The organism is Microbispora sitophila (assembly GCF_014892245.1).
Lineage (GTDB): Bacteria > Actinomycetota > Actinomycetes > Streptosporangiales > Streptosporangiaceae > Microbispora > Microbispora siamensis.
In genome coordinates this window covers 1-112821 of record NZ_JADBGC010000019.1, presented here as the reverse complement: position 1 = coordinate 112821, position 112821 = coordinate 1, and the positions used below count along the sequence as shown (strand labels likewise).

At 71.0% G+C, this 112821-nt stretch carries 110 protein-coding genes and 1 pseudogene; 56 read left to right on the top strand and 55 right to left on the bottom strand.

Annotated elements, in window-relative coordinates; genetic code table 11:
* Positions 1–529: 529 nt before the first annotated feature.
* Positions 530–2347, bottom strand: coding sequence for an efflux RND transporter periplasmic adaptor subunit (locus tag IL992_RS31030; protein ID WP_193206896.1), 1818 nt, complete (start codon positions 2345–2347; stop codon positions 530–532).
* A gap of 145 nt (positions 2348–2492) precedes the next feature.
* Between IL992_RS31030 and IL992_RS31025 the strand changes: the two genes are divergently transcribed.
* Genes IL992_RS31025 through IL992_RS30985 form a run of 9 tightly spaced genes read left to right on the top strand, consistent with a single transcriptional unit; the run spans position 2493 to position 12552 of the window.
* On the top strand, positions 2493–3656 hold the full coding sequence (locus tag IL992_RS31025; RefSeq protein WP_193206895.1) for an efflux RND transporter periplasmic adaptor subunit: 1164 nt from the start codon (positions 2493–2495) through the stop codon (positions 3654–3656).
* The gene (locus IL992_RS31020) at positions 3653–4408 is read left to right on the top strand and encodes an ABC transporter ATP-binding protein (protein ID WP_193206894.1); all 756 of its coding nucleotides are present in this window, start codon (positions 3653–3655) and stop codon (positions 4406–4408) included. The genes IL992_RS31025 and IL992_RS31020 overlap by 4 nt, the downstream gene beginning before the upstream one ends.
* A complete protein-coding gene (locus IL992_RS31015) occupies positions 4405–5691 on the top strand; it encodes an ABC transporter permease (RefSeq protein ID WP_193206893.1) in 1287 nt (428 codons plus the stop codon). The genes IL992_RS31020 and IL992_RS31015 overlap by 4 nt, the downstream gene beginning before the upstream one ends.
* A gap of 28 nt (positions 5692–5719) precedes the next feature.
* Positions 5720–6304: a hypothetical protein gene (locus IL992_RS31010; protein WP_193206892.1), complete on the top strand. Its 585-nt coding sequence runs from the start codon at positions 5720–5722 to the stop codon at positions 6302–6304.
* The gene (locus IL992_RS31005; RefSeq protein ID WP_319018946.1) at positions 6301–6987 is read left to right on the top strand and encodes a response regulator transcription factor; all 687 of its coding nucleotides are present in this window, start codon (positions 6301–6303) and stop codon (positions 6985–6987) included. The genes IL992_RS31010 and IL992_RS31005 overlap by 4 nt, the downstream gene beginning before the upstream one ends.
* Positions 6971–8533: a sensor histidine kinase gene (locus IL992_RS31000; RefSeq protein WP_319018945.1), complete on the top strand. Its 1563-nt coding sequence runs from the start codon at positions 6971–6973 to the stop codon at positions 8531–8533. The genes IL992_RS31005 and IL992_RS31000 overlap by 17 nt, the downstream gene beginning before the upstream one ends.
* A gap of 5 nt (positions 8534–8538) precedes the next feature.
* Entirely contained in the window at positions 8539–9045 is a 507-nt protein-coding gene (locus IL992_RS30995; protein WP_193206890.1) for a hypothetical protein, read from the top strand.
* 49 nt (positions 9046–9094) lie between these two features.
* The gene (locus IL992_RS30990; protein ID WP_193206889.1) at positions 9095–10822 is read left to right on the top strand and encodes an ABC transporter; all 1728 of its coding nucleotides are present in this window, start codon (positions 9095–9097) and stop codon (positions 10820–10822) included.
* Complete coding sequence (locus IL992_RS30985) at positions 10819–12552, top strand: YfjP family GTPase (RefSeq protein ID WP_193206888.1); 1734 nt, start codon at positions 10819–10821, stop codon at positions 12550–12552. The genes IL992_RS30990 and IL992_RS30985 overlap by 4 nt, the downstream gene beginning before the upstream one ends.
* A gap of 16 nt (positions 12553–12568) precedes the next feature.
* Here IL992_RS30985 and IL992_RS30980 read toward each other — a convergent pair whose 3' ends face one another.
* Positions 12569–12970 (bottom strand): Dabb family protein, encoded by a 402-nt coding sequence (locus tag IL992_RS30980; RefSeq protein ID WP_193206887.1) that lies wholly within the window; start codon positions 12968–12970, stop codon positions 12569–12571.
* A 103-nt stretch (positions 12971–13073) separates the two neighbouring features.
* Between IL992_RS30980 and IL992_RS30975 the strand changes: the two genes are divergently transcribed.
* Entirely contained in the window at positions 13074–13727 is a 654-nt protein-coding gene (locus IL992_RS30975) for a TetR/AcrR family transcriptional regulator (RefSeq protein WP_193206969.1), read from the top strand.
* 36 nt (positions 13728–13763) lie between these two features.
* Positions 13764–15143, top strand: coding sequence for an FAD-dependent monooxygenase (locus IL992_RS30970; RefSeq protein WP_193206886.1), 1380 nt, complete (start codon positions 13764–13766; stop codon positions 15141–15143).
* A gap of 5 nt (positions 15144–15148) precedes the next feature.
* Here the strand turns inward: IL992_RS30970 and IL992_RS30965 are convergent, their stop codons facing one another.
* From IL992_RS30965 to IL992_RS30935, 7 genes are all read right to left on the bottom strand, one after another.
* Positions 15149–16243 (bottom strand): SPFH domain-containing protein, encoded by a 1095-nt coding sequence (locus tag IL992_RS30965; RefSeq protein ID WP_193206885.1) that lies wholly within the window; start codon positions 16241–16243, stop codon positions 15149–15151.
* A gap of 3 nt (positions 16244–16246) precedes the next feature.
* Positions 16247–16678: an NfeD family protein gene (locus IL992_RS30960; RefSeq protein WP_193206884.1), complete on the bottom strand. Its 432-nt coding sequence runs from the start codon at positions 16676–16678 to the stop codon at positions 16247–16249.
* 107 nt (positions 16679–16785) lie between these two features.
* Entirely contained in the window at positions 16786–17217 is a 432-nt protein-coding gene (locus tag IL992_RS30955) for a VOC family protein (RefSeq protein WP_193206883.1), read from the bottom strand.
* A gap of 46 nt (positions 17218–17263) precedes the next feature.
* On the bottom strand, positions 17264–18445 hold the full coding sequence (locus tag IL992_RS30950; RefSeq protein ID WP_319018944.1) for a L,D-transpeptidase: 1182 nt from the start codon (positions 18443–18445) through the stop codon (positions 17264–17266).
* A 38-nt stretch (positions 18446–18483) separates the two neighbouring features.
* Entirely contained in the window at positions 18484–19575 is a 1092-nt protein-coding gene (fahA, locus tag IL992_RS30945; protein WP_193206967.1) for a fumarylacetoacetase, read from the bottom strand.
* On the bottom strand, positions 19572–20738 hold the full coding sequence (locus IL992_RS30940) for a homogentisate 1,2-dioxygenase (RefSeq protein ID WP_193206882.1): 1167 nt from the start codon (positions 20736–20738) through the stop codon (positions 19572–19574). Before IL992_RS30940 ends, fahA begins: the two co-directional genes overlap by 4 nt.
* A 222-nt stretch (positions 20739–20960) precedes the next feature.
* Positions 20961–21614: a helix-turn-helix domain-containing protein gene (locus tag IL992_RS30935; protein ID WP_226874084.1), complete on the bottom strand. Its 654-nt coding sequence runs from the start codon at positions 21612–21614 to the stop codon at positions 20961–20963.
* Between the two features lie 99 nt (positions 21615–21713).
* Here IL992_RS30935 and IL992_RS30930 point away from each other — a divergent pair, with 99 nt between their 5' ends.
* Entirely contained in the window at positions 21714–22838 is a 1125-nt protein-coding gene (locus tag IL992_RS30930) for an NAD(P)/FAD-dependent oxidoreductase (protein WP_193206881.1), read from the top strand.
* A gap of 8 nt (positions 22839–22846) precedes the next feature.
* Here IL992_RS30930 and IL992_RS30925 read toward each other — a convergent pair whose 3' ends face one another.
* Together IL992_RS30925 and IL992_RS30920 are read right to left on the bottom strand one after the other, a co-directional pair.
* Complete coding sequence (locus IL992_RS30925; protein WP_226874083.1) at positions 22847–23965, bottom strand: PucR family transcriptional regulator; 1119 nt, start codon at positions 23963–23965, stop codon at positions 22847–22849.
* A gap of 117 nt (positions 23966–24082) precedes the next feature.
* Positions 24083–24286 carry an EF-hand domain-containing protein gene (locus tag IL992_RS30920; protein WP_193206880.1) on the bottom strand — a complete coding sequence of 68 codons (204 nt, stop codon included), beginning with the start codon at positions 24284–24286 and terminating at the stop codon, positions 24083–24085.
* Between the two features lie 117 nt (positions 24287–24403).
* On the opposite strand from IL992_RS30920, the gene IL992_RS30915 reads away from it, so the two are divergent.
* Positions 24404–25318 (top strand): SDR family oxidoreductase, encoded by a 915-nt coding sequence (locus IL992_RS30915; RefSeq protein WP_193206879.1) that lies wholly within the window; start codon positions 24404–24406, stop codon positions 25316–25318.
* A 281-nt stretch (positions 25319–25599) separates the two neighbouring features.
* Here the strand turns inward: IL992_RS30915 and IL992_RS30910 are convergent, their stop codons facing one another.
* Together IL992_RS30910 and IL992_RS30905 are read right to left on the bottom strand one after the other, a co-directional pair.
* Positions 25600–27807 carry a sialidase family protein gene (locus IL992_RS30910; protein ID WP_193206878.1) on the bottom strand — a complete coding sequence of 736 codons (2208 nt, stop codon included), beginning with the start codon at positions 27805–27807 and terminating at the stop codon, positions 25600–25602.
* Positions 27808–27989: 182 nt separating this feature from the next.
* Positions 27990–29093 carry a cellulose binding domain-containing protein gene (locus tag IL992_RS30905; protein WP_193206877.1) on the bottom strand — a complete coding sequence of 368 codons (1104 nt, stop codon included), beginning with the start codon at positions 29091–29093 and terminating at the stop codon, positions 27990–27992.
* Positions 29094–29735: 642 nt separating this feature from the next.
* On the opposite strand from IL992_RS30905, the gene IL992_RS30900 reads away from it, so the two are divergent.
* From IL992_RS30900 to IL992_RS30855, 10 genes are all read left to right on the top strand, one after another.
* Entirely contained in the window at positions 29736–31118 is a 1383-nt protein-coding gene (locus tag IL992_RS30900) for a cytochrome P450 (RefSeq protein WP_193206876.1), read from the top strand.
* The gene (locus tag IL992_RS30895) at positions 31115–32011 is read left to right on the top strand and encodes a terpene synthase family protein (RefSeq protein ID WP_193206875.1); all 897 of its coding nucleotides are present in this window, start codon (positions 31115–31117) and stop codon (positions 32009–32011) included. Before IL992_RS30900 ends, IL992_RS30895 begins: the two co-directional genes overlap by 4 nt.
* Positions 32008–33570, top strand: a complete 1563-nt coding sequence (locus IL992_RS30890) for a prenyltransferase/squalene oxidase repeat-containing protein (protein WP_193206975.1) — start codon at positions 32008–32010, stop codon at positions 33568–33570. The genes IL992_RS30895 and IL992_RS30890 overlap by 4 nt, the downstream gene beginning before the upstream one ends.
* A gap of 201 nt (positions 33571–33771) precedes the next feature.
* Positions 33772–36072: a sensor histidine kinase gene (locus IL992_RS30885; RefSeq protein WP_193206874.1), complete on the top strand. Its 2301-nt coding sequence runs from the start codon at positions 33772–33774 to the stop codon at positions 36070–36072.
* The gene (locus IL992_RS30880; RefSeq protein WP_193206873.1) at positions 36069–36518 is read left to right on the top strand and encodes a roadblock/LC7 domain-containing protein; all 450 of its coding nucleotides are present in this window, start codon (positions 36069–36071) and stop codon (positions 36516–36518) included. Before IL992_RS30885 ends, IL992_RS30880 begins: the two co-directional genes overlap by 4 nt.
* Positions 36515–36889 (top strand): DUF742 domain-containing protein, encoded by a 375-nt coding sequence (locus IL992_RS30875; protein WP_139578825.1) that lies wholly within the window; start codon positions 36515–36517, stop codon positions 36887–36889. Before IL992_RS30880 ends, IL992_RS30875 begins: the two co-directional genes overlap by 4 nt.
* The gene (locus tag IL992_RS30870; protein WP_193206872.1) at positions 36870–37469 is read left to right on the top strand and encodes a GTP-binding protein; all 600 of its coding nucleotides are present in this window, start codon (positions 36870–36872) and stop codon (positions 37467–37469) included. Before IL992_RS30875 ends, IL992_RS30870 begins: the two co-directional genes overlap by 20 nt.
* Before the next feature lie 383 nt (positions 37470–37852).
* Positions 37853–39109 carry an extracellular solute-binding protein gene (locus tag IL992_RS30865; protein WP_193206871.1) on the top strand — a complete coding sequence of 419 codons (1257 nt, stop codon included), beginning with the start codon at positions 37853–37855 and terminating at the stop codon, positions 39107–39109.
* A gap of 7 nt (positions 39110–39116) precedes the next feature.
* A complete protein-coding gene (locus IL992_RS30860) occupies positions 39117–40043 on the top strand; it encodes a carbohydrate ABC transporter permease (protein ID WP_079319502.1) in 927 nt (308 codons plus the stop codon).
* Positions 40040–40897, top strand: a complete 858-nt coding sequence (locus IL992_RS30855; RefSeq protein ID WP_193206870.1) for a carbohydrate ABC transporter permease — start codon at positions 40040–40042, stop codon at positions 40895–40897. Before IL992_RS30860 ends, IL992_RS30855 begins: the two co-directional genes overlap by 4 nt.
* On the opposite strand, the gene IL992_RS30850 is transcribed toward IL992_RS30855, so the two are convergent.
* Positions 40887–42404 (bottom strand): glycosyltransferase family 39 protein, encoded by a 1518-nt coding sequence (locus IL992_RS30850; protein WP_193206869.1) that lies wholly within the window; start codon positions 42402–42404, stop codon positions 40887–40889. The genes IL992_RS30855 and IL992_RS30850 overlap by 11 nt on opposite strands.
* A gap of 116 nt (positions 42405–42520) precedes the next feature.
* Here IL992_RS30850 and IL992_RS30845 point away from each other — a divergent pair, with 116 nt between their 5' ends.
* Positions 42521–43345, top strand: a complete 825-nt coding sequence (locus IL992_RS30845; RefSeq protein ID WP_193206868.1) for a GNAT family N-acetyltransferase — start codon at positions 42521–42523, stop codon at positions 43343–43345.
* Between the two features lie 116 nt (positions 43346–43461).
* Here IL992_RS30845 and IL992_RS30840 read toward each other — a convergent pair whose 3' ends face one another.
* From IL992_RS30840 to IL992_RS30795, 10 genes are all read right to left on the bottom strand, one after another.
* A complete protein-coding gene (locus IL992_RS30840; RefSeq protein WP_193206867.1) occupies positions 43462–44175 on the bottom strand; it encodes an SH3 domain-containing protein in 714 nt (237 codons plus the stop codon).
* 156 nt (positions 44176–44331) lie between these two features.
* The gene (locus IL992_RS30835; RefSeq protein WP_193206866.1) at positions 44332–46392 is read right to left on the bottom strand and encodes a multicopper oxidase family protein; all 2061 of its coding nucleotides are present in this window, start codon (positions 46390–46392) and stop codon (positions 44332–44334) included.
* Entirely contained in the window at positions 46389–46880 is a 492-nt protein-coding gene (locus IL992_RS30830) for a DUF6220 domain-containing protein (RefSeq protein ID WP_193206865.1), read from the bottom strand. Before IL992_RS30830 ends, IL992_RS30835 begins: the two co-directional genes overlap by 4 nt.
* Positions 46881–47093: 213 nt before the next feature.
* Complete coding sequence (locus IL992_RS30825; RefSeq protein WP_193206864.1) at positions 47094–47558, bottom strand: hypothetical protein; 465 nt, start codon at positions 47556–47558, stop codon at positions 47094–47096.
* A 53-nt stretch (positions 47559–47611) separates the two neighbouring features.
* Positions 47612–47872, bottom strand: coding sequence for a hypothetical protein (locus IL992_RS30820; RefSeq protein WP_193206863.1), 261 nt, complete (start codon positions 47870–47872; stop codon positions 47612–47614).
* Between the two features lie 45 nt (positions 47873–47917).
* The gene (locus IL992_RS30815) at positions 47918–48976 is read right to left on the bottom strand and encodes a glycosyltransferase family 9 protein (RefSeq protein WP_193206862.1); all 1059 of its coding nucleotides are present in this window, start codon (positions 48974–48976) and stop codon (positions 47918–47920) included.
* The gene (locus IL992_RS30810) at positions 48964–49797 is read right to left on the bottom strand and encodes a glycosyltransferase family 2 protein (RefSeq protein ID WP_193206861.1); all 834 of its coding nucleotides are present in this window, start codon (positions 49795–49797) and stop codon (positions 48964–48966) included. Before IL992_RS30810 ends, IL992_RS30815 begins: the two co-directional genes overlap by 13 nt.
* A 42-nt stretch (positions 49798–49839) precedes the next feature.
* Entirely contained in the window at positions 49840–50985 is a 1146-nt protein-coding gene (locus tag IL992_RS30805; protein WP_193206860.1) for a cation diffusion facilitator family transporter, read from the bottom strand.
* Entirely contained in the window at positions 50978–51385 is a 408-nt protein-coding gene (locus IL992_RS30800; protein ID WP_319018943.1) for an ArsR/SmtB family transcription factor, read from the bottom strand. The genes IL992_RS30805 and IL992_RS30800 overlap by 8 nt, the downstream gene beginning before the upstream one ends.
* A gap of 117 nt (positions 51386–51502) precedes the next feature.
* Entirely contained in the window at positions 51503–52594 is a 1092-nt protein-coding gene (locus IL992_RS30795) for a sensor histidine kinase (protein ID WP_193206858.1), read from the bottom strand.
* 217 nt (positions 52595–52811) lie between these two features.
* Here IL992_RS30795 and IL992_RS46765 point away from each other — a divergent pair.
* Positions 52812–53282, top strand: a pseudogene (locus IL992_RS46765) (lytic polysaccharide monooxygenase auxiliary activity family 9 protein); the annotation flags it as partial.
* Complete coding sequence (locus IL992_RS49070; RefSeq protein ID WP_404804799.1) at positions 53280–53537, top strand: carbohydrate-binding protein; 258 nt, start codon at positions 53280–53282, stop codon at positions 53535–53537. The pseudogene IL992_RS46765 and the gene IL992_RS49070, both read left to right, overlap by 3 nt.
* 269 nt (positions 53538–53806) lie before the next feature.
* Here the strand turns inward: IL992_RS49070 and IL992_RS30785 are convergent, their stop codons facing one another.
* Entirely contained in the window at positions 53807–54361 is a 555-nt protein-coding gene (locus IL992_RS30785; RefSeq protein ID WP_226874082.1) for an Ohr family peroxiredoxin, read from the bottom strand.
* Positions 54362–54545: 184 nt separating this feature from the next.
* Between IL992_RS30785 and IL992_RS30780 the strand changes: the two genes are divergently transcribed.
* On the top strand, positions 54546–55499 hold the full coding sequence (locus IL992_RS30780) for a Gfo/Idh/MocA family protein (RefSeq protein WP_193206856.1): 954 nt from the start codon (positions 54546–54548) through the stop codon (positions 55497–55499).
* 52 nt (positions 55500–55551) lie between these two features.
* Here the strand turns inward: IL992_RS30780 and IL992_RS30775 are convergent, their stop codons facing one another.
* Positions 55552–56847 (bottom strand): hypothetical protein, encoded by a 1296-nt coding sequence (locus tag IL992_RS30775; protein WP_193206855.1) that lies wholly within the window; start codon positions 56845–56847, stop codon positions 55552–55554.
* A gap of 50 nt (positions 56848–56897) precedes the next feature.
* On the opposite strand from IL992_RS30775, the gene IL992_RS30770 reads away from it, so the two are divergent.
* Positions 56898–57515: an HAD family hydrolase gene (locus tag IL992_RS30770; protein WP_319018942.1), complete on the top strand. Its 618-nt coding sequence runs from the start codon at positions 56898–56900 to the stop codon at positions 57513–57515.
* A gap of 104 nt (positions 57516–57619) precedes the next feature.
* Here IL992_RS30770 and IL992_RS30765 read toward each other — a convergent pair whose 3' ends face one another.
* Both IL992_RS30765 and IL992_RS30760 read right to left on the bottom strand, forming a co-directional pair.
* Positions 57620–58279 (bottom strand): HAD family hydrolase, encoded by a 660-nt coding sequence (locus IL992_RS30765; RefSeq protein ID WP_193206854.1) that lies wholly within the window; start codon positions 58277–58279, stop codon positions 57620–57622.
* A 33-nt stretch (positions 58280–58312) separates the two neighbouring features.
* Positions 58313–58939, bottom strand: a complete 627-nt coding sequence (locus tag IL992_RS30760) for a TetR/AcrR family transcriptional regulator (protein ID WP_193206853.1) — start codon at positions 58937–58939, stop codon at positions 58313–58315.
* Positions 58940–59015: 76 nt separating this feature from the next.
* On the opposite strand from IL992_RS30760, the gene IL992_RS30755 reads away from it, so the two are divergent.
* The 7 genes from IL992_RS30755 to IL992_RS30730 all read left to right on the top strand — a co-directional run bounded on the left by IL992_RS30755 (position 59016) and on the right by IL992_RS30730 (position 65854).
* Positions 59016–59816 (top strand): class I SAM-dependent methyltransferase, encoded by an 801-nt coding sequence (locus tag IL992_RS30755; RefSeq protein WP_226874081.1) that lies wholly within the window; start codon positions 59016–59018, stop codon positions 59814–59816.
* Positions 59817–59950: 134 nt separating this feature from the next.
* Positions 59951–60784, top strand: a complete 834-nt coding sequence (locus IL992_RS30750) for a glycerophosphodiester phosphodiesterase (RefSeq protein ID WP_193206852.1) — start codon at positions 59951–59953, stop codon at positions 60782–60784.
* Positions 60785–60847: 63 nt separating this feature from the next.
* A complete protein-coding gene (locus IL992_RS47890; protein WP_264295127.1) occupies positions 60848–60970 on the top strand; it encodes a hypothetical protein in 123 nt (40 codons plus the stop codon).
* A gap of 88 nt (positions 60971–61058) precedes the next feature.
* Positions 61059–62225 carry a YcaO-like family protein gene (locus IL992_RS30745; RefSeq protein WP_193206851.1) on the top strand — a complete coding sequence of 389 codons (1167 nt, stop codon included), beginning with the start codon at positions 61059–61061 and terminating at the stop codon, positions 62223–62225.
* 89 nt (positions 62226–62314) lie between these two features.
* On the top strand, positions 62315–64432 hold the full coding sequence (locus IL992_RS30740) for an NACHT domain-containing protein (RefSeq protein WP_193206850.1): 2118 nt from the start codon (positions 62315–62317) through the stop codon (positions 64430–64432).
* Positions 64429–65541: a zinc metalloprotease gene (locus IL992_RS30735; protein WP_226874080.1), complete on the top strand. Its 1113-nt coding sequence runs from the start codon at positions 64429–64431 to the stop codon at positions 65539–65541. The genes IL992_RS30740 and IL992_RS30735 overlap by 4 nt, the downstream gene beginning before the upstream one ends.
* Before the next feature lie 4 nt (positions 65542–65545).
* Positions 65546–65854, top strand: a complete 309-nt coding sequence (locus tag IL992_RS30730; RefSeq protein WP_193206849.1) for a hypothetical protein — start codon at positions 65546–65548, stop codon at positions 65852–65854.
* A gap of 119 nt (positions 65855–65973) precedes the next feature.
* Here IL992_RS30730 and IL992_RS30725 read toward each other — a convergent pair whose 3' ends face one another.
* Positions 65974–67041, bottom strand: a complete 1068-nt coding sequence (locus IL992_RS30725) for a spore photoproduct lyase family protein (RefSeq protein WP_193206848.1) — start codon at positions 67039–67041, stop codon at positions 65974–65976.
* A gap of 38 nt (positions 67042–67079) precedes the next feature.
* Complete coding sequence (locus tag IL992_RS30720) at positions 67080–67847, bottom strand: DNA-formamidopyrimidine glycosylase family protein (RefSeq protein ID WP_193206847.1); 768 nt, start codon at positions 67845–67847, stop codon at positions 67080–67082.
* 43 nt (positions 67848–67890) lie between these two features.
* On the opposite strand from IL992_RS30720, the gene IL992_RS30715 reads away from it, so the two are divergent.
* The 4 genes from IL992_RS30715 (at position 67891) to IL992_RS30700 (ending at position 70402) form a co-directional block, all read left to right on the top strand.
* Positions 67891–68379, top strand: a complete 489-nt coding sequence (locus IL992_RS30715; RefSeq protein ID WP_319018940.1) for a nucleoside deaminase — start codon at positions 67891–67893, stop codon at positions 68377–68379.
* 46 nt (positions 68380–68425) lie between these two features.
* The gene (locus IL992_RS30710) at positions 68426–68584 is read left to right on the top strand and encodes a hypothetical protein (RefSeq protein WP_193206845.1); all 159 of its coding nucleotides are present in this window, start codon (positions 68426–68428) and stop codon (positions 68582–68584) included.
* A gap of 105 nt (positions 68585–68689) precedes the next feature.
* Entirely contained in the window at positions 68690–69133 is a 444-nt protein-coding gene (locus IL992_RS30705) for a histone-like nucleoid-structuring protein Lsr2 (RefSeq protein ID WP_193206844.1), read from the top strand.
* 351 nt (positions 69134–69484) lie between these two features.
* On the top strand, positions 69485–70402 hold the full coding sequence (locus tag IL992_RS30700; RefSeq protein WP_193206843.1) for a TIGR03619 family F420-dependent LLM class oxidoreductase: 918 nt from the start codon (positions 69485–69487) through the stop codon (positions 70400–70402).
* A 178-nt stretch (positions 70403–70580) separates the two neighbouring features.
* Here the strand turns inward: IL992_RS30700 and IL992_RS30695 are convergent, their stop codons facing one another.
* Together IL992_RS30695 and IL992_RS47885 are read right to left on the bottom strand one after the other, a co-directional pair.
* Complete coding sequence (locus IL992_RS30695; RefSeq protein WP_193206842.1) at positions 70581–70790, bottom strand: hypothetical protein; 210 nt, start codon at positions 70788–70790, stop codon at positions 70581–70583.
* A 412-nt stretch (positions 70791–71202) separates the two neighbouring features.
* Entirely contained in the window at positions 71203–71328 is a 126-nt protein-coding gene (locus IL992_RS47885) for a hypothetical protein (RefSeq protein ID WP_264295123.1), read from the bottom strand.
* Positions 71329–71339: 11 nt separating this feature from the next.
* Here IL992_RS47885 and IL992_RS30690 point away from each other — a divergent pair, with 11 nt between their 5' ends.
* The gene (locus IL992_RS30690) at positions 71340–72293 is read left to right on the top strand and encodes a DUF7710 domain-containing protein (protein ID WP_193206841.1); all 954 of its coding nucleotides are present in this window, start codon (positions 71340–71342) and stop codon (positions 72291–72293) included.
* Positions 72294–72387: 94 nt separating this feature from the next.
* A complete protein-coding gene (locus IL992_RS30685; RefSeq protein ID WP_193206840.1) occupies positions 72388–73014 on the top strand; it encodes a nucleotidyltransferase domain-containing protein in 627 nt (208 codons plus the stop codon).
* A gap of 1138 nt (positions 73015–74152) precedes the next feature.
* Here the strand turns inward: IL992_RS30685 and IL992_RS30680 are convergent.
* Genes IL992_RS30680 through IL992_RS30660 form a run of 5 tightly spaced genes read right to left on the bottom strand, consistent with a single transcriptional unit; the run spans position 74153 to position 81823 of the window.
* Positions 74153–75136: a DUF2804 domain-containing protein gene (locus tag IL992_RS30680; RefSeq protein ID WP_193206839.1), complete on the bottom strand. Its 984-nt coding sequence runs from the start codon at positions 75134–75136 to the stop codon at positions 74153–74155.
* Positions 75133–76830, bottom strand: coding sequence for a glycoside hydrolase family 2 protein (locus tag IL992_RS30675; RefSeq protein WP_193206838.1), 1698 nt, complete (start codon positions 76828–76830; stop codon positions 75133–75135). Before IL992_RS30675 ends, IL992_RS30680 begins: the two co-directional genes overlap by 4 nt.
* Entirely contained in the window at positions 76820–78844 is a 2025-nt protein-coding gene (locus IL992_RS30670; protein WP_319018936.1) for an alpha-galactosidase, read from the bottom strand. Before IL992_RS30670 ends, IL992_RS30675 begins: the two co-directional genes overlap by 11 nt.
* Complete coding sequence (locus tag IL992_RS30665) at positions 78841–80502, bottom strand: glycoside hydrolase family 13 protein (protein WP_193206836.1); 1662 nt, start codon at positions 80500–80502, stop codon at positions 78841–78843. The genes IL992_RS30670 and IL992_RS30665 overlap by 4 nt, the downstream gene beginning before the upstream one ends.
* Entirely contained in the window at positions 80492–81823 is a 1332-nt protein-coding gene (locus IL992_RS30660; protein ID WP_193206835.1) for an MFS transporter, read from the bottom strand. The genes IL992_RS30665 and IL992_RS30660 overlap by 11 nt, the downstream gene beginning before the upstream one ends.
* A gap of 76 nt (positions 81824–81899) precedes the next feature.
* Here IL992_RS30660 and IL992_RS30655 point away from each other — a divergent pair, with 76 nt between their 5' ends.
* A complete protein-coding gene (locus IL992_RS30655; protein ID WP_193206834.1) occupies positions 81900–82547 on the top strand; it encodes a TetR/AcrR family transcriptional regulator in 648 nt (215 codons plus the stop codon).
* A 44-nt stretch (positions 82548–82591) separates the two neighbouring features.
* Here the strand turns inward: IL992_RS30655 and IL992_RS30650 are convergent, their stop codons facing one another.
* On the bottom strand, positions 82592–83902 hold the full coding sequence (locus IL992_RS30650) for an MATE family efflux transporter (protein WP_226874077.1): 1311 nt from the start codon (positions 83900–83902) through the stop codon (positions 82592–82594).
* A 127-nt stretch (positions 83903–84029) separates the two neighbouring features.
* Positions 84030–84815, bottom strand: a complete 786-nt coding sequence (locus IL992_RS30645; RefSeq protein WP_193206833.1) for a TetR/AcrR family transcriptional regulator — start codon at positions 84813–84815, stop codon at positions 84030–84032.
* A gap of 86 nt (positions 84816–84901) precedes the next feature.
* Here IL992_RS30645 and IL992_RS30640 point away from each other — a divergent pair, with 86 nt between their 5' ends.
* Entirely contained in the window at positions 84902–85255 is a 354-nt protein-coding gene (locus IL992_RS30640; protein WP_193206832.1) for a hypothetical protein, read from the top strand.
* 44 nt (positions 85256–85299) lie between these two features.
* On the opposite strand, the gene IL992_RS30635 is transcribed toward IL992_RS30640, so the two are convergent.
* Together IL992_RS30635 and IL992_RS30630 are read right to left on the bottom strand one after the other, a co-directional pair.
* Positions 85300–86295: a hypothetical protein gene (locus IL992_RS30635; RefSeq protein WP_193206831.1), complete on the bottom strand. Its 996-nt coding sequence runs from the start codon at positions 86293–86295 to the stop codon at positions 85300–85302.
* Between the two features lie 440 nt (positions 86296–86735).
* A complete protein-coding gene (locus tag IL992_RS30630) occupies positions 86736–88103 on the bottom strand; it encodes a cellulase family glycosylhydrolase (protein WP_193206830.1) in 1368 nt (455 codons plus the stop codon).
* Between the two features lie 488 nt (positions 88104–88591).
* On the opposite strand from IL992_RS30630, the gene IL992_RS30625 reads away from it, so the two are divergent.
* Complete coding sequence (locus IL992_RS30625) at positions 88592–89422, top strand: helix-turn-helix domain-containing protein (RefSeq protein ID WP_319018934.1); 831 nt, start codon at positions 88592–88594, stop codon at positions 89420–89422.
* Here IL992_RS30625 and IL992_RS30620 read toward each other — a convergent pair.
* The 4 genes from IL992_RS30620 to IL992_RS30605 form a co-directional block, all read right to left on the bottom strand.
* Positions 89375–89788, bottom strand: a complete 414-nt coding sequence (locus tag IL992_RS30620; protein WP_193206829.1) for a class I SAM-dependent methyltransferase — start codon at positions 89786–89788, stop codon at positions 89375–89377. The two genes, IL992_RS30625 and IL992_RS30620, sit on opposite strands and share 48 nt — an antisense overlap.
* Before the next feature lie 169 nt (positions 89789–89957).
* On the bottom strand, positions 89958–91022 hold the full coding sequence (locus IL992_RS30615) for an alkene reductase (protein WP_193206828.1): 1065 nt from the start codon (positions 91020–91022) through the stop codon (positions 89958–89960).
* A 102-nt stretch (positions 91023–91124) separates the two neighbouring features.
* Positions 91125–92552: an MFS transporter gene (locus IL992_RS30610; RefSeq protein WP_193206827.1), complete on the bottom strand. Its 1428-nt coding sequence runs from the start codon at positions 92550–92552 to the stop codon at positions 91125–91127.
* A 28-nt stretch (positions 92553–92580) separates the two neighbouring features.
* A complete protein-coding gene (locus tag IL992_RS30605) occupies positions 92581–92754 on the bottom strand; it encodes a hypothetical protein (RefSeq protein ID WP_193206826.1) in 174 nt (57 codons plus the stop codon).
* Between the two features lie 77 nt (positions 92755–92831).
* Between IL992_RS30605 and IL992_RS30600 the strand changes: the two genes are divergently transcribed.
* On the top strand, positions 92832–93287 hold the full coding sequence (locus IL992_RS30600; protein ID WP_193206825.1) for a MarR family winged helix-turn-helix transcriptional regulator: 456 nt from the start codon (positions 92832–92834) through the stop codon (positions 93285–93287).
* 258 nt (positions 93288–93545) lie between these two features.
* Positions 93546–94397 carry an RNA polymerase sigma-70 factor gene (locus IL992_RS30595; RefSeq protein ID WP_319018933.1) on the top strand — a complete coding sequence of 284 codons (852 nt, stop codon included), beginning with the start codon at positions 93546–93548 and terminating at the stop codon, positions 94395–94397.
* 536 nt (positions 94398–94933) lie between these two features.
* Here IL992_RS30595 and IL992_RS30585 read toward each other — a convergent pair.
* From IL992_RS30585 to IL992_RS30560, 7 genes are all read right to left on the bottom strand, one after another.
* Positions 94934–95671 carry an SDR family NAD(P)-dependent oxidoreductase gene (locus tag IL992_RS30585; protein WP_193206823.1) on the bottom strand — a complete coding sequence of 246 codons (738 nt, stop codon included), beginning with the start codon at positions 95669–95671 and terminating at the stop codon, positions 94934–94936.
* 157 nt (positions 95672–95828) lie between these two features.
* Positions 95829–97007: a low temperature requirement protein A gene (locus IL992_RS30580; RefSeq protein WP_193206822.1), complete on the bottom strand. Its 1179-nt coding sequence runs from the start codon at positions 97005–97007 to the stop codon at positions 95829–95831.
* 196 nt (positions 97008–97203) lie between these two features.
* Entirely contained in the window at positions 97204–98958 is a 1755-nt protein-coding gene (locus tag IL992_RS30575) for a ferritin-like domain-containing protein (protein WP_193206821.1), read from the bottom strand.
* Positions 98948–99178: a hypothetical protein gene (locus IL992_RS30570; RefSeq protein WP_193206820.1), complete on the bottom strand. Its 231-nt coding sequence runs from the start codon at positions 99176–99178 to the stop codon at positions 98948–98950. Before IL992_RS30570 ends, IL992_RS30575 begins: the two co-directional genes overlap by 11 nt.
* Positions 99179–99436: 258 nt before the next feature.
* Positions 99437–99763, bottom strand: a complete 327-nt coding sequence (locus IL992_RS46760) for a Rossmann-fold NAD(P)-binding domain-containing protein (protein ID WP_226874076.1) — start codon at positions 99761–99763, stop codon at positions 99437–99439.
* Complete coding sequence (locus IL992_RS46755; protein WP_226874075.1) at positions 99754–100209, bottom strand: SDR family oxidoreductase; 456 nt, start codon at positions 100207–100209, stop codon at positions 99754–99756. Before IL992_RS46755 ends, IL992_RS46760 begins: the two co-directional genes overlap by 10 nt.
* A 145-nt stretch (positions 100210–100354) precedes the next feature.
* Positions 100355–102109, bottom strand: a complete 1755-nt coding sequence (locus tag IL992_RS30560) for a glycoside hydrolase family 15 protein (protein WP_193206819.1) — start codon at positions 102107–102109, stop codon at positions 100355–100357.
* 345 nt (positions 102110–102454) lie between these two features.
* Between IL992_RS30560 and IL992_RS48575 the strand changes: the two genes are divergently transcribed.
* Positions 102455–103378: a C40 family peptidase gene (locus IL992_RS48575; protein WP_193206818.1), complete on the top strand. Its 924-nt coding sequence runs from the start codon at positions 102455–102457 to the stop codon at positions 103376–103378.
* Positions 103379–103400: 22 nt separating this feature from the next.
* On the opposite strand, the gene IL992_RS30550 is transcribed toward IL992_RS48575, so the two are convergent.
* Positions 103401–104174, bottom strand: coding sequence for a methyltransferase domain-containing protein (locus IL992_RS30550; RefSeq protein ID WP_193206817.1), 774 nt, complete (start codon positions 104172–104174; stop codon positions 103401–103403).
* Here IL992_RS30550 and IL992_RS30545 point away from each other — a divergent pair.
* Complete coding sequence (locus tag IL992_RS30545; protein WP_226874074.1) at positions 104173–104634, top strand: MerR family transcriptional regulator; 462 nt, start codon at positions 104173–104175, stop codon at positions 104632–104634. The genes IL992_RS30550 and IL992_RS30545 overlap by 2 nt on opposite strands.
* A 50-nt stretch (positions 104635–104684) precedes the next feature.
* On the opposite strand, the gene IL992_RS30540 is transcribed toward IL992_RS30545, so the two are convergent.
* A complete protein-coding gene (locus tag IL992_RS30540) occupies positions 104685–105044 on the bottom strand; it encodes a BlaI/MecI/CopY family transcriptional regulator (protein WP_193206816.1) in 360 nt (119 codons plus the stop codon).
* 206 nt (positions 105045–105250) lie between these two features.
* On the opposite strand from IL992_RS30540, the gene IL992_RS49065 reads away from it, so the two are divergent.
* From IL992_RS49065 to IL992_RS46740, 8 genes are all read left to right on the top strand, one after another.
* A complete protein-coding gene (locus tag IL992_RS49065) occupies positions 105251–105943 on the top strand; it encodes a DUF6153 family protein (protein WP_404804798.1) in 693 nt (230 codons plus the stop codon).
* 76 nt (positions 105944–106019) lie between these two features.
* Positions 106020–106640, top strand: a complete 621-nt coding sequence (locus IL992_RS30535; RefSeq protein WP_193206815.1) for a DUF305 domain-containing protein — start codon at positions 106020–106022, stop codon at positions 106638–106640.
* A 78-nt stretch (positions 106641–106718) separates the two neighbouring features.
* Positions 106719–107654, top strand: a complete 936-nt coding sequence (locus IL992_RS30530; RefSeq protein WP_193206814.1) for a M56 family metallopeptidase — start codon at positions 106719–106721, stop codon at positions 107652–107654.
* A gap of 146 nt (positions 107655–107800) precedes the next feature.
* Positions 107801–108685, top strand: coding sequence for a F510_1955 family glycosylhydrolase (locus tag IL992_RS30525; protein ID WP_193206813.1), 885 nt, complete (start codon positions 107801–107803; stop codon positions 108683–108685).
* A gap of 162 nt (positions 108686–108847) precedes the next feature.
* Positions 108848–109384, top strand: coding sequence for a DUF4396 domain-containing protein (locus IL992_RS30520; RefSeq protein WP_193206812.1), 537 nt, complete (start codon positions 108848–108850; stop codon positions 109382–109384).
* Positions 109385–109946: 562 nt separating this feature from the next.
* Entirely contained in the window at positions 109947–110951 is a 1005-nt protein-coding gene (locus IL992_RS30515) for a DUF1259 domain-containing protein (RefSeq protein ID WP_193206811.1), read from the top strand.
* A 26-nt stretch (positions 110952–110977) separates the two neighbouring features.
* Positions 110978–111514 (top strand): Chromate resistance protein ChrB, encoded by a 537-nt coding sequence (locus IL992_RS30510; protein WP_193206810.1) that lies wholly within the window; start codon positions 110978–110980, stop codon positions 111512–111514.
* The gene (locus IL992_RS46740; RefSeq protein ID WP_226874072.1) at positions 111511–112470 is read left to right on the top strand and encodes a chromate resistance protein ChrB domain-containing protein; all 960 of its coding nucleotides are present in this window, start codon (positions 111511–111513) and stop codon (positions 112468–112470) included. The genes IL992_RS30510 and IL992_RS46740 overlap by 4 nt, the downstream gene beginning before the upstream one ends.
* On the opposite strand, the gene IL992_RS46735 is transcribed toward IL992_RS46740, so the two are convergent.
* A partial coding sequence (locus tag IL992_RS46735; RefSeq protein WP_226874071.1) for a hypothetical protein occupies positions 112471–112821 on the bottom strand: 351 nt, incomplete at its 5' end.

Genomic DNA, 112821 nt, shown 5'->3' with positions numbered 1-112821 from the left:
TCCGAAGCGCGGAGACCGGGTCACAGTCCCGCCTCCTGATAACGAATGAAACGTACGGTTCGGTACGAGCGACGCGGTGAAGGGCTGGGAGGAGCTATGCCGTCACGCCCTGGCAAACACGCGCCGATGCTTGGAGACGCTGCGCGCCGATCCACGCTCACCACGACCATGAGCGCCAGCATCGCCTGCGTGGCGACCTTGCGACTCATCGTCACAACGGACAGGACCTCGAGCGATGGGAGTTCGAGGTCACCAGCGGCGGGCGCGTGCGCTACGTGATCGATGACACCGCTCATACGGTATGGGTCGTCTACGCCTCGCCTCGTCATCCGAAGGACACCGATGCGTGAGGCCGGCTGGCCCGCCGAGAGTCTGTGACCCAGCCAGTCCCGGCGCGGAGGGCAGGAGCAAGCGCCGCGAGGTTCCAGCGCTATTTATTGCCCGAAGTGAACTGCTACCACCAGCAATACCTTTTCAAGGTGCCAACGGCTACCGCGGCCTTGGCGGCATCCCATCGGCCTGCCGACGTTCATCCGCCGTTGAACTGGCCGGCCGCCGGGAAGCCCTCGTCGGGGAAGGCGGTGGAGGCGACGGGCAGGACGATCTGGTCGCCTTCGGAGAGGCCGCCCGTGATCTCCACGTAGCTGTCGCCGCGTACGCCGACCTTGACCGTCCGCCGCGACTGCGTCCCGCCGTTGGCCACCGTGACCACGGCCGTGCCGTCGCCCTGGGCGCGTACGGCCTGTGAGGGCACGTAGAGCGCGTCGGCGGCCTCGCCGGTCGTCACCCGTACGGTGGCGCTCTGTCCCAGCAGCAGCCGGGCGGGGCGGCTGTTCAGGACGATCGTCACGCCGTAACGGACCAGGCGGTTGCTGGTGGTCGCGGTCGGGTCGATGTGGGCGACCGTTCCCGGGTACTCCTGCCCCGGTTGCGTGGGCAGCGTCACGGTGGCGGCCTGACCGACCTTGAGGAAACGGATGTCCGACTCCGTGAACAGCGCCTGCACCTGCAGGTCGTCGAGGTTGCCGAGAGTGATGAAGGTCCCGGAGGTGTAGCGGGAGCCGGTGGTCCCCGCGACGGAAAGGATCGTGCCGTCCGCCGGAGCCTTGATCCTCACACCGGCGAGCGCCTCCTTGGCCTCGGCCAGTTCGGTCGTCGCCTGGCTGACCTGTGCCTCGGCCTGTGCCTCGGTGAGCCGGGCGCCGCCCCCCTGGCCTCCCTGGCCTGCCTGGCCGCCGCCGAAGCCCGCACGCCCCTGTGCGCCGCCGCCTTGCCCCTGCCTGCTCTGTCCCTGCCCGCTCTGTCCCTGGGAATTCTGTCCCTGCGAGCCCTGTCCCTGGCCGCTCTGCCCGGGTGCGCAGGCGGAGGAGGAACCACTGGGGGAGGGGCTCGGCTTGGCGGACGGCTGCTGCGCCGGCGCCGTGGGCAGGATCGAGACGCTCACCTCGGGATCCGGCGCGGTCGCGCCGCTGTCCGTGGGCGCCGGACGGTGCGTCCTGGACGGTTTCGGATGCGGGTGCGGGCGTGCCGTGACCGTGGGCGCCGGACTGGGCTGGGGCTTGGACCCGCCGTGGTCACCGCCCCGGTACGCCACGAGGCCGATGCTCGCCGCGCTCGCGCCCTTGTTCGCCAGGGCGCTGGCCGGCCGGTTCGAAGGCCGGGCGGTCGCGGAAGGCCGTGACGAGGGCTGCGAGGAGGGGCGCGCGGACGCCTGCCCGGAAGGCCGGACGGAGGGGGTCGGGCACGAGACAGGGCCGCTGCTCCCGGAGCCGCCCGCGTTTCCCGCCCCGGCACCCGCGCCCGTTGCGCCGCCGGACGCCCCGGCCCCGCCCGCGCTGCCCGATCCGGTTCCGCGGCCGGACGCCCCGGCCCCGGAGCCGCCGCCGGACGCCCCGGTTCCGGCCCCGCCCGCGCTGCCCGATCCGGTTCCGCCGCTGGACGCCCCCGTCCCCGAGCCTCCCGCAGATCCCGAACCGGTGCCGTTCTCGACGTCGTCGAGGGTCTCCTGGGCGGCGGCGAGGGCGGCCTTGGCGGCCTCGTAGTTTTCCCTGGCGATGGTGTCGTCGATCCGGGCGAGGACCTTGCCGCGGCGGACCTTCTGGCCCACCCTGACGTAGACCTTCTCGACCGTGCCCTCCGCTCCGAACGCGAGATCCCGCACGCCGGTGTCGATCGTGTTGCCGGCGGCGGAGACGTACGACGCGACCGTGCCCCGCTTGACCGAGGCGAGCGCCATCCGGTCGGCCACGGAGGTGTCGCCGCCGGTGGCGGAGATCACGGCGACGCTCGCGATGACGATCCCCGCCAGCGCGAGCCCTCCGACGCTGAGTGGAGTGCTCGATCTCATGGCGGACATCCTGCTGACGCCACGTGACCGATGGCTTGGCCGTACCTGAGAGTTGTCTGTGGATGCGGGATCCGGCGCGGACTGTCAGCAAACCCTCAGCATCGGCCTAGGTTGCCCGAAGCGGGGTTTGCCATGGTTCGACGTCGTGAAGCTGTCGACGAAGCGCAGGACGCTGATCATCAACGGTGTCCTGGTGGTACTGCTGCTCGGCGGGATCGCGGCGGCCTGGGCGTCCGTGGGAGGCGACTCCTCCGGAAACGGCGCCGCGCCGCTGACGACCCGGGTGACCCGCGGGACCGTGCTCGCCTCGGTATCGGCCTCCGGTTCCGTCGAAAGCGCCAGGACGCGCGCCCTCGATTTCGCTGCGAACGGCACCGTCGAGTCCGTCCTGGTCGAGAGCGGCGACAAGGTCAAGAAGGGACAGGTGCTCGCGCGCATCGACGACACGGCCGCCCGGGAGAGTCTGGAGGCGGCCCAGGCGAGTCTGGACGCCGCCGAGGAGGCCGACACCTCGACGGCGTCGGGCTACTCGCAGTACATCAGCGCGAGGAACGCCTACCGGTCGGCCAAGCGGGCGCTGGCGGGCACGGTGATCAAGGCGCCCTTCGCCGGTGTCGTCACGGCGGTCAACGGAGCCGTGGGCGGTTCCTCGGGCGCGTCCGGCGGGTCCGGCGGGTCCTCCCAGGGCGGCCAGGGGCAGTCGCAGAGCGGTTCCGCGGGGTCAAGCGGGTCCAGCGGATCCAGCGGCTTCATCGAGATCGCCGACCCCGCCCGCCTGCGGATCGTGGGGAACTTCACCGAGGCCGACGTCAGCAGGATCAAGGTCGGTCAGGCGGCGACCGTGTCGTTCGACGCCCTCGCCGGGGTCACGGCCGCCGGCAAGGTGACGGTGGTCGACCCGCAGCCTCAGACGAACAACAACGTCGTCCAGTACGCCGTGACGATCTCGCTGACCGACGTGCCCTCCACCGTACGGCTCGGCCAGACGGCCACGGCCCAGGTGACCGTGGGCAAGGCGGACGACGTGCTCACGGTGGCGTCCTCGGCGGTCACCACGGCGGGCGGCCAGACCACGGTGACCGTGCTGGAGAACGGCAAGCAGGTCGTGAAGCGGGTGGAGGCCGGCCTGAAGGGCGACACCACAACCGAGATCAAGTCGGGACTCCAGGAAGGCGACCAGGTGGTGCGGCCCCAGGCATCGACGACCGGCGGAGGCGGCGGCATCCAGTTCCCCGGGGGCGGAGGCGGGTTCGGCCGCGGCTTCGGCGGCGGCGCCGGCGGTGGCGGTGGCGGCGGAGGCAACCGATGAGGGCCGGCCAGCCGCCGGTGCTCGACCCCCCTGTACTCCACCTGGGCCACGTCACCAAGGTGTACGGCGAGGGCGAGACCGCGGTGCGCGCGCTGCGCGGCGTGTCGCTCAGGGTGGAGCGCGGCGACTATGTGGCGATCATGGGCGCCTCCGGCTCCGGCAAGTCCACGCTGATGAACATCATCGGCTGCCTCGACGTCCCGTCCGGGGGGACCTACCACCTCGACGGCACCGACGTCGGCGGGCTCGACGAGCGGCGGCTCGCGGTCGTCCGCAACCGCAAACTCGGCTTCGTCTTCCAGTCGTTCAACCTCATCCCCCGGATGAGCGCGCTCGCCAACGTCGAGCTTCCCCTGGCGTACGGCGGGGTCAAGGCCGCGGAGCGGCGCCGCAGGGCGCTGGCCGCGCTCGACCGGGTCGGGCTCGCCGAGCGCGTCCACCACCAGCCCAACGAGCTGTCCGGCGGCCAGCAGCAGCGGGTGGCGGTGGCCCGCGCGCTCGTCACCGCGCCGACCCTGCTGCTGGCCGACGAGCCCACGGGCGCTCTCGACAGCAAGTCCAGCGAGGACGTCATGAACATCTTCGACCGCCTCAGTGCGAGCGGCCGGACCCTGGTCATCATCACCCACGAGGAGGAGGTCGCCGCGCACGCCAAACGGGTCGTCCGCCTCATGGACGGCCAGATCGTGGAGGACGTGCGCACCACGCCGGTCGGCGGGCTGCCCCCGCGGTTCGCGGAGGTGGCCTCGTGAACGCCGCGGAGGTCCTGCGTTTCGCGCTGCGCGGCCTGGCCGCCAACAAGATGCGCAGCGCGCTCACCATGCTCGGCATCCTGATCGGCGTCGCCGCGGTGATCCTGCTGGTCGCGGTCGGCGAGGGGTCCTCCCAGCAGATCCAGCAGAACATCCAGCGGCTCGGCGCCAACTCGCTGACGGTCACGCCGTCCACCTCGGGCGGCGGGGGCGGTCCGGGCGGCGGGTTCGCCCGCGGTTTCGGCGGCGGGGGAGGCGGAGGCCAGGCCGGACGGCAGAACACCGGCCCGCGCACCCAGGCCAAGGACCTCACCGTCGACGACGCGCGGGCGCTGGCCGACCCGGCGAACGCCCCCTCGGTCAAGAGCGTCTCGCCGGTCGTGACGGCCCAGTCCCAGACCGCGACGTACGAAGGGGCGAGCCACTCGATCAGCCAGCTCGTGGGCACCTACCCGAGCTACTTCGAGGCGTCCAACAAGCCCGTGGTCAAGGGCGCCTACTTCTACAACGACGACGTGCTCGCCGCGCGCAAGGTCGTGGTGATCGGGCAGACGGTGGCCGAGAACCTGTTCGGCACGGTCGATCCCCTCGGCAAGCAGATCACGGTGTCGGGCGTGCCGTTCACCGTCGTGGGCGTGCTCAAGGAGGCCGGCTCGTCCGGGTTCCAGGACGCCGACGACGTGGCGATCGCCCCGCTGCCCGCCGTGCAGCAGAGCCTGACCGGATTCGGGCCGCTGGGGCAGATTCTCGTTCAGGCCGAGAGCGCCGAGTCGGTGGACGCCGCGCAGACCGAGGTCACCGAGGTGCTCAACCAGCGGCACGGCATCACCGACTCGGCGAGCGCCGACTATCGCATCCTCAACCAGGCGACCCTGCAGGAGACGGTCAGCGCGGCGACCGGGACCTTCACGGTCCTGCTCGGCGCGGTGGCCGCGATCAGCCTGCTCGTCGGCGGCATCGGCATCACCAACATCATGCTCGTCACGGTCACCGAGCGGACCAGGGAGATCGGCATCCGCAAGGCGATCGGCGCGCCGAAGGGCGCGATCCTCGGCCAGTTCCTCGCCGAGGCGACGATGCTCAGCCTCGTCGGCGGCCTGCTGGGCGTGCTGATCGCCGTGGTCGGCGCCCAGTTCACGATCGCGGGTGTGCAGCCGGTGATCGTCCCCACGTCGATCGCGCTGGCGCTCGGCGTCTCGGTCGCGATCGGCCTGTTCTTCGGCAGCTACCCCGCCAACCGCGCCGCCGGGCTGCGGCCGATCGAAGCCCTGCGCTTCGAGTGATGGCCGGGCCCATGGAAGGGAGATGGATGTGAGCAGGCACGACACCGAGGAGCTTCTGGAGACCTCGCCGTTCGACGACGACCTCCAGGAGGCGCTGGCGGCGCGTCCCGCTCGGGCGGGTGGGTCGAAGCTGACGCTCGCCCTGGCCGGAGGCGTCCTGCTCGTGGCCGGGCTGCTCCTCGGCATCCAGGTGCAGAAACTCCTGGGCGGCTCCACGCCGGGCCAGGTCCCGTCCCGCGCGGCCGGTCCCGGAGCGTACGGCCAGGCCCCCGTGGGCGGTGGGCTCGGCGGCGGGTACGCACGAGGCACGGGCGGCGGCGGCTTCGCGGGAAGAGGGGCAGGCACAGGGGCAGGGGCAGGGCCCGGCGGCATGACCTTCGGCACGGTCAAGCTGGTCGACGGCGACAAGATCTACGTCCAGACCGTGAACGGCGGAGTGGTCACGGTGACGACCTCGGGCGACACCAAGGTCCAGGTCACCCGGACGGGCAAGGTCTCCGACCTGAAGCCGGGCAGTTTCGTCACCGTCGCCGGCACCGCCGACGCCCAGGGCCAGGTGACGGCGACGTCCGTCACCGAGGGCTCGGCCATGGGCCGGAGGGCGGGATCGTGACCGGGGAGGGCCGCCTGCTCATCGTCGACGACGAGCCCGACATCAGGGAGTTGCTGTCGGCGAGCCTTCGGTACGCCGGGTTCGAGGTGATCACCGCCTCCACCGGCCGGGAGGCGGTCCAGATCGCCGGCAAGGTGCGTCCCGATCTGATCGTGCTCGACGTCATGCTGCCGGATCTGGACGGCTTCGCCGTCTCCGACCGGCTCCACGCCTCCGGGCGGCGGGTCCCCGTGCTGTTCCTCACCGCCAGGGACGCGAACGAGGACAAGATCACCGGGCTCGGCTGCGGCGACGACTACGTCACCAAGCCGTTCAGCCTCGAGGAGGTGCTCGCGCGCATCCGGGCCGTGCTGCGCCGCACGCGCGGCGGCGACGTCCCCGCCCGGCTGCGCGTCGCCGATCTCGAGCTCGACGAGGACTCCCGCCAGGTCTGGCGGGACGGCGTCCCCGTACGGCTGTCGCCCACCGAGTTCAAGCTGCTGCACTACTTCATGGTCAACCAGGGCCGGGTGGTGTCGAAGGCGCAGATCCTCGACCACGTCTGGCACTACGACTTCGGCGGCGACCACAACGTGGTCGAGTCGTACGTCTCCTATCTCCGGCGCAAGATCGACACCGCCGAGCCCAAGCTGATCCACACGCTCCGCGGCGTGGGCTATGTCCTCCGTGCGCCGCGTCAGTGACCTGCTCCACGTCGGCGGGCCGGCCCGCGACGCCGGTGCGAAGGCCGGTTGGTCCACCCGCGCCCGCCGGTGGCCCCGGCTGCCGCGCGCGGGGGCGGTGCTGCGCCTGCTGAGCATCCGCGAGCTGCGGCGGCGGGCCGCGAGGACCCCGCTCTGGCTGCGGCTCGTGGCGGGAACGCTGCTGCTCGTGGCGCTCGCGATCGCGCTGACCGGCGGCTTCGCCGTACAGCTCCTGCGGGGCTACCTGGTGGACCGGGTCGACGGGCAGCTCATGGCCGTCGGCCGGCGCCCGGCGGAACCGCCCCCTCCGTCCGCGGTCACGGGCAACATGTCCCGGCCGCCGCGGCAGTTCGGCTCGTTCTACATCGTCCTGCTCGACCGCAACGGCGCCGTCGTCCGCACCGTTCAGGAGCCGCCGAACGCCGATCCGCCGCCCGCGCTGCCCAGGCCCCGGCAGGACCGCAGACAGTGGCTGTTCACGGCCGAGAGTCCCTCGGGAGCGCTGTGGCGGGCGATCGCCGTACGCGAGGAGGACGGCACCCGCTTCCGTATCGCGGCCGTCAGCCTGGCCGACATCGACGGCACGGTCTCCCGGCTGGCCGTGATCGTCCTGGGAGTCGGCCTCGCCGTGCTGGTCGCGCTCGGGATCGCCTGTTACTGGCTCGTACGGCGCAGCCTGCGCCCGCTGGGGGAGATCGAACGGACGGCGGAGGCGATCGCGGCGGGCGACCTGTCGCGACGCGTCCCGCTCCGGCACCGGCGCACGGAGATGGGCCGTCTCGGCCGGTCCATCAACGGCATGCTCACGCAGATCGAGACGGCGTTCCGGGAGCGGGAGGCGTCGCAGGAGCGGATGCGCCGGTTCATGGCCGACGCCTCCCACGAGCTGCGCACCCCGCTCACCTCGATCCGCGGCTTCGCCGAGCTGTACCGGCAGCAGCGTTCGCAGGACCCCGTCCTGCTGCTGCGCCGCATCGAGGACCAGGCCGTACGGATGGGCCTGCTCGTGGACGACCTGCTGCTGCTCGCGCGGCTCGACCAGCAGCGCCCTCTCGAACGCCGCCCGGTCGACGTGCTCAGCCTCGCGGCGGGGGCGGTGCTCGACGCGCAGACCCTCGCGCCGGACCGGGAGATCGACCTGCTGCGGCTGGACGACTCGGACGAGCCGGTGCGGGTGCTCGGCGACGAGGCGCGGCTGCGCCAGGTCGTCGGCAACCTGGTCAGCAACGCCCTGCGGCACACCCCCGCGGGCACCGCCTTCCGCGTCGGCGTGGGGATCGTGTCCGGATCGCAGGCCCTGATCGAGGTGGCCGACGACGGGCCCGGCCTCGCCTCCGGCGACGCCGAACGCGTCTTCGAGAGGTTCTACCGCGCCGATCCCTCGCGCAGCCGGTCGGACTCCGGCGGCACGGGGCTCGGGCTGTCCATCGCCGCCGCTCTCGTCCAGGCCCACGGCGGCACCATCACGGCCGACAGCGAGCCCGGCCGCGGCGCGGTGTTCCGCGTCCGTCTTCCCGCGTGCCCGCCCGACGAAAGGCTAGGGTGATCCCTTTGCGATACCTGTCCATCGCGGTCGCCGCGGCGGTCCTGGCGGTCACGGTGACCGGCTGCGGCGGCGGTGACGACACCGCCGCCACGACCACCACGCAGGCCGCCGCCGGAGGTGGTTCGAGCGCCGACCCCCGGGCCGCGTTCACCGAGTGCCTGCGCAAGAACGGCGTCACGCCGCCCAGCGGGCGGCCCGGCGCCGGACCCTCGGGTAGACCGACCGCCAGACCGAGCGGGGGCTTCGGCGGATTCCGGTCGATGGACCCCGCCATGAGCAAGGCATTCGAGGCGTGCCGCTCCCTGATGCCGCAAGGCGGCCGGGGCGGGTTCGGCGGCGGGCGCGGCGTCGATCCGCAGGCCATGCAGGCGTTCCGCACCTGCATGAAGGACAACGGCGCCGAGCTGCCCGCCGGCGGGCGCGTGCGCGACCTGCCCACGGCGGACCCGAAAGTTGCCAAGGCGTACGACAAGTGCAAGGTGCTGCTGCCCGCGCCCACGCCCACTGCCTGACCGGCCGGGGCGGCTGATTCGGCGGCCTTCCTCAGGGAAGGTCGGGAGTATGGCGGGGAACGACCGGCTGCGGGCCGCCCTGGAGAGCCTGCGGTGTCACCTCGATCAGGACCTGTTCCCCCTGGAGATCGGGGACGCCGCGGGCGACCGGCGCGTCCTGGGGGAGCTGCGCGGGCAGCTCGACGACTACCTGCTGCCCCGCCTGGCGGCCATCGACGCGCCGCTGCTCGCCGTGGTCGGCGGTTCCACCGGGGCGGGCAAGTCCACCCTGGTCAACTCGCTGGCCGGCATGATCGTGACCGAGCCCGGGGTGCTGCGGCCCACCACGCTCGCGCCGACCCTGGTGTGCAACCCCGCCGACGTCGCCTGGTTCACCTCCACCACCATCCTGCCCGGGCTGGCCAGGGTGACGGGCGGGACGGCCGGCGGCGGACGCGGCGAGCCGGGCACCCTGCGGATCGCCCCCGTGGACGCCCTGCCCCCCGGGCTGGCGCTGCTCGACGCCCCCGACATCGACTCGATCGTCACGGCCAACCGCGAGCTGGCCGCGCAGCTGCTCGCCGCGGCCGACCTGTGGTTGTTCGTCACGACCGCCGCGCGGTACGCCGACGAGGTGCCGTGGAGCTTCCTGCGCCTGGCCCGGGAGCGGAGCACGGCGCTCGCGGTGATCCTCCAGCGGGTCCCGGCCGAGGCGCGCGAGCCCGTGGCCGCCGACCTGACCCGGCTCCTGCGGGAGAACGGCCTGGGCGCCACCCCGCTGTTCGCCGTCCCCGAGCTGGAGCTGCCGTCGGAACGCGCCCGGCTGCCCGCCCACGTCGTGCAGCCGATCGCGACCTGGCTCGCCGACCTGTCCGTGGACGCCAAGGCGCGGGCCGAGGTCGTACGGCGGACCCTGACCGGCGCCCTGGACAGCCTCGGCACCCGGGTGCCCGACCTGGCTGATCGGGTGGAGCGTCAGCGGGCGGGGATCGCCGAGCTGCGCGACATCGCGGGCAGGGCGTACGACGTGGCGATGTCGGCGTTCGACGAGGGAATGCGCGACGGCAGGCTGCTGCGCGGGGAGGTGCTGGCCCGCTGGCAGGACTTCGTGGGCACCGGCGACCTCATGCGGGCCCTGGAGTCCCGCGTCGGCTGGCTGCGCGACCGCCTCGTCGCCGCCTTCCGGGGCCGCCCCGCGCCCGACAGGGAGCTGCGGGTCGCGCTGGAGAGCGGGGTGGAGTCGCTGATCCGCGCCACCGCCGACGCCGCCGCGGAGCGGGCCGTCGAGGCGTGGCTGGCCCTTCCCGCCGGGCGCGACCTGCTGGAGAAGTCCGGCGTCGCCGTCTCCGGGCGGCTCGGCCGCGCGTCCGCCGATCTGCCCGGGCGGGCCGGCGCGGCCGTACGCGATTGGCAGGGGCACGTGCTCGATCTCGTCCGCTCCGAGGGCGCCGACCGGCGCACGCTCGCCCGGGCGGCGTCGTTCGGCGTGAACAGCCTCGGCGTACTGATCATGCTGGCGGTGTTCTCCACGACCGGCGGGATCACCGGCATCGAGCTGGGCATCGCCGGCGGCACCGGCGTGCTCAGCCAGAAGCTGCTCGAAGCCGTCTTCGGCGACCAGGCCGTACGCACGCTGACCCAGGAGGCGCGCGAGGACCTGCGGCGGCGCGTCCGCGCGCTGCTCGACGAGGAACGCTCCCGCTTCACCTCCCTGGTGGAGGGGCTGGGCCCGGCTCCGGAGACGGCGGCCCGGCTGCGGGAGGCCGCCAAGGCCGTACAGGAGAGGGGCGTCCTTTGAAGCTCCCGCGCAGGAAGGCGGAGGTGTCGCTGGACGACCGCCTGGAGGCGCTCGCGGAGGCCGCCGACCTGGCGGAGGGCCGGCTCGGCCAGGAGGCCGTGGACCACGCCCGCGCCGTGGTCGCCCGGGCGGGCGTACGGCGCGGCCTGTCGGTGGAGCACACGGCGGTCGCCCTCGCCGGGGCGACGGGGAGCGGCAAGTCGTCGCTGTTCAACGCCCTGTCCGGGACCGAGCTGGCCACTGTGGGGGTGACCAGGCCGACGACCGCCAAGGCGCAGGCGGCCCTGTGGGGCCCGGACGGCTCGGGACCGCTGCTCGACTGGCTCGACGTCCCGTTGCGCCACACGGTCGAGGGTGACGCGTCGGGGCTGATCCTGCTGGACCTGCCCGACCACGACTCCATCGAGCTGTCCCACCGCAGGGAGGTCGACCGCCTGGTCGCCGCGGTCGACCTGCTGGTCTGGGTGCTCGACCCGCAGAAGTACGCCGACGCGGCCGTGCACGAGCGCTACCTGCGCCCGCTCGCCCGGCACCGGGATGTCATGGTCGTCGTGCTCAACCAGGTGGACCGGCTCCCGGAGCGGTCGGTCAAGCGCTGTCTCGACGACCTGCGCGGCCTGCTGGCGGCCGATGGGCTCGAAGGGGTGCCGGTGCTCGGCGTCTCCGCCCGCACCGGCGAGGGCGTCCCCGAACTGCGGGCGCTGCTCGACCGGCAGGTCTCCCGCCGCCGCGCCTGGTCGTCGCGGCTCGCCGCCGACGTGGCCTCGGCCGCCGCCGCGCTCTGGGCGCACACCCGCCCCCCCGACGCTCGGGAGCCGGAGCCGGAGCCGGAGCCGGGCGTCGGGGCGGCGCTGCCGGCTGTCACCCTGCCTCCGGCCGTGCGGGAGCCGAGGGCGGCGGCCGTCGCCGCGTCGCCGCCTCCCGCTGCGACGGCAGGCGCCCCGCCCGTGCCCGGACAGGTCGCGGTGCCGCAGGTCGCCGTGAGCAGGGCGCTGACGCGGGCGCTGGCACAGGCGGCCGGGGTGCCCGTCGTGGTCGAGGCGGTCGCGAAGTCGCATCGGCACCGCTCGATCGCCGCGACGGGCTGGCCGGTGACGCGCTGGCTGCGCAGGCTGCGGCCCGATCCGCTGCGCCGTCTCCACCTGGCCAAGGGCGCCCGTTCCTCGCTGCCCGCGGCAACCGCCGTGGAGGTGTCGGCCGTGGACACCGCCCTGCGCGACGTCGGAGCCGCCGCCTCCGCCCCGGTGCCCGAGCCGTGGGCGACAGCCGTACGGCACGCGGCGCGGTCGCGGTCGGAGGAGCTGACGGACGCCCTGGACCGCACGGTCGCCGCGGCCACCTCGGGCGGCGTCTCCAGCGCCCCTCGATGGTGGCGCGTGGCGGGGACCGCGCAGTGGCTGACGGTCGCCGCGATGGCCGCGGGCGCGATCTGGCTGCTCGTGCGCTTCGCGCTGGACTACCTCATGCTGCCCGGGCTTCCCACCCCCACGGTCGGTCGGGCGCCGTGGCCGACCGTGCTCCTGCTGGGCGGCGCGCTGGCGGGAGTGCTGATCGCCGCGCTGTGCCGGGTGTTCGCCTGGGCCGGGGGGCGGCGCAGGGCGCGCAGAGCCGCCAAGGTGTTGCACGCCGGCATCGAACAGGTCGCCGACGAGCTGGTCATCACCCCGACACGCGACGAGCTGTCGCGTTACACCCGCTTCGCCGACCGCGTAACCCTCGCCGCGTCCTGAGCGCCGGCGGCCGCCGCTACGCGGAGACCCGGTCGTTGGGAATGGCGTCGAGGAGCCGGCCCCACTCGGGATAGGTCGCCACCTTCTTCAGGTGCATCGCGGTGATCTTCTCGTGCAGGCCGGGATCCAGGTCGTCCGACAGGCGCACCGCCGAGAGCCGGGCGAGGCGGGGCAGGATGTGCGGGTCCCCTTCCAGATGCACCGGGTCGTACATGTACCGCTCCAGCGCCGCGAGGTCCTCGACCGCGGCGAGGTACGCATGGGTGTAGCCGTCGGAGGGATCCCCCAGGTCCTGGCCGACGCTGGAGAACGCCACCGACTCGACGGACGCCGTGCGCCTCATCGCCGCCAGCACCTCCTCCTTCTCCTCGTCGGTGGTCCCGTCTCTGAAGTTGAACCGCAGGATGTTGACGATCACAGGTTTCCTTCCAGATTGAACTTGCCGGTTTACTCTATTGACCTAGAAGGTTTTGAACAAGCAGGTTCACTCAAGTGGTCTCGTTGGTACAGTGCGGGTCGTGATGGCGGAGCTGACGACGGCGGGACGCCCCGACTCCCGGGGACGCATCGACAAGCGGCGGGCGATCCTGGAGGCCGCTTTCGCCGTCTTCGCCGAGCGGGGCTATTCACAGGCGTCCGTGCAGGAAATCGCCGAAGCGGCGGGAGTCGCCAAGCTGACCGTCTACAACCACTTCGGCGACAAGGAGTGCTTGTTCCGGCAGGCGATGGAGGTCGCGGCCGACGCCGTGTCGGCGGAGAACCTGGCCGTGGTGGACAGGCTGCGGGATCCCGGTGACGATCTGCGGGCCGTCTTGGAGGACGTGGCGTACAGCCTGCTCCAGGTGTGCTGCGGTGAGCGGTCGCACGCGCTGCGACGGCTGACCTACGGCCAGATCGCCCGAATCCCCGACATCGTCGAGATCGTTCAGGGGCGGACGGGGCGCCGGCTCGCCGAGGCCCTGGCGGATCGGCTGGCCCGGCTCTCCTTGGCCGGACGCCTACGTCCCTGCGACCCGGCGCCCGCGGCCGAGCAGTTCCTGGCGCTGCTCACCGGCCCGATGGAGGGGCGGACGGCGCTCGGCACCCGCACCGCCTCTGCCGAGGAGACCCACAGCGTCGCCGACGCCGCCGTCGACACCTTCCTGCGGGCGTACGGAACGACGGCAGGCGTCTGACAGGGATCTGGCAGGGCGGGCTGTCACGGTCGGGGCATGCATGAGAACACGGACGTACTGATCGTCGGAGCCGGCCCGACCGGGCTCACCCTCGCCGTGGACCTGGCCCGCCGAGGGGTCGCCTTCCGCGTCGTCGACCAGGCGCCCGAGCCCGCGGCCGGCTCCAAGGGCAAGGGCCTGCAACCGCGTACGCAGGAGGTCTTCGACGACCTCGGCGTGATCGGCCCGATCCTCGCGGCGGCGACGCCCTACCCGCCGCTGCGGGTCAGGATCGGCAGGGTGCCGGTCTGGCAGGCCCGCATGCACAGGCCGGCCGTGGCCACGGACGCGGTGCCGTACCCGACGGTGCTGATGCACCCGCAGTGGCGCACCGAGGCGGTGCTGCGCGAGCGCCTGGCCGAGCTGGGCGGGAAGGTGGAGCAGAGCAGTGCGCTGACCGGCTTCGAGCAGGACGCGGACGGGGTGACCGCCGGGCTCGGCACGGGAGAGATCCTGCGGGCGCGTTACCTGGTCGCGGCGGACGGCGGCAGGAGCCCGGTGCGCAAGGCCCTCGGCATCGGCTTCACCGGCGAGACCCGCGAGGAGGAGCGGATGGCCCTCGGCGACGTACGCGCCGAGGGGCTCGACCGGGACCACATCCACGTCTGGGTGCGGCCGGGCCGGGGGATGGTGGCGCTCTACCCGATGGCCGGCGCCGACACCTTCCAGATGCTCGCCTCGCTGAAGCCGGGGGTCACGCCGGAGCAGACGTTGTCCGGATATCAGCGGATCTTCGCCGAGAGGTCCATGCTGCGCGGGGTACGCCTGACCGAGCTGCTGTGGTCCTCCCTCTACCGGGTGAACATCCGCCTCGCCGAGCGCTACCGGTCCGGCCGGGTCTTCCTGGCAGGGGACGCCGTCCACGTGCACCCGCCTGCGGGCGGCCAGGGGCTCAACACCGGCGTCCAGGACGCCTACAACCTGGGCTGGAAGCTCGCCCGGGTGCTCGCCGGGGCGCCGGAGGCGCTGCTGGACACCTACGAGGAGGAACGCAGGCCCGTCGCCGCCCGGGTGCTCGGCCTCAGCCTGGATCTCGCCGACAAGAAGTCCTACAAACGCGGCGAGGAGACCTACCAGCTCTCGCTGGGCTACCGGGGCGGCTCGCTCGCCCGGCGCGGCGGCGACCGGGTGCCGGACGGCCCGCTCCCGCTGGCGGACGGGACGCGGGCCCGCATGTTCGACCTGCTGCGGGGCCCGCACTTCACCCTGCTCTCCCCGGACCCCGCTCCGCGCGTCCCCGGTGGTCCCGAGGTGCGCGCGTACGCGCCGGCCGAGCCGTACGGCGGCGAGCGGCACACCCTCGTCCGGCCGGACGGCTACGTGGGGATCTCCACCTCCTCGGCCGACGAACTCGCCGCCTACCTGGCCATGGTCTGAGTGCGCTACGGGCGCTCGTCCGGGCGTACGGCGTGGGCCGGGTCCGGGGTGGAGACCCCGTCCGCGCCGAGGGCGGGACGACGGGCCTCGATCTGGCGCGGTCCCAGCTCGCTGTCCTCGGCCGCCGCCTTGGCCTCGGCGGCGGCGCGCTCGGCCTCGGCGACCGCCTCGCTGCCCGCCGTCCTCCGCTCGTGCTCCCTGCCGTCCGTCACGGTGGCCCGGCTCGCGGGCAGCGACTCGGTGAACGCCTTCGACAGCGTGTTGAGCGCCGAGGTGACCTCGCTCGGGATCACCCACATCGTGTTGCCCTGGCCCTGGGCGAGCTGGGGCAGCACCTGGAGGTACTGGTAGGCGAGCAGCTTGGGGTCGGGGTCGTTGCGGTGCACGGCCTGGAACACCTCGTCGATCGCCTGCGACTGACCCTGGGCCTTGAGGATCTGGGAGGTCCGCTCGCCCTCGGCACGCAGGATCGCGCTCTGCTTCTCACCTTCGGCCGTGAGGATCTGCGACTGCCGCTGGCCCTCGGCCGTGAGGATCGCCGCGCGCTTGTCCCGCTCGGCGCGCATCTGCTTCTCCATGGCGTCCTTGATGGTCTTCGGCGGGTCGATCGCCTTGATCTCGACCCGGTTGACCCGGATGCCCCACTTGCCGGTGGCCTCGTCCAGCACGCCGCGCAGCTGGCTGTTGATCATGTCACGAGAGGTGAGCGTCTTCTCCAGGTCCATGCCGCCGACCACGTTGCGCAGCGTCGTCACGGTGAGCTGCTCGACGCCCTGGATGAAGTTGGCGATCTCGTACTCCGCCGCCCGGGGATCGGTGACCTGGAAATACAGCACCGTGTCGATGTCCACGACGAGGTTGTCCTCGGTGATGACCGGCTGCGGCTTGAACGACACCACCTGCTCGCGCAGGTCCAGCAGCGGGCGGACCCGGTCGATGAAGGGGATGACGAAGTTCAGGCCGGGGCCGAGTGTGCGGTAGTACCTGCCCAGTCGCTCGACGTTGCCGGCTCTGGCCTGGGGCACGATCCGGACCGCCCGCAGCACCGTCAGGATCGCGACGAACGCGATGACGATTCCGGCGATCACTGCTGCGTCCATTGCTCACTCCCGGGGATAGACGAGGGCGGTGGCGCCCTCGATCTCTATGACGTCGACCGTGGCCCCCGGCGGGATCACGAGCGTCTCGTCGTAGGCACGGGCCGACCACTCCTCGCCGCCGATCCGCACCCGGCCGTCCCTGCCGGTGACCTCCTTGGTCACGTACGCGGACTTGCCGACGAGCGCGGACACTCCGAAGCGCTTCGGCGGCGGCTGCTTGATGTGCCGGAGCGCGATCGGGCGCACCCCGGCGAGGCCGGCGGCGGAGGCGATGACGAACACGGCCAACTGGATCGCGGGCGGCAGCCCGACGGCCGCGACGACGGTCGTGAGCAAGGCCGCGACGGACAGCAGCCCCAACGCCGCGGTCAGCGTGAAGATCTCCGCGACACCCAGCACCGCCGCCAGGATGAGCCATACGATCCAGGGGTCCATTGCCGCCTCCATAGCAATGAACGAACACCGCTCGGGTCGGGTTCCTCCTCCTCAAACCTAACCCGTACGGCCGCGGTCTCCCAGTGAGCCCGCGCTCAGGCGGGGTTTCACGCAGGGGACGGGGCGACGCGGAACTCGTTGCCCTCCGGGTCGGCCATCAGGATGTGGTCGTCGAACGCCTCGAGGATCGTGCCGCCGGCGCGCACCAGCCGGGCGGCCTCCGCCCTGATCCGCTCCCACCGGTCGGCGGCTGTGCCGTCTCCCGGCACGCGGACGTCGATGTGGAGGCGGTTTTCCGCCGTCTTCCGCTCGGGGACCCGGAGGATGGAGAGCCGGGGGCCGACCCCCTCGGGGTCGCAGAGGCAGGCCCCGTCGTCCTCGGCGCCGCCGGCCGGCAGGTCGAACCGCGCGAACGACTCCTCACTGGTCGCGTATCGAGCCGCCGGGATCTCGTCCACGTAGCCGAGCGCCGTCTTCCAGAACTCGGCGAGGAGCCGGGCGTTCTCGCAGTAAAGGGTCAGATCGATTGCTACTGCCATGACTCGACGGTAATGCAGGACGCTGACTTGAATGCGGCCACCTCTGTCAAGAGGCGGCGGAAGGGGTCTCGGCGACGGCGTGCCGGAGGGCGCTGCCGGCGAGCCATCGGGGCCAGGAGAGCTGCCAGTAGCCCCAGCCGTTGTTCCACTCCAGCGCACGAGTGGTGCCGGTGACGACGACGGGATCGCCGCGCAGCGCGTGCTCGTAGAACCACCGCGCCCGGTCGGGGCGGACGTTCACGCAGCCGTGGCTGACGTTGGCCCTGCCCTGCGCCCACACGTTGTCCAGCGCGTGGACGTACTCCCCGCTGTTGGAGATCCGTACGGCGTAGTCGATCAGCTTGTCGTAGTAGCCGGGGTCGCCCTTGCGGCGGCCCGGCGAGACCATGCGGACGGGGTTGCCCTTGTCCATCGTCAGGTGGATCCCGCTCGTGGTCGTGTACTCCCTGGTGGTCGCCATGCCGGCGCTGATCGGCATGCGCTGGGCCACCCTGCCGTCCTGCCGCACCACCATCTGGTGGGCACGGGTATCGACCGTGCTGACCATGGCCCGGCCCACGGTGAAGGCCACGCTCCGGTCGGCGGCGCCGTACGTGCCGGGGGCGGCGCGGACGCCGGCGAGATGAGCGGTGAAGCGCACGTCGCCGCCGGCCGGCCACCACTTCCGCGGCCGGTAGACGACCTGGGTGGAGCTCGCCCAGCGCCAGGCGCCCTCGGCCGGGCCCCGGACATCCAGCGCCCGCTCGACCGCCGCGCGGTCCTCGACCGGCCTGGTGAACGTCACGATGATCGGCATGCCGACCCCGACCGTCTCCCCGTCGTAGGGGACGACCGAGGCGACGGCGACCTCACGGTGCGGGGTGAGCGTGCGGAACCGGCCCGCGACCTGGGCGGTGACGCCCTGGGCACCGGTCGCGACGGCGTTGACGACATACTGCGTGCCGGGCCGCAGCGTCCACGACGACCGCCACACGGTGCGGGCCGGGTCGAAGGCGCCGGGCACCGGGTCGCGCCCCGCGAACGCCAGCACGCTGGTCAGTCTGCCGCCCTCCGCCCTGACGACCAGCCCCGCCTCCGGCGCAACGGCCGCCGCGCCGGAGGCCGGGGTGATCGTGATGCGCGGCGCGGGCGGCACGCGTACGGCGCAGCCCGCGACGAGCGCGGGACAGGCCACGAGCAGCACCGCGAGCAGGGCGCGGGCGGCGGGAGGCAGGGTGCGTGGCTTCACGTGCACCCAAGATAGCGAGGGGTGACGACAAGAACACGCTAAGTCGCCGGAAGGATCCTTCCCGAGACCTCGCCGAGGCTGATCCCGTGCGAGGTCCACGCGCTGATCGTGACGATGTCGCCGTCCTCCAGGAAGGTGCGGGTCTCGCCGGGCAGTTTGACCGGGTCTGCGCCGTTCCAGGTCAGCTCGATGAGCGAGCCCGGCTGCCCGATCGACGAGACCGTCCCGCTCGCGAACAGGTCGCCGGTGCGCAGACGGGCGCCGTTCACGGTCATGTGGGCGAGCATCTGGTCGGGCGTCCAGTACATGTCGCGGAACGACGGCGTCGAGACCGTCTCGCCGTTGAGGTCGACGCGTAGCGTGAGGTCGAGCCCCCAGGGCGCCTGCCTGGCGAGGTACGGGAGGGGCTCGGGGTCCTGCGACCGGCCCTCGACCCTGGCCTCCTCCAGGGCGTCGAGCGGCGTGATCCACGCGGACATCGAGGTGGCGAACGACTTGCCCAGGAAAGGACCGAGCGGGACGTACTCCCACGCCTGGATGTCGCGGGCGCTCCAGTCGTTGAGGAGCGCCACCCCGAAGACGTGGTCCTCGAACGCGCCGGCGCGCTCGCCGAGCGGCGTCGGCACCCCGACGACGAAGCCGACCTCCGCCTCGATGTCGAGCTTCTGCGACGGGCCGAACGACGGCCGCTGCCCGCACGGCCGCCTGATCGGGGTCCCCGAGACGACGACGGTGCCCGCCCGCCCGTGGTAGCCGACGGGCAGGTGCCGCCAGTTCTGCTTCAGCGGCTCGTCGTCCGGCCGGAACATCCGCCCGAGGTTCGACGCGTGCTCGAGCGAGGCGTAGAAGTCCACGTAGTCGGCCACCTCGACCGGCAGGTGCAGGGTCACCTCCGTCAGCGGGATCAGGTGGTCGCCCGTGGCCGCCGCCTCGCGTGCCCGCGCCCGCGTCTCCTGCCAGGCCGCACGGCCCAGGGCCAGCAGCGGGTTGAGGCTGGGCGCCGCGTAGACGTCCCTGCCGAGGGCGGCCGCCAGGTCGAGGACCTGGTCCCCGACCCGGACGCCGACCCTGCGGGGCTCGCCGGGCCGGGAGAACACGCCGTACGGCAGGTTGTCGAGCCCGAAGCTCATCTCGCCCACGTCCACGCGTAGCCGGTGTCCTCGCACGCGAGGGCGGCCTGGCCGAGGTCGAGCGGGCGGAAGGTGTCGATCATGACGGCCATCTCGGTCGTCTCGGTGTGCCCCTGACGTACGGCCTCGACGGCGGCCTCCACCGCGCCCGGCTGCGGGCCGTGCGTGAAGCCGGCCGGGTGCAGCGAGATCGAGCCGACGTCGATGCCCGACCCCTTCCTGGCCGTGTAGTCGCCGCCCACGTAGAACATGAACTCGTCGGAGTCCACGTTGTGGTGGTTGTACGGGATCGGCACGGCCTCCGGGTGGAAGTCCAGCGGCCGGGGACAGAACGAGCAGACGACGAAGCCCGGACCCTCGAAGGTCTGGTGGACCGGCGGCGGCGCGTGGGTGCGCTTCACGATCGGCTCGAAGTCCTGGATGTTGAACGCGTACGGGTAGAGGCAGCCGTCCCAGCCCACCACGTCGAAGGGATGGTGGGCGTAGGTCAGCCGGGTCAGCCCGCCCCGCGTCCTGACCAGGACCGGGACCTCCTCCCCGTCCACGAGCAGCGGCTCGGCCGGTGCGCGCAGGTCGCGCTCGCAGTACGGCGCGTGCTCCAGGAACTGGCCGAACTGGGACAGGTAGCGCTTCGGCGGCCTGATGTGCCCGGCCGCCTCGATCACCAGTGCGGTCACCGGGCCCTCGGGCACCCACCGGTGGATCGTCCCGGTGGGGATCACCACGTAGTCGCCCTCGGCCACGTCCAGCGCGCCGTACGCCGACTCGAACCGGGCCCGGCCGCTCGCGATGTAGACGCACTCGTCGCCCATCGAGTCGCGGTACAGCTCGCTGGGCGCCTGCGTCGCGGCGTACGAGATGCGGACGTCGGAGTTGCCGGCCAGCAGCATCCGCCCGGAGACCAGGTCGCCGTCGGGCGTCAGGTCCCGGGTGCGGAAATGGCGCGGGGACAGCGGCAGGTTGGGCGTGAGGCCGGGCGCTCCGGCGTCCACGGCCTCGGCCTTGACGATGGCGGTCGGCGCGTGGCGGTGGTAGAGCAACGAGGAGTCGGAGGAGAAGCCCTCCTCTCCCATGAGCTCCTCCTTGTACAGCCCGCCGTCGGGTGTGCGGAACTGCACGTGGCGCTTGCGCGGCACCTGCCCGACCACGCGGTAGTACGGCATGGCGCCTCCTCTGCTTATCCGTGAAGCTCGTCCGTTAATCGGACGCGAATGTCCTATATATGTACGACGATTCGCCATGCCGCCGGGAATGTCAAGCTGCCGGCCATGAGCGCAGTGGAGATCCATCGATCCGTCTCGACCTGACGGCAGCCGTCGCCCCCGCCCGCGTCCCCGGCGCGTACGGCGCCGGCCGGGCGGATCGCGGAGCGGGAGTGGTGACCGTCAGCGCGGGGGCTCGGACAGGGCGGACGTCAGGCGGCCGGCGGCCTCCAGGACCAGCGGGCCCACCTTGTCCGCGTCGAGGTCGGCGAAGCTGACCACGCCGACGGACGCCTCCAGCCACGGCAGGCCCGGGATCGGCGCGGCGATGCCCTGCGCGCCCTCCTGGAGATGTCCGCAGCTCGTGTGCAGCGGCGGCTCCGTGCGGCCCTCGCGCAGCGCGAGCAGCGCCAGCCCGGCCGCGCCGCGCGTCAGCGGATGGCGCGAGCCCTCCCGGTAGGCGACGTGGAAGTCGGTCCACGAGGGCTCGACCACCGCGACCGCCAGCCCCTCGTCGCCCTCGGCCACGGTGAGGTGCGCGGTCGCCCCCGCCTGCTCCGCGAGCGCGCGCAGCGCCGGGAGCGCCGCCGCCCGCAGCAGGGGATGCACGGCCTGGGCCAGCACGAGCACCCCGAAGCCCAGATGCACGCGGCCCTGCGCGTCCCGCCGGGCGAAGCCCTCGGCCTGCAGCGTCGTCAGGAGCCGGTAGACGATCGGCCGGCTCAGGCCCAGCTCCTGGGCGAGCTCGGTCGGCGTGCGGCCCCGGTTCGCGTCCGCGAGCAGCCGCAACAGCCGTAGGCCCCGTTCGAGCGTCTGCGCCGATTCGGCCGCCATCATGTCTTGATTATCACCGCACCGGTCCAGCGGTAGGCGAAACCCGCATCCGACGTAGCCTACGTCGGACGTAGGTTTCGGTCCGCGATCAAGGAGCGGTGGATGAAGTCGGCGATCGTGGTGGGGGCGGGGATCTGGGGGGCGTCGCTGGCGCTGCGGCTGGCCGACGATGGCTGGCGGGTGACGCTCGTCGAGCAGTACGCACCGGGTCACGTGCGTCAGGCCAGCGCAGGGGAGACCCGCCTGCTGCGCTGCGCGCACGGCTCTGACGATTGGTATCCGCGGCTGGCCTGGCAGGCCCGCGACGCCTGGCGCCGGCTGGAGCGCAGGACCGGCGAGGACCTGTACGTCGAGTCGGGGCTGATGTGGTTCGCCCGCGACCCGGACGGCTGGGAGACGCGCAGCGCCCGGGTGCTCGAGCGGCTGGACATCCCCTGTGAGCTGCTCGATCCGGCCGAGGCGGCGCGGCGGTTCCCCGGCCTGCGGGGCGACGACCTCGCCTTCGTGCTGTGGGAGCCGAACGCCGGGGTGCTGCGGGCCCGGCGGGCGACGCAGGTGACCGCGCGCCTCGCCGGCGCGGCCGGCGTCCGGCAGGTCCGCGCCCGGGCCGTGCCGTACGGGCGAGGGGCCGGGGTCGTGGCGGACGGCGAGGTGCTGACGGCGGACCGCGTGGTGTGGGCGTGCGGCGCGTGGCTGCCGCGACTGTTCCCTCACGAGGCGGGACACGTCCAGGTGACGCGGCAGGACACCTTCCACTTCGGGGTGCCCAGGGACTGGAGCACGCCGCCGCTGCCCGCGTTCTGCGACTACGACCTGTCGGCGTACGGGCACGGCGACCTGGACGGCATGGGGATGAAGATCACCGGCGATGCCGAGGGCGAGCCGTACGACCCGGAGAGCGGCGGCAGGCGGGTGCTGCGGCACACCGAGGAGCAGGCGCGCGCCTATCTGGCCAGGCGGTTCCCGTCACTGGTGGGCGCGCCGGTGGTGTTCAGCCAGGTCTGCCAGTACGCGCTGACCAGGGACGCCGAGTGGATCATCGCCGAGGCCGAGGACGGCGTATGGCTGCTCGGCGGGGAGTCCGGGCACGGCTTCAAGCACGCCCCGGCCCTGGCCGGATACGTGGCGGAGATCCTCGACGGCGAGCGGGAGCCGGAGGCGCGGTTCGGCCTGCACGAGCGGACGGTGGCCCGGGGCCTGCGGACCAGCGGCGGCACCATTCCTTAGGAGGGCAGCTAGCCGGGCGGATCCTGACGGGCCTGGCGGGCGCGCAGGACGATCTCCAGCTCGAACCGGACGTCGGGGTCGGCGAGCGCGTCGCCGTACAACTGCTCGATCTGGCGCAGGCGATAACGCACGGTCTGCGGGTGGACGTGGAGCGCCGCGGCGACCTCGGCGACGCCCCGGCCGTGCCGCAGCCAGGCGAGCAGGGTCTCGGCCAGGCGGTCCTGCTGGCTCTGGCGCAGGTGGGCGAGGGGCGCGAGGCGCACCTCCGCCAGGGCGGCCACCAGGTCCTCGTCCTTGAAGACGACCAGCGTGGCCATGTGGTCGGCGCAGCGCAGCAGTCCCCGCCGGGGCAGGACGCCGCGGGTGCCGAGGTCGAGGGCCTCCCTGGCCCAGCCGAGCGAGTTCGCGGCGGCGGCGAGCGGCACAGCGGGGCCGATCGCGGCCCGCCAGCCGCGCAGGGCGCTCTCCAGCGCCTGCACCCGCCCGGGGCCGCCGGGGTCGGGCACCACGAGACACGGGACGTTGCGGTCGAGCCCGGCCAGCACGTCCGGCGGCAGCACCGGCAGGGGAGAACCGCCGTCGCGTTCCTCCAGGGCCACCCCGGCGACCGTGCGCGGGAGCCGCCAGCCGGCCGCCCTGGCCAGGTCGGCGACGGCCTCCGGCGAGGCCGCGGGCCGGGTGAGCAGCAGGTCGAGCAGCCGCCGGCGGCGGCGCTCCATCTCGCCGGCCGCGTGCGCCCGCGCCTCGGCGAAGCCCTCCGCGGCCGCGGCGGCGAGCTGGTCGAGGTAGACGAAGATGGCCTCGCCCAGGTCGTACAGCGTCCGTGGGTCGAGGCCGAGCTGCTCGGACTGCTCGGTGAGCCGCCGCCACGCCACCCGCGCGCCCAGCCGCATCGCGGTCTGGAAGGGCTCGAGGTCGCGTCCCTCGGCGGCCTCGCCCCTGCCGATCGTCCGGAAGACCTCGGGGTCCCACGGCGCCCGCGGGTTCTCGATGCGTTCCAGGAACCCCCGCAGCGCCTGGTTGACCGACAGCCGAAGGACCTTGATGTAGACCTCGTCCGCCGGGCGGGCGTATTCGGGCACCCGCCGCTGGATCTCCGCGATCATGCGGTCCGCGACGTCGCCCATGCGGGGACGCAGCAGCCTCGCGACGCCCGCAGGCACCGCGCCCCAGAACTCGTCGTCGCCTTTCAGCGCTCGCTCAACGCCCGCTCAGCGCCTGCCCAGTGCCGGCTCGGTGCCCGCTCAGTGCCCGCTCAGCCAGGTGCCGAACTCCTCCAGGTCGATCAGGCCGTCGCGGTCGGCGTCGACCCTGTCGATGGCGCCCTGCGCTCCCTGCAGCGTGAGCGGCCGGCCGAGCACGTCCATCAGGCGGACGAGCTCCTCGGCCGAGATCCGCCCGTCCCCGTCGGTGTCGATAAGTTGAAAAGTCGCCGCATATTCGCTCATGCCGTCCTCCTCCGGGATCGCGATCAGCACCCTAGCTGAAAGCACGGGCTGCACCCAGGGATCGCGGCCAACCCGCGGGCTCCGTTTTTGTCGGTGGCGTGTGCCAGCATGCCTCTCGTGACAGGCAGCCTGGAAGGAAAAGTCGCACTGGTCGCCGGGGCGACTCGGGGCGCGGGACGCGGCATCGCGGTCGAGCTGGGCGCGGCGGGGGCGACGGTCTACGTGACCGGCCGCAGCACCCGCGAGCGCCGCTCGGAGATGAACAGGCCGGAGACGATCGAGGAGACGGCGGAGCTGGTCACGGCCGCCGGCGGGCGAGGGATCGCCGTGCCGGTGGACCACCTCGACCGCGAGCAGGTGCGGGCCCTCGTGGAGCGGATCGACGCCGAGCAGGGCGCGCTCGACGTGCTGGTCAACGACATCTGGGGCGGCGAGCAGCTGTTCAGCTGGAGCGACCGGCTCTGGGAGCACTCGCTCGACGACGGCCTGCGCATCCTGCGGCTGGCGATCGACACGCACATCATCACCAGCCACTACGCGCTGCCGCTGCTGATCCGCAAGCCGGGTGGTCTGGTGGTCGAGGTCACCGACGGCACGGCGGAGTACAACGCCGCCAACTACCGCGTCTCGTTCTTCTACGACCTCGCGAAGACGTCTGTGAACCGCATGGCGTTCGCCCAGGCCAAGGAGCTGGCGCCGCACGGCGCGACCGCGGTGTCGCTCACGCCGGGCTGGCTGCGTTCGGAGCTCATGCTGGAGCACTTCGGCGTGACAGAGGCCAACTGGCGCGACGCGCTGGCCAAAGTGCCGCACTTCGCCATCTCCGAGACCCCGGCCTTCGTCGGACGCGCGGTGGCGGCCCTGGCCGCCGACCCCGAGGTGAGCCGCTGGAACGGGCAGTCGCTGTCCAGCGGTCAACTGGCCCAGGTGTACGGCTTCACCGATCTGGACGGCAGCCGCCCCGACTGCTGGCGATATCTCGTGGAGGTCCAGGACCCCGGCCTCCCCGCCGACGTCACCGGCTACCGATGACAGAGCCGGTCCGGTTCCCGCTTCCGCCCCTGGAGACGCCGGACGGGCCCGCGAGGAGCGGAGCGGGCGGGAGCGAGGAGCGGAGCGGGCGGGAGCGAGGACCGCAGCGAAGGTCCAGACCGGGCCCCGCGGAAATTCCGAGCCTGCGAGGAATTTTCGTGGGTGGAGCGAAGCGGACTTCGCGAGGACCGGAGCTTCCGGTCGGCGCAGTGACGTCCGGAAACCGGTGATGTCCGGAAATCGGGTGTCCGGCGGTGCCTCGGCGAGGCGGCTCGCACCGGTCAACGGGTGCCGAGGGTGGCCGTGATCAGGGTCCAGTCGATGTGGGCCTCGGCCGCGTTGCCGCCCGCCGTGCCCACCACCCAGTGCGTGACCTGCGGCGTCTCCCTGCTGTCCGGCACCACCCAGGTCGCGCCCGTGTCCGCGCCGTCGCGGTGCAGGCGGGCCACCCCCGCGCTGTCCACGGTCACCTTCCAGGTGGCGGGTCTGCCGGCCTCGGGGAGCGTGAGGATCCTCTCCCAGGTGCCGGATCCCTTCGTCATCGTCCACACGCCGCCTCGCTGCACCGTCAGCATGAGCCGGCGGGCGCCGTTGGCGACCTTCGTCCCGAGGCTGACCCCTCGTCCGGTCCGCGGGTCCAGGGCACTGTCGTCGATCACCCGGCCCCGGAACTCCACGGTGAAGTCGCACGCCCTGGTCACGTCGAGGGGCAGCGCGGCCGAGACCACCCCGCTCGTGGCGCTGCGCAGGCGCAGGCCGCCGTCCATGAGAGTCGCTCCCCGGTCGAGTGTCCATCCCGTCCAGGAGCCGCCCGCCACGTGGTCGGTGACCTCGACCAGATCCAGCAGGGCCTCTCCGTCGCCGCCGACCGACACGCCCGGCGGGCCGTCCGCGGCCGGGATGGTCCACCGCGCTCCGGGCGGGCCTGCCGGGGAGACGGCCTGCGCGGTCGCGGTGCCCGCCGCGTCGACGATCATCCGCCACCGGTCACCCACCCCCGGGACGGGCGCCCATCCGTCCGCCGTCAGGGCGTGCGCGCCGTCGGGCCGTACGGCCATCCTGAGGAGGCGCGTGCCCGTGCTCACCTCGATCGTCAGGCCGTCGCCGGAGCTCGGGAAGCGCGTCACCCTGCCGTGGAAGGTCAGGACGAAGCCCTCAGGCGGTCCGTACGGGCGGCTGATCCGCCCGGCGGTCAGGCGTAGAGCGCGGACGTCATCGGGAGAGGAGGCCGCCTGGGCCGGGCCGCCTTCGCCGATGGGTCCGATGACTTCGGCGCCGCCGCTCGTGGTCCATCCGCCCCAGCCGGGAGCGACCCCGGTGAAGACGTCGGCCAGGTCGAGGCGGGCGAGCTTGATCTCGATCTGGTTGTGCTCCCAGACGACGAAGAACCGGCCCGGCTCGTACTCGTCGGCCGAGGCGTAGACGTCCCAGCCGCGGGCCGCGCCCCGCGTGAGTCGCCTGCCGTCGGCGAAGAGCCGCCCCGGGCCCCACGGTGTGCCCGGCCGTCTGACCTTGTAGTAGAGGACCTCGCGATACTGGTCGGGCTTCGCGGACGCCGGGCCGGTGAACGGCCCCGCCAGGGTGTTGTAGACGGTCAGATAGCGATCGAGGGAGTCCTTCGCGAAGAAGGTCTTGACGTAGTAGTTCGGCAGTTCGGGGTCCACGGCGAAGGCGGACCAGGTCAGCCCGCCGTCGGTGCTGGTCGCGGTCGCGGCGTACGCGGCGTGGGTGCGGTAGTGGGCGTCCTTGTCCGCCGCGGTGCCGCCGCGCAGCGTACGCGCGATCATGAGCAGGGTGCGCGGGTCGTCCTGGGCCACGACGACCTGCGGCTCCTCGACGGACAGGCCGGGCGGGTTGTCCGCCAGGGCGCCCGGCGTCCAGGTGACCAGGTCGGCCGAGCGCAGCACGCCCGCCCTGGTGGTGCCGCCCGCCGCCTGCCAGTACGGCACCAGCCAGACGCCCTCGTGCCGGAGAGGTTTGCCGGCCACGACGACCCCTCGGGAGTTGGGCGGCACGGCGACGGAGACGGGGTGATCGGCCCACGTGCGGCCGCCGTCGGTGCTCCTCCTGGCGACCATCGTCACCGGGAAGCCGTCGACGTTCCCCGCGGCGTCGCGGTCGGCCGTGATCGTGATCCGGCCGAGCAGCGCCAGCAGCGCGTCGCCGTCCTTGAGGAACACGACGTAGTGGTAGCGATGGGTGGAGGTGTCCGCCGCGAGCGTGCCGGTGGCCCAGGTGCGGCCGCCGTCCCCGGACCGGGCGTACATGATCGCGCCCTGGTCGGTGGGCGAGGGGTCCACCGGGTCGGCCGCCCCGGCCCGCCAGGCGACCACGAGGCGGCGGGCGTCGAGGGCGGCGACGTCGGGGACCCGGTTGCCCTCGTGGGAGAGTTCGCGCACAGCGCCGGTGCCGCCGTACACGGTGACGGGGTCGCGGACGGCGGCGCCGACCACGTCGATATCCGGCCATGACCGGTCAGAGGGGATCACCCGTACCAGGGAACACGGTCGGCGACCGCGAGACGGCGGCTGTCACGAACAGTTCGAAAGACGTGCATCCGGCCGTAAGCGCGCGTCCCCCGGGCCCGCATAGGGGGGCACCGGGGGACACCGGGGGACGCACGCCTGCCGGGCGGGCCGACCGCGCCGATGAAGGCCCGGCCCGATCGAGGTCAGACGGCCGCGCAGGCGGGCGTGGGGGCGGAATTGGAAGCGTTCCAGGAGGCGATGAAGCCGAACGTGGTGCTCGCGCCGGCGCCGAGGGAGCCGTTCCAGCTCTCGTTCTTCACGGTCACGCCCGCTCCGCTCTGGGTGGCCTTGCCGCCCCACGCCTGAGTCACCTGCTGCCCGTTGGCGAAGGTCCAGGTCACGGTCCAGGCGCTGATGGGAGCGGTGCCCGTGTTCTTGACCGTGACCTCACCCTGGAAGCCGCCGCCCCATTGATTGGTGATCTTGTAGGTCGCGCTGCAGCCCGAGGGCCCGGACGAGGGCGAGGGCGAGGGGGACGGCGACGGCGACGGAGAAGGCGACCGGGTCGGCGAGGGGCTGGGGCTGGGGTTGTGACTCGGGCTGGGGGACGGCTGCCCGCCGCCGAGCAGGGCCGACAGGGCGGGATACCACTTGTCCGCCATCTTCTGGTTGCCGCTGTCGTTGGGGTGCACGCCGTCGTAGGTGTCCGTGCCCGTGCTGAAGCCGGTCCACTGGTCGACGACCACGATCGGGGAGGCCGCCGTGGTCTTCGCTGCGGCCCAGCCCGGGATCGCGTTGTTCAGGGCGACGGTCCGCTGGGCGCACTCGGGGCAGGTGCTCGGGTTCATCGGGATGATCTGGGCGACCAGGATCTTCATGCTCGGGTTGCTGGCCCGCATCTGGTCCACGAGCTTGCCGTAGGCCGCGAGGATCGTGTCGGTGGGCTTGTTGCTCCACACGTCGTTGGTGCCGAAGTGCATCATGACGATGTCGGGACGGGTCGCCGAGAGCCAGCCCGGGAGTTGGTTCTGGTCGGCGACGTTCGTGACGAGGAAGCCGCCGTGGCCCTCGTTGTCACCGTCGTACGGCACCCCGCATCCCTGGGCGGGCAGCGTCCCCACCATGTCGATGTCGGTGAAGCCGCCGTTCTGCAGCTTGTTCCACAACAAGGCCCGCCAGCAGCCGGGCGATCCGGTGATCGAGTCGCCCAGGGGCATGATCCGCACCGCGGCCGCCTCGGCGGGCCGGGCGACGAGCAGCCCGAGCACCACGAGCAGGGCCGCCACCGCCGCACTTCTCTTCGACATCGCGTCTCTCCCTCGTGCTGTCCGGCGCGATGGTAGAGAGCGGCCCGCCGCCCGGCCCAGGGACGAGGCGCGGCAAAAGCCCTGACCAGCCGGTATGTATGTACGTTTCATCCGATGACTCGCCCGGCCGGCGATCGCGTCCCCGGCCGGCCTCAGTGAGCACTCCGGGCGCAGCGCCCCCTCGTTCATCGCCTGCGGCGATGCCGGGTTCCCCCTGGCAGCACGACCGAATATGCTGCACGTCGGTCTACTTTTCGCACGTCACCGAGAGGATTCGGTCCCCATGTACAAGGAGTTCCTCGGCGAGGTCGTGGTGTGGCTGATTCCCATCGTCATCCTCGTGGGCATCGCGCTGCTGGTGACCAGCCACGCCTGACGACACGTCCTGAGGAGGGCCGGGCCGTGAGGCCCGGCCCTTTTGTTTTCGCTCCTCACGGTGCGACAACCCGGCCCGCGGCAGGAACCCAAACGCCACTGACGTCTCAACTGGTGACTAACGACTACAAAAGTATCACTAAGCCGGAATCTTGATCATTTCGACCGGATCATGTGATACTCCGCCCGTGATGTTCGGTGTGATCGCTGGACGAGGCCCAGGCGAGGGGCGTCCGGCCACACGCATACCGCGAGAGGGAGACGGCCGTGACCTCCGAGGCGATCAACATCCATCGGGTCGTGAGGCCACCCGCCCTGCCGTTACGCCGCACCCTTCGTCCTCTGCTGCGCGATCCGGTGAACGCGCTCGGGCGCTTCGCGAGGCAGGCTCACGGTCAGGTCGTCCGATTGGGCCTCGGGCCGTTCCGTCCCTATCTGGTGAGCCACCCGGACCACGTCCAGCACGTCCTGCGCCGTGACTGGGAGAACCATCCGCGCGAGGGCATGTTATGGAAGCCGGTGGAACGGCTGGCCGGCAGAAGCATCATCAGCGACGGCCCGGACTGGGAGTCCGCCCGACGGATCATGCAGCCCCTCTTCACCGCCAGGTACGTCGCGAGCCTGACCCGGGACATGGCCGAGACGATCGACGAGGGCATCACGGCGTGGGAGCCGTACGCGCGGGCGGGGCGGTGGATCGACATCTACGAGGAGATGAGCCGCCTCGTGAGCAAGACCGTGATCCGGGTCCTGTTCGGCAGCAAGATCTCAGTCGCGGACGCCGAACGGCTCGGCCCCGCGTACGGGATCGCCGCGACCTCGTTCGCCTCCCGGCTGCTGCTGCCGTTCGCGCCGGACTGGATCCCGCTGCCAGGAGACCGGGCCTTCATGCGAGCGGTGAAGACGATCGACGAGGTCGTGATGCCGCTGGTCAGGCAGGCGATCAGGGAGCCGGGTGACGGCAACGACATCATCTCGGCGCTCGCTCGCGCCCGCCGCGACGAGGAGGACGCGGCGGCGGAACGGCGGATCAGGGACGATCTCGTCAGCATCTACGGCGCGTCCGTGGAGACGACGGCGGTGGCGCTGACCTGGCTGTGGCCGGTCCTCCACGACCAGCCCGAGGTCGCCGCCCGGCTGTACGAGGAAGTGGAGACCGTGGTCGGACGCGGGCCGGTGGACGCGGAGTGCCTGCCCCGGCTCACGTACATGAAGGCGGTGTTCAACGAACTGCTGCGGCTGTACCCGCCGGGCTGGATCCTGCCCCGGATCGCGGCGAAACCGAGCCGGCTCGGTGATGTGCCGATCGAGGCCGGTTCCACGCTGTTGATCAGCCCTTTCGCCACCCATCGTCTCGAGGAGTTCTGGGACCGTCCCGAGGAGTTCGACCCGGAGCGGTTCGCCGAGGACGGCGGCCAGGAACGCCGGCACCGGTACGCCTACTTCCCGTTCGGCGGGGGCCCGCACGTCTGCATCGGTCAGCACCTCTTCTACGCGGAGGCGCCGCTGATGGTGGCGGGTCTCCTTGCCCGCTTCCGCCCGCAGGTGCGCGCTCCCCGTCCTCTCACGCCGTTCCCGGCCGCGTCGCTGCGCCCAAAGGAGCTCGTCGAGGTGCGCCTGGTCCCCGTCGGCGGGGGCGCCGCGGCATGACCTTGGCACGAAGCCGCGAAGCCGCGCACCTGGCGGCGGCGGCCGCAAGTGGCAGGACCAGCGCCCTCGCGGCGCGCTGCCAGCGAGACCTGCAGGAATGCGCGGGGGCCTTCCCCGAGCTGTTCGCCGCCAATCCGTTCGACGCGACGCTGTTCGGCACGGTGTCCCTCGCCAACGCGTTCGGCTCTCCGTGGGCGACGGCGGAGCAGCTCAGGATCGCCAACCGCACGTCCTTGTGGATCTTCGCGGTCGACTGGCTGATCGACCATGAGGCCACCTCGCAGGAAGAGATCGACGAGATCCTGCGAGGCTGCCTCGCGGTGGCGTACGGCCGGGAGCCCGTCCCACATACGCCGCTCACCCGGTTTCTCGCCGCCATTCGCGACGATCTCGCCGCGTCCCCGCTCTTCCCGAGCCTCCACGCGGCCTGGCGCGCCGAACTCGAACGCATGCTCGGCGCCATGGCGCGCGAGTGGAAGTGGAAGCAGGGCGGCGAGACCGCGCTGCCGACGTTCGAGGAGTATCTCGGCAACGCCGACAACTTCGGCTCGACCCTGGTGAACGTCGGGCACTGGATCCACTCCGGCGATCCGCTCCTCATCCCCCACCTGGACGAACTGCTTCGGGCGAGCGGCATCGTCCAGCGCGTGCTGCGCCTGCTCAACGACCTCGCGACGTATGAACGCGACGTCGGCTGGGGGGATCTGAACGCCCTCATGCTCGGCGTGTCCCGGGACGAGGTGCTCGCGCGCGTCGCGGCCCTCACCGGCGAATGCCGTGCCGTGCTCGGGCCGCTGCGGTCAGTCCGCCCGGACGAGTCGGCCTACCTCGAACGACAGATCGGTTACAGCACGGGCTTCTACGGGCTCGCGGACTACTGGGGCGAACTGTGAGCGACTTTGCCCCGCAGGTGGCCGACGTCAGTCGTGCGGCTCAGGACCTGGTGCTCGGACTGATGTCGATGCCGTGGGGGCAGGTGTCCCCGTCGGTCTACGAGACCGGCCGTCTGGTGACACTGGCTCCCTGGCTCACCGGGCATGGCGAGCGGGTGCGGTGGCTGATCGACACCCAACGGAGCGACGGCGGCTGGGGAGCCCCGGAGGGCTATGGGCTGGTGCCCAACCTCAGCGCGACCGAGGCACTCCTGTCGGTGCTGTGCCGGGGCGACGACACCGGCGTTGGTGTGGAGACGTTGCGGGACGCGGCGGCGCGTGGGCTGCGACTCCTGTCGCGCCGCCTCAGCGGCGCCGCGCTGTCGCTGCCCGACATGCCGGCCATCGAACTGATCGTCCCGTCCCTGGTCATGCTCATCAACGAGCACCTCGCGGAGAACGGGATGAGCGCCCCCCTGGCGCTGCCCGTGGGGATGAGCGTCGCCCCGCTGGAGGCGGTGCGCGCCTGGCTGGCGTCGGAGGCGGAGATCCCGCAGAAACTCCTCCACGCGCTGGAGATCGCCGGCGACGCGGCCAACGGGGCGGCCGTGGTCCGCGTGACCGCGATCGGTACGGTCGGCGCCTCGCCGGCGGCGAGCGCGGCGTGGCTGGGAGACAGGGGGCCGAGCGAGCCCGGGCATCCCGTCCGCTGGCACCTGGAGGCCATCGTGCGCAGGCACGGTGGTCCGGTGCCGGTGGGCCTGCCGATCACCGTGTTCGAACGCGGGTGGGTGCTGAGCTGGCTGGCCCGCGCCAGGATTCCGTTCGAGGTCCCTCCCGAGATGCTGGCGGACCTGAGGGCGTCCATCGGACCCGCGGGCACCCCCGCGGGAGCGGGTCTGCCGCCCGACGCCGACACCACGTCCGTCGCGTTGTACGCGCTGGCCCTGCTCGGCGTGCCGCACAGGCCGGACAGCCTGTGGGCCTTCGAGACGCCGACGCATTTCTGCACCTGGCAGGGAGAGGAGGGCTCCTCCGTCAGCGTGAACGCCCACGTGCTCGACGCCTTCGGCCAGTACGCCGCGGTATGGCCGGCCGAAGCGGCGCGGTATGCCCCCGCGATCGGCAAGCTGACGGGCTGGCTGCTCGAGCGGCAGCGGGAGAACGGAAGCTGGGACGACCGCTGGCATGCCTCGCCGTACTACGCGACCGTGTCCTGCTCCCTCGCGCTGCACGAGTTCGGCGGCCCCGGTGCGGCGCAGGCGGTGCGCGCCGCGATCGAATGGGTGCTGGACACCCAGCGCGATAACGGGTCATGGGGCCGCTGGTCCGGTACGGCGGAGGAGACGGCCTATGCCCTGCAACTCCTGCTGTTCGCGGGGAGTGGGGAGCGCGTTCAGGATGCGGCGGCGCGTGGGTACGCCTACCTGCTGGAGGCCGCCGATGTCGCCGAAGGGCCGCCGCTGTGGCACGACAAGGACCTCTACCGGCCGCAGGCGGTCGTCCGTGCGGCCGTCCTCGCCGCGATTCACCTCGCACAGTCCCGGTCACTTGGTGTGAGGCCCGTCAGTCAAGTATGATCTCCGCACGGGAAATCCGTCGAATTCGGAAAAGTGGACATTTTCGCTGCTATTTTCCCGACTTGAGGGGTTTTCGGGGCCTTTGCTAAGGTGTCCGAGTTATAGCGCGGGTGTGGGGTGAGCAGCGCTTGCGACCCATGACGTCGTGCGAGTGTTAATCGTCGCGAAACCTCGCGTTCGCCGATTTCGCAAGGTGGTCTCATGCGCTTCCGTAATTCCAGAGTGCGGACCAAGGTGACGGCGTTGCTGGTGTCACTTGCCGCGCTGTGGGCCTTCGCCGCCTGGGTGACGCTACGGGAGGGTCTGAACCTCGTCTGGGTCGCGGTCTACGACAAAGGGGTGGCGCAGCCCAGCGAAACGCTCCTGGTGGAGTTGCAGCAGGAGAGGCGGCTCACCGCTGTGGTCCTGGCCCAGCAGTCGTCCGCCGACCGTGCCGCCCTGACCGCCCAGCGGTCGCGCACCGACGCCGCGGCCGCCGATTTCCGCCGCCTGTCCAAAGCCGGCGACGTCCAGTTCGCCGCGGACGACGTGCTCCGGCGGCGCATCGACGAGCTGATCCGTCAGCTGGACGGCCTGCGCAAGAACCGCGGCCTCGTCGACGGCGGGCAGGCGGACCGCGTCAAGGCGTTCGACGGCTACACCACCGTCATCGACTCCGTCTACGACACCTACGACGCCCTGGCCACGCTGGACGACGAGGGCGTCGCCGAGGACACGCGGGCGCTCATCGAGCTGAGCCAGGCGCGGGAACTGCTCTCGCAGGAGGACGCCCTGCTCGCCGGCGCCCTGTCGGGGGGACGGCTGACGGTGCAGGAACGCGCCCGCTTCACCCAGATCGTCGGCGCGCAGCGCTTCCACCACAGCGAGGCCGTGCAGGCGCTGCCCGACGGCGACCGTGCCGCCTTCGACCGCCTGGAGCGAACCCAGGCCTTCACCCGCCTGCGGGCGCTCGAAGAGGCCGTCATGGAGAGCACGCGGCCCGGGGGTCTGCCGCCGATCGGCGCGGACCAGTGGAGAGCCGCGACGGAACCGGCCCTGGCGCAACTGCAGAAGACGATCCTCGACGCCGGTGACCGACTGGTCGAACGGACCACCCCGGTCGCCGTCGCGGTCATCGCGCGCCTCCTGCTGGCCGGTGTGCTCGGCCTGGTGGCGGTCATCGCGTCGATCGTCCTGTCGGTCACCACGGCCCGGGCCCTGGTGCGTCAGCTGGAGAAGCTGCGCGAGGCCGCGCTCGAACTGGCCAACGAGCGGCTGCCCGGCGTGGTCGCCCGCCTCGCCCAGGGCGAGAAGGTCGACGTCAGGGCGGAGGCGCCGCCGCTCGACTTCGGTCCGGACGTCATCGGCCAGGTGGGCGCGGCGTTCAACACCGTGCAGGAGACCGCCATCCGCACCGCCGTCGAGGAGGCCCAGCTCCGGCAGAGCATCCGCGACATCCTGCTCAGCCTCGCCCGGCGTACGCAGTCGCTGGTGCACCGGCAGCTCACACTGCTCGACGTGATGGAGCGGCGCGAGTCGGACCCGGCGGAGCTGAAGGACCTGTTCCGCATCGACCACCTCGCCACCCGCATGCGGCGCAACGCCGAGAACCTCATCGTCTTGTCCGGGGCGTCCCCCGCCCGCGCCTGGCGGCGCTCGGTGCCGATGGTCGACGTCGTGCGCGGCGCGCTGGCCGAGGTCGAGGACTACACCCGCGTCACCGTGATGCCGATGGGGGAGACCGCGCTCATCGGACGCGCGGTGGGCGACGTCATCCACCTGCTCGCCGAGCTGATCGAGAACGCGGTGTCGTTCTCCCCGCCGTACACGATGGTGCAGGTGGGCGGCCAGGTGGTGGCCAGCGGGTACGCGATCGAGGTCGAGGACCGCGGCCTCGGGATGAGCGCCGAGGACCTGGAGGCGACCAACCAGCGGATCGCCGACCCGCCCGAGTTCAACCTGTCGAGCACCGCCCGGCTCGGTCTGTACGTCGTCAGCCGCCTGGCCGAGCGGCACGGGATCAAGGTGTCGCTCAAGGCGTCGCCGTACGGCGGCACCACCGCGGTCGTGCTGCTGCCGCGCGACCTCGTCATCGAGGGCGGGGAGGACCTGCCCGAGGAGGAGACCGGTCCCGGTCTCCCGCAGCGGGAACCCGGCCCCCGGAGGATCGCGCTGGTCGGCGCGCCCGAGGCGGTTCCCGGACCAGTTCAGGAGGTGGTTCCCGTGCCGAGGGCTCCCGAGTCGCCCAGGCCCGTGCAGAGCGCCCCACTCTCCGGCGTCGCCGATCCGGACGGGCCCGCGCCCTCGGCCGGGTTCACCCCGTCAGGACTGCCCTTCCGGGTGCCGCAGGCCAACCTCGCCCCCGCACTCGCCGAGGAGCCGAGGAACGCGGGCGTCGCGGAGGAGGAAGAGGACCGCTCGCCGGAGGACATCCGCAAGATCATGGGCTCGTTCCAGTCGGGGACGAGGCGCGGCAGATCCGAGGCCGCGAAGATGCTGGGTGAAGAGGAGGACAACCTGTGACGCAGAAGACCGGGGCCTCCGCGGACCTCGCGTGGCTGCTCGACGACCTCGTCGCGCGGGTCCGCGAGGTCGAGCACGGCATCGTGCTGTCCACCGACGGCCTGCTGCTGGCGGGATCGCAGGGACTTCACGTGGAGGACGCCGAGCACCTGTCCGCCGTCGCCTCCGGCCTGCAGAGCCTGGCGCGCGGCGTCGGCGAGCGCTTCCAGGGCGGGTCCGTACGGCAGACCATCGTGGAGATGAAGTCGGCCTACCTGCTCGTGACCGTGGCGGGCCAGGGCGCCTGCCTGGCCGTGCTCTGCACGGGAGACGCCGACGTCGGCCTGGTGGCGTACGAGATGGCCATGCTCGTCGTGCGCGTCGGGCAGTACCTCACCTCGCCCGCCCGGACCACGATCGACCGGGCCGCGCTGGACCGGGCCGCCGGGAGCGAGGTCCGCCGGTGAACGCGGAGTGGGGCCCCGACGAGGAGCGCTTACTCGACGCGCCCACCATCCGGCCGTACGTGATCGCACGCGGCCGTACCGAGGCGCAGGACCGCTTCGACCTCATCTCGCTCGCGGTGACGATCCGGCCCACCACGGGAGCCGAGATCGGGCTGGACCCCGAGCACCAGGCGATCGTGCGGCTGTGCCGCAGGCCGCTGTCGGTCGCGGAGATCGCGGCCCATCTGGACCTGCCGGCCGGGATCGTCCGGGTCCTCCTCGGCGACTTGTTCGACCGGGGTTTCGTGGCCGTGCAGCAGCCCCAACCGGAGATGGACGTGCTCGACGAGCGGATGTACAAGGCGGTGCTCGATGGCCTTCGGGCGCTCTGATTCCGCGAAGACCCCGCCGAAGATGCCCACGGCGATCAAGTTGCTGATCGCCGGAGGCTTCGGGGTGGGCAAGACCACGATGGTCGGGGCGGTGTCGGAGATCCGGCCGCTGCGCACGGAGGAGACGCTGACCGACCGCAGCGTCGGCGTGGACGACCTGTCCGGGGTCGAGGCGAAGGCGACCACCACGGTCGCCATGGACTTCGGCCGGATCAGCATCGGGCAGGACTTCGTCCTCTATCTCTTCGGCACCCCCGGCCAGGAGCGGTTCTGGTTCGTCTGGGACGAACTCGCCCGGGGGGCGCTCGGCGCGGTCGTGCTGGCCGACACCCGCAGGCTCGCCGACTGCTTCCCCTCCGTCGACTACTTCGAGCGGCGCGGCACGCCCTTCGTCGTCGCGGTCAACTGCTTCGAGGGCGCCCCGGTCTTCGACGTGGACGAGGTCAAGCTCGCGCTCAACCTCAGCCAGGACGTGCCGATCATGCTGTGCGACGCGCGCAAGCGGGAATCGGGCAAGGAAGTCCTGATCGAGCTCGTCAAGCACGCGTACGGCAAGCGCCCGACCGCCGCCACCCGCTGACGCTTTCGCCGGCTCCTCACCCGGTCTAGTGTCCGGGTTTCTTCGCGTGCGCGGCTTTTCTTCTGTTGCGTACGATTTACGTTTCGCGGTGGGGCGGTGTTTCCGTACCCTCGGTTCGCGCGCGGCCCGTGCCCGGTTCGGGTTTCGGCTACCCCGTAATGCCGCCTGATTGCTACCGATTCATCCCTTTTGGACGTCGTGGGTCGGCCGTACGTTCCTTCGCCGTCGACCATGCGTAACAGGTGCACAACAGCCGTTGATATGAACCTAACCCCCCTGTAACCTCGGCCCCATCGCAGAAACTATCGGGCGAGTGCCGAAAGTTTCGGTCGGAATCCAGAAGGGAAACCACCGTGAAGTTGAGTCGGCGAGGTGCGGCGCTCATGGCGGCGTCGGCACTGGTCCTCGGGGGATGTGGTAGTACCGGGAGCGACGCCGGCGAGAGCAAGAGCTCAGCCGGCGGCAAGGTGACCGTCGAGTTCTGGAACATCTGGACCACCGAACCCCTGAAGAGCTACGGCGCTCAGGCGATCAAGGATTTCCAGGCCGCGCACCCGAATATCACCATTAAGAGCGTTCCCTACGAGAACGAGGCGTTCAAGGCGAAGCTGACGACGCTCACCCAGTCCGGCAAGGCGCCGGACATCTTCCAGACCTGGGGCGGGGGCGTGCTGCAGCAGCAGGTCGACGCGGGCCTGGTCAAGGACCTCACCTCCGACGCCGGCTCCTGGATCGGCACCTTCACGGACGCCGCGCTGTCGGCCTACCAGGTCGACGGCAAGACGTACGCGATCCCGGAAGACATCGGCATGGTGGGCTTCTGGTACAACAAGGCGCTGTTCAAGAAGGCCGGGATCGCCGAGCCCCCGGGGACCTGGTCGCAGCTCATCGACGACGTCAAGAAGCTGAAGGCCGCCGGAGTCACCCCGATCGCGCTCGCCGGCAAGGACAAGTGGCCCGGCCACTACTACTGGGCCTACCTCGCCATGCGGATCGGCGGCCTCGACGCACTCAAGCAGGCCGGTGAGAGCAAGGACTTCACGGGTCCGGCCTTCGTGCAGGCGGGGGAGAAGCTCAAGGAGCTGGCCGATCTCCAGCCGTTCCAGAAGGGCTACCTCGGCGCGACGTACGGCGACCCGGGCGGCCAGGCCGCGACGATGGGCGACGGCAAGGCCGCCATGGAGCTGATGGGCCAGTGGGCGCCCGCGGTCCAGAAGGACGCGGGCAAGGGCCTCGGCGACGACCTCGGGTTCTTCCCCTTCCCGGCGGTGGACGGCGGCAAGGGCGCGGTCACCGACGCCTTCGGCGGCGGCGGCGGCTTCGCGATCGGGGCCGACGCCCCGGCGGAGGCGATCGAGTTCCTGAAGTTCCTCACCGACAGCACCGAGCACCGCAAGGCCGTCGGGACCGGCGGCGTGCTCCCGGTGCTGAAGGGCGAGGAGGACGCGGTCAAGGACCCGAACCTGAGCGTGGTCGCAAAGAACCTCGCCGGGGCCACCGGGTTCCAGCTCTACCTCGACCAGGCGTTCCCGCCGGCCGTCGGCCAGGAGGTCAACGACTCCGTGGCCCAGCTGATCGGTGGAACCAAGACGCCCGAGCAGGTGGCGCAGGCCATCACGGAAACCGCGAAGTCGGAGTAACTGTCGCGTGAAGACGACGAGACCCCGGAGCCGCAGGCTCCGGGGGTTCACCACGATCCTTCTGTTCCTGCTGCCCGCGCTCGTGCTCTTCCTGGCGCTCGTCGTGGCGCCGATCCTGCTCGCCTTCTACGCGAGCGTGTTCAAGTGGAACGGCATGCGCGGGCTGCCGACGAACTTCATCGGCATGGCGAACTTCACCCGGGTACTGGCCGACGAGGTCTTCCTGGGCGACCTGTGGCGCGGGCTGCTGCTGATCATCTTGTCGGTGGCGATCCAGCTTCCCCTCTCGCTGGGCATCGCCATGCTGCTCAACCAGAAGATCCGCGGCCGGGCGTTCTTCCGCCTGCTGTTCTTCGCCCCGTACGTGCTGTCCGAGGCGATCACCGCGGTCCTGTTCATGATGATCCTGTCGCCCACGGACGGCCTGGCCAACTACATCCTCGGCTGGTTCGGGATCGACCCCCTCGACTGGTTCGCCGACCCGTCGACGGTCATGATGTCGGTGTTCATCGTCATGACCTGGAAGTACTTCGGCTTCCACATGATCTTGTACATCGCCGGGCGTCAGGGCATCCCGAAGGAGCTCACCGAGGCCGCCCAGATCGACGGCGCGACGGGGTGGAAGGTCTTCCGCTACGTCACGCTGCCGCTGCTCGGGCCCACGATCCGCATCAGCGTGTTCCTGTCGGTCATCGGTGCGATCCAGCTGTTCGACCTGGTCTGGATCATCACCGGCGGAGGCCCCTCGCACTCCTCCGAGACCATGGCCGTCACGATGTTCCAGTTCGGCTTCAAACGCTTCCAGGTCGGCTACGCGAGTGCGATCAGCGTCGTGATGTTCTTCATCAGCCTCGTGTTCGCGCTCTTCTACCAGCGATACGTCATGCGCCGCGACCTCGAAGGAGCCTCCACCGTGCTGCGAGACCAGCGATGAGCGCCAACCGTCACAAGCGGTCCCCGACGTCGGGCGGTCCGCTGCGCAGCATCTCCCTGCACACGATCGTCGTGATCACGGCGTTGTTCGTCGGCGTCCCGCTGCTGTACGCCGTGATCGGCGGGTTCAAGACCACCCGGCAGCTCTCGAGCAACCCGGTCGGCCTGCCCAGCCCCTGGGTGCCGGAGAACTACACGAGCATCCTCGCCTCGGCGTCGTTCTGGCGCATGCTCTGGAACAGCACCTATATCGCGGTGCTGACGACGCTCGTGGTCGTCGCGGTGTCCGCGCTGGCGGCCTTCGTGTTCGCTCGCTTCGCCTTCCGGGGGCGCGAGGCGCTGTTCACGATGTTCGCCGCCGGGCTCATGTTCCCGTTCGCGGTGGCGATCCTGCCGCTGTTCGTGCTGCTGCGGATGTTCGGGCTGCTCGACAACCCGCTCGGCGTGATCCTCCCGCAGGCGGCCTTCGGCATGCCGATGACGATCATCATCCTGCGCGGCTTCTTCCGGGCCATCCCGGGAGAGATCGAGGAGGCGGCGATCCTCGACGGGTGCTCCCCGTTCGGCTTCTTCTGGCGGATCCTGCTGCCGATGGCCCGGCCCGCGATCGCCACGGTCTCCGTGCTGGCGGTCGTGAACAGCTGGAACCAGTTCATGCTGCCGCTCGTGGTGTTCAGCGACGACAGCCTCTTCACCATCCCGCTGGGCGTCCAGCAGTTCCAGGGGCAGTACTCGACGGACATCGCACGGGTCATGGCCTACATCGTGGTCGCGATGCTGCCCGCCCTCGGCTTCTACGCCGTGGCCGAGCGCCAGCTCGTCAGCGGCCTGACCGCGGGGGCCGTCAAGGGCTGACCCGCGTGTACAGCCGTACGGCGTAGCCGAGCACGCGGACGGTCCGCTCCCGGCGGTAGCTCTCGCGCAGCAGCAGCCGCTTGGCCGAGTCGCGCGAGGACGAGAGGTCGGCGGGCGCGGGATGGGGACGGCTCACCACCCATACCCGCGGCGCCGCGCCCAGCGATACGGCGATCTCGCCCGCGGGCAGCTCACGCCCGGCGAGCGTGCCCGACGCCGCGCCGCCGGCCCGCAGCGCCGCGTCGCGGACGCCCCGGAACGAGGCGGGGTAGGCCTCGGCGACCAGGCGGCGGATCGAGGGCAGGAACAGCACGGCGTCTCCGGGCCGCCGTTGCGACCCGATGATCCGCGCCACGGCGGCCGGGTCGTCCGGGCGGCTGTCGATCCGCCGGACGGCGGCCTGGGCCGGCAGGGACGCCCCCAGCAGCAGAGCGGGCAGCGCCAGCGCGGCCGCCGCCCGCACCCACCCCGGTGCCGCCTGCGGCAGGAGTCGTACGGCCCGGGCGAGCCCCGCGCCCAGCACCATCGCGAGTCCCGCCATCGAGAACAGGACATAGCGGTCCTGGTAGAGCGGGTGGATCTGCGACACGGCGAGCAGCAGGGCGGGTGGCAGGAGCGCCAGCGGCACGGCGAACGCGGCGATCCCGGGCAGCCGGCCGGGACCGCCGGGTGTTCGTCCGACGGTTCCCGCCAGGTCTCCCACACGGTTCGTCGTCAGCCCGAGCACGACGAGCACGACGGTCGCCGCGAGGAGCGCGCCGGTCCCGGCGAACCGCGTCACCAGGGCCTTCACCTCCGGCAGGCCGGGCCGCTCCAGCCACGCCACCTGGCCGCGCTGGCCGAACGCCGTCCACACCACCGGCAGGACGGCAAGCAGGGCGGCCGCGGCGGCGCAGGCCCAGCGCGGCGCCACGCCCTTGCCCCCACCTCGCGCGGCGGCGACGAGCACGGTGACGGCATGCGCCGCCAGGGCCAGGACGGCGAACAGGTTGAGCAGGCACGCGACCGCGACCGTCACGCCGTACCGCACCCAGGTGTTCCGCGACGGGTCGTGCAGCGCTGTGGAGAGCAGGCGCGTCGCCTCCACCACGGCCGCCGCGACCAGCGCGTACGGCCTGCCCTCCTGGGCGTGGAAGACGACGACCGGGGCGGCGGCGTAGGCGAGGCCCGCGTACAGCCCGGCCGGCGCCGAGACCAGTCGCCGCCCGACGGCCGCGACACCGGCCGCCGCGGCAGCCGTGGCGAGGACGGACGGAATCCGGATGACCACCTCCGCGGGGACGGCGTCCCCCATGAGCCGGATCAACGGGTGAAGCAAGAGGTAGTAGCAGCCGTGGACGGCGTCGACGTTCCCCAGCGTGCGCCACAGGTCCGGCAGCGCCCGCCCCGCCACGGCGTACGTCGTGGCCTCGTCCTGCCACATCGAGCCCCGCCGGACGCCCCACAGACCGCCCAGCAGCGCGGCCAGGGCCGGGACGATCAGCACGGCCCGGTCGCCGATTCTCACGTGTCCTCCGCATGCTCCACCCGCGTACGTCCCGGTTCGATGCCCCGGCGGGGAACGGGAGGGTGAACGCGCCCTAAGGTGATCGGAACAAGGGGAGAACTCGCAGGGGAGCACCGATGGCGGAATTGATCGTCCGTCCTGCCGCCGACGCCGACATGCCCGGTCTTCGCGCCGTCGCCGAACACTTCGGCACCCTGGGCCTGTGGCCGGAGCAGCCGGACTTCGTGGACGCCGAACGCGCGTTCGGCGAGGTGCTCGTCGGCGAGGTCGACGGCGCGATCGTGGGCTTCGGCGGCACGCTGCGCCGGGGAACGGTCACGCACCTCGGAGACCTGTTCGTCCTGCCGGACCACCAGTCGTCGAGGGTGGGCCGCACGATCCTGTCTCGTCTGCTGCCGGGCGACACACCCAAGGTCACCTTCGCATCGGACGACAAGAGGGCGCTCGCGCTGTACATCAGGAACGGGATGCGCCCGCGCTGCCCGCTGTTCTACCTGAAGCGGGGGCCGCTCGGCGACCAGTCCGTGCGGCGGGCGAGCGGTCAGGCGGCGCCGGGGGAGGCGGACGTCCACGCGGTGGCGGCCATGGACGCCCACGTCTCCGGCGGTGACCGGACCTCGACACTCACCTGGTATGCCGGGCTGCCCGACGTGACCCTGCACGTCAGCGGCTCGGGCTACGCGTTCGTCAGGACGGCAGGGGACAGGGTCGTCATCGGACCGGCCGGGGGCGCGACCCCGCAGGACTGCGCCGACATCGTGCTGGAGGCGGCGAACGCCCATCCCGGCGCCAGGCTGGTCCACGTGGCGGTGCCCGGCACGCATCCGCTGCTCGCCCTGCTGCTGGACGCGGGCTGGCACATCGGCGACATGGACACGCTGCTGACCAGCGAGGACTTCATGCGGCTCGACTGCTACGCCCCACACCCGGACCTCGGCTAGGTGAAGGCCGGCGGCCCCCGTCCCCGGCCAGGGGGACACCGGGGACGAGGGCAGCACGGCTTCGCCGCGTCCGGCGAGTGCCGGCCGGCGCGTCCCGGGCCTTCCGGCCCGGGCCGTCACAGCCTGCGCAGGTAGTGGGCGGAGGCCCATCCGGGAATGCCGTCGGCGGTGTCCACGGCGACCCAGCCGTGGGTGGCGTCGCAGCCTCCCGGGATCCTCCCGTCGGCCGGCCGCAGCCTGCCGACCGGGGCGTGGTGGATGCCGGCGCCCTCGCGGACGTTGAGGAAGCTGCCCTTGCGCACGTGCCGGAGCCGGTAGGTGCACGAGAGCGAGGGCCGTCCGCTCAGGTCGAGCCGGTGGAGGTAGCGGGCGGCGGCGAAGCCCGAGGCCCCACCGGCGGTCTTCACCGCGATCCAGCCGTTGGTGGCGGTGCAGGCGCCGGAGAACCCTCCGTCGGCCGGCCGCAGCTTGGCGACGGGGGCGTGGTGGATGCCGGCGCCCTCGCGGACGTTGAGGAAGCCCCCCTTGTGCACGCCCCGGAGCCGGTAGGCGCACACGAGACCGGGCCCCTGCATGGCCTCGTGGACCACCTGCCCGTAAGGTCCCGACCCGGCGGGTTCACCGGGATCGGGCGGCCGGACCGCCGCGACTCCCGGCGCGGGGTATGCCCGGACACCCGAGGCCGGCTCGGCCGCGATCCTCGACGTGAGGCGCCCCCCGGCGTCGGAACCGGCCTGGCCTGCGACGGCCTGCGCGGGGTGGGCTGCGACGAGCCACCCCGTGGCGGCCCACGCCGCCAGCGCGGGAACGATGCTCTTCGCCACTGTCACGATCTCTCCCTTCGGTCGGCATCGCCCACGCCCGGCCGGGGGGACCCGGGCCCAGTGATGCTCACCCGAAGTTCTGATCTGATTACCGAGCGTTTACACCTCGATTGAATTCCCGCCTTGATTTTTTACCCGACACACCGGGGAGAAGGGGATGAGTCACCCGCTGTGCGCGCCGTGGAAGGGCGTGGTCACCCCCGCGTACGCCAGGTGCAGCATCATCCCCAGGTCGGCGTGGCTGAGGTTGTGACAGTGGTTCATCCACAGCCCCGGATTGCCTGCGCGGAAGGCCACCTCCCACACCTCGCCGGGTCGTACGTCGAAGGTGTCGAGCCACAGGGGGCTGCCGGTGACGGAGCGGCCGTCCCGCGAGAGCACGAGCACCCGATGGCCGTGGAGGTGCCAGGGATGGGTATCCCGGCCGCGGTTGACCACGGTGAGCCGGACCAGGTCGCCCTCTCCGACCACCTCCGTGGGGATGTCGGGGAAGGCGTGGCCGTTCACCGTGTGCGCGTACATCGGCCGCCCGTTCGTCAGCGCGAATCCCCTGTCCAGGACGAGTGTGAAGTCCCGGTCGAAGTGGTTGCGGGATGTGAACGGCGTTGGGGCCGGGGTGCCATACCGGGTGACGTCGAGTTCCGGCCAGTCCGCCGTCGGGCTGTCGGCGCTGGGAACGGCGCCGGGATCCGTGGTCGCCGTCGCGCTCGCGCCGGCCGCCGCGGTGTCCTCGCCGGCGCCGGGCGGTCCGCTCGCCGGCATGAGCCGTACGGAGTCGGTGCGGTCGTCGACCCGCAGGAGCGCGGGGCCTGACGGCATCGTGAACGCGAGGTCATACCGGCCGCCCGCCGCGAGCCGCAGACCGGCGCGGCCGAGAGTGCCCGGCCCGTTCAGGTCCGTCCCGTCCACCGCCACCAGCCGGTAGGGCGTGCCTCCCAGCGTGAACCGATGCGGCGTGTTGTCGGTGTTGATCAGGCGCAGCCGTACGGGGGTGCCGGGCGCGGCCTGCCGGACCAGGGGCTGGTCGCGGTCGCCCGTCACCGTCACGCCGCCGAAGGTGTGCACGGGCAGCGTGAGGTCCAGTCCGGTGGCGGCGGTTCCCTTCGGCGTGACGACGAGCGTGCCGTAGAGCCCCATCCGGACGCCGAGGTCGGATACCTCGTGCGTGTGATACCAGTACGTGCCCGTCTGGGCGGCGACGAAGCGGTAGACGAACTCCCCGCCGGGCGGCACGGCCTCCTGAGTGAGGCCGGGCACGCCGTCCTCGCCCGAGGGCACGTCGTAGCCGTGCCAGTGCAGCGTCACTCCGGACGTGATGTCCGCGTTGCGCAGCCGCACCTCGACGAGGTCGCCCTCCTCGGCGGTGAGCGGCGGTCCGGGGACCTGGCCGTTGAAGGTCCACGCCGACACCTTCCGTCCCGAGGACAGCGTGACGGTCGCCGTACGGGCCGTGAGCTCGAACCGGCGCACGGTGCCGCCCGGTGGAGGTGCGGCCGGGCCGCGCAGGTCGGTCACCGCGCGGGTCGCCCCTGCCAGGCCGGAGGCGGATTCTTCCGCGCCCGAATCCCCCGCAGCGGAGTGGGCGTGGGAGGTGGAGCCCATGGCACCCATGGCGGCGGCGCCTCCGGGGGCGGAGCCCTCCGCCGTGGTTTCCTCCGACAAGGGAACGAAGGCGAGCGTGGCGCCGAGCACGGTGGCCACGGCGGTCGCCGCCGTCGCCGTCCGCAGCCCGGGGACGTGCGTGCTCATCGCTCTCCAGGTCCCCAGGACGGCCCCCGCGGCGACGGCCAGGAGGAGGAGAGCGGTGCCCGGATCCGCCGGGTATCCGATCAGGAAGGTCTGCACGATCCCGGCCGCCGCGGCGTACCCGGCGCCGAGCAGCGGGACCACCACCGCCGGCGCTCTGAGGGCGTCCCCCGAAACCGCGTCCGCTCGCCGGGCGGCGCGGAGCAGGCGCGGCCCGGCGAGCGCGGTGGCGACGGCGCCCGCCACGACGAGAAGCGGCAGGGCGAGGGTGATCTTCTCCTGCACGAACCACCAGCCGGCCCCCGCCAGGGCGAGGACGGACCAGACCCGGACCAGCGACGCGACCAGGGCCACCGCGAACAGGGCCGCGGCCGTCCTCGTACGGCGGGCCGCGGCGGCCACGCCCGCGCTCACCCAGGCCGCCACGGTCAGGACCGAGACGAGCAGGTCGAGCGCCATGAGCCGGTCGGTCGTCATGAGGCGCGAACCGGACGGCCCTCCGCGGCTGCCCCCGACGGGGCGGGCTTGGCCCACGCGAGCTGCCGCGCGTTGCGGAACACCATGCCGCAGACGCCCATCACCGCCATGCCGTTGATGGCGTGCAGGCCGAGGATGGCCAGGGAGAGGGGTGTGGTGTTGCCGGTGCTGTCGTCGAACAGGCCGCCGAGCGCGACGATCAGCGCCTGCACGATGACCAGCCCGAGGGGCAGGACGGTCAGCCCGATCTGACGTCCCGGCGCCCTGGCGGCCGCCGCGGCGGCGGTGGCGACCAGCGACAACACCGGGATGACCATCATGCCGTTCATACTGTGCAGGGCGAACGAGGAGTCGTCCTGGGGCTTGTCGAACGCGCCGACGGCCGCGAGGTACATCTGCACCACGGCGGCGGCGAGCAGCAGTCCCGCGGAAACGGCGTAGACCTTGCGCACGCTCTTGCTCCCTTCGGTCAGCGGATTGCGGGTCACGGGGATCCTGTCCCACGTGGCCGGCGGTGTCGTCCCTCGTCGAGAGACACGTCGGCTACCGCTGGGGGAGTACGCGGGCGTGTGCGCCGTCCGTCCCCTGGCGGTGTCTCGATGGTGCCGCCGGGGGACGCCGGCGTCGTCGCACGTGGGGAGGCTCTCGGGCCTACCGCCGGGGGATCAGCGCCATACGCAGCTACCGCGAGGGGAGTATGGTCATTGCGGCCAGTTGGCGATGATCGCCGGGGTGATGGCGTCGGCGTAGCAGTTCAGGGTCGTACGCCGCGGCCGGTCGTACACGCAGACCTTGACGTCCACGCGCTTGATCTGGCCGTCCGACGACAGCCGGATCGGCTCCTTCGAGGCGCAGGTCGTCTTCGGCAGGGCCCACCCGGTGCCGCCGCCGACGTAGTGGAAGCGGGCCCGGACGTAGGCGCAGTGCCCGCCGTGCGTGTCGCGGTCGTACAGGGTGCCCGAGACGACGAACGTCTCCGCGGTGAAGCGGGTGATCCACACGTCGGCCTTGGCATATCCGTGGTGACCGCTCCGGGACTGCACGGGTCCCCAGTGGATCAGCGGCGCCGCAGCCCGTGACGTGGTGGCGGCGTGGGCCGAAGCGGCCGGCAGGCTCCCGGCGATCACGAACGCCAGCAGGCCGCCGATGACGAGGTTCTTTCTCATGTCCGCCGACCCTAGGGTCCCCTACTTGGAGGGACCTTGTATCCCGCTGGTCGTCAGGGCGTCCCCTTGCGATACGCCTCGTAGAGCGCGTTCAGGTTGTCGGTGTACAGCTCGGTGAAGCCGCAGGAGGCGCAGATCCACGCGCGCACCGTGCCGAGGGCCTCACCCTGGACGTAGAAGAAGGGGACCTTCTCCGGCAGTGGCTCCTCGACGCGTACCCGAAGGGGCTGCGGCCCGTTCGGGCCCCGGTCGCGCACCTCGACTCCGGCCATGACGGCGCCCGACGAGCACTTGGGGCAGATGTTGTCTCTCACGCGGCTTCCTCCTTCATGGGCACGCCGAGGAGGAGTCTGCTCCCGTCAAATCTCGCGGCGGCCACGAAGCAGGTCCTCGGCCTGTTCGACCACGTCGTCGACCGGGACCTCGGCCACCCACGACTCGTCGTGCGGGCACCGCCCCGCCCGGGGGTCGTGCCCGCTGACCCCGCAGATCGGGCACCGCGCGGTCCAGGAGATCAGCGGCCGGTGCAGGGTGCGGGTGAGCGGCCCGGCGTTGATGAGGTTGCCGCCCCAGAAGATGCCGACGGTGGGCGTCCCGACCGCCGCGGCGAGGTGGCGGGGGCCGGTGTCGTTGGAGATGACCAGGTCGCACCGCTCGTACAGCGCGGCGAGGCCGCCGATGCCGAGCGTGCCGACCGCCGTGACGGCGGGCCGCCGCATCGCCGCCGCGACCTCCTCGACCACCTCCCGCTCCTTCTCGATGCCGGTGATGACGACCGGGCGGCCGAGCCGGTCGGCCGCCTCCGCGAAGGCGCGCGCCGGCCAGCGCCGCCGGGGGTCGCTCGCCCCCGGATGCAGCGCGATCAGGCCGCGCGGCGGCTCGCCGTACGCGCGGGCGAGTTCGGCGCGGTCGGCGCCGGTCACGGCGATCCTCGGCTCGTACGCCTCGGCCGTCCCGCCGACCAGCGCGGCGACCTCCAGGTAGCGCAGCGTCTCGTGCTGGTAGTAGACGTACGGCACCCACAGGTCGAGCCGTTCCGCGTCCGGCGTGCACAGACCGGCCGTCACCCGGGCGCCGATCGACTTGACGAAGGGGTTGGAGTTGCGCCCGCCGCCATGGATCTGCACGGCGAGGTCGAACCGGTGCTCGCGCAGTTCAATGAACAGGCTGTCCGGAGCCTCGTGGCCGCTGTCCGCCGACGACACCCCGGAGATCGGCGGCAGGGCGATGACGTCGTCGACCGGTCCCGGCCTGCCGTCCAGGAACCGGGCGTGCCAGGGGGTGCCGAGGAGGGTCAGCCGCGCCTGAGGGTAGGCCCGGCGAAGCGCCTCCAGGGCGGGCATCGCGAGGACCAGGTCGCCCAGGGCGTTGGCCCGCAGCACCGCGATGCGGCGCACGTCCTCGATCAGCGCGCCCATGCCGTCTCGAACACGTAGTCGTAGCACTCGGCCCTGCGATCGGTGACCGTCGTGGGCAGCTCCAGGTGGTAGGCCCGGCTCGGCAGCAGGCCCGCGCCGCCGTACCTCTCCATAACGCGCAGTTGCGCCACGACGTCCTCACCCGCGTGCCGGGGCGGCACCGACCGCCAGAAGTCGAAGCCGCCGCACTCCAGCAGCCGCTCCCGGTCGTACAGCACGCAGCCGCCGATCCAGGCCACCTTGTACGGCCGCCACTCCCGGGGACCCGGCGAGCCGAGGTGTTTCCGCGCGAGATGCAGCGGGTTGGAGGCGTTGTGCAGGGTGTAGCGCTGCCAGGCCGGCGACTCCCGGCGCACCCGCTCGGGTCGCACGCCGTCCGTCCACTCCTCGTACGGCGCGAGCTCGGCGGGGCGTACGTCGTCGCGGTAGGACAGGCCGTGCAGCGCGTAGCCGACGAAGCCGCAGCGCAGCTCGCCGATCGCGGACAGCAGGACCTCGATCGCCTCCGGCTCCAGCCATACGTCGTCGTCCACGTAGAGCGCCAGCCGCCGCTCGGCCCGGCCGAGCAGGAACGCGCGTTGCTCGGCCATGCCACGCGCAGGCAGGTGGCGGTGGACGGCCGCCGGCCTGTGGCGGTGGTCGAGGATCCGCAGTTGCGCCGCCACCAGCGGGTCGCCGGCGACCGGCTCGTGCGACTGGTCCGAGATCACGACGCGGAACCCGGACACGGTCTGCGCCGCGAGGCCCGCCAACGTGACGGCCAGCGCGCCCGGGCGGTCCTTGGTGGGCACGAGCACATCCAGGTCAGACGGGGCGAACATGCGCGCCTGATACCCCTGAGGTCGTACGGCAAACGGAGCCGATCAGGGGCGGCGGTCGGAGAGGCGTCTGGCGCCGGGGAACCTGATGTGTCGGCGGCCGGGGCAGCCCTGCGCTGTCCGGTCGTCCTCGGACCGTACTCGCCCGTTGACGTGCGCGGGGCCGTGCGCGTCCGCACAGTGGGGCTCGGCCGCCTCGGCCGCCGCCTCGCCGATCGCGAGAAGCTCAGGCGGGGCGTGGTCGACCTGCAGCGTGGTGTGGGCGATGCCGTACTCGTCGTGGACCATCCGCTGCGCCGCCTGCCGTACCGCGTGGCAGTCCGCGCCGGGGGCGACCAGGATGTGCGCCGACATGGCGGGGTAGCCGCTGGTCACCTCCCAGATGTGCAGGTCGTGCACCTCCACCACGTGTTCCAGGGCGGCGGCCTTGCGGCCGATCTCGGCGGGGTTCATCCCGGCGGGGGCGGCCTCCATGAAGACCCGGCCGGACTCGCGCACCAGGTCCCATCCGGCCTTGAGCATCAGGGCGGCCACGACCAGCGCGGCCAGGGCGTCGGCCCGGCCCCAGCCGGTCAGCCAGATCACCACACCGGCGGCGGTGGTGGCGACGAAGGCGAACAGGTCGTTGAGGATGTGCTGGAAGGCGCCCTCGACGTTCAGGCTGGCGCGGTTGGCCTTGTTCAGCAGCCAGGTGGCCGCCAGGTTCACCGCGATCCCGGCGATGCCGGTGGCGACGACGTACACGCCTTCGACCTCGGGGGGCTCGATCAGCCGGCGTACGCCCTCGTAGACGAAGTAGACGCTGAGCAGCAGCAGCGTGATGCCGTTGATCTGGGCGCTGATGATCTCTGCGCGCTTGAGGCCGTAGGTGAAGCCGCCCTGCGGCGGGCGGGCGGCGATCCGCATCGCGATGATCGCGAAGGCGATGGCGATGGCGTCGGTGAGCATGTGCCCGGCGTCGGAGACCAGGGCCAGGGAGTGCGCGATGACGCCGATGACGACCTCGACCGCCATGAAGCCGAGGATGAGCGCCAGCGCGCCGGTCAGCAGACGCCGGTCGGCCTCGGCGCTGACCGCGTGCCCGTGACCGTGGCCATGCCCGCGCCCATGGCCGTGGCCATGCCCGCGCCCGTGCTCGCGGTCGTCACTTGTCCCCGTGCGGTGCCCGCGCTCCTTGCCGGTCTCACCCATCGCCCCGGTCCTTCTCCTCATGTCCGATGTGCGTGATCGCCAGGTCGAACAGCAGTCGCACGTGCGAGTCCGCGAGGCGGTAGTAGGCCATCCTTCCCGCGCGCCGCACCTTCACCACGTTGTGAACGCGGAGCAGGCGCAGGGCGTGGGACGCGGCGGACATGCTGTGGCCGGTCGCCGCCGCGAGATCGCAGACGCACATCTCACCGCCCTCCAGCAGCGCCGCGATCAGCCGCAGCCGTCCGGGATCCGCCAGGAGGCCGAAGACCTGTGCCAGGTCCTCCACCGTCTCCTGGGACGGCATGGCCCTTCTGACGGTCTCCACCCGGTGCGCGTCCACCACCGGGAGCGCACAGGAGTCGGCCGTCACGAGATCCACAACACTTGAACGATCGTTCACGTGTGTGAGTGTAGGTCGTGGGCGGCACATGTCAACGTGTTCCTGTTCCTTTCCTTGCCGGAACCCGCCCGCGCGACTCGTACGCACCCGTGGGTGGCACAGGCGGCGGGCCCCGGCTCAGGGCACGGGGGCGAGCGGCAGTCGCAGCACGAAACGCGCCCCCTCGGCGCTGTCTTCGATGGTCAGCCGGCCGCCGTGGTTCTCGGCGATCTGGCGGGCGATGGCCAGGCCGAGCCCGGCTCCTCCCGCGTCCCTGCTGCGGGCCGAGTCGAGTCGCGTGAACCGCTGGAAGACCTTCTCCCGCTGCTCGCGTGGAATTCCGGGGCCGTCGTCGGCCACTTCGAGCACGGCCGTTCCATCGGATGGCCCGCCGGGTCTTCGCGGTTCGCGCCGCACTGTCACCGTGACGGTGCTGACGGCGTGCCGCTGCGCGTTGCCGAGAAGATTGCTGATGAGACTGCCGAGCGAGTGGGGGTCGCCCAGCACGACGACGTCCCGACGCAGCCGGGGGACCATCCGCTTCGTGACCGGCGACATCTGCAGTTCGCCTTCGGCCAGCTTCCCGAGATCCACCCGTTGCCGCCGGATGGGGAGCGCCTCGCTCTCCAGCCGCGAGAGCGCCAGCAGGTCCGTCGCGATCCGCTGCAGCCGTTCGAGGCTCGGGAGCAGCGCCCTGGCCAGGGTGACCACGTCGGTCTCCTGCGGCGCCTGGAGCGCGTCCTCGATCTGGGCCCGCATGGCGGTCAGCGGGGTGCGCAGCTCATGGGAGGCGTCGGAGCTGAAACGACGCTGGCGTTCCAGCGCCTCCTCCAGCCGCCCGAGCGTACGGTCCACGCCGGGGGCCAGAGCGTCGATCTCGTCGTGCACCGGCGGGTGCGGGCCGGCTGCCTGGATCTCCTCCGGCTCGGTCAGGGGCGCGGGCGGCGGCCCGATCGCGCTGCCGGTCAGGCGGAAGCCGAGATAGGTGATCGCCCCGGCCAGCAGGAGCGCCCCGCAGAACAGCAGCAGGAGCAACGCCGGGTGCGCGTACACCGGTATCTGCGGCCCGGGGGCGAGCGCGTGGAGCATCCGGTCGTCGTGCGGGGCCGGGTCGGCGGCAGGTGGGTGATCGGGGAGCAGCCGGATCGACGTCCCCGCCAGGCACAGCGCCACGACGGCGACACCATGGGCCGGTGCCGGCCGGGCCGTGATCGACGAACGCTGCGGCATGGCGCACATCCCCCTGGATTCAGTGCACCACGAGGGCATGCAGGAAGCCGCTCGGGGGCCCCGCCAAGGCCGCCGCCGTGCGGACCGATCCGCCTCCGGCTCCTGGCAGTCGCAATCATTGGGCCTTCATTGTTAGGAAACTTTCCTTTATATTGGCGCCACCCCCCAGCAGTGAGGAGCACACATGCGAAGAACGCTGACCTTCCTCGCGACGGCGATGATCGGCATCGGCGCCACGGTGTTCATCGCCTCCCCGGCTCAGGCGCACGGGTACATCTCGTCGCCCCCGAGCCGCCAGGCGATGTGCGCCCAGGGCCGCGTCCCCAACTGCGGCGACATCATCTACGAGCCCCAGAGCGTGGAAGGACCGAAGGGGCTGCGCAGCTGCAGCGGCGGCAACGCCCGCTTCGCCCAGCTCGACGACGAGAACAAGTCCTGGCCGGCCACCAGCGTCGGCAACTCCGTCACCTTCACCTGGTCGCTGACCGCCCGCCACGCGACCAGCACGTGGGAGTACTACATCGGAGGCACCCGGGTCGCCGTCTTCGACGATCACGGGGCGCAGCCCCCCGCCACCGTCAGCCACACCGTGAACTTCGGCGGATGGTCGGGGCGGCAGAAGGTCCTCGCGATCTGGAACGTGGCCGACACCGCCAACGCGTTCTACGCCTGCGTCGACCTCCAGATCGGCGGGGGCGGGACGCCCAGCCCCTCGCCCACTCCCTCTCCGACGCCGACGCGTACGCCGAGCCCGTCTCCCACGCCGACGCGTACCCCCACGCCCACCCCGACCGTTCCCGGTGGCACCTGGGCCGCCGGTACGGCGTACAAGGCGGGCGACCAGGTCACCTACGGCGGGGCGACGTACCGGTGCATCCAGGCCCACACGGCGATCGTGGGCTGGGAGCCGCCGAACGTCCCCGCGCTGTGGCAGAAGATCTAGTGCCGCGACCGACAAGATTTGCCCGGACGGAGCGGCGTCCAGAGTGGTGCGTCGCAAGGCGGAGGAGGAGCTCGTAGCGGAGCTACGAGCGATCTTCCCGGGCCCCGCGGAGATTACGAGCTTGCGAGGAATCTTCGTGGGTGGGGCGACAACGCATCGTGGTGCCGCTCTGGGCGACGCGACGGGGCAAAGATTGGCGGGAGGGGCACCAGGGCACCGCGCCCCGCTCGAAGCGCCCGTCCCGGCCCGTCCGGGGCGGGCGCCGGCGGTCAGGCGAGGTGGACGTGCACTTCGGCGCCCTGCATGAAGGCCCGCGAGTACGGGCACTCCCCGTGGGCCTGCTCCACCAGCCTGCGGGCCGCCTCGGGCTCGACCCCCGGCAGGCGTACGGTCAGGTCGGTGGCGATCGTGTAGTCGTCGGCGGTGCCGCGCTTGCGCAGCGTTACGGCCGTGTCCACGGAGGCGTCGGCGGTGCGGACGCCCTGCCGGCCGGCGACCAGCGTGAGCGAGTTGTGGAAGCAGGAGGCGTAGGCCGCGGCGAGCAGTTGCTCGGGGTTGGTCGCCCCTCCGGGGCCGCCGAGCTCGCCCGGCGCCTTGACGCGTACGTCGAGCATGCCGTCGTCCGACGCCACCTTGCCGAGGACGGACGAGGCCCTGGCCGTGTAGAGGTCGTCATACGATTCGCCGCCGCGCTGGGGCCGCTCGGCGGGGCGGCCCTCGGGCATCCGCCCGGTGAGCTCCGCCTCGACTCCGGGCCCCGAGTAGTCGGGCCCGGGCGCCCGGTCGCTCGGCAGATGGGTGAACCGCCGTGTTTCCTCGCTCATCGCGCATCCCTCGTCCGCTCGCAACGCGTCCCGATCGGGATCGGCGGGTCACGTACCCCCTGAGCTGCCCAATATCGGACTCAAGGGGCAAAAGTTCTCATCAGCGTCGCTGTGCTACGGTCCCGGCAGACATTCCCCTCTGAATGGTGAAATGTCGGCAACGGCGGCGAGGAGTGGGTTCTTTATGAGTGGGGCTGTCCGGTGGGGGATCCTCGGCACGGCGGGCATCGCCGCGCGGGCGTTCCTGCCCGCGTTGCGCGAGGCCGGCGGGGGGACGGCCGCCGTCGTGGCGGGCCGTGACCTGCCCCGCGCCGAGGAGTTCGCCGCGCGGAACGGCGTCGAGCGGGCCGCGCGCGGTTACGAGGCCGTCATCGAGGACCCGTCGATCGACGCGGTCTACATCCCGCTGCCGAACGCCCTGCACGCGCAGTGGACCATCGCCGCCCTGGAAGCGGGCAAGGCGGTCCTGTGCGAGAAGCCGCTGTGCCTCACCGCCGAGGAGGCCGGGAACGTCATCGAGGTGGCCCGCCGGTCGGCCCGGCCGCTCTGGGAGGCGTTCGTCTTCCCGTTCCATCCGCAGACGGCCCGGCTGCGCGGCCTGCTCGCCGAGGGCGCGATCGGCGAACTGCGGGAGGTCTGGTCGTCCTTCCACTTCACGATGCAGGGCACTGAGAACATCCGGCTCGACGCGGCCCTCGGCGGCGGCGCGCTCTACGACGTGGGCTGCTACCCCGTACGGCTCGCGCACCTGCTGTTCGGCGGTGACGCCGTCGCCGGCCACGCCGTCGCGGTCAAGGGCGAGGCGGGGGTTGACATCGAGACCGCCGGGATCCTGGAGTTCGGCTCCGGCCGCCTGATGCTGAGCTGCGGCTTCGACCTGCCCTTCACGACGTACACCCGCCTGGTCGGCACCGGCGGGGAGATCCGGCTGACCAACCCGTTCCATCCCGAGCCGCACGACGGGCTCGAAGTGTGGCGTGAGGGACGCCTGGTCGCCCGGCACGAGCCGGGCGAGGGCACCGCGTTCTCCTGGGGCATCCGCCACATCCACGAGGTGCTGCGCGGCGAGGCCGAGCCCCGGCACACGGCGGCCGACGACTCCCTCGGCACCGCCCGGTCCCTCGACATGCTGCGCTGACGCGCCGTCCCCTGGCCGTCCCCTGGCCGTCCGTCTCGCCTGGGCGGCCGGGTCAGGGCGCGGTGAGCTTCGCGCAGAGCTCGCGCGGGAAGCGCGGTTCCGCGGCGCGCACGTCGTCGCATCCGGGCCTGGTCGTGGCCGTGATCACCCGCCAGCCGGTGGGCGTCGCGCGGTAGAAGTATCGGGTCGTCCCGGACGCGCCCGCGCAGTCGCCCGGTCCCTCGCACGCCGGTCCGCTGTTGATCGAGATGTCCATGACGAGCCACTTCCCGTCGCATCCCCGCTCACTGTGATAGCTGTGCTCCGGCGCGTCCGCGTCCCTGGCGGCCTGGTAGTAGGAGTCGGAGGTGCAGCCCGTCGGCGCCGGGTGACAGCCGAGCTCGCCGCAGCGGCGCAGCAGGCCCGGCCGATCCGAGGTGTAGAGCTGGTCGAGGTTGACGACCACGTCGCGCTCGCCGAGCGGCTGCGGCAGCCGCACCTCCACCGGCACCGTACGCTCGCCGGGGCAACCGTTCCCGGCCATCAGGAGCCGGGACTCGAAGCGGATGTCGACGCGGACCAGTTTCGGCTCGAAGCCGTCCAGCCTGCCGGTCGGCCCGCGCAGGCAGCCGTCAGGGCCGTCGGGCACCCGGGCGTCGAGCGTCAGGACCCTGCCGTCGGGGGAGATGCGGACCTGCGTGACCGTGGACACGGCGAAGGTGACCCACCGGGTGGTGTCCTCGTGGGTGACGATCGAGGGGGTGGCCTCCCCTGTCGCGCCCGCGCGGCGCAGCGCCCGGGCGCCGATCTCGTTCACCAGCGTGGCGTCCCCGGCCGTGCTCTCCAGGACCGAGACGACGCGGTCGCCGGCCCTGCCGATCAGGTAGACGCCCGTCTTCTCGACGCCGTCCTCCTCCCGGTAGTCGTGCTGGACCAGCATCGTGCCCGGCACGCCGACGTCCCTGGCGACGAGCGAGTAATGATCCGCCTCGTCCCGGCAGCGTCCGAGTCGCTCGCCCAGCTCGTCGAGGTACGCCTGCGCGCCGCCGGGGCGGTAGCCGGCCACGTACTCGTAGACCTGGAAGCGGCGGTCGCCGCCCCAGGGAGCCACGCTCGCCGTGATCGCCCGCGTGTCCAGGCGGTCGGCGTCGCTGCGGAACGGTTCGGCCGCGCAGGGCGCGGGCGCGAGCGGCGGATGCGTGCCCGACACCTCGGTGGGCCGCCCGCCGTACAGGTCCGCCGCGCCCAGCATGCCGTCGCCCGCGCCCCCTGCTCCGGCGCGGACGCGGCCGCAGGCCGACAGCGCCGCGAGCAGGACCCCGCACAGCACCGCGCACAGGACGAGGAGAGGCAGGCGTCTGACCGTCACCCGTCGATCATGTCATTCCGGGAGGCGGCCACGCGTGGTAAGCATGGGCGGTGACGATCCCCCGGCCGTACGACGCGGTGCTGTGCGACTTCGACGGTGTCATCCGTTTCTTCGACCAGTCGGAGCTGACCGAGCTGGAACGGGCCATGGGCCTGGCCGGGGGCACCACCGCGAAGGCCGTCTTCGCGCCCGAGGTGGACCGGCCGGCGCTGCTGGGGCAGATCACCGTCGACCAGTGGACGGAGGCGGCCGAGGCCGCCCTGGCCCTCCAGGTGCCGCGGGAGCAGGCGCGCGCGCTGGTCACGGCGTTCGTCAAGGCGCCCGCCCGGGCGGACGAGGACGTGCTCGGCCTGCTGCGCCGGGCCCAGGCGCACGTGCCCGTCGTGCTGGTCACCAACGCGACGCTGGACCTGGAGGACGACCTCGCCTGGCTGGGCCTGAGCCACTTCGCCGACGAGGTGGTCAGCAGTGCCCGGGTGGGAGTGTGCAAGCCCGACCCCCGTATCTACGAGATCGCCGCCGAGCGCGCGGGCGTGCCACTCGGGCGGTGCCTGTTCGTCGACGACCGGGCGGAGAACGTCGAGGCGGCCAGGGCGCTCGGCATGACGGCCGTCCTGTTCACCGGCGTGCCCGACCTGGAGACGGCGCTCGCGCCGCTGCTGGACTGACCATCAGCCGAGCGGTTCCGGTAGCCGGGCCGCATCCGGTCGTCAGGACGGCGTCCTCGGTGAAGGTGCGACGCGGCATGAGGCGGTCGCTGTCGTCCGCGCCGCTACCGCCCTCCCAGGTCGGACAGCAGGATGCCGATCGCCTCGGTCACGTCGGTGACGGTGTGGTCCGACGCGGGCTCCTGGCCCGCCCAGGCGCCCCGGTCGATCCAGATCGTGGCGAACCCGATGGCGCGCCCTCCGGCCACGTCCATCACGGGGTGATCGCCGACCACCCATCCGCCCGCGCCGAGGCTCGCCCCCGCGCGGGTCGCGGCGATCTCGAACAACGCCCGGTCGGGCTTGCGGACGCCCTCGGCCTCCGAGACGGCCCACGCGTCAACGACCTCGTCGAGGCCGGTCCGCCGGATCTTGCCGAGCTGGTTGTCCTCGCGCCCGTTGGTGACGATCGCCACCCGCCAGCCCGCCGTACGCAGGCGGGCCAGGCCGTCGCGCACCTCCTGCGGGCAGTGGACGAGGTCCGGTATGCGGCGCCGGTACGCGGCCCACAGGTCCTCGACGTGACCGTCGATCCCGAAATCTGCCTTCACCTGCGCGAAGAGCGTCTCGCGCGGCAGGTAGCCGTGCCCGTCGAGGGCGACCAGCCGCTCGACCGCCTCGGCGCCCAGGCCGCGATCGCCCGCGAACTCCTCGGCCCACCTGCGGAAGGCTTCGTCGTGGTCGACCAGTGTGTTGTCCAGATCGAAGAGCGCCAGTCTCGTCACGCCTGATCACGTTACCCGCGCCGCCTCCGGTGCTCAGTGGAAGGGGGCGGCTTCCTGTGCTCGCGACTCGCTCCGTACGACGCCGGCGATGACCGTGGTCACCATCTTGTGGACGGCGTCGGCCTGCGGCGGGCCGCCGTCCCGGTCGGCGAACAGCAGGTGTGAGGCTCCGAGCAGCGTGGGCGCGAGCGTGTCGACGTCGGCGTCCGCCGCGATGCGGCCCAGGTCGCGCTCGGCGGTGAGGTAGGAGACGAGCATGGCCACGGCCTCGGTCAGGAGCGGGAGGCCAGGGCCCGGCCTGGCCTGGCGCAGCCGGGCGCGCAGGGCGTCGCGGGAGATGATCAGGCCGACGACCGCCAGGGCGACCGACCCGAACAGGTCCGTCAGCACGGCGGTCAGGTTGCCGGCGACGGTGCCGCTTCCGGCGGACGCGCGCAGGGCGGCGGCCTGACCGTCCATCCTGGCGGTGCGGTCGAGCACGAGCTCGGCGAGGAAGGCGTCGAAGTCGGCGAAGTGCCGGTGCAGCACACCCTTGGCGCAGCCCGCCTCGGTGGTGACCGCCCGGCTGGTCAGCGCGCTCGGCCCGTCCCTGAGCAGGACCCGCTCGGCGGCGGCGAACAACTGCTCCCGCGCGTCGCGGAGGGCAACCCCCGTCGGCACCGTTCCATCCCCTCCTGTCCGTCCGTCGACTTTATCCGAATTGACGAGTGGGCACTTGCCCACTCATAGTGGGCGCATGCCCACTTCAGTTTCCGAGAACGAACCGCACAAGGCCAGGGGGATGGCGGAGTCGTTCGGCGTGGACGCCGAGCGTTACGACCGGACCCGCCAGGCATATCCCGACGCGATGGTGGAGCGGATTGTCGCCGCCAGTCCCGGGCCGGACGTCCTCGACGTCGGCTGCGGCACCGGCATCGCGGCCCGGCAGTTCCAGGCGGCGGGCTGCACGGTGCTCGGCGTCGAACCCGACGTGCGGATGGCCGATTTCGCGCGCCGCAGGGGACTCGAGGTCGAGGTGGGGACCTTCGAAGCCTGGGACCCCGCCGGTCGCACGTTCGACGCGGTCGTCGCCGGAACGGCCTGGCACTGGGTCGATCCGGTCGCCGGAGCGGCCAAGGCGGCCGAGGTGCTGCGTCCCGGCGGCCGGCTGGCGGCGTTCTGGCACGTGTTCGAGCCCCCGCCCGCCCTGGCGGGGGCTCACACCACGGTCTACCGGCGGGTCATGCCCGGCTTCCCGTCCCAGGACCGGCCTGCGGGGTCGGCCCTCGACGGCTACCGGCCGCTGCTCGCCAAGGCCGCCGACGGGATCAGGGGCGCGGGCGCGTTCGGCGACCCCGAGGAGTGGCGGTACGACTGGCAGCGGTTCTACACCCGTGACGAGTGGCTGGACCAGATGCCCACGTCCGGCGTCCTCACCCGGCTCCCGCCGGACAGGCTGGAGGAGGTGCTGGCGGACGTCGGGGCCGCGATCGACGCGATGGGAGGCGGCTTCACGATGTCCTACGTCACGGTGGTGGTCACCGCGGCGCGCCTCTGACCGATTTGGGCGAGACGCCCGGAGGCGGGGCGATGCTCACCGAGCCGGCACCCGGCCGCCACCAGGAAATCAACTACGTGTAATGGTGCGTGGTCAGGTTCTCCTCGTAGTCGCTCCCGACTCCGAGGAGAACCATGCGCCGGCGACTCGGCCTCATCGCCGCGATCGTCCTGATCGCCCTCACCTCGATCGTCCCCGCCACGGCGGCGTCAGGGCCTCTGGTCGTGGCCCATCGCGGCGCGTCCGCATACGCACCGGAAAACACCGTCGCCGCCTTCGAACTGGCCCGCGACCGGGGCGCGGACATGTTCGAACTCGACGTCCAGGAGACCAGGGACCACCACCTGGTCCTGATGCACGACACGACGCTCGGCCGTACGACCGACGCGGAAGAGGTCTTCCCCGGCCGGGCGCCGTGGCGGGTCGGCGACCTCACGCTGGCCGAGATCCGCAGGCTCGACGCCGGCTCCTGGTTCTCCCGGAAGGCGTGGTTCTCCGGCAGGTACGCCGGGGAGGCGGTGCCCACGCTCGGCGAGGCGCTGCGCGCGATGCGCGGCAGCGGGCTCGGCCTGCTGCTGGAGATAAAGGAGCCCCGGCTCTATCCCGGCATCGAGGCCCGGGTGGCCGAGGAGATCGGGCGCGACCCGGCCTGGCGCGGCCGGATCGTGGTGCAGTCGTTCGACTGGGACTCGATGCGCCGCTTCCACCGCCTCATGCCCCGGGTGCCGATCGGCCTGCTCGGCACGCCACAGGTCGCGGACCTGCCCGGCCTGGCCCGGTTCGCCGACCAGATCAACCCGCCGTACGCCGACGTCACGGCGGAGTACGTCCGGCGCGTCCACCGGTTGCGCATGAAGGTCCTCGCCTGGACCGTGGACGACCCCTCCGCCGTACGCCGCCTGATCGGCGCGGGCGTGGACGGCGTCATCACCAACAGGCCCGACGTCGTACGGGGAGTGGCGGCTTGATGGTGTTGGCCTGACCCGAACGCGGGCAGGTATCCCTCCCGCGCGTTTGAAGGGAGGAGCCCTATGGGACGCGGCGTGGACTTCAGGAGAGCCGAGTCGCTGGACGACGTCGAACAGGAGCTCACCGAGGCCGAGCGCGAACGGCTGCGCGAGATCGTCGAGGAGCGCGACGGAAACGCCGGATAGCGCGGAGCGGGTCGTCCCGCTTCCGGAGGCCGTACGCCGGGCCGGTGCGGCCCTCGCGCATCTGAGCCTGACGCCCGACCTGGTGGACATGGGTGAAGGCCGTGAGCCGACCGCCTGGCACTGCCGCCTGCGCGGGCCGGACGGTGTCCCGGCGCCGTCGGCGGAGGGCATGGGCAAGGGACGGCGCGCGCAGGCCCGTGCCGGCGCCCTGTTCGAGGCGCTGGAGCACTACCTGACGGGCCCGGCGCTGTTCGACCCGGCGGCGGTGGAACCGGTCGAACCGGCCAGGATCGCGGCCGGGCCGCTGCGGGCGGACGCGTCCGCCGTCCTGCTCGACGGCCGATGCGCCGCGCCGCTGGCCTGTCATCGGTATCGGGGACCCGGGGGCGACGTCCCGGTGCCCCTGTTCCTGTCCGCCCCCTGGTACGTCGAGGCGGACGCGGGGCGGCTGCGCGAGCGGGCCGGAGACGCTCATGACTACACCGGTCTGATGCGGTACAGCTGCAACAGCGGATCGGCCGTGGGCGTCACCGCGACGGAGGCGCTGCTGCACGCGCTCAACGAGACGATCGAACGCGACGCGCTCTCCCTGCTGCTGGTGCGCGCGTTCCTCGGCACGGGCGAACGGCCGTCGGTCGTCGATCCGAGCACCCTGCCGCCCGAGCTCGCCCGTGCGTACGCCGTGGCCGGCCAGGTCGCCGGAGCGCCCGTCCACCTGCTGGACATCACCGGTGACCTGAGGGTCCCCACCATGCTCGCCTACGTCGCGCCGACGCCGGACCGCCCGCACCGGCGCGGAGCCGGAACCTCCCTGAACCCCGCTCATGCCGCATGGCGGGCGCTCACCGAGCTTGTCCAGACCACCGTGGGCGAGCGCATCCAGCGCCGCGGGGACGCGGAGCGGCTCGCCCGGTATCCCGAACTGCTGGCGTGTGGGCGCTTCGACCTCACCGAGCATCTGCATGCGGCCCGTACGGTCCCCTTCCCCCAGGGCCACGCACGGCCGGGCCGTCCCCGGGACCAGCTCCGCGAAGTGGCCGCGCGCCTCCGCGCGCGCGGCTACACACCGCTCACGCGCACTGTGGCCGTTCTCCCCGGGCGGATAACGGCCGTGCACGTCGTCGTGCCGGGCCTGGAGCGCTTCATGCTGGTCACGGACGGCAACCTCGTCCTGCCCGGCCCCCGGGGGCGGGCCGCCGTGCGGCATGCCGTACGGGCCGGAGACGGCGAGCGGCGTGATCTACCAGAGGCTTGACCTGCCCGCGCGCACATGTACGAGCACTTTTCCACACCATGCAGATGTCCTTCTTACTCTCCGGGGAGGGCGGTTCGCATGATGGCCTTGTGGAGAGGTCGCGGTGGCATCGGCGGCCCGACGCGAGGGCCTCGGTGGCGCTGGGGGTCCTGTTCCTGGCCCTGGCGCTGCTGATCCTGATGCTGGTCAGGGAGCTGCCGCTGCCGGAGTGGGCGGTCAGCCTGAAGGTCCTGAACGTCGCGCAGATCACGGCCACGGCGACCGGCGTCATCGGCCTGGCGAACGGGCTCGTGCAGTTCCTGTCCTGGTGGCGCACGTCCAGGAGACCTCCGCCGGCGCCCACGCAGAGCGACGTCGACAACGCCAAGGACGTCCTCGCCGGTCTCGTGGTCGAGCAGTGGAAGGACGAGACGATCCTGAGGTCACTGGCGGATCCCGAGCCCATCCCGGTGCCGTGGCGGTCGACGGAGCACGCCGAGCTGATGGACCACCCCCGCCTGATCGCCAAGGACTTCGTCAGCTTCCCCAGCCTCGGCGCGGACCTCGCCGGCATGGCGGCCGACTTTCGCAGGCTGCGGTGCCGCCGTCTAGTCATTCTCGGGGGCCCGGGATCCGGCAAGACCACCCTCGCCGTGCAACTGCTGATGGAACTGCTCCGGACACGGCGGCCCGGCGAGCCGGTTCCCGTCCTGCTGTCGGCGGCGCGCTGGGACGCCGAGGTCCACCCCCGATTACAGGACTGGCTGGCCGACTGCCTCGCCGTCGACTACCCGGCTCTGGCGGTGACCGGGTTCGGCCCCGACACGGCGAAGACCCTCGCGGCACGCGGCGAGGTCCTGCCGATCCTCGACGGCCTGGACGAACTGCCGGGGCAGGCGCGGGCCGGGGTCCTCCTGGCGCTCAACCATTCGATGGGCGACCGCGACCAGCTGATCCTGACCTGTCGTACGGAGCAGTTCGCCGAGTCCGTCGACATGGTGGGAGACGTGCTCACCGCGGCGGCGGTCATCGAGCCGGGGGCGCTCACTCCCGAAGTGGCCGCCGAGTATCTCCGGGCATGCCTGCCGCCCAGGCCGCACCCCGCCTGGCGTCAGGTGCTCGACGCGCTGAGGACGGGGAAGGCGCCCGCCCTGGCGGAGGTGGCCGCGACCCCGCTGGGACTCTGGCTGGTCCGCTCCGCCTACGTCGTCACCCATCAGGATCCGGAGCCGCTGCTCGAACTCGGGCGGGCGGACGCCGCCGACCTCTACGACCATCTGTGCGACCGGCTCATCCCCGCGCTGGTCGGCTCGCGTACGCCCGCGGACCCGGGCGAGCCGTTCCGGCCCCGGCGCGCCTGGGATCCGGAGCACGTGCGGCACTGGCTGGCGTACCTGTCGGGGGAGCTCCTCACCCCGGGGGAGGACACGCGCGACGTCGCCTGGTGGCATCTGGCGCGGCACACCTCCACGCGGGCGGTCCGGCTCACGGTCAGCGTCGCCAGCGGGATCCTGGTGGGCCTCCCGATCGCGGCGGTGACGCACGCGCCACCCGCCGGAGCGGTGATCGGCCTTGTGTCCGCGATCGCCGTGATGGTCGTGACGAGGTCGTGGTTCACCGAGCCGCCGGGTCACGCCGACTTCCACGTGCGCGGACGGCTGTCCCTGCTCGGCCGTACGCTCGCGGACGCCGTGTTCGTCGGTCTGCTGGGCGCGCTTGTGGGCTGGCTGATGAGCCACGGCATGGTCAGCGGGGCCCTCAAGATCGGGCTCCTGTCCGGGCTCGCCTTCCTGCTCGCCGTCGGCCTGATCCGGTGGGTCGAGCACCCGACCAGCACCACGTCGGCGCGCTCTCCCCGGTCGACGTGGCGCGCCGACCGCGATCTCACGCTCATCCGGGCACTGTGCGGGCTGGTCATCGGCCTGATGGGCGGAGTCGTGGGCCTGATGGCCGGGCTGAGCCCGCTGACCGTGCTCGTGGGCGGCCTGCTGCTCGGGCTCCTGTTCGGGCTCATGCTCGGCAGCCACCACGCCTGGCTCGCCTACACGCTGACGATCCCGCGGCTCGCCAGGTGCGGACGGCTGCCGCTGCGCGCCATGTGCTTCCTCGACGACGCCCACCGCCTGGGCCTGCTGCGCACCGAGGGGCCGTTCTACCAGTTCCGCAACGTCGAGCTGCAGCGGCGCCTGGCGCGTGACCACACATTCGAGCGTAAGGACTCGCCATGACCGAACCGACGAACGCCCGGTTCCCGGCGCGCGACCTGTGCGGGACGATGCTGGTGCACCGCAGGCTCCTCAACGAGAGCATGACCTATCGGGCCAGGCGCGCGGCGATCGAGGCCCGGGCCCTGCGGTACGAGCAGGGACGGCGCGCCCCCGTCCGGACCGAGGTGGTGACCATCCCGGTCGTCGTGCACGTGGTGCACAACCGGGCCGTGCCGGCCGACGACATCGCCGACGAACAGATCCACAGCCAGATCGAGGCGCTCAACCGGGACTTCCGCGCGGCTAATCCGGACGTGGCGAAGGTGCCGGACGTGTGGAAGGCCCTGGTGGCGGACGTCCGGGTGGAGTTCCGCCTGGCCACGCGTGGCCCCGGCGGCGAGCCCGCGACGGGGATCGTGCGCGTCGCCACCGACCGGCACGACTTCACCGTGGACGACGCCGTGAAGTCGGGGGTCACCGGCGGATCGGACCCGTGGCCGAGCGACGAGTACCTGAACCTGTGGGTGTGCCGGCTCCGCGGGGGCCTGCTCGGGTACGCCCAGTTTCCCGGTGGTCCGCCGCAGACCGACGGCGTCGTCATCCTCAACACGGCCTTCGGGACGACGGGCACGGCGGCCCACCCGTTCGACGGCGGCCGTACGGCGACCCACGAGATCGGCCACTGGCTGGACCTGTACCACATCTGGGGAGACGACGACGGCGCCTGCACGAGCGACGACAAGGTCGCCGACACGCCCAACCAGGCGGACGCGAACTACGGGCTGCCCAGTTTTCCCCGCGTCACCTGCGACAACGGCCCGAACGGCGACATGTTCGTGAACTACATGGACTACACCGACGACGCCGGCATGTTCATGTTCACCCGGGGGCAGGCCGCGCGGATGAACGCCTGCCTGGAAGGCGTGCGGGCCTCGTTCCTCGTCTCGCCGGCGGCGAAGGAGGCACCCGTCAAGGAGGAGCACCTCACGCGGGCGATGCCGGAGGTGCGGCATCCCAGCCACGACGGGGACGTGGAGCGGCTGCTTCAGGACAGCGAGCGGCTGACCACCGAGGTGCTGAACGACATCCGCGCCGCGATCGGCATGGTCGGCGGCCACCCGGACCGGTGAGCTCGTGACGGAGCCGGACATCGGCATCGTGGGGGAGTGGCTGCACTCCTACGAGGAGGACACCGATGACGCGGAGGTCTACCGCCCCGCGCACCATCCGTTCCGGCCCTCTCGCCGCCCGCGCCGGGGCCTGGAGTTCCGGGCGGACGGCACGTTCGTCGAGCTCCGCCCCGGCCCCGCCGACCGCCCGCGGCCGGTGAGGGGCCGCTGGCACGCGCGGGGGAGCGGCGTGCGCGTCGTCTTCCCCGAAGGCGGGCGCACCGACCTCACCGTGCTGTCCTGCCGGGACGGCGTGCTGACGATCGCGAAGTGACGGGGGGACGCCGAGTGTCGGTCGAGGCCGTGATGGAGCGACCCGGGCTCTGACTGGACCGGCCCGCGATGCACGAGCGCATCCTCGGCACGGTCCTCCCCCGCCGCGTACGCCGGTGGTCAGAAGGCGTAGCGGACGCGGCAGTACGGGATCTTGCCGGCGATCAGGTCGGTGAGCGCGGTGACGTAGCGGCCCTTGTGGCCGGTCTTGTAGCGGACGTTCCAGCCGCCCGTCTGCGACCGCTTCGGCTGCTGGAGGTCGGGACGCCACAGCACCTCCTCGGCCTTGGGATGCCACCCGAGGTTGACCTCGTGCAGCCGGTCGTTGTGCGTGAGGAAGATGACCTCGGCGGCGAGCTGGGCGCGGGCCGCCGGGCTCAGCGCGTCGTCGAGCTGCCCGAGCAGCTCCGCCCAGTCCTCGAGCCAGCCGTCGCGTACGACCACCGGGCTGAAGTTGACGTGCACCTCGTATCCCGCCTCGACGAAGTCGTCGATGGCCGCGATCCGGTCGGCGACGGGCGAGGTGCGGATGTCCAGCAGCTTGGCGTCGGCGGCCGGCATCAGGCTGAAGCGAATGCGCGTACGGCCTCGCGGGTCCCAGCCGAGCAGGTCGCGGTTGACGTACTTGGTGGCGAAGCTCGCCTTGGCGTTCGGCAGATCGCGGAAGAGGCCGACGAGGTCGCGCACGTTGTCGGAAACGGTCGCGTCCACCGAGCAGTCGGAGTTCTCGCCGATGTCGTAGACCCAGGCGTGCGGGTCCACCTGGTTCGGCTCGGGCTTGACCCCCTGCCGCCCGGCGTGCCTGGCGAGATAGCCCGTGATCTTGTCGATGTTGGCGAACACCGTGATCGGGTTGCTGTAGCCCTTGCGGCGCGGCACGTAGCAGTACGCGCAGGCCATCGCGCAGCCGTTGGCCGTCGAGGGCGCGATGAAGTCGCTCGACCGGCCGTTCGGCCGCGCGGTGAGCGACTTCTTGACGCCGAGGACCAGCGCCTCGGTCTTGATCCTGACCCAGCGGGCCACGTTCGCCTCGTCCCCGTACAGCTCGGGGATGCGGTGGTGGGCCTCGATCTCGATGCGCTCGGCCTCGGGGAACCGCTCCAGGATCTCCTTGCCGCGCGGCAGCCCGGCCGCGGCGGGCTCGACGTAGATGCGGCGGATGTCCAGCAGTCTCTGGCCTTCGTTCACCTGGATATAACAACTCGATAAAGGTGCGACTTCCCAGGTCAGAGGTCATGGAGGTGCTGGTCGGCCGGGCACGCGTACGCCGTCCTCGAGGCCAGCGTCCAGGTGCGGACGGCGGCTTCGCAGCGGCGGCAGCGCGCACGTTTGTAGACCCACCGCTCGTCCGGCGCGTCCGGGTCGCTCACCACCTGTCCGGCGTCCCGGCCCAGCGCGAGGTAGCGCACCGCGGTGTCCCACAGCCGCCCTGCGGCCTCCGTGCCGATGTCGCGGCCGCCGGGGTCGAGGCCGGCGAGGAAGAGCAGTTCCGCCCGCCAGGCGTTGCCGATCCCCGACCACACGCTCTGGTCGAGCACGGCCGCGCCGACCGCGGTGCGGGCGGCGAGCAGGCGTCGTACGGCCTCCTCTCGAATGGCGTCCCGGTCGGGGTCCCGGCTGAGCGGGTCGGGGCCGGTCGCGGCCCGTAGCGCCGCCAGCGCCCGCTCGTCCATCGGCTCGCAGCGGGCGGGCGCGATCAGGTCGAACGCCGCCTCGCCGGTCGCCAGCCGCAGCCGGGTGCCCTTGCGTGGTTCGGCCGCCGGGTCGTCGTACCGCAGGAAGAGGCCCTGCATGCCGAGGTGCACGTGGATGGGCGGGGCGTCCTCCACCCAGTAGAGCAGGTGCTTGCCGAGGGCCTCCACGCCCTCGACGACCCTGCCGTCGTACGGCCGCGCGTCGAACCTGCCCTGCGGGCTGGCGGCCCTGACCACGCGCCCGGCGAGCGCCTCGTGCTGCTCGTCCGCGTAGCGGTGGACCAGATGCCCTTCCGGCATGCCCCTCGCCCTACCCGCCCCGCTCGGAGATACCGTTTCGATCGTGAGTTACGAGCCGACATCTGAGGAACTGCGGCACCTGCGCCGCTGTGTGGAGCTGGCGGAGGAAGCGCTGGAGGCGGACGACGAACCGTTCGGCTCGGTCCTGGTCTCCGGGGACGGGAAGGTGCTGGCCGAAGACCGCAACCGGGTGGCGGGCGGCGACCACACGCGGCACCCCGAGTTCGAGCTGGCGCGCTGGGCCGCGGGGAACATGACGCCGGAGGAACGCGCGAAGGCCACGGTCTACACCTCCGGCGAGCACTGCCCTATGTGCGCGGCCGCGCACGCGTGGGTGGGGCTGGGGCGGATCGTCTACGTGGTGTCGTCCGCCCAGCTCGCCCAGTGGCTGGCCGAGTGGGACGTGCCGCCCCCGCCGGTGCGTACGCTCCCGGTCGACGAGGTCGCGCCCGGTGTGCGGGTGGCCGGGCCCGTGCCCTCGCTGGTGGACGAGGTCCGGGCGCTGCACCGCCGCCTTCACACCGGCTCCTGAGCCCTGTCTCCTGAGCCCTGTCTCTGGAGCCGGGGGCCGTTTCCCGGTGCCGTCCGTCCTCGTACGGATACTCGGCCCGGACGACCGCGGCGCCGACGAGAGTCTGTGGGTGACGACGGAGGGCGTGCTCGGCCTGCTGGAGCTTGCGGGCCCGGAGAAGGTGCTGAAGCAGCTGCGCGCCATGGCGGGGGCGTCGCCGCCGTGACGCTCGTGCTCGGGTCGAGGAACCCGGGAAGGCGGGCCGGTGATGGAAGCACCAGTAGGATGCCACGGTCCAGATAGACGGAGATCCACCCTGGAAGGGCTGCACGTGGCGCAGAAGGTGATACTGGTTGACGACCTCGACCACTCCGAGGGCGACGATGTGGCGAGACGGGAGTTCCCGCTGCTGAACCGGACCTTCGCCATCGACCTGTCCGACGCGAACCAGCAGCGGCTGAGCGAGGCTCTCGCGTTCATCGAGGAAGTGCTGGAGAACGCCCGTGAGGTGAAGCAGGCGTCGCGGCCGAAGAAGGCCGCCGACACCTCCCCGCGTCTGCGCGGCTACACGCTGACGGACGTGCGCGAATGGGCTCGCGAGCAGGGGCTGGACGTGCCCCCGCGCGGGAAGATGGCCGACGAGGTCATCGAGCAGTTCATCGCGGCGCACCCTGATGCCACCACCGAGGACTCCACCGGCGAGTCCGCCGCGGACCACACGGAGGAATCCGCGGAGACGGCCGCCCCGCGCGCGGAGGCGGCCGTCGGCGCCTGAGCGGACGTCCTGAAGCAGATGTCCCGGGGCGGACGCCCTGGAGCCGACGTTTCCGCGCTGTCGTTTCAGATCGGAATTCGCCCGGCCCGGCCGGCCGCCGTGACAGGCAGCCGGGCCGGGCACCCGCTCGACTTGCCACTGTCCCGACGTGCGCCGCAGCCGAGGATCGGCGACGCGCGGGAACCTTCGTCCTGCCGGTTTCGACCACGGTCCACAGGCAACTCCAGCCTTGGGACGCTCTTGGGCCTGAATCTCGGCTTGTCCAAGTTTTCCGCAAGCGGGCTTTCCTAGCGTCTCCGCCGACGCCCGATCGGGGCGATCTTCTACCGGCGCAGTGCGAAGGAAACAGTCATGCGGCTTGGATACACGGTCCCCCAGTACGGCGCGTTCGCCGACCCGGAATTCATCCGGCGGGCGAGCACGGATCTCGAAGCGATGGGCTACGACAGCCTGTGGGCGGGCGACCGCATCCTGCTGCCGCTGACGCCCAGCGACCCGTACCCCGGAGGGGACGGGACGGTCCCCCCGGCGTTCGCGACCTTCTTCGACCCGCTCACCGCACTGACGCTGGCCGCGGTCAGCACGCGGGAGATCCGCCTGGGGACCAGCACGCTCAACGCGCTGTGGCAGCCGCCCGTCCTGCTCGCCCGTACGCTGACCTCGCTCGACCTGCTCAGTCACGGGCGGCTGGACGTCGGCATCGGTCTCGGCTGGCTTCGCGACGAGTACACCGCGACCGGGGTGCCCTGGCGGGGGAGGGGACACCGGCTGGAGGAGACGCTCGACCTGATGGAGGCCGTCTGGACCGATGAGGTGGTCGAGCACAAGGGCGCGCTGTGGACCGTGCCGCCGTCGCACATCGACCTCAAGCCCTGCCAGCGGCCGCGCCCGCCGATCCTGCTCGCCGGTTACACGCCCCCGGCGCTGGAGAGGGTCGGCCGGCGGGCCGACGGATGGCTGAGCGCGGCCATGCCCATGCCCTACCTGACCGCCCTGTGGGGTCTGGCGCTTGAGGCCGCGTCCCGTGCGAACCGGGACCCGTCCGCACTGCGCATGGTGGTGCGGGTCAATCCGGCGATCACCGACTCGCCGGCGCCCGCCGACCAGGTGCCGTACGCGGGAACCGTACGGCAGGTCGCCGACTACCTGCTGACCCTCGCAGAGGCCGGAGCGCATGAGGCGTTCGTCGACCTTCAGACGACGACCTCTTCGCGTGAGCGGTTCCTCGACGTCGCGCACGCGCTCGTCACCATGCTGCGCGCGGGCTGAAACCGCCACCTCCGGCTCGCCGTGGTCTGCTTCCTGGCGGGCGCGCTGTTCGTGATCGCGGTCAGCCGGCAGTCCGGGGTCGGCGTCCTCGCAGACCGCCTGCCCTGACCGTCCCTACGACCTCGTCATAGGGGCGGGGGCGGAGATCGGCGCCGGCGGCGTTCGCCACTGACCGCGCCTAGGCAGTTTTGCGGTTGGCGGATTCCTCGTAGGCACTCCTCAGGAGCGCGAGCACCTCGTCACTGATGTCGCACTTCAGGTAGTTGTTCTGACCGATCTGGCCGGGAAGCCGTTCGTCCAGGCGAGCCAGTGTGTTCGGCGCCTCGGCTTGGATGACAGTGCGTTCCGGGCTGACATAGGCGCCTCCGTCATTCCAGATCGTGAACATCCCACGGCTCTGACCGGGAAGACGCGGATTGAGGATCCAGCGGCCCTCACGAGATGAGCGTAGCCATTGCCGAGCTGCACCTCCCGGCCCAGGATCACCAGTCGTGGCTGACCGGGAAGCGGCAACATCGCGGGAGCGCGTTCGATACTGCTGTGAAGCGCCTGCTCGTTCGCGTACGGCTGCGCAGGAAGAGCTACCAGCCCTTTTCCTTCGTCATGCCAAATGCCCGTCACCGAGGCTCCTTGACCGCCGGCCGTCACTGATGACCGCAATGGTGCAGGTATAGGCACCATCCGGCAACGTCCTCACATGCCACTGACCACTCGGCCTACTGCCTGCGAGAAGGTCGTACGTCGGATTGCGCACGCGGACGGCCGGCGGAATGACCGGTCGCTACTCAGCGGCAGGCGAGTCAGTCGTCGAACTCGAAACCGTCCGCCTCTGCGGCTGCAACGAGCCGTCGTATGTGGTCGGCGTCTGTCGCGGTGGCCGCCGTCCGGCCGATGAGCCGATACTTCGGATCGCGTCGGTGTGTCATGATCGAATGCGATGAGCAGCGGTGAGGACTCCGATCCCGTTCTGGGTGAGGCTCGCCGGCACCACCTGAATCAGGTGAACGGTGTGCTTCGTCGCCCTGGCATGTACGGCAGGGATGAGACGGCGGAACGGCTTCTGCTGGAGGCGATGGCCGCCGTGGACGGGAGCCTGACGCGGTGGTGGGCGGAGTGCGATCGGCTAGGCGAACGCGACGCATCCAGCGGGACGGGCGTGATGGGCGCCTACAGCGACATCCTTCCCGCCGACGCCTTGCGTGAGGCCACGGCCTCCGTCTATGCCGAGATCGCTCATCGCCTGGGCTGGCTGGAGCTGGATCGGGCGCTGTCGGCGGCGGAGTTTCAGCGGCTGAGCACCGATATCGGCGGATGGGTGACGCAGGACCGCACGCTGTCCGAGGTCATTGAGGCCTTCGGGCCTCCGTCGCTGTGGATCGGCGGAACCAACCCGTTCTTCCCCAAGACCCTTGCCTACGTCACCGCCAATCGCGACGACAAGGTGATTTGCCTTCACCTGTGGAATGCCTTCGCGGACACCGCGCCCGACGCCGATTTGCGGGGCGTTCATCCCGAACCGGTGGTGCTCGCCGTACGTCATCGGCCGGGCCCTTTTCGCGGCGCCTTCTCGTTCACGCCCGAGGGCCTGCGCCGCAGGCCCAGCGCCGACCAGTGCAGTCCGCTCAGACCGGTCGTCTGGATCTTCCACGGTGAGCACGCCCGACACGCCTCCGGCGTGTTCGACACGCTGGACGCCGGGCTCGCCTGGGCGGACGAGCACCAGGTGACCGGGATCCTGGCCGAGTACCCTCACGGCGGCGCCTACGACGTCGCAGTCAGCGAAGGCCGCTTCACACCCTCGAAAGCGCACCACGGCACCGCCGATCACGTCGCCAGCTTCAGCCCGGGGTTACGTCATATCCACCTGACCGGCGGCCGTCCAGACCAATAGACGTCCGCTCATGCCGCTGACCGTGTGCCTGCCGGTTGCGAACCGGCACATCGCTCAAGCCGCTTCACCCACCTTGCTGGGTGATGATGGGCTGGTGCCGAGGACGGAGACACCGTGGGGGCCGTGGGAGCCGGCGCCGCCGGCTGAGGTGGTCACGCTGTTCCAGGACCTGGCCGCTCCGTGGTGGGTGAGCGGCGGGTACGCGATCGAGCTGGCGGTCGGCCGTTCCTTCCGGGAGCACGGGGATGTGGACATCTCGGTGCTGCGCCGCGACCAGTTGTCCGTACGCGCGCTGCTGGCTGGCTGGGACGTGCACGCGGCCGATCCGCCGGGGACGCTGCGGCCGTGGCCGGTCGGTGAGGCGCTGCCGGACCATGTGCACGACATCTGGGTGCGTGAGCAGTCCGACGGGTCGTGGCGTTTCCAGGTGATGCTGGACGAGGCCGAGGACGACATGTGGGTGTACCGGCGTGACGCGCGGATCCGCCGCCCGCTGTCGACGCTGACGATTCGCGAGGATGGGGTCGTGCGGATCGTGCCGGAGGTGCAGTTGCTGTTCAAGGCCAAGAGCCCGCGTCCGAAGGACGAGCGGGATTTCGCCGAGGTCCTGCCCGCACTGGACGGCGAACGGCGCCGCTGGCTGGACGAAGCTCTCGCGATCGAGCACGGTGACCACCCATGGCGCGAGCGTCTGCGGGCGAATCGGCCCCCGATGGGGTGAGGTGTTCACAGGTCGTCCTCCGCGTACTCGGCGAGTTCCTGAGGGGAGGAGTGACCATGCGGTGTTCCTGCTCGCGAACACCGCACGGACGTGCCGAAAGCTCGCGTCTGGCGGAACGGACGGTGCGGCCCGCTCCGCCGAGCGGGACACGGTGACCGACTCGCGAGGTTCGCTGGTGAGGTCCACCGGGCGGTGGACCACGCGAGCAGGTGTTCCGATCATGCCTGCTTCCTGTGGCGACGACCACGTCCGGTGTGGCTGCCGACGGCGCTACTTCTCCGACGCGCTCGGGGGCGCCCTGAACGGCAGGGTGCGGTCAGACGACGCCTGCCGCCCTCCCACACAGGCAGCGCCCGAATCGGACATTAAGGGATAAAGGCGACATAAGTGCGGAGCGAAGGCTCTTATTGGGACAATAGGTATTAAACACCGTAGATCGCCGTTTGTCGCTCGTTCTGCCGGGAAACAATGACGTCGCGGGGCAATGACCATTTAACGGTCATTAGGCGACATTCCTGTTCATTTAGGAATGGCGCACAAATTAGGCAGTTGATCCTTTAGAGGGGGACGAAATGCCCAAGCTCAAGAAGGTCATCGCCGGACTCGCACTTTCCACCGCGCTCGGCGGTGGTGCCCTCGCCGCGGGCGCCACAGCCGCGAGCGCGTCAACCGCTCCAACTGGCTGGGGTCGTACCAACCCGTGTACGAACAACAACACCATCGAAAACAACTGCTTCCGAAACGAACCCTTCCAGAACGAGTGCTTCCGGAACGAGTGCTTCCGGAACGAGTGCTCCCGGAACGAATGCTCCCGCTCGGACCTCGACGACATCCTCTGGGACGTCTGCGTCGCGGGCCACTGCTCCAACGTACTCCCCGGATTGGTCGGCTGTTTCAATTAGAAGGCCTGCCTGAGGGCCTGCGGAATGAACCGCGTGCTTCGAGGTGAGAAGCGTCCATTCCGCAGAGCAGGAACAAGGGCTCCGGCGACTGAACCGCCGGAGCCCAGGCTTCTCACCCGGACACAGTGCCGATTACGGTCGACCGGGATTCGTTCACCTGCCCCTCCACCACTACGCGTACGCGAAGTGTGTGGAGGGGCACGAAGGCCGTCCCCGGGCCCGTGAAACCGCGAGGATCACCAGCGGTTACGGGCCTCCTCGGCCCAGCCGGTGAGGCCGTCGAGGTCCACCCAGGCGCCGTCGTCGGCCCGGGCCCGTCCCGAGAAGTTGCCGAAGCACTGGTGCGTCTCGTTGCCCACCAGGCCGAGTTCGGTGCGGGCCACCTTCTCGTGGAAGGGATGGAACTCCACCTCCACCCGCGGGCCGGTGATCCGCCACGGGCGCAGCCAGTCGGTCCGGTCGTACGACCACTCCAGCGTGTCGCCGATCTTGTGCAGGCGGCCGCCGACGAACAGGGCGTTCTCGGTGGAGCCGGTGCCGTCGGTCCACTTGCCGCCGAGCTGGATCGCCCGGCCGGGCCCGCTGCCCGCCGCCCAGTTCCACGTGATCGAGTACGGCCACTTCCCGCGGCCGTGGTCGAGCACGGCGAACGACTCCGCCTCGTCGACGGTGAACTCGGCCGACTCCAGCCGCAGCCGCCCGCGCACCGGACGGCCGACGTCCTTCACCGTGTACTGGAACCGGTTCGGCCCCCAGGGCACCACCACGCCGAGCGACTCGTGGCCCTCCGGCAGCGGCACCTCCAGATCGAGCTCGACACCGGGCGCCACGGCCCGGATCGCGGTGCCGGAGTCACTCTGCTCGATGTCGATCGTCACACCGCCGCCCCGTACGGACGCCGTCCCGGCGCCGCTGCGGTCGGGGAAGACGGCGCCGCGGGCCAGCGGCACCACGACGTCCTTGGCGATCTCCACGCGGGTGTCCCGGTCGAGTACGTACACCCCGTTGACCACCGCGTAGTCCAGCGACGACGCGACCAGGCCGACGATGTGGCGAGGGGTGACGATCCCCCAGTATTCCCAGCGCTTGCGCCGTCCCCAGCCACGCAGGTTGCCCCGGTGCAGAGGACGGCGGGTCCAGCCCACCGCGCCCGGGTTGAGCCGGCCGTCCGGCAGGCACAGGTCGACGGGCGCGGTGATCTCCCGCTCGTGCGTGGTCATGCGAACCTGAGCCTTTCCGTGATCGAGCGTACGAGGTCCTCGGGGAGTTTGAGCACCGCCCGGTCATAGGTGAGCAGGCCGTTGATCTCGTCCTCGACGTCGGACAACTGGGTGTAGACGGTCGCGCTCAGGCCGCGCGCGACAGCCGGGATGATCTGCTCCTCGTGCAACCGGGCGAACGCCTCGCCGAACGCGTCCGCCGTGCGGTAACGGCGGTAGCCGAACTCCTTCTCGCCCCAGACGTGGCCCTCGACGCGCAGGCCGTACCCGCCGTATTCGGACAACACGAGCACCCGGCCGTCGGGCTGGGGTGGGCGGAACCGGCGGAAGTAGACGTGCAGGCTGCGCAGGTCGCCCGCGCGCTGGTCGTGCCAGCCGCTGGCGTGGTCGACCGTACGCGTCGGGTCGAGCCGGGCGACCTCCGCGGCGATCCGCGCGGCGTCGAACTGGCCCCAGCCCTCGTTGAACGGCACCCAGACCGCCAGGCTCACCACGTTGCGCAGGTGCTCGACCGTGGCGCGCGTCTCGGCCTCGAACGCCGTACGGCCCGCCGCGTCGGCCCGGCCGAACCGGTGGTGGCGGCGGTCGTCCAGCCGCACGACGGGCAGGAACGCCGGCGTGGTGACGACCCACGGACGGTACGGCTCGCCGCCGTTGACCATGTCCTGCCAGACGAGCATGCCGAGCCGGTCGCAGTGGTGATACCAGCGCAGCGGCTCGATCTTGATGTGCTTGCGCAGCATCGTGAAGCCGAGCCGTTTCATCGTGGCGATGTCGTGGATCATCGCCTCGTCCGAGGGCGGCGTGTAGAGGCCGTCCGGCCAGTAGCCCTGGTCGAGCACGCCGGCGTGGAAGTAGGGCCGGCCGTTCAGCAGCAGCCGGGGGACGCCGTCGGCGTCGGGCCCGACCGAGAAGGAGCGCATGCCGAAGTAGCTCCGCACGCGGTCCGCGCCGAGCGACACGGCGACGTCGTACAGGAAGGGATCTTCTGGGCTCCAGGCGCGCACCTCGGGCAGGGGGACGCGCACCGGCTGCCCGACCGGCACCGTGACCCGCGCGACCGCTTCGCCTCCGGCCGAGATCTCGACGCGCGCCTCCCCGCCGACCTCCCCGCCGGACGCGTGGACCGTCACCTCCACGCAGGAGTCGTCGAGCAGCGGGGTCAGCGTGAGCCGTTCGACGTGGACCTCGGGCACGCGCTCGGCCCAGACCGTCTGCCAGATGCCCGACTGGGCGGTGTACCAGATGCCGCCGCGCCGCAGCCGCTGCTTGCCCCGCGAGCCGCTCCCGGTGTCGTCCTGCACGGCGACGACCAGGATGTTCTCCGACGGACGCAGCGCGTCGGTGACGTCGAACGAGAACGGCAGGTAGCCGCCGGTGTGACCGCCGACCTCGTCGTCGTTGACCCACACCCGGCAGGTCTGGTCGACCGCGCCGAAGTGCAGGATCACCCGCCCGTCGGCGAAGCCCTCCGGCAGGTCGAACCGGCGCCGATACCAGAGGGTCTCCCCGGGAAGCAGTTGCCGGTTCACCCCGGACAGCGGCGCCTCCGGCGAGTACGGCACGAGGATCTCGCCGTCGTACGTCTCGGGGGCGTAGTCCCTGATCGCGTACTCCCAGCGGCCGTTGAGATTGAGGTGGCTGTCGCGGACGAGCTGGGGCCGCGGGTATTCCGGGAGCGGGTCATCCGACACGGGTGAGCCTCTTCAGTTCGCTGGTGGCGTCGAACGGCCACGGCCGGGGCAGCCCGTGGCTCATCAGTAGCGCGCCGTGGTGCGTCTCTCCGGTGTCCTCGTCGCGGTAGACGCCGTCCGGGTGCAGGCCCTTCAGCCGTACGGGGGCCGTCACCCGGACCAGCGTGGTCGGCCGCCAGGAGAGCACCACGACGTGCGGATCGAGGGTGTACTGCACGGCCCAGTCGGCGAGGCGGTCCATCCGGCCCTCGTGGACGACCGGGCGGATCAGCTTGTACTGCTCGACGAGGCGCTTCGCCTGCTCCAGGTCGGCCGGGCTCCAGCGCAGCAGGTCGCCGCCGATGCCGAGCGCGCCGGACATCGCGACGTGGAAGCGGAAGGCGAGCGGCGTCGGCCGGCCGGTGAGCGCGTTGGGACTGTCGGTCACCCAGGCGCCCATCGTGCAGGCCGGATAGATCTGGCCGTAGCCGTGCTGGATCGCGATCCGCTGGGCGGCGTCGGTGTTGTCGGAGGTCCAGATCTGCTCGGTGCGGGCGAGCATCCCGAGGTCGGCGCGGCCCCCGCCGCTCGCGCAGCCCTCGATCGTCAGGTGCGGGTGGGCCGTGCGCAGCCGGTCCACCACGGCGTAGACGTTCCTTATGTACGGCACCCACACCTCGTCGCCGGCCTCGCTGATCGGCCGATTCATGTCCCACTTCAGGAACGCGATGTCGTTGTGGGTCACCAGCTCGTCCAGCCGGTCGTACGCCCACTCGGCGACGTCGTCCCGGGAGAAGTCGAGCAGGAGCTGGTCGCGCATCTCGGTCGCGCGCCGGTTCGGCTGGCGCAGCACCCACTCGGGGTGGGTGCGGTAGAGCTCGCTGTCGGGATTGACCGACTCCGGCTCCACCCACAGGCCGAATCCCATGCCGAGCCGCTTCACATGGTCGATCAGCGGGGTGAGACCGTCGGGGAAGCGGTCGGGGTTCGGCCACCAGTCGCCCAGGCCCGCCGTCTCGCCCGTACGGCCCGCGAAGGCGCCGGTGCGCCCGCCGAACCAGCCGTCGTCCATCACGAACAGCTCCACGCCGATGCCCGCGGCGAGCTCGGCCAGCTCCATCTGCTGGTCCTGGGAGATGTCGAACTCGGTCGCCTCCCACGAGTTGTAGACCACCGGCCTGACTCTGCCGGGCGCGGGCAGCACGTGGCGGCGGACGTGGCCGTGCCACCGGTGACTGACCCCGCCGAACCCCTCGGCCGAATAGATGCCGGTGAACGCGGGTGTCTCGAGGGATTCGCCGGGTCCGAGCCGCCAGGTCACCCCCTCGTGCCCGAACCCGCCGCTCCAGCCCGCGCGGCCGTCGTGGTCGCGTTCGACCGTGATGCGCCAGCTTCCGCTCCAGGCCAGCGCCGCGCTCCACACCTCGCCGCGGTCCTCGGTCGCGTCGCCCGCGTCGAGCATCACCCACGGGTTGGCGTGGTGGCCGCTGTGCCCGCGCCTGCTGGTGAGCACGGTCTCGGCCACCGCCAGTGCCACACGCCTAACCTGGAACTCCGCGCCCCACTCTCCGGTGACGTGGGTCAGCCGGTAGTCCTCGCGCCGCGGCACCGCCCACGCCGCCGAGTCGCAGCGCAGGACGGTGATCGGCCCGTCACCCGTGTTGCGCAGGGTCGTCCAGCGGTCGACGGCGTCGCTGTCCGGCCTGACCCGGTAGTGCAGGTCGATCTCCAGCGGGTAGTGCCGGTCGGCCATCCTGATCGTCAGGCGGCCGCCGTCGACGTCGTGGCCGAGGTGACGCCACTCGACCCCGCGTACGGCGTCGCCATATCTGACCTGCAGGCCCGCCACGCCGAACCGGCCGCCGCCCTCGACGGGCAGTTCCTCGGGGCCGGCGGGCAGCGCGCGGGCCTGGCCGAGCGTGAGCCGCGGCCCCCAGTGGGCGCAGCGCGGCGCGCCGTCCGGCCCGAGCCGCACGGCGTACGCGCTGGACGGGGTGGTGAGCAGCCACAACCCCGGTTCGGTTTCGATGGTCACGAGAGCCACACTCCGGTGTCGGGCGGCAGCAGGTCGCCGTCGAGGGGCCCGCTGGCGAGCAGCACGTCGTGGTGCCAGGCGAGCGGCACCGGCTCGGCGCCGAAGTTCACCATGAGCGTGAAGCCGGGGTCGCGGGCGAAGGCCAGCACGCCGGGAGGCGCGTCCAGCCAGGTCAGGTCGCCGTCGCCGAGCGCGGGATGATCGCGCCGGATGGCGAGCGCGGCGCGGTAGAGGTTCAGCGTCGAGCCGAGGTCGTCCCGCTGCGCGGTCACGGTCAGCGCCGCCCAGTCCTCCGGCTGCGGCAGCCAGGTGTCGCCGGTCCCGAACGCGTACGGTGGGGCCGCGCCGGACCAGGGGAGGGGCACCCGGCAGCCGTCCCTGCCGATGTACGCGCGCAGCGTGCGTTCGAACATCGGATCCTGCCGGGCCTCGTCCGGAATGGTGAGATGTTCGGGCAGGCCCAGTTCGTCTCCTTGGTAGATGTAGGCCCCGCCGGGCAGGGCGAGCAGCAGCAGCGCCGCCGCGCGTGCGCGCCTGGTGCCCAGCTCCACGTCCACGTCCATCCGGCCGAGCAGCACCTCCGGGGTCGGCGCGCGGACCAGGTCCTGGTCGACGCCGAACCTGGTCACCATGCGCGGCACGTCGTGGTTGCCCAGCACCCACGGGATCGACCCGCCCGTCTCACGCGCCAGCCGGTGCGACTCGTCGATGACCGTACGGAACTCCTCGGCCGACCACGGGGTCGGCATGAGGCCGAAGCCGAACAGCTGGGCCAGCCCGTCTCCCGACAGGTAGGGCCTGGCCTGGTCGGGGTGGCCGAACCACATCTCCGCCACGGTGCAGGTGGGCGCGGTGCAGGCGGGCGCGGTGCCACGGTCGCCGGAGTACGAGTCGAGGATCTCCCGCCAGGACCGGTAGAGCTCGAGCAGCTCCGGCTGGTGTTCGTAGGGCATGGACGTGTGACCCGGGGTGAGCGGGCCGCCCTGGCTGCCGGGGACCACGTCGGGCAGGCCGTCCTGCTTGAACAGCATGTTGGCCACGTCGATCCGGAACCCGGCCACGCCCCGGTCGAGCCAGAACCGCAGCACCCGCTCGAACATGGCGACTACGTCGGGGTGCCTCCAGTTCCAGTCGGGCTGCCCGGAGTCGAACAGGTGCAGGTACCACTCCCCGTCGGGCACCCGGGTCCAGGCCGGGCCGCCGAACACGGACTGCCAGTTGTTCGGCTCGTCCCGGAAGACGAACCGCTCGCGCTCGGGACTGCCGGGACCGGCGGCCAGCGCCGCACGGAACCACGGATGCTCGGCCGAGCAGTGGTTGGGGACGATGTCGACGATCACCTTGATGTTCTTCGCCGCGGCCGCCGCCACGAGCGCGTCGAAGTCCGCGAGCGTGCCGTACCGGGGATCGACGTCGTAGTAGTCGGCCACGTCGTAGCCGCCGTCGGCCAGCGGCGAGGGGTAGAACGGGCTCAGCCAGATCGCGTCCACGCCCAGGTCGGCCAGGTGGCCGAGGCGGGACAGCACACCGGGCAGGTCCCCTTCGCCGTCGCCGTTCGCGTCGGCGAAGCTGCGCGGATACACCTGGTAGACCACCGCGTCGCGCCACCAGGCGCCCTGGTCGTACGGCTGGGTGAGGCGCTCGGTTTCAGCGGACACCGCGGATCCTCCAGATCAGACAGGCCCCGAGCGTGGCGAAGCCCGCCGCCACGCCGTACATGAGCGGGTAACCGCCGGCCGAGGTGACCAGGGGTGCGGCGATCACCGGGCCGAGCGTGTTGGACGCGGAGTTGGCCAGGCTCACGATGCCGAGGTCCTTGGCCCGGTCGGCGTCGGCGGGCAGCAACTGGGTGACCATCGCCTGGTCGACGGCGGCGAACATGCCGTAGCCCGCGCCGAGCAGCACGGACGCCGCGATGGCGGCGGACCAGCTCGTCAGGATCGTCAGCACCAGTCCCGATGCGGCCATCGTGAGGCCGCCGACGAAGACGGCGGGCCTGCGGCTGCCGTACCGGTCGGACAGCCAGCCCGCGAGCAGGGTCGGCACGACGCTGCTCAACGTGAACACCGCCACGAGGACCACGACGCCCTGCTCGACGGTCGAGCCGGGGAAGAGCCGCTCGTAGTGGACGGCGTCCCGCAGGTAGTACTGCAGGTAGCCGATCGCCATCGCGAGCGTGAGAGTGATCATGAGCCGGCTCATCCAGGCCCAGGCGAAGTCGGGATGCCCGCGCGGGCTCACCCACAGGCCGCGCAGAAAGGACCGCAGGTCGAACGGCGGCGGCCCCACCGTATTTGCGGCGGCGGTGACGGGTGCGGCGGCGGGCGCGGTGGTTCCGGCGGTGACCTCGATGGTGACCGTGGCGGCGGCAGCGGTTTGCGCGGGTTCGCGGGTGAACAGGCCGAACGGCAGCACGAGCAGCAGGATCAGCGCCGCCATCGAGAGGAATCCGGCCTTCGCTCCGGTCAGCAGGACGGTGGCCACGACCCCGCCCAGCAGCGGCCCGGTCAACTGGCCCACGCCCGCCAGCGCGGACACCTTGCCCCGCTGACGGATGGGCACCTGGTCGGGCACGGTGGCGATGGCCGCGGCCAGGGCGGCGGTGAACGCCAGTTGGGCCACCGCCCAGCCGACGATCAGTCCGGCCAGCGACTCCTGCCAGGCGAGGAACACCAGGGACGCGGCGCAGACCAGCGCTCCCCCCACGATCCACGGCCGGCGCCGGCCGAACCGGGAACGGGTCCGGTCGGACATGGCGCCGAACAGCGGGTTGGCGATGATCGTGCAGACGGCGCCGACGGCGAACACGGTCGCCAGCGACGCCTCCTTGTGTGCCGGGTCGATGTGCGCCACGTGGGAGGGCAACAGGATCTGGTTGCCGACGGTCATCGCCATGATGACGCCCATCTGGGCGAGTGCCAGCAGGGTCATCCATCCGGTGGTCACCCGTTCGACGGGCGTGACGCGCACCTCGTCCATGCGGTTCCTTCGAGGTTCCAAAACATGAGAGGGTGCCACGTTAGAACATGACAGGGCGTTATGTTAAGACTGTTCGGTGGACAATCCCGGCGTCCGGCGGCGGCCGGTCCAGAAGCGCAGCATCGACAGGGTCGAGCGCATCCTCGACGCATGTGCCCGCCTCTTGGACGAGGTGGGCCTCGACGCGCTGACCATCGTCGACGTCGCCAGGCGGGCCGAGGTGCCGAGCGGCACCATTTACCAGTTCTTCGACGGCAAGCCCGGCATGCTGCGCGAGCTGGCGCTGCGCAACCTGGAACTGCTGCTGGTGCGGCTGCGCCGCAGAGTGGCCGAGGTGGCCGCGGAGGGCGCGGAGGGAGCGCTCACCTGGCCGCGCGCGGCGGAGCTCGTCCTGACCGAGACGGTCGAGATGCGCAGGACGGTCCCCGGCTACACCGTGGTCGACTTCGCCGACACCCGGCCGGGCGGGCCCACGTTCCTGCCCCCCGGCGAGGCGAAGGAGGGCGGGGACGTGCTGGCCGAGCGGCTCTACCACTTCGCCCTGGACGAGGCCGGGCTGCCGCCGCTGCCCGATCCGTACCGCGTGATGCGGCTGGCCATCCAGGCCACCGCGGCCGCACTCCAGCTCGCCTTCACGGCCTCACCGGAGGGCGACCCCGCCATGATCGAGCAGGGCCGCAGACTTCTGAGGGCCTACTTCGCCGACGTGTCCTCGCGCGGCTGACAACCCTGGAATGTGGATGGGAGACCGGGCCGTTCGCGCCCGGATCACCGTACGGCGCCGACCACCGCCCAGCGGCCGGACCGCAGCCTGGCCAGCACGGTGATCAGCCGGATCAGCAGGAAGGCCGACAACCCCGACCAGATTCCCACCAGCCCCCAGCCGAATCGCAGCGAGGCCCACACCACCGGCAGGAACCCCAGCACCGCTCCACTCGCCGTCGCGGTGCGCAGGTATGCCGCGTCTCCGGCGCCGAGCAGCACTCCGTCCAACGTGAACACGACGCCGCCGATCGGCTGCAGCGCGACGAAGAACCACCAGGCGCCGGGCAACTCGGCCAGCACCGTCGCGTCGGTGGTGAACACGTGGGGGAGGGAACCGGCCAGCGCCGCGAACACCACGCCGAGCAGGGTCCCGAAGATCAGCCCGCAGCCGGTCACCTGCCAGGCCAAACGGCGCGCGCGTTCCGCGTCGTTCGCGCCGAGCGCGGCCCCGACCAGCGCCTGGGCGGCGATGGCCAGCGCGTCGAGGACGAAGGCCAGGAACATCCACAGCTGGAACACCACCTGGTGGGCGCCGGCCGCCGCGGCGGAGGTGTGGGCGGCGACCGCGGTCGCCGACACCCAGCACGCCTGGAAGACCAGGCCGAGCAGCACCAGGTCGCGCGCCAGGCCGAGTTGGGCGCGCATCGCGGCCGGAGCCGGAGCGAGCGGCACGCCCTCGGCCCGCAGCGCCCGCACGAACAGGCCCGCGGAGATCAGCTGTCCGGCCACGTTGGCGACCGCCGACCCGTCGATCCCCCAGCCGAGCCCGTACACCAGCACCGGGCACAGCGCGGTGGAGATCACGTTGCCCGCGAGCACGTAGCGCAGCGGGCGCCGCAGGTCCTGCACGCCGCGCATCCAGCCGTTCCCGGCCATGGTGATCAGGATCAGCGGAGCGCCGAGCAGGGCGATCCTGAGCCAGCTCACCGCCGCGTCGGCGACCCGGCCGTCACCGGTGAGCAGACCGGCGACCGGCGCGGCGAGCAACTGTCCCGCCACGGTGATCACCAGCCCCACGATCGCCGCGAGCCAGGTCGCCTGCACGCCCTCGGCCACGGCGTCGGCCCTGCGGCCCGCGCCGTGCAGCCGGGCCGCGCGGGCGGTCGTGCCGAAGGACAGGAACGTCATCTGGGAGGAGATCTGCGCCAGCACGATCCCGCCGACCGACAGCCCCGCGAGCGGCACCGCGCCGAGGTGGCCGACCATGGCCGTGTTGACGAGCAGATAGAGCGGCTCGGCGGCCAGAACCCCGAGCGCGGGCACGGCGAGCGCGAGTATCTGACGCAGCGGGGCCCGGCCCACGTGCTCACTCAAGCGTTCCTCCAGGAAGGGGGGCCGGCCGGCGCCCGGCGAGCCGTATCGCTCGCCGCGACATCGGGCGACAGGAACGCAATTGTCTTGCTATTGCGAAGAGTTCGCAACAAACGCCGTCCGGCTGCGGTCAGCGGTCGCCGGTTCCTTCACGCACCGCGGTTCCTTGAAGCGCCGTGGTTCCTTGACGTACCGCGGTTCCTTGATGCGCCGTCGGGCCGGCGCCGGCCCGACGTACGGGAGGAGTGGCCGAAGTGGGCGAGTTCAGGACGTCATGCAGGCTGAGCCGGGCGGGCGGCGGGAGGGGGTCGTCGGCCTGTCCGGCGCGGAAGGCGCCGAGCAGGTAGGCCACGAGTCGCCGGGACGCGGCCCCGGCCTCCTCCGCGGAGCCGGTGACGACGCCGCAGTTGGCCATCAGCAGCAGGGCGAGGTCGTCCGGCGAGAAGTCGGCGCGCAGCCGCCCGGCCGCCTTGGCCCGTCGCGTCAACTCGGCGAAGGCCTGTATGGCACGGTCGCGCTCCCGCTCGATCTCGACCGCCTCGGGGAACGCCGCGACGAAGGCGGTGCTGAAGCCACGGTCGCCGGCCTGCATGCCGCAGATCCTTTCGATGGCCGTACAGAACCCGCGCCACGGGTCCGGATCGGCCAGCGCGTCGTCGACGACCGACACGCATGCCTCGAACTGATCGGCGAACACCTCGGTGACCAGCGCTTCCTTGGTGGGGAAGCGGCGGTAGAGCGTCGCGACCCCTACACCGGCATGCCGGGCGATCGCGGCCATCGGCACGTCGAGACCGCGGTCGGCGAACAACCGGCGGGCGACCTCGACGATGCGGTCACGATTCTGCCGGGCGTCGGCGCGCAGTGCCACGGCCCCCTCGGGGACGGCCGGCATCCGAGATGCCTCAGCGCTCATGTTTCTCACTTCGGGTTAAGTGGACAAGGCTCTCCACTTAGCAGGTTACGTTGGCGGCGAGAGACACCCGTCGCGATGGAGGTTCTGTGCGATACCGGAGGCCGCTTCCTCGGCGAGCGATCGGCCGTTTCAACTCCTGCGTCCTGACGTTGCGCTCGTCTCCCCGATGGGGCCGGCTGATCAGCAGACGCCTCACCGTCGTCACCTACACGGGACGCCGCTCGGGACGCACCTTCAGCACACCCGTCGCCTTTCGGCGTGCGGGTGACACCGTCACGATCGGCGTCCAGCTCCCCGACGCCAAGACGTGGTGGCGCAACTTCCTGGGCGAGGGCGGCCCGATATCCCTGCAGCTGGACGGGGTCGACCGCACCGGGCATGCCGTCGCCAGACGCGACGAAGCGGGCCGCGTGACCGTCACCGTCCGTCTGGAGCAGTGACAGGCCGGCCCTCGCCGAGGGGGCGAGGGCCGGCCTGCGATCGATCAGGACGTGGGAGTCGGGGTCGGCGTGTCCGTGAGCGTGGGCTCGGGGCTGGGTGCGGCGGTGTCCGTGGGAGGCGCGGTCTCCGTGGGGGTCGTGGCCGGGCCGGGTGTCGCGGCCGGCGGTTCCGTGGGGACGACCGTCGGCGTCGGACAGGGCTCAGGGGCGCGCCAGGTGGGCTTCCCCGAGCGCCACTTCAGCGAGTACGCGGAGCTCTTGCCGAGATACCACAGCCGCTTGCTCGGCCGCGAGAGGTCGAAGACGTAGGCGGCCGTCGCCGTCTCCCCCTGAGGGGCGGCGGGCGTCGTCTCCTCGGTCTGCGGGGGAGTGGAATTCGTCTCGCCAGGGGGAGCGGGGGCCGTCGAGGTGTCGCTCGGAAGAGGAGCGGGGGTGCTTTCTGCGGGAGGCGTCGGCGTGCCCTCGGTGGGGGTCGGCGTGGTTTCGGGAGGCGTCGGCGTGCCGCCGGTGGGGGTCGGCGTGGTTTCGGGAACGGTCGGCGTAGTGGACGGAAGCGGAGCCGGGCTCTCCGGGCCGGCGGTCGGCATGCCGGACTGCGCGGACGCGATCACCGAGATCCACGCGTCCTGCCGGATCTCGCCGCCCCGGCGCCCGGTGAGCGTCCGAGTGGAGTCGCCGATCGCGTACGACCGCTCGAAGCCGTCCTGGCTGCGAACGGTGATCGAGTCATCCGCCACGGCGACGGCCTGCCCGGTCTGGGTGAACACCGTGACGGTGCCGCACCCGTCCTTGGTCGGCACGACCACCTCACCGTGCAGCGCGCCGAGGAACGGGCCCACCAGGGGCACCTCGGTGGCGGGCGTCGCCGAGGGGGCGTCGGTGGCGGTCTCGGCCGGGGCGGCCGTCGGCGTGATCGTCACGGTGGCCGTCACGACAGGCTCCGCGGTGTCGGGCGGCGGGGTGACGGGGGTGGCGGCGGAGGCCGCCGTCACTCCGATGCCGCCCGACGCCGTCAGCACGAACGCGGTCGCGAGGATCATGGGTTGGGAGATGCGCCGGCGCGGCCCGCCCGGTCCGGACAACAGTCCTTTCGGGCGGTGGGGGTTGGTCGGCTTCACCGTTCCTCCGTATCGTTCGATCCGATGGTCTCCGCCGCACGGGGCGGCGGTCGTACCGGAGCGCTCTGCCCCGATACCCGACTGAAGCGACCGGCATATTTGTTGCCAAACCGTGTCACTTCCGATGGATTGAGGAGACCTTCCCCGTATCCGCCGAATCCATGCGGGCGAAATCCGCGACCATGAGGCGGTCCGGGCGCTTTCGGCAGGTCGCGGGGGGCGAACCGATTTGAGATTCGGTAATCATCTGATGCGGCCGTGCGACGGGCGGCGGACGACTCCGGCCCGCATGACGCGTTCTCCCGAAGCGATCATCGGTGCGGGCCGGGTGCGCGTCGCACCCGGCCCGCAGTGGTGTTCCGTCAGCTCGCGGTGCAGGACAGCGTGGGGACGCTGTTGCTGCCGTTCCACGACCCGAGGAATCCGAAGGTCGTGGAGGCCTCGGCGCCGAGGCTGCCGTTGTAGCTCATGTTGCGGGCGGTCACGCTGGACCCGCTGCTGGTGACCGTCGCGTTCCACGCGTTGGTGACGGTCTGGCCGTTGGCGTAGGTCCACGTCACGGTCCAGCCCTTGATCGCCGAGCTGCCCGCGGTGACCGCGACCTCACCCTGGAAGCCGCCGCCCCACTGGCCGACCACCTTGTAGGTGGCCGAGCAGCCGCCGGGCCTGGGTGACGGAGAGGCGCTCGGAGACGGCGACGGGGTGGGCGACGGCGACTTCGACGGCGAGGCACTGGGCGACGGTGACGGGCTGCTGCCGCTGTAGACCGAGGCCTCCTTGGCGGTCGCCTTGATGCCGTTGGCGCCGTTGAAGATCCTCGTGCCGAAGGTGGTGAGCTGCTTGGGGTCGAAGTTGACCGTCATGTCCAGGATCGGGTCGCTGTTGCCGCTCCACGACCAGGCGATCCAGCCGAGGCCGCGCGACTGCGCCTCGGACAGGATCGTCTCGTGGTCCACCTCGCCGGAGTTGAACTGCCAGCCGAACTCGCCGATGACCAGCGGCCACCCCTTGGCCTGGAACCGGTTGAGGTAGTCGACGATGCTCGCGGCGGTGTTGAACACGGCGTACATGTGGATCGACAGCACGGTGTTGTGCCGGCTGTCGGCGTCGAGGATGGTCTGGGCGTTGTCGCGCATGACGTACTGCCAGTCCTGGCCCCAGTTGGGCGCGTCGACCATGAGCAGGTGCTCGAAGCCGTTGCTGCGCATCTTCTTGATCGCGTTCGCGGTGGCGTCGGTCCACTGGGCGGGGTTGGTGTTGCCGATCGGCTCGTTGCCGATGTTGATGACGACGTAGTTCTCCTGGCCGACCAGGGCGCTCTTCTGGCTGATCCAGTAGTTGACCGCCTCGTCCAGAGAGGCGGCGGCGCCCTCCTCGCCGTACCCGGTGGTGTCGTGCACCTCAAGCACACAGATCAGCCGGTTCTGCTTGCACAGCGAGATCACGTTGGCGACGTCGTTCGACGGGCCCCACCGCTTCCCGCTGCCCAGCACGACGCGTACGGTGTTGGCGCCGAGCGCCTTGATGTTGGCGAACGAACTGGTCTGATTGGTGTACCAGACGTGGGGGTGGTTGACGCCCCGCATGATGAATTCCTGGCCGTTGGCCTCGACGATCTTGGTGCCGCTGACGTGCAGGCCCACGGCCGCGGACGCGGGCTGGACCGAGACCAGGATCGACGCGATGGCCGCGAGTACGGCGGCGCCGAGGGCGATGAGCTTGTGCTTCATGTACCTACCTCGTGGTGGGGGTCCCTGCGGATACCCCGGTGGCCGCGCTCACTGTGGCGACAGTGACTGATCCGAGGAAAGAAACCGGCCCGGACGGGGTGACCACGAGCAGGTGTGCGAACTCGCATGGACGGTTTTTCCTCCGAGCGCGGACAACCGGCCATGCACGACCAGGCGGGACCCTGACCGTCCTACTCCCAGGTGCATGGAAATCTGAAAGGGAGGCTCACATACCAGCGGAAGCGCCGTCAATAGTTTAGAGCCCAGAGAAATAAACGGCAGGCCGATCGCGGGATGCCGGTCGCACCCGCCGAACCGCTCCGCCCGCGGCCTCCCCCGACGTGGTTCGGTAGGCGGGCCGCAGGCACCGCATCGGATGGGTGCGCATTCCCCTGCCGGTCACATGGTCGCGACCGTGACTGGCGGTGTGCCGGCCTGGCGCAGGAGGGTGAGCCGGTCGGTGAGGTGGGGCCGGTGAGGTGGGGCCGGTGAGCAGAAGGACGGACGACGCGCCGATGACCCACGACATGACCGGGGGCAGCAGGCCCCAGGGTGGACGAGGGCGGCGCGGCCTCGTGAGCGCCGCACCGGATGCCCTCGCCCCGACGGTGACGACGTCGCGTTTCGATGTCGGTCACGGCTACGCGCTCTATCAGGGGCCGTCGTGGGACAGCGGCTTCCACCGCCACGCCGCCTTCCAGATCGTCGTCGCCGTCGAGGGTGAAGCCGCCATGGTGGACGCCTCCGAGGTCTGTCACCGCGCCGTGGCGCTTGTGGTGCCGCCCATGGTGCGACATCGGATGCGGGCGACGACGGATCTTCGGATCTTCTTCGTGGAGCCGCAGTGCGCCTTCGCCGACCGGTTGCGCGAGCGCTGCGGCTCCGGGATCAGCGCGGCTCCCGAGCTGCGTGAGCGCGGCGAGGACGATGTCCGTCTCGCCGGCGCGCGACCGTCCCGTGAGCTCGATCCCCGGCTGCTCGCGGCGATGGACGCGCTGGCGGACGGGCCGGTCTCGATGCAGGATCTGGCCAGGCGGGTGGACGTGTCCCCGCAACGGCTGCGCGGCCTTGCCCGCAGCCAGCTGGGCATGCCGCTGACCCGCTGGCGCGTCTGGGGCCAGCTGCGCCGAACGGTGGAGGCGCTGCGGGCGGGGCGGTCGCTGGCGGAGGCGGCGGCCGTGAGCGGTTTCGCCGACCAGGCGCATCTGACGCGATGGATGCGCGAGATGATGGGGCTGACCCCGGCGGTCGTACTGCCGGTGCTGCGCCCGTCACTCCCGGAAGGCGACGTAGACCGAGATCGAACCAGTGACCGTTGACACGACCTCGGCCTCCCGCACGTCGCCGAAACCGGCCTCGGCCATCGGCTCCGGCAGCGCGTCGCCCATCCCGGTCTCCCACCGCACCGTCGCGCCGACGGCTTCGGCCTTGCGCCGGGCGATCGTGAGCACACCCTGATCCGGGTCTGTCGCCACCACCCGCGCCCGCGGCTCGGTGCGGTTCAGCAACAGCGCCGTGAACCCGGTGCCGCATCCCACATCGACGATCAGATCCTCCGGTCGCGGCGCGACATGCATGACGGTCAGCGCCCGCCACAGCAGCTCCCGGGTCAGCGTGACGACGGGATCGTAGAAACGCGTGGGCGCGAAGCGTCCGAGGGCGGGAGTGAAAGCCTGTTCGGTCATGCCCAGCAGGCTCGCACCGCGAGACCGTCCGGTCTTGAACGAACCGCTCACCCTTGATCCACGGTTGTCGCCCATGAAGAAGGTGTCTCCCTGCCGCAGGCCGGGCGCGGTTCCCTCCGGCCGTCTCGTCGTCGAGACGGGGGCGAAGATCCCGTCGCCTGCCTTTCGGTCAGGCGGGCAGAGCCGGGTAGTCGGTGTAGCCGGCCGCGTCGCCGCCGTAGAAGGTGGCCGGGTCTGCGGTGTTGAGAGGAGAGCCGGTCGCCAGGCGGCGGGGGAGGTCGGGGTTGGCGAGGAAGAGCCGCCCGAAGGCGATCATGTCCGCGGTTCCGTCGTGGATAAGCGCGAGTTCCTCAGCACCGGTCGGGCGGGCGCCGGTGTGCGGGTTGAGGATGAAGGTGCCAGGGAATCGCCGTCGCATGGTCTGCGTCAGATCCCGGTGGCCGGCCTCCATGACGTGCAGATACGCCAGGTCCAGGGCGGCTGTCCGCTGCACCAGCGCCTGGTAGACGGGGTGCGGGTCGGGTTCGTGGATGTCGTTGTTCATCGTTCCGGGTGATAGGCGCAGGCCGGTGCGGGCACCGCCGATCGCGGAGGCGACCGCCGAGACGACCTCCACGGCGAACCGGATGCGGCCCGAGGCCGACCCGCCCCAGCCATCGGTGCGCTGGTTGGTGTTGGGGGCGAGGAACTGGTGGATCAGATAGCCGTTGGCGCCGTGCAGTTCCACCCCGTCGAAGCCCGCATCGACGGCGTTACGCGCGGCGCTCGCGAAGTCGGCGATGGTCTGCTCGATCTCGGTGGCCTTCAGTTCGCGTGGGGTGACGAAGTCCTTCATGCCGTCAGGGGTGAACACCTGTCCCCGCGCGGCGACCGGCGACGGCGCCACCGGGACCATGCCGTCGGGCAGCAGGACGGGGTGGCCGATCCGGCCGGTGTGCAACAGCTGAGCGAAGATCTTCCCACCTTCGGCATGCACCGCGTCGGTCACTTTGCGCCAGGCGGCGACCTGCTCGGTGGAGTGCAGGCCGGGCGTGAACGGATATCCCTGACCTATCACGGACGGCTGGATGCCCTCCGTGATGATCAGTCCGGCGGAGGCGCGCTGAGCGTAGTACTCCGCCGTCAGTTCGGTCACCAGCCCGCCATAGGCGCGACTGCGGGTCATCGGCGCCATGGCTATGCGGTTGGCGAGCTGCGTGCCGCCGACGGTGATCGGGTCGAATGCGCTGGTCATAGTTGTTCCTCAGCATCAGTTGGTTTGCCGGGCACGATGTGACGTGGGGGCGTACGTGGATCAAGGGGGATGCGGTGAGCGGTAACGCGGCGTCGCGGGCGATCAGCCGCGTCGGCGCCGCGGCAGGAGCAGGCTGACCACCGCGATGGCCAGGCCGAGCCCGGCCGACATGAGGAAGACCAGGTCGTAACCGGAGGCGAGGGCGGCGGCCGGGGAACTCGCGCCGGCTTCCGACGCGGCTCTGGCACCGCCGGCCGTCGCGAGCACCGCCAGACCGATCGAGCCGCCCACCTGACTGGCGGTTTGGGCCAGGCCGCCGATGGTGCCCGCGTCACCCTCGGGAACCTCGGCGGTCGCCGCGGCCATGAGGGTGGGGAAGGTCAGCCCGATGCCGGCCGCGATGAGCAGCGTGGGCCCGAGCACGGAGGTGACGTAGCCGCTGTCGGTGTGGGCCTGGGCGAGCCAGCCGAAACCGGCCAGGAAACCGGCGCTGCCGGCCAGCACCAGGGGGCGCACACCGGTTCGCGGCAGCAGGGCGGCGGCCAATCGCGCGACCAGCATGAACACCACCGCTGCGGGTGTCTGCCCGAGCCCGGCTTGAAGCGCGCTGTAGCCGAGTACGTTCTGCAGGAAGAGCGACGTGAAGTACCACATCGCGATGGAAATCCCGCCGAACAGCAGCAGCATGCCGTTGCCGACGGCCACCCCCCGGATCCTGAACAGCCGCAGGGGCACCATCGGCCGTTCGGCGAAACGCGACTCCACCACCGTGAAGACGACGAGCAGCAGCAGGCCCGCCACTACCGGCCCGGCGACCTGCACGGACGTCCAGCCGTGATCGGCGCTCTGCATGACCCCGTAGACCAGAGCGGCCAGCCCCGCCGTCCCCGTGACCGCGCCGATGAGGTCGAGCGGTTCCCGCCGGCCGGTTCGCGTGCCCGCCAGCGCCGTCATGGCCACGATGACCAGCACGGCGCCGATCGGCACATTGATGAGGAAGACCCACCGCCATGAGATGCCGGTTGTGATGGCTCCACCGGCGACCGCGCCGACCATCCCGCCCACGCCGCCCGAGGCAGACCATGCGCCGAACGCCCTGGCACGTGCGTTCGGTTCGGTGAAGGAGGTATTGATCACGGCCAGCGTCGCCGGAGCCATCATGGCGGCTCCGATGCCCTGCACGACGCGGGCCGCCACCAGGACATCCGCAGTGGTCGCCAGACCACCCGCCAGACTCGCGGCGGAGAACAACAACAGTCCGGCGGTCAGAACCCGGCGCGGACCGAACAGGTCGGCGGCGCGGCCACCCAGCAGCATGAAGCCGGCGAAGGTAAGCAGGTAGCCGTTCACCACCCAGGCCAGGCCGGTGGGCGTGAAGCCGAGGTCCTGGCGGACCGCGGGCAGGGCGACGTTCACGATGGACGCGTCCAGGATGACCATGAACTGGCAGGCACACGCCAGCGAAAGGACCAACCAGGCGAGGCCGGCCTGCGGCCTGACCCGTGGCGTTGCGGTGCTGGTGCTTGTCATGAGTTCTTACTCCTCGCCGATCCGCCGCTCACGCGGTCTGGGGGGTTGTCGCGGTCCTGGTTCCGCGGGCGGTCCGGCCGCCTGCGGATGCGTCGGCCCACGCCAGGTCCTCAACCGAGGCGGTGCCCTCGGCGACGGCCTGCGCGAATGCGTGCGCGGTGCCTGCCAGGCCGTAGTCGATGATTGCGATCTTCACGGTCATGTCCGGAGCCTCGATGTCGTGTAGAATCAGTTATGCGAATAACTATTATGCGAGTAACTAACTTGTCAAGGAGACCCATGGACTTCGAGCACGCCGACGCCCTCAACCAGGCCATCCGCCTGCTGAGCCTGCGCCACCGGGCCAGGGCCGCCGCGCTGCTGGCCCCGCTCGGCCTGCACCCCGGGCAGGAGGCGCTCCTGCTCGAGCTCGCCCGGACCGGCCCGATGATCCAGGCCCAGCTCAGCGAGGCGCTCGGCTGCGAGCCGCCCAGCGTCACGCTCATGACCCGCAAGCTCGAAGCCTCCGGTCATATCCGCCGCGCACCCGCCCCCTCCGACAGGCGCGCCAGCGTCGTCGAACTCACCGACAGCGGCAGAGCTCTGGCCGACCAGGTCAAGCAGCTATGGTGCGCTCTGGCGGAGGAGACCGTGGCCGGCCTGCCCGCCGAGACCGTGGCAGAGCTACCCGGCATCCTCACGACCTTGACCGGCAACGTGGACACCAGGCGCTCCCGCCAGGCACACGGCAGCTGACACGGCCCGTGGTGGAATCGCGACGGGAAGGACACGCCGATCAGGGCCGTTGATCACGAACCGAGCGTGTTGGAGGTCGGTCCCGCCGTCCGATGAAGCAGCACACCGAGATGTCACGAGCCGCGATCCCCTGTGGCGGGTGCCGGACGGGTAGGTGAAAGGCTGTATGGGTCCATCCGCCGGCGGAACGGGGCCATCACCATGGGGGATACCGGATCGAGGAGCCACTTCAGTGGGACCGGCGATCTCGACCAAGCGGTGGCAGTCTTCGAGAGCGTGCGGCCGCGCCTGTTCGGAATCGCGTACCGGATCCTGAGCAGCTCCACCGAGGCGGAAGACCTGTTGCAGGACGTGTGGCTGCGCTGGCAGGCCTACGACCGCACTACCGTGGCCGACCCGGGGGCGTTCCTGGCGACGGTGACCACACGCCTCGCCATCAACGCCCTGCAGTCAGCGCGGGTCCGTCGCGAGACGTACGTCGGCCCGTGGCTTCCCGAACCCGTCGACACCAGTGCCGACCCTCACCTCGGCGCCGAGCGAGGCGAAGCCCTCGGCTTCGCGGTGCTGCTCCTGCTGGAAAAGCTCTCACCCACCGAACGCGCGGCCTACGTGCTTCGAGAGGCGTTCGACTACCCCTATCGGCAGATCGCCGAGATCATCGAGGTCAGTGAGGCCGCGGCGCGGCAGCTGGTCAGCAGGGCCCGCAAACGCGTCGTCTCCGAGCGCCGAGCACCGGTGAACGGAGCCGAACAGCGCAGACTGCTCACCGCCTTCGTCGCCGCCGCCCGCTCCGGCGACCTTGCCGCACTGGAAAAGCTCCTCGCCGCGGATGTGATCAGCTACTCCGACGGAGGCGGTGCCGTCCGAGCCTCTCGCATCCCCGTGATCGGCGCGTTCCGGGTCGCGAAGTACATCAGAGCGTTCGCGGACCGGTTCTGGGCCGGGGTCGAGGTGGGATGGACCGACGTGAACGGGCAGGCGGCCGCTCTGCTGCGCCGCGACGGCGAGGTGTTCACTGTCCTCACCGTCAACGCCTCCGATGAGGGCATCGACGAAGTGCTGTGGATGATGAATCCCGCCAAGATCGCCGCGCTGTCGACCGCGACATAGTACGAAGTCCTCCACCACGGTCAACACCAGCTCAGCGGCTGGCATCAACGCCCGAGGTCTCCGCCGAAGCCGGGGCGGTTCAGCGGCAGAGAACCGCCTCCGTGATTCCGGGGGATTGACGCCGATGAGACGCACGTCACATCCGGCTTCCTGTCACGCATAGCCCGGGCTGCCCGGTCAATCGTGTGTAGAGCCTCGACCTCGTCGCCGTCATCAACGCCTGCGACCGCATCAATGCTCACAAGCCCGACGTGGCGAGCCAGAGCAATCCAGCGTGTCCGTGGACCCTTTCCCTCCACTTCGCGGTGAGCACCACCGCGCACCGGCATCTGGTACGCACTTTCCTCGCCGGCGCGCAGACCGGCGACCTGGCCGAGCTGGAAGAACTGCTCGCCGCCGACGTCGCCCGCTAGGCCGTCCGGCCGTCAACGGCCGGCTTCGGCCTCTCGCGGTCTTCGTACTCGCCGATGCCGCGCCGGGCCGGGGTACGTCCGGCCCGGCGAAGGTCGCCCCCGCACAGGGCCGGGCTCGCTCGCCTACCGCGCCTGGTCGGTCGGGCGGATGAGGATCTCGTTGACCGCGACGTGCTGCGGCTGGGTGACCGCGTACACGACAGCATTGGCGATGTCCTCGGGGTGAAGGGTGCGCATGGTGGCAGCCATGTCCTGCGCGGCGGCCCGCATCGTGGGGTCGGTGATGTGGCCGGCCAGTTCGGTGGCGACGAAGCCGGGCTCGACGACCACGACGCGCACGCCCAGGGCGGTGACCTCCTGCCGCAGCGCCTCCGAGAAGGCGGTGATGCCGAACTTCGTCGCGGCGTAGACGGCGTTGCCGGCTGACGCGACCCGGCCCGAGGTCGAGGAGATCTGCAGGATGGTGCCCTTGCGCTCCAGCAGGTGCGGCAACGCCGCGTGGACCGCGTACATCGACCCGAGCAGGTTGGTCTCGACCATGCGTGTCCATTCCGTGGTGTCCGCTCCCACGATGGGACCGGCGAGCATCACCCCGGCGTTGTTCACCAGGACGTCCAGGGCGCCGAAGTGCTCGACGGTATCCGCGACGGCGGCCCGCACCGACTCCTGGTCGGTCACGTCCAGTTCAAGGGCCAGCACCTCGCCGGGCGCCTTGCGCACCAGAGACTCCAACCGGTCGGTGCGCCGGGCCCCGACCGCGACACGTGCCCCTTCCGCCGAGAGGGCCAGCGCGGTGGCCTCGCCGATACCCGACGACGCTCCGGTGACGAGGACGACCTTGTCGTTCAATGTGTTGCTCATGTGCTTCCTTTCCACAGGGGCTCGCAGGTTTCGTCATGCCGCAACAGTTCGGCGCGCTCAGGAAGGGCGAGGAGCGCGGTGGTCCTTGCGCTGGGCGAGCTCTTCGCCCCTTTCGCACCGTCCGCGGTAGTGGCGTACGTCGCCGAAAAGGACCACCTCATTGCGCTTCGGCACGGGCCCCGACGGCTGTCGTCCAGATCGTGACGGCGACCAGCAGAACGCAGATGGCCGCGGTCGCCGCGACCACGGCGGCCACGCCGACCCAGGGCGTCGCGAGCGGCAGCGACAGGACGGCGACGACGCACCCCAGAACCGCGGCGGGAAACATGACGGGTTGTGCGATGACAAGCACGTGCACCGCCCACAGCAGGGCGAGATACACGCCGACAGGAACGGCGACCGCGTAGCCGAGGGCCAGCGGTGACGCCACAACGTCGTGCCCGCTCTGCTCCACCGCCACTTCAAGCCCGGCGCCGAGGGCGGCCAGGGCTGCGAAGATGCCGTAGTGGCCGTATCCCCACAGGTAGGACCGATGACGCCGGTCACTGAGACCTTCCCCCGCCGGTCCGAGGAAGTACAGCCACCAAAGGGCGAACAGCAGGACGAGGCCCGAGACGGCGACGACGATGAAGGGACCGCTGATCTTGCCCGTTTCGAGCGCCCCTTCGACCCCCCTGGTCGTGGCGAGCACGCTCTCGCCGAGCAGGATGATCGTGAACAGGCCGTAGCGCTCGGCGATGTGGTGCGGGTGCCAGTTGGTGCTCCGGGCCCGTTCCGCCCACCGCGGCACCGCGAGTTCCAGGACGACCAGGCCGACGAAGAACGGCAGCACGGACGACGCGGGCAACACCCCCTTCTCCGCCAAGAAGAAACGAAGTATCCATCCCAGCTGCAGGATGGTGATACCGGCGGCGTAGCGCAGGGCGGTCCGGCGGCGGGCGGGGTCTTCGAGACCGGCTCGCACCCACTGGGTGACGAGCGCCATCCGCATGATGACGTAGCCCAGAGTGACGACACCGTAGTCCGATTGATTGGCCGCCGCGGGCACGCCGGCGGCGAGGACCAGCACACCGGCCATCTGCACCATGGTCAGCAGGCGGTAGGCGACGTCGTCGGTGTCGTACGCCGAGGCGAACCAGGTGAAGTTCATCCACGCCCACCAGATCGCGAAGAAGACCTGCAAGAACGGCACCAGCCCGGCCAGGCCGTGACCGTCGGCGATGCCGTGCGCGAACTCCGCGGTGACGGCCGCGACCGCGACCACGAACGTGAGGTCGAACAGCAGCTCCAGCTGACTCGAAACCCGGTGTGGCTCATCGATGGAACGAGCGCTCATCCGGATTCGGATCCGGATTGTGGAGCCTGCTGGTGGCAAGGTCCTGCTCCTGTCGCTTTGCAACGTACGGTCCGTCCGAAAAGATAGGGCGACGTTCCGGGCCGTTACTACGCGGCACCGAGATCGCACCTACCGCCCGCACCCCGCATGAGCGGCTCCTCGGCGGACAGGCACCGACGCCGGCGCGCATAGTTGTTCATGATCTGCTTCCTGCGTCCGTTTCGACCGCGGCTTCCTCGTGAAAGCCGATCTCCCGGTGGGTGCCGTCGCACAGCGGTTTGTTGCCGGAACGGCCACACCGGCACAGCGTCATCCGGTTGCGAACCTCCAGCGGCCGGCCGTCCGCCCGCAGGACCGGCACCTTGCCGGTGACCCACAGCGCGCTGGCCAGTCCGTCCTCCTCCTCCAGGACCGAGACGGCCTGTGGGAGATCGGGCTCGATCGTCTCGCCGCCGCGTTCGAGCGCGTAGCTGTAGGAACCGGAGGGGCAGTGATCGATACGGCCCATGATGTCGGAGCGCACATCGCTGTCGCCGGTGTCGGCGAGCATGGCGGCGATCGGCTTGGCGCGGCCGAGGCAGAAGGCGGCATGGACGCACAGCTCGCCCACCCGTTGCGCCGAAATGCCCACCCCGTCGTGCACGTGCTGCAACTCCTCGTAGGGACGCATGATCGGGCTCTCCGTGCCGTCGAACCCGATCACGGCGTGGGTTCCGTCGCAGAACGGCTTGGAGCCCGAATGGCCGCAGCGGCACAGCGCGTAGGTGTCCTCGGTTTCCAGGGGCTCGCCGGTCTTCCAGGTCAGCGCGTTGTTCTCGGAGGAGACGATCTTGCGTTTGCGCCGGAGTGGGATGCCGCCGTACACCACGTACGGGCCGTCGCGCAGGACGACGATGCGCCGTCGATCGCCGCCGACGCTCCACCGGCGGCGTTCTGGCGCCACGTACTCGAAGGTGGGGCCGGCCGTGGTGCCGTCGTCGTCGGTCATCAGCATCAGGGCCCGGGCTTGAGCCTTGAGCGCGTACATGGTTCCGGTGGCGACCGCGAGCAGTTTCGGGCTGCCGTTGAACGCCTGCTCCAGCAGATGCAGGATCGCGCAGTAGGTGTGGTTGAACTCTTCCTGCGCGATACGGACGTCGCTGCCCGGGGCGTGGTCCGACAGCCGCGGGTTGGGCCGCATCGGGCGTACGCCGCCCAGGTCCACTGAGATCGGCTCGCCGGTGGGCCCGGACCGCGGGGTGTCGCCGCGCCGGTAGCGCCGGCCGAGTTTGAGTTCCTGGAAGCGGTAGTAGTGGGCGACCTCGTCCCGATCGGGGTGGAAGACGTCCTGGTCGCCGTCCCAGATCTCGCTCCGGGCCGTGCCCTCGCCCTGCTCGACGATCTCCTCCAGCGCCCTCAGCGCGGAGTCCAGACTGTCCACGGCGATCAGGCGTCCTGCGGTGTGCCGGAAGTGGGTCGTGTTCACCTGGCGGGCGGGGTCGCCGCAGAAGACCTCTCGCTCGCCGAGCTGCTCGCACAGGTCGCGCAGTCCTTGCTCTATCGCGGCGTAGAACTGCCCGATCGTCTCGTAGCCGTCGCTTTCCGCCGGGGCGTCGGGCGGCGCGGGCCGTTCCAGGCGCAGGAACATCTCCAGGGCCTCCGGTCCGAACGGAAGCAGCGACAGTTCCAGATCGCTGTGCGGCAGCCGCCGGGGATGGGGCGGGAGCATGCGCGGCATGTCGAGGTGCGGCCGGCCGCCGACGGCGTTGAGCAGGTTCGCGGCCAGAGCGAGGTGCAGCATCTCCTCGGCGAAGACGCTGCCCACCACCTCCGTCGCCTCGGGGTTGCGCTCCGGATCCAGCGAGTACAGCGCGCACAGGTATGGCGGCAACGTCGCGTGTTCCAGCTCGACCGCCCACTGCAGATGCTCCCGCAGGCTGTCGAGCGTGTCGATCCGCGTCTCACTCGGCATGATCGCCCGGCCTTGAGCCGTCCCGCAGCACCTCGATCGCGTCGAGCAGACCCCGCAGGCCGATCTCCTCGCGTTCGACGTCCGCCGGATCGGCCAGCCAGTCGGCGACCGACAGACCGACGGCCTCCTCCGGATGACTGGACTCGACCAGGGTCACTTCCGCCTCGACCTCGACCTCGAGCTCGTGCAGAACGTCGTCGTCGCCGCTCGGAGCGCTCATTGTTCCTCCATACATGGCTTGGGCGGATGTCCGGCCGACCGCTCCGGCTCGCCCTACGGGTGGAGCCGGACACGGGACCGAAGTGCGGGTGCGGCGGTGCTCCGGGCTCGCTCGGCGGGTGCCCGATGATTACGATCACCGCGTGCGCACCCCGCGGGATGGACTGCGTTTGGGCTTCTGCACCATGGTCAGCGCCGTCTGCCCCGCGGTCGATCTCGGCCGCGGGCGCTGACCGGGTGTGGAACGGGCTCTCGTGAGCTACGAGCGCCCGGGCTGCTTTCCGGTCGTGTTCCGGCCGAGCCAGTCGTGGTAGCGGATCGTGCCGAGGGTGGCGTCGTCGTCAAGTGGAACCAAAGACCGCTCGCTCAGCTCACTGCCGAAGTAACGCGCGTGCGGGTCGGTGACCACCTCGCGCGAATCGCCCCAGGCGGCCAGTGCCTGGCGGAAGAACTCATCCATCCGGAACCGCTCCGGCCCGGCGATCTCGACCCTGCCGTTCAACGGCGCCCCCACCGCGGTCCGGCCGACCGCCTGGGCCACATCGTCACCCGCGATCGGCTGGAACAGCACGGGCGCTACGTGCACCTTGCCATCCACCGTGGCCTCGTCGGCGATGCCGCGGGTGAACTCGAAGAACTGGGTCGAGTGCACGAGTGAGAACGGATCCCCGACTTCTCGATCAGCTGCTCCTGAGCGATCTTCGCCGCGAAGTAGCCGTTGTCCGGCATCCGCTCCGTGCCCACGATCGAGACCGCGACGTGGTGACCGACGCCCGCCGCCGCCTCCGCCGCCAGCAGGTTGCCCGTGGAGGTCTCGAAGAACTTCAGCACCGCGGCCCTCTCGAACGACGGCGAGTTCGACACGTCGATCACCACCTGCGCGCCCGCCAGCACCTCGGCCAGCCCCTCGCCGGTCAGCGTGTTGACGCCGGTGTTCGGCGACGCCGCCACCGCCTCGTGACCCTGCTCGCCCAGCTGCGTCACCAGCTTCGACCCGATCAGGCCCGTCCCGCCGATTACCACGATCTTCATCGCTATCCCTTTCGTTCACCGGGCCACCTCGTTGCCACCCGGCGCCAGCTAAGACCGGGCAGCCTCCGGGCTTGTGACAGCTGCCGCGAAATTCCTTCGGCTGACGGCTGCCCGCCTGGCCGCCGGCCGGAAACGCCGGGCAGCACTAGCAGAGCGCCAGGGCCGTATGGACCAGTTGGAGGTGGGTGAACGCCTGAGGGAAGTTGCCCAGATGGCGCGCCTGGACGGGGTCGTACTCCTCGGCGAGCAGGCCCACGTCGTTGGTGAGGGCCAGCAGCCGTTCGAACAGGGCCATGGCCTCGTCCTTGCGGCCGACGAGGTTGAGCGCTTCGGCCAGCCAGAAGCTGCAGGCGAGGAAGGCGCCTTCGGCTCCGGGCAGGCCGTCGATGTCGTTGCTCTCGGAGACCGGATAGCGCAGCACGAAACAGTCGGTCATCAGTTCGCGTTCGATCGCGTCGATCGTGCCGGTGACCCGGCGGTCCTCAGGGGGCAGGAAGCCGACGATCGGAATGAGGAGCAGCGCCGCGTCGACTTCGTGAGAGCCGTACGACTGGGTGAACGTGCCGCGCTCGCGGTCGAAGCCCTTGTCGCAGACCTCGGCGTGGATCCGGTCCCGCATGGCCCGCCAGCGCCTGAGGGGACCGGTGTGGCCGAGTTCTTTGATCGCCCGTACCTGCCGGTCGGCCGCCACCCACGCCATGACCTTGGAATGGACGAAGTGCCGCCGCGGGCCGCGGACCTCCCACAGGCCCTCGTCGGGCTGGGCCCAGCTGCGCTCCAGGAAGTCCATCAGCCGGCAAGCGGTGGACCAGGCGTAGTCGTGGGGCGGCAAGCCCAGCTTGCGGGCCCGGTAGAAGCAGTTGAGCACCTCGCCGTAGACGTCGAGCTGAAGCTGGCCGGCCGCGTCGTTGCCGATCCGCACCGGCCGGGAGCCTTCGTACCCGGGAAGCCAGTCGAGCGTCTGCTCTGGCAGGCGCCTTTCGCCTGCCACGCCATACATGATCTGGAGATCCTCCGGGCGGCCCGCGATGGCGCGGAGCAGCCAGTCAAGCCAGGCGCCCGCCTCGGTGACGTACCCGGATTCGGTCAGGGCGTCGAGTGTCATCGCGGCGTCGCGCAGCCAGCAATATCTGTAGTCCCAGTTACGCACCCCGCCGAGATGCTCGGGCAGCGACGTGGTGGGAGCCGCGACGATGCCGCCGGTCGGGCTGTAGGTGAGCGCCTTGAGCGTGATGAGGGAGCGGACCACGGCGGCGCGGTGGCGGCCCGGGAGCCAGCAGCGGGAGACCCACTCCTCCCAGAACCGGCTGGTCCCGGTGAGTTGCTCATCGGGATCGATGCCGTGGGGTTCCGGCTGGTGCGAGGGGTGCCACGTGAACACGAACGACCGGCGTTGCCCCGCGGCGACCGTGAAGGTGCCGGTGTGCCGGTCGCCGCTGCCTTCCAGGTCGAGGGGAGCGTCGATCCAGACCGAGTCGGGCCCGCCGATGGCGTGGAGGCGGCCGCCGAAGCGGCGGGTCCAAGGGATGATCCTGCCGTAGTCGAACCGGATGCTGATCTCTGTGGTCATGTCCACCGTCCCGGACACGCCCTCCACGATCCGGACCAGGGCGGGGTTGGCGTGCCGGGGAGGCATGAAGTCGATGACCTTGACGGTGCCTGTGGAGGTCTCCCATACGGTCTCGAGGATCAGCGTGTCGTCGGCGTACGCGCGCCGCGTGGCCGTCTCGTGCCCGGCTGGGGCCAGCCGCCAGAACCCGTTGGACTCGTCGCCGAGGAGCTTGGCGAAGCATGCGGGGGAGTCGAACCGGGGAAGGCAGAGCCAGTCGATCGATCCGTCGCGAGCGACGAGGGCGGCTGACTGCGTATCCCCGATGAGGGCGTAGTCCTCGATCCGCATATGGACCACGCTACTCGCCGGGCGGCGCGTCATCACTCGGACTTGTCTTCGTGCGAGGGCGGGAAACTCCAGGTCAACTCGGCGCCCCTGCACACACCTGTACTCACCGGTCTGGACCGAGACGTCCGACTTTGGGTGCGCAAGTAACACAGGTCTACTAAGGTGCATCGTAGTTCGGCCCAGCCTCAGGAAGAGGACCCGGACGTCGCCGACCGGGGCCAGCGGGCCAGGGAGCGATCATGCAGGTCCGGGACGTGCCTCCCGACAGTGAAAGAGCGGAGAAGCGTGGGACGTAAGCCTGAGGCGCCGCTTTCGCACTTCCTTTTACGAATAGCAGGGGCGCTGGTGGCTGTCGCCGGAATGCTGATTCCCTCGGTCGTCGTCGCTGCTCCGAAGCCAACCCCCAAGGAGCTCAAGGCTCAACTCGCCCGCCTCAACGAGCAAGCGGAGAAGCTTACCGAGCAGTACAACGGCCGGCGCGTGGAGTTGGCCGCGGCGAAGCGTGAGTCGCGGCGGCTGAACACCGAGGCCGCACGGATCGAGCAGCGATACGCGCAGGTACGGGAGGCCACCCGTGCGCTCGCCAACACGAGCTACATGACCGGGTCCCTCGCTTCACCTTCCCTCGCCATGGCCGGAGGGGACCCCCGGGCAGTATTGTCCGCCGCCTCGCTCACTGCGCAGTTCTCTCAGCAGTGGGGGATGCAGTTGAAGGACGCACTGCGCCTGCAGGACCAGGTCGATCGGGCACGCGAGCGCGCGAACGCGCACAAGAAGCAGCTCGGAAACCTGGTGAGCGACCTGGCAGGGAAAAAGCAGCGCATCGAGAAGCTCATCGAAGGGGTGAAGACCAAGATCGAGCAACTCGGCCCGCCTCCCGTCGCCAACCTGCCGACGGTGTCCGTCGAGGGCCAGGGCAAAGCCGCCGAGGCCGCGCGATGGGCGGTCAGCCAGGTCGGCAAGCCCTACGTGTGGGGAGCCGCCGGCCCGAACAGCTTCGACTGTTCAGGGCTGATGTTGTGGGCGTACTCGAAGGTCGGGATCAACCTGCCCCACTACACGGGAGCCCAGTGGCAGCTGGGGACACGAGTCCCCAGAATGGACCAGCTTCAGGTAGGGGACATCGTCTTCTTCTACTCCGACCTTCACCACAACGGCATGTACGTCGGCGACGGCATGATGGTTCACGCCCCGCAGACGGGAGACGTGGTGAAGATCGTCAGTATCAAGACGCGCCCCTTCATGGGCGGCGTACGACTGGTCTCTTGAACGTCGCCGGTAGCCGTTCTCGTCAGGGTCGGCCTGCCGAGGCGAGGAACAGCGGTATCGCAAGGAAGAGCCGCCCCGCCTTGGCCCGCGTAGCCTGCTCGGCGATCCACATGTCGGCCTGCTCCCGGTCGAGCGCGCCGGCCGCGAAGGCTCCCTCGGCGATGCCCGACAGCATCGGCAGCATGGTGGCGTCGGTGAAGATGCCGGTGCGGACCTCTACCGCCACGTCCTCGAACCCGGCGTCGAGCAGGAGATTGCGGTAGCGGCGAGCGGCGCGAGGATTCGGAACCGTGTCGGCGCGCGCCTGGACGATGGTGCGGGTGATCGTGGGAGTGTCCGAGTCGATGATGAAGCTCTCCCAATCCTGGCCGATCAGGGCGATTCGCCCGCCGGGTGTGAGCACGCGGAACGCTTCACCGAGCGCCTTCGCCGGGTCGTCGAGCTCGTGGTACACCTTGTCGGCCCGGTAGGCCGCCACAGAGCCGTTCGGCAGGGACAGCTCGTAGGCCTCGCCCACCCTCAGGTCCAGATCCGGCCGGCGTCGACGGCCCTCATCGATCATCTCCACGCTGGCGTCGATGCCGACGGCTTGGGTCCCATGCTCGCTCATCTCCGCGACGGCGCGGCCGGTACCACACCCGACGTCGACCGCTCGGATACCGGGGGCGATGTGCAGCAGTTCATAGGATCGGGCACGGAGGGCTGCCGCGCCAGGGGATGCGTCGGCCGCGTCGAGCAACCGGATGAGCGGGTTGAGATCTTCGGTTGGGACACGGATCGTCTCGTCGTTGGACATGTCCCCCACCATGCGACTTAATGTCGACATGAAGTCAAACTCGAACCCTCCAGCGATGAGCATCGGACAGGTTGCGGAACACTTCGGCCTGGCCACGCACGTCCTGCGCCACTGGGAGGCCGTCGGCCTGCTGGAGCCAGCGCGGATCGGAGGCGATCGCCGCCGGTATGGGTCCGATGACCTCTACCGGATCGCGGTCATCCTGCGGGCGAAGGAAGCCGGGTTCGGGCTCGACGACATCCGGGAGATGATCGCAGCCAGGGAACCCGCGGAACGGCGCGTCATTCTGCGGCGTCTCGAGAACGATTTGAGGCAGCGCATCGCCCAGGCGAAAGCCTCGCTGGAGCTCATCCGGTGTGCACTGGACTGCGACCATGAGGACTTCACCTCGTGCGCGCACTTCCAAGCCATGATCAAGGAGAGGATCGGGCGGGAGGCGCGACCACATGTCCCTGTCTGAGCCCGCTGGATAGACGGGATCCGAACCGAGACCTCGTCGATGGGCGGAGATCAGTTTGGGGGGACGATTTTCAAAGCCTGCCGAAGCGCCTCCGCCTCCGTAGGGGTCAGCTCGGCGAGGAAGTGGACGAACGCCGCCGCCTGGTTGTTGCTCGTCGCCAGCGCTCCGCGCATCAAACGAGCCGTGTACGCCTCACGCGAGGCCACCGCCTCGTAACTGTAGGCCCGGCCCTCCAACCGACGGCGCAGCCAGCCCTTGCCGTGCAGGGTGTCCATCACTGTCATCACCGTGGTGTAGGCGATGTCGCGGCTCTTCTGGAGCTCGGTCAGTACCTCGCGTACGGACACGGGCCGGCCGAGAGCCCAGACGCAGTCCATCACCGCCGCCTCGAGCCTGCCGAACTCGCGCACGTCTCCTCCGCCCTCGTCCTTCCTAGGTAAGGTAGTAGATCAGGCCTGGTGCGACAAAGCGGTCACCAATTCCGGACTCCTGTCGTAGGCAGTGACAGTCGATCAACCACTGTCCTCGGGATGCCGCGATGGGATCAGCGGTGTCTTCCCGGCGCTGACGATCACAGTATCCCTGTTTTGCCCCACAACCGTCGACCTGCTGCCTGATGGCCGAGTCCGCTGCAGAGCAAGGTTCGAGGCGTAAGTGGCAATCGCGCTATCGCATGTCTGCCGATCTCCTGTCCTCCAGACGGCGCCATCGCTCGCTTCGTTTGCCTCCGGTCTCGGTCGACGATCGTGGTTGGACGTCAGAAGCCAATGGCCCGGCACTGGTATCGCCGGAGGCCATCACGGCCACTAGTAGGGGTAGTAGTGAGTGCTTAGGAAGGCATTGCCAGGTGATGCGGGAAGCGCCTGGATCCATGGGTAATGTGTCCACTGTGACTACGGACGGTGTGGCGCGCAGGCTCACTCCTTTGAGCGGTCTGCTCCTGCTTGCCGCCGTCCTGTGCGGCCTGTTCGCCATGCACGGGCTGCAGCCCTCACCTGGGCCTCTTCCCACTCCCAGCGTCCTGGCCCTGCACTCCGCTCAAATCGATCATTCGGCGATGCCGATGGCCGGACCCCACGACCGGCACGGCGACGAACCCAGCTCTCCCCACCAGGGTCACGGCGGCGGCCAGGTCTGTCTCGCCCTCCTCCTGGCCGGGTCGGTCCTACTACTTCTCCTCGTCATAGTGAGTGCAGGCCGCTTCGGTGCCCCGCCGATCCGACTGGTCTTGCAGTCGTTCCTCCCCCGCGGGCCCACCGCCCGTCCCAGAGGGCCGACCCTCGCGCAACTCTGTGTGATCCGGGTGTAGAAGGCGCACTCGACGGCCTGCCTCGCCGTCGAGCTACAGCGACCTGCATGCACCTACACACGGAGAGTGTTCAGCCATGAAGCGTCTTGCCATTCCCGCCGCCCTGCTCTCGGCCGGCCTGCTGGTCAGTGCCTGCGGCTCCACGGACACCGCCACCCACGACATGTCCGCCACGTCGTCGATGTCCGCGATGCCTACCGAATCACAGGCTCCTGCCACCAGCCCGGCCGCGGACCACAACGACCGGGACATCTGGTTTGCGCAGATGATGATCCCGCACCACCGCCAGGCCCTTGAGATGGCGAAGCTGGCCGAGGACCGCGCTGGTAGCAGCAAGGTCAAGGAGCTGGCCAAGCAGATCGAGGCCGCCCAGGATCCCGAGATTCAGATGATGACCGGCTGGCTCGAAAGCTGGGGTGTTCAGGCCCCCGGCGAGGACGGCATGCCGATGGACCATACGGACCACGGCATGCCCGGCATGATGTCCGGCGAGGACATGAAGAAGCTCGAAGGCCTCAAGGGCGCCGCATTCGACAAGGCGTTCCTGACGATGATGATTCAGCACCATGAGGGCGCCATCACCATGGCCAAGGAGGAGCAGGGGGCCGGCGTCTATGAACCGGCCAAGCAGATGGCCGACTCCATCATCACCAGCCAGTCCGCGGAGATCAGCACCATGAAGAAGCTCCTGCAGTAGGACTCCCGGCGGGTGGGCGACGGCGGTCGTCGCCCACCCGTTCCTCGAATCCCAGGCGCGAGAAGGTGAGAACTGGGAATGATCGCCGCAATCATCGCCTTGGCCGGATGCGTGTTCCTGCTCGGGCACCTCGCGGGCCCCATGCTGCTGCGCGCGCGATGGCCGGCGGGGTTGCCCGGCACCGCCGTAGCGCTGTGGACCGCCGCCATCGCCGGCACCATGCTGGCCCTGACTGGGCTGACCGCTATCGCACTCCTCTGGCCCGCCACTCCCGGTCACCGGCTCGTCGACTGGATCGCCGACTGCCTGCCGAGGGACGGCCATGCCATATCCCCGGTGGCGGCATTCGCGACGGTCCTGCTTTTCGCGGCGGGGATCACCTCCCTTAGCCTGGCCGTGCCCAGGGTGGTCCGGACCGTTCGGGAACGCCGCGAGCACCGGCAGATGCTCGACGTGGTCGCGGGGGATCTCGCCGGGACACCGGACGTCCGCGTGCTCGAGCACCCCATGCCGATGATCTACTGCCTGCCGGCGCGAGAACGGCCCATTGTCGTGACCACAGGCGCGCTCGACCGGCTCGACCCGGCCGAGATGGCGGCGGTGCTGGCCCACGAGCGCGCGCATCTACGGCAGCGGCACCACCTGGTCCTGATGCTGGCCGACGCACTGCGCGCCGCGGTTCCCTGGCTCGGCACGCTACGGCTCGCGCACACCACCCTGCCCGGCCTGCTGGAACTGGCCGCCGACGATCACGCGGCGCACCACCACGGAAGGGCTCCACTCATCGGTGCGCTACAGAAGCTCTCAGTCGCGTCGTGCTCCGTGGGTGCCCTGGCCGTCAACCCCGCCACCGCGCACATCGCCAGGCTGAGAATCGCCCGGCTGACCTCTCCACAGACGCCTCCACGGCTGCCCCACGTCAGATCCCTGTCTTGGTTCGCCGTTGCCGCCGCGGTCGGCGTCCCCGCCGTACTGGTGACCCTGGGCGTGATGATGCTGCCGCTTCCTTGCTGAGAGTCTCCGCCATGCCCGCTACGTGAGCTCCTCACGTCACTGATGGCGCCCCTGTCGACATGCGTTTCAGCATGTGGCAATAACTACTAGGCTTCCTAGTAGTTCGTCACAAGATGATCCCGGATGCCCGCGAGACGAGGATTGCCATGCTTTCGACCCGGCGTCGCCTCCTTGGCATCGTCGCCCTGCTGGCCCTGCTGGTAACTGGCTGCCAAGCTGATCACATTGATCGGCCCCAGAGCCAACGAAGTGAATCCATGGATCCAGGGATCGGCCACATCCACGGCCTCGGCGTCGATCCGGCTGACGGCACGATTTATGTCGCCGGCCACTTCGGCCTCTTCCAGGTCAGGGCGACAGACAGCGCGGTAAGAGTGGCAGACCGGGTCCAGGACTACATGGGCTTCACAGTTGTGGGGCCCAACACTTTCCTGGCCAGCGGTCACCCTTCCCTTGCCGACGATGCAGCGGGGGCGCCCGCACGCCTCGGGCTGATCCGCACCACCGACGCCGGTCGTACCTGGACCACTGTGTCGGAAGTCGGAACGGCCGATTTTCACGCCCTGCAACCCACAGGCGCCAGCCTGTATGCCTACGACAGCCAGTGCGGGCGGATCCGCAGCAGCACCGACAACGGCGCCACATGGACGGACGGCGCGCAACTACAGGTAGCGGATCTTGCCGGCTCCGCCGACCAGCCTGACCGCCTCTACGCGACCACTCCCGAGGGGCCGTTGGTGAGCGAGGACGGCGGGAAGACATTCACCACACTGGTGGGTTCACCCACGTTCACTTTTCTGGACGCGCTGGGCGAGGGCCTCGTCATCGGAATCGCTACCGACGAGACAGTTCGTGTGAGCCAGGACGACGGGAAGACCTGGAAGACGCAGGGAACTGTCCCCGGCCCCGCTGTGGCTTTCGCCACCTCCGACGGACGCCGTCTCCTCGTTGCAACAGAGGATGGCACGGTCTACCAGTCCAAGGACAGCGGCCGGACCTTCTCCGAGGCCTACAGGCCCTTCCGCGCCTGACAGCCCCTGCGACCGCGCCTCGTCGGCACTCATCTGCCGCCCGACGTCGAGTTCCGGCGTGTCGCTTCGCCAGATGCCGCTCACCGCCATGCTTGCCAGTACCCCCAGGGGGTATTAACCTCGGACGAGTAACGAGGCCCACCTACATGTGTCGGAGTCGTCATGACCGAGCAGCACCACCACGACCAGATGGAGCATGAGCACGGCGAGCACCCGCCAACCATGGACCAGCCAGCCCATTCGCATCACGGCGTCGGAACGAAAGCATCCTGGCGGACGGCCGCGTCCGCGACGCTGCACTGCCTGACCGGATGCGCCATCGGCGAAGTGCTGGGCTTGGTGATTTCCACCGCGCTCGGCTGGACCACCGGCCTGTCCGTCGCCTTGGCCGTCGTGCTCGCCTTCTTCTTCGGCTATCTGCTGACCCTGCTCCCGCTCCGTAAGGCTGGAGTGGGCTGGGCCAGCGCGATCAAGCTGGCGCTGGCAGCCGATACCGTTTCCATCATCGTCATGGAGATCGTGGACAACGGCGTCATGCTCGCCATCCCGGGCGCCATGGCCGCTACTTTGACGTCCGCGCTGTTCTGGGGCGCCCTGGCGCTTTCCCTGCTCGTCGCCTTCTTTGTCACCACGCCGATCAACAAGTGGATCATCGGTAAGGGCAAGGGACATGCCGTTGTCCACGCCTACCACCACTGAGTAGCAGTGTGGGCGGCGTGTTCGGTCAGGCCGCGGTAATGGGGGGCGTCGCCATGGTTGGTCTCCCTGGGCATGGGACCGAAAACCTATCTCGCCAGCGGGAACCCATCCGCCGTCGATGTGGCGGCGGGATCGCCCGCGCACCTGGGGCTGATCCGCAGCACCGATGCCGGTCGCACCTGGACCACGGTGTCGGAGCGGGAACCGCCGATTTCCACGCCCTGCAACCCGCGGGCACCAGCCTCTACGCCTACGACAGCCAGAGCGGGCGTATCCGCCGCAGCACCGACGACGGGACCAGTTGGACGGACGGGGCACAGGTGCAGGTGGCCCGCGTCGATCGGTGAGGAAAACCGGCCCGGCGCTGCTCAGGACGGCACTGACGCTATTGCAGGTGATCAGCCACTATCTGCGATCGCAGTCACGAGGCCGCAGTCCAGATGCCAGGGCAAGGCATGAAGCCGTCCACGGGCAGGTAAGGGCCGCACGGGCTGTGTTCCCTCGCGCGAGGGCCGGTGCAACCATGGTTACATATCCCGCTTTGTCTGATTAGGGGGCGGGTATGGGCACTGTTTCGATCCTCCGCCTCGGTCGCATCCGGGCGGCAGCGCTCGTGGCGGCGGCCGCACTGATCACAGCCTCGAACGTCACCGCGGTAGCGTCCGCCGGCGTCATCGCGGCCGACGGAGGCACCTCCTCGCACAGCGTTCTCCACGGCCGTCTCCTGGAGCCGGTTCCCACCAGTGACGGCGACTGGAAGGCCACCGCTCAGGCGCTGGGCAGATCGGGCAAGCTGTCGGCCGACCACACCGTGTACCGGGTGGGGTTCCCCCGCTCCGACCTGAAGGTCACATCCAAAGGAGTCGCGATCAAAGCCGGGTTCGCCCTCGGCTCGTATGCGGCGTTCACCCGCTACGAGGACGGTAAGGCGATGATGATGGGCGATCTGGTGGTCACCGAGGACGAACTGGGCAAGGTGACCGACGCGCTGCAGGCTGCGGGGATCTCCCAGACCGCGCTGCACAAGCACCTGCTGGCCCACGAACCGCCAGTCTGGTGGACGCACATCCACGCCATGGGAGACCCGGTCAGGATCGCCCGCGGAATCCGGGCCGCTCTGGACCAGACAGCCACCCCTCCCGCATCCCCGCCGTCCTCGCCACCTGCGATCGAGCTGAACACCGCCGCGATCGACGCGGCGCTGGGGACCAAGGGCACCAACGACGGCGGCATCTACAAGTTCACCTTCGCCCGGCGCGAGCATGTCTCCTCCGGCAACCGGATCACCCCGGCGGGGATGGGCGTGTCCACCGGGCTGAACTTCCAGCCGGCGGGTGGCGGCAAGGCCGCCATCAACGGCGACTTCGTCATGACCGCCCCAGAAGTCCAAAACGTCATCCGCGCGCTGCGCCGGGGCGGCGTCGACATCGTCGAGCTGCACAACCACACCCTCAACGATCAGCCGCGCATGTTCTACATGCACTTTTGGGCGGTCGGCGACGCGGTCAAGCTCGCCCGAACGCTGCATGAGGGGGTGGCGACCAGCAACCTCAAACCCGCCCACTGAAACACCGGACGAAACGCGCACGGCAAATGGAGGACGCCGCCGAGAGAACGGACGAGGTGATCGCGCGGGAGGCCGGGACGGGTGAGTGGGTGCTGCTGTCCTACCGGCTGCCCCGCGAGCCGTCCACGCCCCGTATCGGCATCTGGCGCAAGCTCAAACGCCTCGGGGTGGCGTACCTGGCCGACGGGCTGGTCGCGCTGCCGGCCGACGCGCGCACCCGCGAGCATCTGGAGTGGATCGCCGACGAGGTGACCGAACTCGGCGGCACGGCCGGGATCTGGCTGGCCCACCCCGCCACTACGCCCCAGGAACGACAACTCGCCGCGTCGATGGCCGCCGCCCGCGCAGCCGAGTACACGCAGGTGATCGAGCAGGCCACACGCGCAACCGGTCAGGAGGAGACCGTCCGGCGATCGACCGCCCGGCGGCTGCGGGCCGAGCTGCGCCGTATCGGCCGCCGCGACTACTTCCCTCCGCCGCAGCGCCACGCCGCCCACGCCGCGGTCGACGCCCTCATCGACCAGAACACCAGCGAAGAGGAGAGGAAGGAGCAGCGTAGATGAAATGGGCCACCCGCGCCGGGGTTCACATCGATCGGGCCGCATGCGCGTGGCTGATCCGCCGCCACATCGACCCCGACGCGACGTTCATGTTCGTCAGCGACCCAGCCGAACCGCCGGCCGACGCCACCGGCTTCGACATGCGCGGGGTCGCACTGTCCCATCACGAAGGCAACTGCAGCTTCGAGACCATCCTGGCCGTCTACGAGCTGACCGACCCCGTGTTGCACCGCATCGCGCAGATCGTGCACGAGGCCGACCTGGACGACGAACGCTACGAGGCACCCGAAGCACCCGGCCTGGACGTGATCCTGCGCGGGCTGTCGATGATCTGCGACGACCACCGGACCTCCAGATCACCGGGCCCATCTTCGACGGGCTGTATGAGTTCTACCGGCGCGAGCTGCTGCTGGGGCGGGAACCGGCATGACCAGGGCCGTGCGCATCGTCTTGGCCTCACAGGCGCTGCGCGCAATGGCGCCACCACCCAGACCATCGGCATCACCTTCGCCGCCGTCGGCGTACTTCAGACCCTGTCCTTGCTGGCGGCGCCCGTCGTGGCGGGCCGGATCGGGCTGCTGCCCACCATGGTGTTCACCCACATCCCGTCCAACCTGCTCCTGGCCGCCGTCCCGCTCGTCCCCACCCTTCCCGCGGCCGTCGGACTCCTGCTGACGCGCGCCTGCCTGTCACAGATGGACATTCCGACCCGGCAGGCGTACGTGATGGCGCTGGTCCCACCGGAAGAGCGGACCGCCGCGGCTGCCGTCACCAACACCGCCCGCTACATCACCCGGCCCGCCGGACCCGCGCTGGCCGGGCTGCTGCAACCGTTCGGCCTGGCGCTGCCGTTTCTGATCGCAGGGACTGTAAAAACGGGCTACGACCTGGCTCTTTGGCAGATGTTCCGGCCGGTCCACCTCCCCTCGGACCGCGAACCCCTGGTCAACCGGAGATAGTCACCCACGATGAGTGGTCGTGCTCGCCTGGATGTGAACCTTCAGGTGCTCAGTCCCGCCCCTCGTCTCGCCGATGCGGACGAAGCCGCTTGCGCGCGAGTCGGCCCCTGAGGAGGCTGCGTGCAGAAATTGGCGGTAGCGCTGTTCTTCGAGACCCATCGCAGATAGTGCCTTGAGAGCCTCCAGCGGCCGGACTCGGAGGTGCGCCTGCTCGGCCTCGCGGCTGTCAACGACGCTCGAATTTTGACCCCCTAGCGACGCCTGAAAGTTGACCCCCTGGCGTTGATGTTGGTCGTGGTTGCTACTGATGGTCGTTGCTGGTCTCGGCTGCGGGAACGCGGCCGAGGTCGC

Excerpts from the sequence above, each read along its gene's own strand:
- IL992_RS30615 (WP_193206828.1), bottom strand. The coding sequence starts at position 91,022 with ATGACCAGCGCATTCGACCCGATCACCGTCGGCGGCACGCAGCTCGCC.
- IL992_RS30520 (WP_193206812.1), top strand. The coding sequence starts at position 108,848 with ATGACCGAGCAGCACCACCACGACCAGATGGAGCATGAGCACGGCGAG.
- IL992_RS30965 (WP_193206885.1), bottom strand. The coding sequence starts at position 16,243 with ATGGACGCAGCAGTGATCGCCGGAATCGTCATCGCGTTCGTCGCGATC.
- IL992_RS47890 (WP_264295127.1), top strand. The coding sequence starts at position 60,848 with ATGGGACGCGGCGTGGACTTCAGGAGAGCCGAGTCGCTGGACGACGTC.
- IL992_RS30955 (WP_193206883.1), bottom strand. The coding sequence starts at position 17,217 with ATGGCAGTAGCAATCGATCTGACCCTTTACTGCGAGAACGCCCGGCTC.
- IL992_RS30630 (WP_193206830.1), bottom strand. The coding sequence starts at position 88,103 with ATGAAGCACAAGCTCATCGCCCTCGGCGCCGCCGTACTCGCGGCCATC.
- IL992_RS30885 (WP_193206874.1), top strand. The coding sequence starts at position 33,772 with ATGCGCTTCCGTAATTCCAGAGTGCGGACCAAGGTGACGGCGTTGCTG.
- IL992_RS30610 (WP_193206827.1), bottom strand. The coding sequence starts at position 92,552 with ATGACAAGCACCAGCACCGCAACGCCACGGGTCAGGCCGCAGGCCGGC.
- IL992_RS30795 (WP_193206858.1), bottom strand. The coding sequence starts at position 52,594 with ATGCCGCAGCGTTCGTCGATCACGGCCCGGCCGGCACCGGCCCATGGT.
- IL992_RS30920 (WP_193206880.1), bottom strand. The coding sequence starts at position 24,286 with ATGAGCGAATATGCGGCGACTTTTCAACTTATCGACACCGACGGGGAC.
- IL992_RS30960 (WP_193206884.1), bottom strand. The coding sequence starts at position 16,678 with ATGGACCCCTGGATCGTATGGCTCATCCTGGCGGCGGTGCTGGGTGTC.
- IL992_RS31020 (WP_193206894.1), top strand. The coding sequence starts at position 3,653 with ATGAGGGCCGGCCAGCCGCCGGTGCTCGACCCCCCTGTACTCCACCTG.
- IL992_RS30515 (WP_193206811.1), top strand. The coding sequence starts at position 109,947 with ATGGGCACTGTTTCGATCCTCCGCCTCGGTCGCATCCGGGCGGCAGCG.
- IL992_RS30575 (WP_193206821.1), bottom strand. The coding sequence starts at position 98,958 with ATGCCGAGTGAGACGCGGATCGACACGCTCGACAGCCTGCGGGAGCAT.
- IL992_RS30735 (WP_226874080.1), top strand. The coding sequence starts at position 64,429 with ATGACCGAACCGACGAACGCCCGGTTCCCGGCGCGCGACCTGTGCGGG.
- fahA (WP_193206967.1), bottom strand. The coding sequence starts at position 19,575 with ATGAGCTTCGGGCTCGACAACCTGCCGTACGGCGTGTTCTCCCGGCCC.
- IL992_RS47885 (WP_264295123.1), bottom strand. The coding sequence starts at position 71,328 with ATGACACACCGACGCGATCCGAAGTATCGGCTCATCGGCCGGACGGCG.
- IL992_RS30635 (WP_193206831.1), bottom strand. The coding sequence starts at position 86,295 with ATGATCCTCGCGACCGCGTTCGTGCTGACGGCGTCGGGCGGCATCGGA.
- IL992_RS30815 (WP_193206862.1), bottom strand. The coding sequence starts at position 48,976 with ATGGGCGCGCTGATCGAGGACGTGCGCCGCATCGCGGTGCTGCGGGCC.
- IL992_RS30865 (WP_193206871.1), top strand. The coding sequence starts at position 37,853 with ATGGCGGCGTCGGCACTGGTCCTCGGGGGATGTGGTAGTACCGGGAGC.
- IL992_RS30785 (WP_226874082.1), bottom strand. The coding sequence starts at position 54,361 with ATGAGCGAGGAAACACGGCGGTTCACCCATCTGCCGAGCGACCGGGCG.
- IL992_RS30580 (WP_193206822.1), bottom strand. The coding sequence starts at position 97,007 with ATGAGCGCTCGTTCCATCGATGAGCCACACCGGGTTTCGAGTCAGCTG.
- IL992_RS30600 (WP_193206825.1), top strand. The coding sequence starts at position 92,832 with ATGGACTTCGAGCACGCCGACGCCCTCAACCAGGCCATCCGCCTGCTG.
- IL992_RS31030 (WP_193206896.1), bottom strand. The coding sequence starts at position 2,347 with ATGAGATCGAGCACTCCACTCAGCGTCGGAGGGCTCGCGCTGGCGGGG.
- IL992_RS30570 (WP_193206820.1), bottom strand. The coding sequence starts at position 99,178 with ATGAGCGCTCCGAGCGGCGACGACGACGTTCTGCACGAGCTCGAGGTC.
- IL992_RS30525 (WP_193206813.1), top strand. The coding sequence starts at position 107,801 with ATGCTTTCGACCCGGCGTCGCCTCCTTGGCATCGTCGCCCTGCTGGCC.
- IL992_RS30535 (WP_193206815.1), top strand. The coding sequence starts at position 106,020 with ATGAAGCGTCTTGCCATTCCCGCCGCCCTGCTCTCGGCCGGCCTGCTG.
- IL992_RS30925 (WP_226874083.1), bottom strand. The coding sequence starts at position 23,965 with ATGGGCGACGTCGCGGACCGCATGATCGCGGAGATCCAGCGGCGGGTG.
- IL992_RS30990 (WP_193206889.1), top strand. The coding sequence starts at position 9,095 with ATGGCGGGGAACGACCGGCTGCGGGCCGCCCTGGAGAGCCTGCGGTGT.
- IL992_RS30585 (WP_193206823.1), bottom strand. The coding sequence starts at position 95,671 with ATGAGCAACACATTGAACGACAAGGTCGTCCTCGTCACCGGAGCGTCG.
- IL992_RS30545 (WP_226874074.1), top strand. The coding sequence starts at position 104,173 with ATGTCCCCCACCATGCGACTTAATGTCGACATGAAGTCAAACTCGAAC.
- IL992_RS30755 (WP_226874081.1), top strand. The coding sequence starts at position 59,016 with ATGCCCACTTCAGTTTCCGAGAACGAACCGCACAAGGCCAGGGGGATG.
- IL992_RS30975 (WP_193206969.1), top strand. The coding sequence starts at position 13,074 with ATGGCGGAGCTGACGACGGCGGGACGCCCCGACTCCCGGGGACGCATC.
- IL992_RS30720 (WP_193206847.1), bottom strand. The coding sequence starts at position 67,847 with ATGCCGGAAGGGCATCTGGTCCACCGCTACGCGGACGAGCAGCACGAG.
- IL992_RS30895 (WP_193206875.1), top strand. The coding sequence starts at position 31,115 with ATGACCTTGGCACGAAGCCGCGAAGCCGCGCACCTGGCGGCGGCGGCC.
- IL992_RS30870 (WP_193206872.1), top strand. The coding sequence starts at position 36,870 with ATGGCCTTCGGGCGCTCTGATTCCGCGAAGACCCCGCCGAAGATGCCC.
- IL992_RS30690 (WP_193206841.1), top strand. The coding sequence starts at position 71,340 with ATGAGCAGCGGTGAGGACTCCGATCCCGTTCTGGGTGAGGCTCGCCGG.
- IL992_RS30745 (WP_193206851.1), top strand. The coding sequence starts at position 61,059 with ATGGGTGAAGGCCGTGAGCCGACCGCCTGGCACTGCCGCCTGCGCGGG.
- IL992_RS30805 (WP_193206860.1), bottom strand. The coding sequence starts at position 50,985 with ATGGGTGAGACCGGCAAGGAGCGCGGGCACCGCACGGGGACAAGTGAC.
- IL992_RS30970 (WP_193206886.1), top strand. The coding sequence starts at position 13,764 with ATGCATGAGAACACGGACGTACTGATCGTCGGAGCCGGCCCGACCGGG.
- IL992_RS30905 (WP_193206877.1), bottom strand. The coding sequence starts at position 29,093 with ATGTCGAAGAGAAGTGCGGCGGTGGCGGCCCTGCTCGTGGTGCTCGGG.
- IL992_RS30845 (WP_193206868.1), top strand. The coding sequence starts at position 42,521 with ATGGCGGAATTGATCGTCCGTCCTGCCGCCGACGCCGACATGCCCGGT.
- IL992_RS30750 (WP_193206852.1), top strand. The coding sequence starts at position 59,951 with ATGCGCCGGCGACTCGGCCTCATCGCCGCGATCGTCCTGATCGCCCTC.
- IL992_RS30835 (WP_193206866.1), bottom strand. The coding sequence starts at position 46,392 with ATGACGACCGACCGGCTCATGGCGCTCGACCTGCTCGTCTCGGTCCTG.
- IL992_RS30700 (WP_193206843.1), top strand. The coding sequence starts at position 69,485 with ATGCGGCTTGGATACACGGTCCCCCAGTACGGCGCGTTCGCCGACCCG.
- IL992_RS30550 (WP_193206817.1), bottom strand. The coding sequence starts at position 104,174 with ATGTCCAACGACGAGACGATCCGTGTCCCAACCGAAGATCTCAACCCG.
- IL992_RS30560 (WP_193206819.1), bottom strand. The coding sequence starts at position 102,109 with ATGCGGATCGAGGACTACGCCCTCATCGGGGATACGCAGTCAGCCGCC.
- IL992_RS30930 (WP_193206881.1), top strand. The coding sequence starts at position 21,714 with ATGAAGTCGGCGATCGTGGTGGGGGCGGGGATCTGGGGGGCGTCGCTG.
- IL992_RS30620 (WP_193206829.1), bottom strand. The coding sequence starts at position 89,788 with ATGACCGAACAGGCTTTCACTCCCGCCCTCGGACGCTTCGCGCCCACG.
- IL992_RS30855 (WP_193206870.1), top strand. The coding sequence starts at position 40,040 with ATGAGCGCCAACCGTCACAAGCGGTCCCCGACGTCGGGCGGTCCGCTG.
- IL992_RS30660 (WP_193206835.1), bottom strand. The coding sequence starts at position 81,823 with ATGGACGAGGTGCGCGTCACGCCCGTCGAACGGGTGACCACCGGATGG.
- IL992_RS30810 (WP_193206861.1), bottom strand. The coding sequence starts at position 49,797 with ATGTTCGCCCCGTCTGACCTGGATGTGCTCGTGCCCACCAAGGACCGC.
- IL992_RS30695 (WP_193206842.1), bottom strand. The coding sequence starts at position 70,790 with ATGTTCACGATCTGGAATGACGGAGGCGCCTATGTCAGCCCGGAACGC.
- IL992_RS30530 (WP_193206814.1), top strand. The coding sequence starts at position 106,719 with ATGATCGCCGCAATCATCGCCTTGGCCGGATGCGTGTTCCTGCTCGGG.
- IL992_RS30645 (WP_193206833.1), bottom strand. The coding sequence starts at position 84,815 with ATGAGCGCTGAGGCATCTCGGATGCCGGCCGTCCCCGAGGGGGCCGTG.
- IL992_RS30780 (WP_193206856.1), top strand. The coding sequence starts at position 54,546 with ATGAGTGGGGCTGTCCGGTGGGGGATCCTCGGCACGGCGGGCATCGCC.
- IL992_RS30680 (WP_193206839.1), bottom strand. The coding sequence starts at position 75,136 with ATGACCACGCACGAGCGGGAGATCACCGCGCCCGTCGACCTGTGCCTG.
- IL992_RS30825 (WP_193206864.1), bottom strand. The coding sequence starts at position 47,558 with ATGAGAAAGAACCTCGTCATCGGCGGCCTGCTGGCGTTCGTGATCGCC.
- IL992_RS30605 (WP_193206826.1), bottom strand. The coding sequence starts at position 92,754 with ATGACCGTGAAGATCGCAATCATCGACTACGGCCTGGCAGGCACCGCG.
- IL992_RS30935 (WP_226874084.1), bottom strand. The coding sequence starts at position 21,614 with ATGATGGCGGCCGAATCGGCGCAGACGCTCGAACGGGGCCTACGGCTG.
- IL992_RS30510 (WP_193206810.1), top strand. The coding sequence starts at position 110,978 with ATGGAGGACGCCGCCGAGAGAACGGACGAGGTGATCGCGCGGGAGGCC.
- IL992_RS46740 (WP_226874072.1), top strand. The coding sequence starts at position 111,511 with ATGAAATGGGCCACCCGCGCCGGGGTTCACATCGATCGGGCCGCATGC.
- IL992_RS30940 (WP_193206882.1), bottom strand. The coding sequence starts at position 20,738 with ATGCCGTACTACCGCGTGGTCGGGCAGGTGCCGCGCAAGCGCCACGTG.
- IL992_RS46755 (WP_226874075.1), bottom strand. The coding sequence starts at position 100,209 with ATGAAGATCGTGGTAATCGGCGGGACGGGCCTGATCGGGTCGAAGCTG.
- IL992_RS49065 (WP_404804798.1), top strand. The coding sequence starts at position 105,251 with ATGGCCGAGTCCGCTGCAGAGCAAGGTTCGAGGCGTAAGTGGCAATCG.